Below are 115343 nucleotides of genomic sequence, written 5' to 3'. Positions count from 1 at the left end.
TAGTCCCACAGCTCGTCCGCGATGTCGTCGGGGACGGTGCCGAGCGCGAAGTTCTCCGCGAGCCACGGCGTCACGGGGTCGCCCGCCATGATGTTGGTCTCCAGCGCGCCGAGCGACCAGCGCGGCAGCCAGCCGCCCTCGACGCGGTGCTGGTACATCGAGCGCACGATGTCCTGCGCGCGCTCCGGCAGCAGGAGCGCGTGCAGCGTCGCCTGCGTGCGGTACGTGTCCCAGAGCGAGAAGTTCTGGTAGTAGTCCCAGCCGTCGGCCTGGTGGACCTCGAGGTCCATGCCCCGGTACCGGCCGTCGACGTCGCTGCCGATCGTCGGGGACAGCAGCGTCTTGTAGAGCTGGGTGTAGAAGATCCGGCGCTGGTCGGGCGACGCGTCGATCGCGGCACGGCCCAGCTCCGCGTTCCACGCGTCGCGGGCCTCCTCGCGCACGGTGTCGAACGCGACCTGCGCGCCCTCGTCGGTGGCCTCGGCCTCGCGGTTGGCGCGCGCGCCGTCGACGCTCACGAAGGACACGCCCACGCTCACCTCGACGTCGCGGTCGGTCGTGGTGTCGAACACCGCGACGGCGCCGTTGTTGCCGCCCGCGACCTCGCTCGTCGTGGAGCCCGCGACGTAGCGCGCGTCGGTCCCCCACGTGCCGCTCGACGCGGCCGGGCGGTCGAACGTCGCGCTGAAGAAGTACCGCTGCTTGTCGGGCGTGCCGCCGCAGAAGCCGCCGTTGTCGACCCAGCCCTCGAGCGTGCGGTCGTCGACCCACGTCACGGAGCTCGCGCCGGCGTCGCGCAGGGTCTGGCCCACGTTGAACGACAGGTGCGACGTCGTCGAGGCGGGGAACGTGTAGCGGTGCGCGCCGACGCGCGTGGTCGCGGTGAGCTCGGCGTGCACGTCGTTCGCGAGGGTCACCTCGTAGAACCCGGCCGACGCGCGCTCGGTGCTCTTCTGGTCCTTGATGGCGATGAAGGAGCGCGACGTGCGCGGGGTCGCGCTCGTGTCCGGCGTGACGAGCAGCTCGCCCGCCGCGGGGCAGCCCGCGCTGTTCACGTGCCGGTGGTTGAAGCCCCACACGCGCCCCGCGTTCGTGCTGTACGACGTCGAGGCGTAGGAGTTCGTGTTGTCCGGGCTGAGCTGGACCATGCCGAACGGCACGGTCGCGCCCGGGTAGGCGTTGCCCTCGCTCTCGGTGCCGACGAACGGGTTGACCTCGAGCGTGAGGTCGTCGCGAGCGGCGGCGGTGACGGTGCCCTCGTCGGCGGGGGCGGCGCCCGCGGCGGCGGGCAGCAGCGTGCCCGGCGCGACGGCGAGCGCGAGCCCTGCGGCGAGCAGGGCGAGTCGTGGTCGTCTCATGCCATGTCCTCTTCGACGTGCGACCGGGCGTCGTCGCCCGGGGCGCCCCGGGGCCGTCGGTCAGGTGCCGCCCGGGCCGCTCGTGGCGGGGCGACGGTGCTCCTGGTCGACGACGGGCGTCCGTCGGCCACCCTCTCCCGGCTATGACTGCGCTGTCAATCGCGTGCCCGAGGCAGCGGGTCCGTCGAGCGGACGGGGGTCAGCGCGCGCCGGCGGCCTCGTGGACGAGCGCCTGGGCGTCCGCGACGACCGCGCGCTCCTCGGCCTGCGCAGCCGCGACGGCCTCCGCACGGGCCGCGACGATCGCGCGGTGCAGGTCGGCGTGCACGCGGCGCCGCACGCCGCGCGCGATCTCGTCGGCCTCGTCCGGCTCGACCGGGTCGCCGTCCGCCTCGCGCAGCGCGACGACGTCGGCCACCTCGAGCGCGACGCGCCGCTCGGCGTCGGCCAGCAGGGCGACCACGGCGGTGTCCGCCGCCCGCCCGAGGCGCGTCTCCTCGAACGCCCGCGTCGCCTCGTCGACGATCGTGCGCGCCTGCGTCACGAGCTCGGACGCGATCGACGGCGAGTGCGCCGCGAGCGTCGCGAGGTCGTACAGGAGCACGCCCTCGACGTCGGCCACGCGCGGGTCGACGTCGCGGTGCAGCGCGAGGTCGAGCACGACCGTGGGGCGCGCGACGGGCTCCTCGCCCGCTCGCACCGCAGCCCGCTCGCGCGCGCGCACCACCGCGGCGGCGTCGAGCACGTGCTCGATCGCCTGCTCGCGCCGCTCGGCGCCCGGGCGCGCGGCGTCCGCCCGCCCGCGCGCGCCGCTGCACGACACCACGAGGTCCGCGTCCTCGAGTGCCGCGACGAGGTCCGTCACGGCCTCCACGCCGCGCGCGGCGGCGAACTCCTCGGCGCGGCCGGACTGCGAGTAGACCCGCACGTCGTCGCACCCGAGCGCCCGCAGCGCGGCGAGGCTCGCGCCCGCGTACGACCCGGTGCCGATGAGGACGGCGCGGACCTGCGGCCACGGCGGCAGCTCGGCGGCGGCGAGGTCGAGCCCGAGCGCGACGACGGAGCGACCGGCCCCGCCCAGCGTCGTGTGCGTGCTGACCTTCTTGGAGGTGCGCGACGCCGTCTGGAAGAGGAGCTCGAGCGTCGAGGACGTCACGCCGTCGGCGTGCGCGGTCTCCAGCGCCCGCTTCACCTGGCCGGCGATCTCGCGCTCTCCCACGACCATCGAGTCCAGGCCCGACGCGACGGCGAACAGGTGCTCGGCGACCTCGGTCCCGGCGCGCGTGCGGAACGACGCGAGCGCCTCCGCCACCTCCACGCCCGACGCCTCGGCGACCATGCGCGCGACGTGCTCGGTCGCGTGCTGCACGCCGGTGCCGTCGAGGGGGGCGTCCACGTCGAGGTACAGCTCGAACCGGTTGCACGTCGCGAGGACGACCGCACCGGTGATCACGTCGCACGCCGCGACCGCGGAGCCGCCGATCGAGTGGGCCCCGGTGGAGAGTCGTTCCAGGGCGTCGAGGTCCAGCTCGTGGTGGCTGGCCGTGAGGGAGAGAAGAGCCACAGTGCCTCCGATTTAATCATTCCCCCGGGAGAGAGGCAGAATCGGTAGCTGTGATTCCTGTCGCCCTTTCCCCGGGCCATCCCCTGACCGACGGCCGCACGGACCGTTCCCCGCTCGTGCAGGCCCTGCGCGCGGGCACGACCGGAAAGCGCCCGGAAATCACACCCGTGTGGTTCATGCGCCAGGCCGGTCGCTCGCTGCCGGAGTACCGCGTCGCGCGCGAGGGCGTGAGCATGCTCGACTCGTGCCTGCGCCCCGACCTCGCGTCCGAGATCACGCTCCAGCCGGTGCGCCGGCACCGCGTGGACGCGGGCATCTTCTTCTCGGACATCGTGGTCCCGCTGCGGCTCGCGGGCGTCGAGGTGGAGATCGCGCCGGGGGTCGGCCCCGTCATGGGCCAGGCGTACCGCACGCCCGACGACGTGGCCCGGCTCGTGGAGAGCGAGCTCACCGAGGACGCGCTCGCCCCGATCCGCGAGGCCGTCGCGCTGACGGTCGACGCGCTCGGCACGACGCCCCTCATCGGGTTCGCCGGGGCGCCGTTCACCCTCGCCGCCTACCTCGTGGAGGGCCGGCCGTCGCGCGACCACCTCGCGGCGCGCGCCCTGCTGCGCGGCGACCCGGAGACGTGGCAGCGCCTCGTCGACTGGGCGGCCGACCTCACCGGCACGTTCCTGCGGACGCAGGTCGCGGCGGGCGCGAGCGCGGCACAGCTCTTCGACTCGTGGGCCGGCTCGCTCTCGCTCGCGGACTACGCGGCCGGCGCCGCCCCGGCGAGCACGCGGGCGCTCACCCACGTCGCGGACCTCGGCGTGCCCGTCGTCCACTTCGGCACGGGCACGGGCCACCTGCTCCCCGCGATGCGTGACGCCGTGACCGCGGCCGGGGTGCAGGACGTCGCCGTGGGCGTCGACTACCGCACGCCGCTCGACGACGCCGCCCGGCTCCTCGCCAAGGGCCACGCCCCCGTGCCGGTGCAGGGCAACATCGACCCCGCGCTGCTCGCCGCGCCGTGGGACGTGCTCGAGGCGCACGTCCGGGACGTCGTGCGCCGCGGGCGCACGGCCCCGGGGCACGTGGTCAACCTCGGCCACGGCGTCCCGCCGGACACCGACCCCGACGTGCTGACGCGCGTCGTCGCGCTCGTCCACGCGCTCGCGGACGACGCTCCCACCAGCGCCCCCGACGCCGCCACCGAGGAGGCGACCCGACGGTGAGCACCGAGCCGACGACGCCCCGCCCGTCCGCACCCGCCGCACCGGAGGGGGTCGAGACCGCGGACGCGGTCGTCGTCGGCGCGGGCGTCGCCGGGCTCACCGCCGCGCGGACGCTGCGCGCGCGGGGGCTGCGCGTCGTCGTGCTGGACGCCGCCGAGGTGCCCGGCGGGCCCGTCCGCGGCGGGGACCTGCCCGGCCTCGACGGCGTGCGCGTCGACCTCGGGGCCGAGTCGTTCGCGGCCCGGGGCACGGCCGTGGGCGACCTCGTGCACGAGCTGGGGCTGGACGTCGTCGAGCCGTCGGGCGCGGGCGCGTGGGGCTACGCCGCCGGGCACGCCTACCCCCTGCCGCGCGCGGGCGTCCTCGGCATCCCCGCGGACCCGTGGTCGCGCGACGTGCGCCGCGCCGTCGGCCTCGGCGGGTCGCTGCGCGCGAGCCTCGACCGGGTGCTGCCCCGCCGGTTCACCGACCTGCGGACGCTCGAGACGTTCGCGCGGTCCCGCATGGGGGCGCGCGTGACCGAGCGGCTCGTCGCGCCGGTCGCCTCCGGCGTGCACTCCGCCCCGCTCGACCGGCTGGACGTCGCCGCGGTCGCGCCCGGGCTGCGCGAGGCGTTCGAGCGCGAGGGGTCGCTCGCGCGCGCCGTCGCGTCGATGCGCGCCCTCGCCCCCGCCGGGTCGGCCGTGCGCGGCATCGACGGCGGGATGCACCGGCTCGTCGAGGGGCTCGTGGCGGGGACCGACGTCCGGCTGCGCCACGAGGTCACGGGGATCTCGCGCGCCGCGGCCCCGGACGGCGGCCCCGGGACCTGGCTCGTGCGCGCCGAGACCCCGGGCGGCCCGGTCGACCTCGCCGCGCCGCGCCTCGTCGTCACGACCCCGGCGCTCGTCGACGTGCTCGGCCCGCTCGTCGGGACGGCGGCCGACCTCCTGCCCGACCCGGAGCCCGGCGCGGACGTGCGGCTCGTGACGCTCCTGCTGCGCGCGCCCGAGCTCGACGACGCCCCGCGCGGGACCGGGCTGCTCGTCGCCCCGCCGCACCGCGACGCCGGGCGTGCGGCGCCGCCGTCGGACGTCGAGGCCAAGGCGCTCACGCACTCGACCGCCAAGTGGCCCTGGCTGCGCGACCGCGTCCGCGCCGCCGCCGGGCCGGGGCACCACGTGGTACGCCTGAGCTACGGGCGCATCGGCGCGACGACGGAGCCGGACCTCGACCGCGTCGTCGTGGACGCGTCGCGCCTCTTCGGCGTCGACCTGCACGGGCGCGTCCTCGGCCACGTCGTCACGCGGTGGAACGGCGCGCTGCCCCCGCCCACGCCCGCGTTCCGGCGCGAGGTCGCGGCGTTCGTCGCGCGCGTGGACGCCGTGCCCGGGCTGGCCGTGACCGGCGGCTGGATCGCCGGGACGGGGCTCGCGTCGATCGTCGGCCACGCACAGGAATGTGCCCGCAGCCTCGCGGCCGCGGGGTGAGGGAATCCTCACCGGATTGCGCGCCGGAATAGTCCCGAGAATTCCCCGCGAAATGACCTGACACATTGTCCGCAACTTCCTGACCGGGCGTCAGGACCACGTCACTCCCCGCATCATTCCCGCGCTGTGACGTGCACATTTTCGTGGAATGCCGAAGTGGGGAGAGACTGGTTCCGTGAGTCCTGCAGGTACGACGCCCCTCCGCGTGGGCACGCGCGGCAGCGCCCTCGCGACGACCCAGACCGGCCACGTCGCCCGCCGCCTCGAAGAGCTGACCGGCCGCGACGTCGAGATCGTGCGCATCCGCACCGACGGCGACGTGCTCACCGGCTCGCTCGCCCAGATGGGCGGCACGGGCGTCTTCGTGACCGCGCTCCGCGAGGCGCTGCTCGACGGCCGGTGCGACGTCGCGGTGCACTCCCTCAAGGACCTCCCGACCGAGCCCGCGCCGGGGCTCACCGTCGTCACGCCCGAGCGCGAGAACCCGCGCGACGTCCTGTGCGCGCGCGGCGGCCTGACCATCACGACGCTCCGGCGCGGCGCGCGCGTCGGCACCGGGTCGCCGCGGCGCGCCGCTCAGCTCCGGTCCGTCCGCCCCGACCTCGACGTCGTCGACATCCGCGGCAACGTCGACACGCGCCTCGCCCGGGCGCTCGGCGAGGAGGCGGACCTCGACGCCGTCGTCCTCGCGTACGCGGGGCTCGCCCGCCTCGGCCGGCTCGAGGCCGTGTCCGAGGTGATCGACACCGCGATCATGGCGCCCGCGGCCGGGCAGGGCGCGCTCGCCGTCGAGGTACGCACGTCGTCGCTCGACGACCCCGTCCTCGCCCGCGCCCTGCACGACCTCGACCACGAGCCCACGCGCCTCGCCGTGCTCGCCGAGCGCGCGCTCCTCGGCCGGCTCGAGGCCGGGTGCGCGGCCCCCGTCGGCGCGCACGCCGTCGTGGAGGACGGCGACGTGGCGCTGACGGCCGTCGTCGCGCGGGTCGACGGCGCCGAGCAGCTCACGCACTCCGCGCGCGCCGCGCTCCCCCCGAGCACCGGGTCGCTCGCCGCCGCCGCGACCGCCCGGGACGACGTCGCGCGCGGGCTGGGTGCCCGCGTCGCCGACGCGCTCCTCGCCGACGGCGCCGCGCGCCTCGCGCCGCTGCGCGAGACCGGGGCGGGCACCCCTGTCCTCGACGCCCCGGCCGCGGAGGCGCCGGCGACCGACCGCGCCGTGGAGGCTGCCCGCGAGCAGCTCCGCGACGGCGGCTACCGCGGCGCGGCGGAATGAGCCCCGGACCGCTGCGCGACCCGTCGCGGGGACCCGCGCCCGTGGTGCCCCCGCTCCCGGCGCGCGGCGCGGCGGGCGCCGTGAACGCTGTCGACGCCGCGAAGACGGTGGACGCCGTGGACGCCGTGGGGCCGGGGGACGACCTGGACGCGGCCCGCCGAGCCGACGCGCTCGCCGGTCGGACCGTCCTGGTCCCGCGTGCGCCCGAGCGCGCCGCGGGCCTCGCGGCGACGCTCCGCGGCGCGGGCGCCCACGTCCTCGTGAGCCCGGCGATCGAGCGCGCGCCCGTCGAGGACACCGCGCCCGTCGACGGCGCCCTCGCCCGCCTGCTCCACGGCGACTTCGCGTGGGTCGTCGTGACGAGCGTCAACGCGATCGACGAACTCCTCGCGAGCGCCGCCCGCCAGGGCGTCGACCTCGGCGACGCCGCGCGCCGGGCCCGCTGGGCCGCCGTCGGGCCCGCGACGCGCCGCGCCCTGGAGGCGGTCGGCGTCACCGTCGAGCTCGAGCCCGACGAGAACTCCGCCCGCGGCCTCGTCGCCGCGTTCGCAGCCCTCCCCCCGTCGGACCAGACCTCTACCTCGGCCGACCAGGCCTCTACCTCGGGGGACCACGGCTCTACCTCGGGGAACCAGGGCTCTACCTCGCGAGGTAGAGGTGTGGTCCTGCTGCCGCAGGGGGACCTCGCCGCGCCGACGATGCACGACGGCCTGCACGACCTCGGGTACGTCCCGCACGTCGTCACCGTCTACCGCACCGTCACGCACACGCTCGCGCCGGACGTCGTCGCGGCGTGGCGCGCGGGCGCGGTGGACGCCGTCGTGCTCACCTCGGGGAGCGTCGCGCGCGAGGTCGCGCGGCAGCTCGGCCCGCGCGACGACGTCGTGGGCGTCGCGATCGGCGACCCGACCGCCCGGGCCGCGCGCGACGTCGGGCTGCGGCTCGATGCCGTCGCGGAGCGCCCGACCGACGCCGCGCTGGCCGCCGCGCTCGTCGGCGCGCTCGCCGCCACCCGCACCACCGCCGGCTCCGCCGCCCTGCCCGACGACCCGGCCGCTCCCCCGGCCGCCGGCACGACCGGCGTCGACCCGACTCCCGAAGGAGACCCCTCGTGACCCACCAGCTCCCCGTCGGGCACCACCGGCCGCGCCGCCTGCGCACGAGCCCGCGCGTGCGACGGCTCGTCAGCGAGACGCGCGTGCACGCGTCCGACCTCGTGCTCCCCCTGTTCGTCAAGGAGGGCCTCGACGCCCCGCGCCCCATCTCGTCGATGCCGGGCGTCGTGCAGCACACCGAGGCGACGCTCGCGGACGCCGTGCGCGACGCCGCGCGCGCCGGGGTCGGCGGCGTCATGCTCTTCGGCATCCCGGCCGAGCGCGACGCGACCGGCACCCAGGCGGACGCCGAGGACGGCATCCTGCAGCGCGGCATCCGGGTCGCGGTCGAGGCGGCGCGCGAGCACGCGAACGGCGGGCCGGTCGTCATGGCGGACACGTGCCTCGACGAGTTCACCGACCACGGGCACTGCGGCGTGCTGGCCGAGGGCCGGGACGGGGGCGTCGTCGTCGACAACGACGCGACGCTCGACCGCTACGCCTCGATGGCCGTCGCGCAGGCGCGGGCGGGCGCGGACGTCGTCGCGCCGTCGGGCATGATGGACGGCCAGGTCGCCGTGATCCGCGAGGCGCTCGACGCCGCCGGGTTCGACGACGTGGGCATCCTCGCGTACTCCGCGAAGTACGCGAGCGCGTTCTACGGGCCGTTCCGCGAGGCCGTGGACTCGGCGCTCCAGGGCGACCGCCGCACCTACCAGATGGACGCGGGCAACGCCCGGGAGGGCCTGCGCGAGGCCGACCTCGACCTCGCCGAGGGCGCGGACATGGTCATGGTGAAGCCCGCCGGGTCGTACCTCGACGTGCTCGCGGCGGTCGCGGAGATGTCGGCGGTGCCCGTCGCGGCGTACCAGGTGTCGGGCGAGTACGCGATGATCGAGGCGGCCGCGGCGAACGGCTGGATCGACCGGCGCGCCGCGGTCACGGAGTCGGTGCTCGGCATCAAGCGCGCCGGCGCGGACGTGATCCTCACCTACTGGGCGACGGAGCTCGCGGGCTGGCTGGACGAGAACGACGGAAGGACGCGGGCATGACGGACACGGGCGGTTTCGGGACGGCGGAGGCCGTGCAGGCGCAGGACGCCGCGCTGTTCGGCGCGCCGGGCGCGGGCGGGGCGGACAACCACGCCGCGTTCGTGCGCGCGCAGGGCGTGCTCCCGGGCGGCGTCAGCTCGCCCGTGCGCGCCTACGGGTCCGTGGGCGGCGACCCGCGGTTCCTCGCCTCGGCGCGCGGCCCGTACGTGACCGACGTCGCGGGCCGCGAGTACGTCGACCTCGTGTGCTCGTGGGGCCCGGCCCTGCTCGGGCACGCCCACCCCGACGTCGTCGCCGCGGTCCAGGAGGCGGCGGCCCGCGGGCTGTCGTTCGGCGCGCCGACGCTCGGCGAGGTCGAGCTCGGGGAGGAGATCCGCCGCCGGGTGCCCGCCGCGGAGCGCGTGCGCCTCGTGTCCACGGGCACGGAGGCCACGATGACCGCGATCCGCCTCGCGCGCGGCGTGACCGGGCGCGACGTCGTCGTGAAGTTCGCCGGCTGCTACCACGGGCACGTGGACGCGCTGCTCGCCGAGGCGGGGTCCGGCGTCGCGACGCTCGCCCTGCCCGGCTCGGCCGGGGTCACCGAGGCGACGGCGGCCGAGACGCTCGTGCTCCCGTACAACGACCTCGCGGCCGTCGAGGCGGCGTTCGCGGAGCGCGGATCCGAGATCGCGGCCGTCATCACCGAGGCGTCGCCCGCGAACATGGGCGTCGTCCCGCCCGCGGAGGGCTTCAACGAGGGCCTGCGCCGCATCACGGCGGCGCACGGCGCGCTGCTGATCCTCGACGAGGTGCTCACGGGCTTCCGCGTCGGGCCGAGCGGCTGGTGGGGCCTCGAGAACGCGGTGCTGCGCGGCCAGGGCGCGGACGGCTACACGCCCGACCTGTTCACCTTCGGCAAGGTCGTGGGCGGCGGGATGCCCGTCGCCGCGATCGGCGGACCGGCGGCCGTGATGGACCAGCTCGCGCCGCTGGGACCCGTCTACCAGGCGGGCACGCTCTCGGGGAACCCCGTCGCGGTCGCCGCGGGCCTCGCGACGCTGCGGCTCGCCGACGAGACGGTGTACGCGCGCGTGGACGAGGTCGCGGGCGTGCTGTCGGCGGCGGTGAGCTCCGCGCTCGACGCCGCGGGCGTGCCGCACCGCGTGCAGCGCGCGGGCTCCCTGTTCTCCGTGATGTTCGGCGAGCTCGCCGCGACCGCAGGGGTTCGCGACTACGCGCAGGCCCAGGCGCAGGAGTCGTTCCGGTACCGCGCGTTCTTCCACGCGATGCTCGACGCCGGGGTCAGCCTGCCGCCGTCGGTGTTCGAGGCGTGGTTCGTCTCGGCCGCCCACGACGACACCGCCGTCGCCCGCATCCTCGACGCGTTCCCCGCCGCCGCCCGCGCGGCCGCCGAGGCCCGTCCCGCCTGACGCGTCCGGCCGGAGCGTCCCACCCGCCGAGCACGGGGTTGCTGTCGTTCTGACGCTCAGAACGACAGCAACCCCGTGGTCGGTGGGGCGGTGGCGACATCTGAGACCGCCTGTCGCCGCGTCAGAGGCGGGGATCGGCGCGACGCACCGCGTCGACGCGCGACGTCGTGTCGATCCACCACCCCAGCCGCGGCTCGACGAGCTCCGCGAGCGAGATGATCCCCTGGTACTCGCGAGGGATGTCCAGGCCGAGCAGCGGCTCGTGGTGCGCGATCCGGTTGCGCAGGTCGCTCACGGCCGTGAGCTGCGCGTGGAGCACGGTCCGCTGCGCCGTGGGAAATGCTCTCTTCAGCGCGGGCTGCCACAGCGTGCGGTTGTAGTTGTCGGCGAACAGGTACGGCCAGAAGCCGAACGTGATCTCCGCGATGACGTGACCGTGCGTGGGCACCCTGCCGTTCCGGGACGCGAACTCCCGCGCCCTGGCGATCCTCGCCCTCGTCCCCCCGTTGAGCGGCACGGTGGGCGGTGAGTCGAGCCAGTCCACCCCGGCTCCTGCACGCTGCGTCAGCGCGTCGTCGATCCGGTTGCGGACCGCGACCTCCAGGTAGTGGATCGCCTCGAACAGCGCCATCGAGATGTCCAGGTTCCACCTGTACAGGTCGACCGCGGCCGGCACATCGCCCTCGGACGCCTGCTCGTACGTGGACATCCGTGGTCGTGACAGCAGCCCGACCATCGTGCGTTGGACGGGCGGGTACATCGACATCCGTGGGCCCCCTGTTGAGCGACGTGCGTGCGAGTCGCTAGACTGTAGCCAACAGAGAGCCCCGGGAATCATGGCGACTCACTTCGGTGAGAGACCCCCCGGGGCCTTGTTGTCTCCCGGCACGGACAGTCGCTCGCGATACGGCCCTCCACCCCGCCTCCGCAGGACGAGAGCCTCTGCGATCGCGCCTGATCCGGTCGACGCGAGCGCGTCAGGCCTGCCGACGGCAAGCCACCCGGCGCGCTCACCCGGGGGAAGCCGCCCGACGACGACCGGCGCAGCGGCCGTGAGACACGCGGTCGCTCTTGCCGCCACGATGCCCGCTCGACCGGAGCGCGCCGGTCTCGTCGCGAGCCGGTCGGGTCAGTACGTGCCGGGTGTGGCCGCGCGTCCGGCCTGTCGGCCGAGCGAGCGGATCTGGACGCCGAACGCGATGAGCATGACGCCCCAGACGATCGCGAAGAGCGCGAGCAGCCACACGATCGACACCAGGCCGGCGTTGACGTTGAACAGCACGAGCAGACCGAAGACGATGCCGAGCAGGCCGGCGACGACGCCCCAGCCCCACCCGCTCCCAGGGACCTTGCGCAGGTCGAGGCTCGCGACCGTCTGGAACAGGCCGTAGACCACGGCCCAGAACCCGACGATCCAGGTGAGAACGATCGCGGTCTTGCCCGGCCAGACGAGCAGCACGACGCCGACCGCGAGGCTCAGGACGCCCATCGTCACGAGCAGCGCGGTGCCGCTGCCCGTGCCGCGGCGCCGGATGCCCTCGACGATCTCGACGATGCCGTCGACGACGGCGAAGATGCCGATCACCCAGATGACGACGGCCGCCGTCTTGTCCGGCCACGCGAGCGCGATGATGCCGAAGAGGATGGCGAGCACGCCGCGGATCACCGGCCAGTACCAGACCTGCTTCGCGGTGCGCGAGAAGGCGGTGAGGATCGGGTCCTGGATCGTCATGGGTCACTCCCCTGCCGAGGTGACGGGCCGGCTCCCGACGGCCTGGGCCCGGGCGCCTCCCGCTTCGCCTCCATGGAACACCCGGCGGTGCCGCGTGTCGCGGCGAACCGCGCGTCTCGCCCGTACGGGGTGACCCGGGCAGCGGGCCGGGTCGCGTCGCTCAGGCGCGCGCGGGGTGCGGCGCGAGGGCGGGCGAGGGCGCGCGGCGTCGTCGGCCTCGCCAGACGACGAGCGCCGCGAGCGCGAGCACGCCGGCGAACGCGAGGACGGGCCCGGCGAAGAACGGCCCGATCCGCTTCTCGGCGACCACGGCGTACGTCGGGGTGAAGGCGACGTCCGCGGCGGCGGGGGCGAAGGAGAAGTCGGAGACGATCTGCGTCGCCGGCGCGGTGAACACCTGCTCGTGGGCCGTGACGAAGCCGCCGGCGGCGAGCAGCGCCGCGAGCTCCTCCGACGCGACGTCCGCCGGGTCGAGGCGGCCGGCGAAGCGCACGGTCGGCTCGTGCGCCTCGGCGGTCGGGTCGACGCGGTCGACGCGGTGGTCGGCCAGGACGTACGTGCGCGTGCTCTGGGTGTCCTCCGCGACGGCCGACATGCGCATGGGGTAGACGAGCGAGCCGCTCGGGAACGTGACCCGGAGCGGCTGGAGCGTGCCGTCGAACGCGGCGGCCTCCTCGGGCGCGAGCCGGGCCGCGACGAACGACCAGCCCTCGCCGACGTAGGGGGCGAGGGCCGTCCGGATCGTCTCGGGGAGCTGGAACCCGCGCTCGGTGAGCCAGGCGTCGAGCGCGCCCGTGTCGGTCGCGCCGAGCGTCGTGACGTCGAGCGGCCCGAGGCGGACCTCGTCGAGCACCGTGACGCCCGCGCCCGCCACGGCGTCCGCGCCGCTCCCGAAGCCGAGCTCGGGCCACCACCGGGTGTCGGAGACGACGGCGCGCGGCCGGGTGAGCTCGTCGAGCTCGCGGAACACCTGCGGGTCGGCGAGCGCGACCTCGGCGGGTGCGGGCGTGGGCAGCAGCAGGCCGACCTCGGGCGCGTTCGACAGCGTGGAGAGCTCGACGAGCATCGTCTCGGTGGTCCCGTCCCACTGGAGGACCGCGGTCTCGTGGGAGACCGCCGTGTCGTACGCGGGCCCGTCGACGAGGCCGCCGCACGCGCACGCGCCCGCGGGTGGCGCCGCGACGACGCCCGTCCCCGCGAGCGCGACCGACACCACCGCCACGCGCAGCGCGCGTCGTGCTCCGGCTCCCCTGCCCATGCTTGGGAGGGTAGGTGCGTGCCCGGGGCACCGCGCGGCGGGTGCCGAATCGTGATGCCGTCGTGACGGCGTCGTGACCGGCCGTCAGCCGACGGCGGCGCTCACCCCGAGGTGCACGACGACGCCCAGCACGAGGGCCCAGGCCGCGACGGCCACGACGCCCCACGTGAAGACGCGGGCGCGCGGGGCCCCGAACCCGACCATCGCCGCGGCGGTGACGTGGCTCGGCAGGAGCAGCGGCCCGAGGAGGCTGACGCCGGGCACGCCGTAGCGGTCGAACACCTGCCGCATCCGCTGGCGCTTGGGCGTGGTCTCGACGGTCCGTCCGCGCGTGATCCCGCTGCGCGCGGCGCCGATGACCCAGACGACCAGGGCGAGCGCGATCGCGTTGCCGACGATCGCGACCGGGATGGCGACGAACGGGTTGACGCCCGCCACGACCCCGAGGACCGCCGCGCCCTCGGCCTCGACGTAGGGGATCGCGCCGGCGAGCAGGACCCCGACCCAGCGCAGGAAGGGCGGCAGGCCCTGCGTGAGGTCCTGGAGCCCGGTGACGATGTCGGTCATGGTGCGCCTCTCGTTGGTGGTGCCTCCAGCCTCGCGGCGGCACGGCGCCTGCGGCAGTGCGGCCCGTCACCGGACGGGGTGGAGTCCTCACCCGACGGGCATGACACGTGTCATGCGCTCGGAGCGGATCGTCGAACCTCCCGACGGATACCTCACGGGGGTATGATGGGGCGTACCCTGACGGGGTATCACCGCCGCACCACCCGCGCGGCGGGCGCGCTACCGCGTCCTGGACGAGGAGGAGAGCATGACCGACACGACCGAGGCGACGGCCGTCGAGCAGGAGCAGGCGGTCCACACCGGTCCGCACGGCTACGCGTCCGACAAGGAGGCGTACCTCAAGCGCATGCGCCGCATCGAGGGCCAGGTGCGCGGCATCGCTCGCATGATCGACGAGGACGTCTACTGCATCGACATCCTCACGCAGGTCTCCGCCGTCACCAAGGCGCTCCAGGCCGTGAGCATCGGCCTCGTCGAGGACCACCTGGGCCACTGCGTCGTCGACGCGGCCCGCCAGTCCGAGACGGAGGGCGCGGCGAAGGTCAAGGAGGCCGCCGACGCCATCGCCCGCCTCGTCCGCAGCTGACCACCCCACCACCCGAGGAGCACCATGAGCACCGTCACGACCCTGGGCGTCACCGGCATGACCTGCGGCAACTGCGTCGCCCACGTCACGAAGGACCTCGAGGCCGTCGCCGGCGTCGAGAACGTGAGCGTCGAGCTCCGCGTCGGCAGCACGTCCGAGGTCACGGTCTTCTCCGACGACCCGCTCGACGAGGCCGCGCTGCGCGAGGCCGTCGACGAGGCCGGGTACGAGGTCGCGTCGGTCGAGGTCCAGCAGGACGCGCTCGCCGCCCAGTACGCCGAGCAGGCGGCCGACAAGCAGGAGGCGCACGACTGCGCGTGCGGCTGCGGCACCGAGCCTGCCGCCGACGCCGCCCCCGCGACGAAGACGTACGACCTCCAGGTCCCGCCCCGCGCCTGACCGTCCCCGGTCCGCACCTCCCGGTGCCCGACGGCGGGACGCGCCTCGACCGCACGAGGCCGCGACCGTCGTCGGGCACCCCGGGTCCCGGTCGCCACCGCGACCCCGACCCCCGCGCGCACCAGCAGCGCCGCGCCCGCCGCGACGGCCACCACGCCGGACGACCGCGGCGACCTCGCCCCGCACCCCGTCGAGGAGCCCCACCGATGACCGCACAGCCCGCGCCCACGTCGACCGCCGCACCCGGCGGAGCCGCGGAGGCCCGGCCCGTCGCCGAGGTCGACCTCGCGATCGGCGGCATGACGTGCGCGTCGTGCGTCGCGCGCGTCGAGAAGCGCCTCAACCGCGTCGAGGGCGTCACGGCGACGGTCAACCTCCCGCTGGAGACCGCGCACGTCGTCCTCGCGGCCGACGTCACCGACGCCGACCTCGTCGAGGCCGTCGAGAAGGCCGGCTACACGGCCCGCGTCACGACCCGCCGCGCAGCCGCCGCGACCGAGCAGGGCGCTCCCCCGGCGGACCAGGGCGAGACGACCGCCGAGGCGGCGGCGCGGCCGGAGGACCCGGAGGCGGGCCCGCGCACCCCCGCCGACGACCCCGCCACCGAGCCGGCCCCCGCCACCGGGCCTGCCCCCGCCACCGGGCCTGCCCGCGCCGCCGGGCCTGCCCGCGGCACCGCCGCACCCGACGACGGCGCCGCCCCGACCGACCGCGGCGTCGTGCTGGCGCAGCGCCTGCGCGTCGCGGCGGTGCTCACCGTGCCGGTCGTCGCGCTGTCGATGGTCCCGGCGCTGCAGTTCACCGGCTGGCAGTGGGTCGTCGCGGCGCTCTCGCTGCCCGTCGTCACGTGGGCCGCGTGGCCGTTCCACGCGGCGGCGTTCCGCGCGGCCCGGCACGGCGCGTCGACGATGGACACGCTCGTGTCGCTCGGCGTGGTCGCCGCGACGCTCTGGTCGCTGTGGGCGCTGCTGCTGGGCGGCGCGGGCGAGCTCGGGATGCGCATGGAGCCGACGCTCGTCCCGTCGCGCGGCCACGCGGGCGCCGCTCCCGAGCTCTACTTCGAGGTCGCGGCCGTCGTGACGACGTTCCTGCTCGCGGGCCGGTACGCCGAGCACCGCTCGAAGCGGCGCGCGGGCGACGCGCTGCGGTCGCTGCTCGCGCTGGGCGCGAAGGACGCGGAGCGCATCCTGCTCGCCCCCGACGGCACCCCGCGCACCGGGCCCGACGGCGCGCGCGTCACCGAGCGCGTGCCCGTCGCCGACCTCGCGGTGGGCGACGTGTTCCTCGTGCGGCCGGGCGACAAGGTCGCGACGGACGGCGTCGTGCTCGAGGGGTCGAGCGCGGTCGACACGTCGCTGCTCACGGGCGAGCCGGTGCCGGTCGACGTCGGCCCCGGCGACGCCGTGACCGGTGCGACGGTGAACGCGGCGGGCGCGCTGCTGGTGCGGGCGACGCGCGTGGGCGAGGAGACGACGCTCGCGCAGATCGGCCGCCTCGTCACGCAGGCCCAGACGGCCAAGGCGCCGGTGCAGCGGCTCGCGGACCGCATCTCCGCGGTGTTCGTGCCGGTCGTGCTCGTGCTCGCGGTGGGGACCCTGGCGGCGTGGCTCCTCGCGGGTGCCGGGACGCAGCTCGCGTTCACCGCCGCGGTCGCGGTCCTCATCATCGCGTGCCCGTGCGCGCTGGGGCTCGCGACGCCGACGGCCCTGCTCGTCGGCACGGGCCGGGGCGCGCAGCTCGGCGTGCTCATCAAGGGCCCGGAGATCCTCGAGTCGACGCGCCGCGTCGACACGGTGGTGCTCGACAAGACGGGCACGGTCACCCAGGGCGCGATGGCGCTCGAGGCGGTCGTCACGCCGTCGGGCCGCGCGCCGCTCGACCGGCTCGTGGCCGACGACCCGACGGCTGCGGACGCGCGCGACGCCCTGCGGCACGCGGGCGCGGTCGAGGCCCTGAGCGAGCACCCGATCGCCCGCGCGATCACCGCGGCCGCGCGCGACCTGCCCGCGGGCGCCCCGGCGCCGGACGACGGCCCCCGGGTCGGGGCCGACGGCGTCGCGGTGGGATCGCTGCAGGCGTTCGACTTCCGCAGCGCCCCGGGCGGCGGGGTCGAGGCCGTCGTCCGGACCGCGCACTCGGGTCTCTCGCTGGGCGCCGACGGGGCGGGGCTCACCGCGCGCCGGGTGCTCGTCGGACAGCCCGCGTGGCTCGCGCGCGAGGGAGTGACCCCGGAGCCGGCCCTCGACGACGCGTTCGCGGCGGCCGAGGCGTCGGGGGCGAGCGCCGTCGTCGTCGCGTGGGACGGCCGGGCGCGCGCCGTGCTCGTGCTGCGCGACCCGGTGAAGCCCACGTCGGCCGAGGCCGTGCGCGAGCTCCGGGAGCTCGGCCTGCGGCCCTACCTGCTCACGGGCGACGGCGAGGGCGCGGCCCTCGAGGCGGCGCGCGCCGTCGGCATCGGGGAGACGGACGTCGTCGCGCGCGTCCTCCCCGACGAGAAGGTCGACGTCGTGGCCCGGCTCCAGCGCGAGGGGCGCGTCGTCGCGATGGTCGGGGACGGCGTGAACGACGCCGCCGCGCTCGCGACGGCCGACCTCGGGCTCGCGATGGGGACCGGCACCGACGTCGCGATCGAGGCGAGCGACCTCACGCTCGTCCGCGGCGACCTGCGCAGCGCGGCGACCGCGATCCGGCTGTCGCGCCGCACGCTGCGCGTCATCCAGCAGAACCTCTTCTGGGCCTTCGCGTACAACGTGGCGGCGATCCCGCTCGCGGCGGCCGGCCTGCTCAACCCGATGATCGCGGGCGCGGCGATGGCCGCGAGCTCGGTGCTCGTCGTCGGCAACTCCCTCCGTCTCCGCCGCGCGGCCTGACGCCCGGCACCCGCCCCGGAACCGACACCCGCCGAACACGGGGACGGCGACCGGAACCGCTCGGATCCGGTCGCTGACCCCGTGCTCGGCGGGAGGGGTGGGGGTCCGAGTGAGGGTCAGCGGAAGCGGCGGCCCTCGTCGCGGCGGTAGGCGCCGACCGCGAGGACGGCGAACAGCACCGTCCAGCCCAGGAGCACGAACCACGCCGCGCCGTACGCCGGCTCGCCCGTGAGCGCCTGGACGAGCAGGTCGCGGCCCGCGCGGGTCGGGGTGGCCTTCGAGATCGCGTCGAGCCAGTCGGGGAAGAGGAACGGCGGCAGGAACAGGCCGCCCGCGAACGCGAGCGGGAAGAGGATCACCTGCACGACCGGGAGCGCCGCCTTCGCCGACAGCGAGTAGCCGATCGCCATGCCGAGCAGCACGAACGGCACGGAGACGAGCAGCACCGTCCCGACGCCCGCGAGGAGCTGGGTCGCGGTGACGCTCGCGTCGGTGAACAGCCAGCCGATGAGGATGAGCGGCACGAGGCCGAACAGCGAGAAGATCCCGCCGTTGAGCACGCGCGCCGCCATGCGCGGCGCGGGCCCCGCGGGCAGCGTGCGGACGAACGGGTCGAACGGCAGCTGCCGGTCCTCCGCGACGCCGAGCCCGTACGTGAACAGGCTCGCCGAGCAGATCGCGAACAGCCCGAGCGACGCGACGGCCATGGTCGCCGCCACCGGGTCCTGGGCCACGGCCTTCTGCGGCACGACGAAGAAGAACATCGCGAGCGCCGGGAACAGCAGGTTGCCGAGCACCGCGACGGGAACGCGCACGGTCTCGAGGAACTGGTACTTGAGGTGCAGCCACGTGAGGCGCAGCGGCCCGGGCAGCGCCGCCGCCCGGGGGGTGGTGGTCGTGGTGGTCATCGGGCCCGTGCCTCCGTCGTCGGGGCCGCGTCGCGCGCGACCATCTGCTCGAACGCCTCCTCGAGGCTCGCACCCCGGATCTCGAGGTCGTGGAAGTCGACGCCCGAGGTGACGAGCTCACGCACGAGCGCGTCGGCGTCGGGCGTGTACAGCTCCTGGCGGCCGTCGCCGAGCCGGTCGGCCCGCACGACGCCCGGCCGGTCGCGCAGGTCGACGGCCGACCCGACGACGACGCGCCGCAGGGACACGCGCCGCAGGATCGCGTCGAGCGAGTCGTCGGCCTTCACGACGCCCTGGTCGATGACGACGACGCGCTGCGCGAGCGCCTGCACCTCCTCGAGGTAGTGGCTCGTGAGCAGCACCGTCCCGCCGCCCGCGTGGTACGCGCGGATCGCGTCCCACAGCGCCTGCCGAGCGCCGACGTCGAGCCCCGTCGTCGGCTCGTCGAGCAGCACGACGCGCGGGCGGCCCACCAGCGAGAGCGCGACGGCGAGGCGGCGCTTCTGCCCGCCGGACATCGCGCCCGTCTGGCGGCCCGCGAGCTCGGTGAGGCCGAACTGCTCGAGCAGCTCCGCCGTCGGGACCGGGTCGGGGTAGTGGCCGCCGACGAAGTCCACGACCTCCCGCACCTTGAGCGTCGCGGGCAGTCCCGTCTCCTGCGGCGTGAGGCCGAGGCCGACGCGGCTGCGGGCGTCGCGCGGGTCGCCCCCGAGGAGCCGCACCGTCCCGGAGTCGGGCCGTCGCTGCCCGCTGACCAGGGACAGCAGCGTCGACTTCCCGGCGCCGTTCGGGCCGAGCAGCCCGACGAGCTCGCCGCCCCCGACGGTGAGGGAGACGTCGTCGAGCGCGACGACCGCACCGAAGCGACGCGTCACGCGGTCGACGGCGACCACGGGCGGGGTGCGGTCCGTGCCCGACGGCGCGGGCTCGGCTCGGGCGGTCCGGACCGGGCCGGTGCGCGGGGCGCGCTCGGTGCGCTCGTCGCTCATGGTCGGGCTCCCTTCAGGAGGGCGTCGAGGGCGGTCGTGTAGTCCTCGAAGGCGACGCGACCGCGGGCGGTGAGGGACAGGTAGGTGGCGGGCGTGCGGCCCTCGTGCGTCTTGGTGACGGTTACGTAGCCGGCGTCCTCGAGCTTGCGCAGGTGCGTCGAGAGGTTGCCCGCGGTCATGTCGAGGAGCTTCTGGAGCTTGGGGAAGGACAGCTCGTCGCCCGTCGGGAGGGTGGCGAGCGTCGCGACCACGCGCAGCCGCGCGGGCGCGTGGATGACGGGGTCGAGCTCGGTCTCAGGCATCGGCCGCACCCTCCGCCGGCCGGGCGGGCACGGGGCGGGCCGCGCGGCGCCGTCGTCGGACGCGCACGACCTGCTCGATCGCGGCCATGACGAGGAAGCCGCCGCCGCCCGCGAGCGCCATGACGAGGTAGGTGAGCGGCAGCCCGGCGAACGTCGCGACGGCCGCGGTGAGGAGAATCCAGACGCCGAGGACGAACAGCCCGCGGTCGCCGAACGCGGCCGCGCCGCCGAGGTAGAGGAGGCCGACGACGACGCACGCGAACGCGTTGCTCGCGAGCGCCATGACCTCCTCGGACGCCCCGGCGCGGGCCAGCCCGCCGAGCACGAGGGCGAAGCAGACGAACCCGAGCATCCACGACCACCCGTACATCGCCCCGGTGCGGGCGCTCACGCCGCGCGTCCCGGCGGTGCGCGTGACGCTGTGGACGATCGTGAACGCGACGGCGGCCGCGATGAGGCTGAAGAAGACCCAGAAGGCCCACGGCTCGGGCTGGGCGCCCATGACCTGACCGGCGCCGCTCGTGACGCGGACCGTCGCGGTCCCGTCCGCGACCCGGACTGCGCTCGTCCACAGGCACAGGTAGCCGACGAGCCACGCGACGCCCCACGCGAGGAACAGCAGCCGGGAGTCGGGCTCGGTCGCCTGGCGCGCGCGCTCCTGCTGCTCGCGGATGAGGCGGAGCGTCTCGGCGGCGCCGAGGGACGGCTCGTCGGGCTCGCCGACGGCTCCGTCGTGGACGGCGTCGCCGTGGTCGGTCGTCATGGTGGCCTCTCGGTGGTGCGGGTCGTTCCGGAAACTACTTTGCACTGCAAACCTGTTTGTAGATTCCCACACGCGGGCGCCGTCGCGCAAGGCCCCGCGGGACGGATGGCGGCACAGCTCAGAAATGTGATATCACTTTGCTATACACGACGCGGCCCCGCCGCAGGAGAGGACGACCACCGTGACCGAGAGCGCAGCACCCCCGCAGGAGTCCGTCGGCGGCGAACCGACCGGCCGCCCCGTCGGTCACGACGGCACGCGCGTCGACGTCACCGAGCGGCCCGCCTGGTCCCTCGGAGCGGGCGGCGCGGCCGCCGTCATCGCGCTGAGCATCGTCCTGCTCCTCGGCGGCACGGGGCTCGTCGTGGCCGCCGCGGCGGAGGCCGGCAACCCCGCCGTGCTCATCACGCTCGGCGTCCTGGCGTTCCTCGCGGGCGTGCTCGTCCCGACCGGCGTCGCCGTCATCAACCCCGGCGAGACGGTCGTCGTCCAGTTCTTCGGCCGCTACCTCGGCACCGTCCGCACCACGGGCCTCGTCGCGACGGTGCCGCTCAGCACCCGCCGCCGCGTGTCCGTGCGCGTCCGGAACTTCGAGACGAGCGAGCTCAAGGTCAACGACGCCGACGGCAACCCCATCAACATCGCCGCGATCGTCGTCTGGCAGGTCGCCGACACCGCCAAGGCGTCGTTCGCGGTCGAGGACTACGACGACTTCGTCGTGGTCCAGGCCGAGTCCGCGCTGCGCCACGTCGCGATGTCCCACCCCTACGACGACGCCGAGGCCGGCGAGGAGTCGCTGCGCGGCGCGACTGAGGTCGTCTCGGCCGAGATCGCGGCCGAGGTCGCGGAGCGCGTCGTCGTGGCGGGCGTCGAGGTCATCGAGGCCCGCATCTCCAACCTCGCCTATGCGCCCGAGATCGCGCAGGCGATGCTCCAGCGCCAGCAGGCCGGGGCGATCATCGCGGCCCGCTCGCGCATCGTCGAGGGCGCGGTGTCCATGGTCGAGGACGCCCTGTCCCGCCTCGAGGCCGAGGACATCGTCACGCTCGACGACGAGCGCCGCGCGACGATGGTCTCGAACCTCCTCGTGGTGCTCTGCGGCGACAGCCGCGTGACGCCCGTCGTCAACACGGGGTCCCTGTACCAGTGACGCCCGTCGGGCCCACGCCGCCCGAGAAGCGCGACGCGCCCGACGACGGCGACCAGCCGTCGTCGGGCCGCGGCGTGCCCGCGGGCGGGCAGCAGGCCACGCCGGAGGGCGACGCACCCTTTCCGGGCGAGCAGGCGTCGTCGGGCACGGGCACAGCCCCCGACGCGGGTGCAGACGCGACCACAGGCACGGGCCGAGCGCAGCGGCCGCAGCGCAAGTCGGTCCTCCTGCGCCTCGACCCCGCCGTGCACGACGCCCTCGCCCGCTGGGCCGGCGACGACCTGCGCAGCGTCAACGCGCAGATCGAGATGCTCCTGCGCCGAGCGCTCGACGACGCGGGCCGCCTCCCCCGCGACGTCCGCCCACCCCGCCGCCCGGGCCGCCCACCCCGCCAATAGCCCCCCACCCGCCGAGCACGGGGTCCGCGACCGCTCTCGCCCCGATCCGGTCGCGGATCGCGTGCTCGCGGGGCGCTCCGCCCGTGGTCGGCGAGCAGGTTCTGTCCAGGGGGCACCGAGGTGGGTTCCGGTGAGCGGTGCTATAACCGGACGGTGCCCGACCTGACCGCTCCCGGCTCGCCCGCCGCGCCCGTGCCCGGCCCGACGGCCGCCGGCGTCCCCGGCACCGCCGACGGCGCTCCTCCCGCGCGCCCGGACCGTGCCACGCGCCGTCGTATCGGCGCGGAGATCTGGATCGTGCTCGGGCTCAGCCTCGGCAAGTCGGCGGTCTACGCGGTCATCAACATCGTCGCGCGGCTCACCGCCGGGACCCCGCTCGGCGAGCAGTCCGCGAGCCTCAACGTGAGCCGGTCGGCCCGCCCGTACCTCGACCTCACCTACCAGCTCGTCGGGATCTTCTTCGCCGTGCTGCCCGTCGCGCTCGCGCTGTACCTGCTCAGCGCGCGCGGCCGCTCCGCCGTCCGCGCCATCGGGCTCGACGGCGCCCGGCCCCTGCGCGACGTCGGCTGGGGGTTCGCGCTCGCCGCGGCCATCGGCATCCCCGGCCTGGGGTTCTACGCGCTCGGCCGTGTCCTCGGCATCACGGTCGAGGTGCAGGCGTCGGCGCTCAACGCCGCGTGGTGGACGGTGCCCGTGCTCATCCTCGCCGCGCTGCAGAACGGCCTGCTCGAGGAGGTCATCGCGGTCGGCTACCTGTTCGAGCGCACGCGCGACCTCGGCTGGGGCCGCGTGAAGTTCGTCGTGTGGAGCTCGCTCCTGCGCGGGTCCTACCACCTGTACCAGGGCTTCGGGCCGTTCGTGGGGAACGTCGTCATGGGCGTCGTGTTCTCGTGGTTCTACACGTCCCGCTGGGGCCGGCACCGCGTCATGCCGCTCGTGATCGCGCACACCCTGCTCGACGTCGTCGCGTTCGTCGGGTACGCGCTGCTCCCCCTGGAGTGGAAGCAGTCCCTGGGCCTCGCCTGACGCCGCCCGCCGAGGGAGAGCCCAGGTCGTCCGGAGCAGAGCCCCGGCCTCCTCCATGGACCAGGGCTCTCCCCCGGCAGACCAGGGCTCTACCTCGCCAGACCGCGGCTCTACCCCACGGGACCACGGCTCTACCTCGGCGGGCCACGGCTCTCCCCCGACGGGCCGGGGCGTCAGGCGCCGCGGAGGGCGCGGAGCTGCTCGCGGCGCTCCGCCTGGAGCACCGGGTCCGGGACGGGCAGGGACGCGAGGAGACGCTGCGTGTACTCCTCGCGCGGGCTGCCCAGCACCTCGGCGCCCGTGCCCTCCTCGACCAGCCGCCCGCGATAGAGCACCGCGATGCGGTCGGACAGCAGGTCCACGACGGCGAGGTCGTGGGACACGAACAGGCTCGCGAAGCCGAGCTCGCGCTGGAGCTCGGCGAACAGCTCGAGCACGCGCGCCTGCACGGAGACGTCGAGCGCCGACGTCGGCTCGTCGGCCACGAGCAGCTCCGGGTCGAGCGCGAGGGCCCGGGCGAGCGACGCACGCTGGCGCTGCCCGCCGGAGAGCTCGTGCGGGAACCGGTCGCCGTACGACCGCGGGAGCTGCACCGCCTCCAGGAGCTCGTCGACGCGCCCGCGCGCCGCCTGGGGCGACTCCGCGCGCCCGTGCACGACGAGCGGCTCCGCGACGCAGTCCGCGATCGTGAGCAGCGGGTTGAAGCTCGTCGCGGGGTCCTGGAACACGAACCCGATGCGCGGCCGCACGGGGCGCAGCTCGCGTTCCCTCACGCCGTTCATCTCGACGCCGAGCACGCGCAGCGACCCGCCCGTCACCCGGGTGAGGCCGGCGACGGCGCGCGCGAACGTCGTCTTGCCGGAGCCGGACTCGCCCACGAGGCCGAGCACCTCGCCGGGCCGGATGGTGAGCGAGACGTCGTCGACCGCGGTGAAGCCGGGACGGCGCAGGCGGCCCGGGTAGGTGACGGTCAGTCCCTGCGCCGCCACCACGGGCTCCGCGTCCGCCCATTCGACGTCGCGGGCCGACGCGCGGGCCTCGGCCCGCGCGGTCCCCTCGCCGACGCGCGGCACGGAGTCGAGCAGCGCGCGCGTGTACGCGGCCTGCGGGGCGGCGAAGAGCTCGCGCGCGGGCGCCTGCTCGACGACCTTCCCCTGGTACATGACCGCGACCCGGTCGGCGAGGTCCGCGACGACGCCCATGTTGTGCGTGATGAGCACGATGGCCGTGCCGAACTCGTCGCGGCACCGGCGCAGGAGGTCGAGGATCTCGGCCTGGACGGTCACGTCGAGCGCGGTCGTGGGCTCGTCCGCGACGATGAGCCCCGGGTCGAGCACGAGGGCCATGGCGATGACGATGCGCTGCTTCTGCCCGCCGGAGAACTGGTGCGGGTAGTGGTCGACGCGCGTCTCCGGGTCGGGGATGCCGACGCGCCGCAGCACGTCGACCGCGCGCCGGCGCGCCTCGCGCCGCGACACCTTCGTGTGCGCGCGGATGCCCTCGACTATCTGCCAGCCCACCGTGTACACCGGGTTGAGCGCGGCGGACGGCTCCTGGAAGACCATCGCGACGTCGGTCCCGCGGACCTGGCGCAGCCGCTCCCCGCCCAGCGTCACGACGTCGTGGTCGGCCGTCCCGGCCTTGTTCGTCAGCACGACGGCGCCGCGCGCCGTCGCGGTCGACGGCAGCAGGCCGAGGATCGTCTTCGCGGTCACCGTCTTGCCGGACCCGGACTCGCCGACGACGGCCAGCACCTCCCCGGGTGCGACCTCCAGGTCGACGCCGTCGACGGCGCGCACCGCCCCGGCGTCGGTCGCGAACGACACCGCGAGGTCGCGGATCGTCACGACGGGGCGTGCGGCGTCACCGCTCTCGCGGCGGGTCGTCTCGGTCACGGCGCTCATCGCCGGTCCTCCGTCTCGTCGTGGGGTGCGTCCGCCGGAGCAGGCGCAGGACCGGCCGCGGGGCCCGCCGCCGGACCTGTCGCAGGGCCGCCGTCGTCCGGGGTGCTGCCGACCCGCCCGTCGAGCCCGACGGCGTCGGGGTCGCGCTGCCCGGGGACGGCCGCGAGCTCGTCGGAGCGCGAGCCCGCGCCCTCGATCGCGTCGAGGCCGCCGGGGCCGGCGATGAGCGTGCCGCCCGGGACCACCGACGTCTCCGCGACGTCGCCCGACACCTCGGCGGACGCGCGGCGCGAGCGCAGCCGCGGGTCGGCGAGGTCGTTGAGGCTCTCGCCGACGAGCGTGATGCCGAGCACCACGAGCACGATCGCGAGGCCCGGGAAGAGCGCGGTCCACCAGATGCCGCTCGTCACGTCGGACACGGCCTTGTTGAGGTCGTAGCCCCACTCGGCGGCCGCGGTCGGCTCGATGCCGAACCCGAGGAACCCGAGCCCGGCGAGCGTGAGGATCGCCTCGGACGCGTTGAGCGTGACGATGAGCGGCAGCGTGCGGGTCGAGTTCCGCAGGACGTGGCGCACCATGATGCGCCGGTGCGGCGTGCCGAGCACGCGCGCCGAGTCGACGAACGCCTCGCCCTTGATCCGCACGACCTCCGCGCGCGTGACGCGGAAGTACTGCGGCACGAACACCACGGTGATCGAGAAGGCCGCGGCGAGGATGCCGCCCCACATGCTCGACTGGCCGCCGGAGATGACGATCGCCATGAGGATCGCGAGGAGCAGGGACGGGAACGCGTAGATCGCGTCGCACACCACGACGAGCAGGCGGTCGGCCCAGCCGCCGAAGTACCCGGAGACGAGCCCGAGCAGCACCCCGACGACGATCGAGGCGAGGATCGCCACGACGATGACGAGGAGCGCCGTCTGCGCGCCCCAGATGACGCGCGACAGGACGTCGTAGCCGCCGACGGTCGTGCCGAGCAGGTGCTCGGCCGACGGCGGCTGCTGCGCGCCGAACGGCCCGTCCGCGGTGCGGAGCTGGCTGTACCCGTAGGGGGCGAGCACGGGCGCGAGGGCGGCGGTGAGCAGGAAGAGGCCCGTGATGACGAGGCCCGTGACGAGCATGCCGCGCTGCAGCCCGACGCTCTGCCGGAGCTGGTGGACGACGGGCAGGCGCTTCCACCACGCGACGCGCCCGCGCTCGGGGACGACGACGGGGACGGGGCCCCCGGTGCCCGGACCGGCCGGGACGACGGTCTCCGCGACCATGTCAGTACCTCACCCTCGGGTCGATGAGCGCCGCGATGATGTCGACGAGGAAGTTCGTGACCGCGACGATCACGGCCATCAGCACGACGATCCCCTGCACGGCGACGAAGTCGCGCGCCTGGAGGTACTCGGCGAGCTGGAAGCCGAGCCCCTTCCACTCGAACGTCGTCTCGGTGAGCACGGCGCCCGCGAGGAGCATCGCGACCTGGAGCCCGATGACGGTGATGATGGGGATGAGCGCGGGGCGCCACGCGTGCGCGCGCACGAGCCGGGACTCGCGCACGCCGCGCGACCGCGCCGCGACCACGTAGTCGGTCGAGAGCGTCCCGATGACGTTGGTGCGCACGAGCCGCAGGAACACGCCCGCCGTGAGCAGCCCGAGCGCGAGCGCCGGGAGGACGGCGTGCTCGAGCACGTCACCGACGATCGCCGGGTCGCCCGTCCGGATCGCGTCGATCAGGTAGAAGCCGGTCGGGTCGTCGAGGAACTGCAGCTCGATCTCCGCGTCGGTGGACGCGCGCCCGGACACGGGCAGCCAGCCGAGCCACACCGAGAAGACGAGCTTGAGCATGAGGCCGGCGAAGAACACGGGCGTCGCGTAGGCGAGGATCGCGGAGACGCGCAGGATCGCGTCGGGCACGCGGTCGCGCAGGTAGCCCGCGAGCATGCCCAGCGGGATGCCGACGACGAACGCGACGAGCAGAGCGTAGACCGCGAGCTCGAGCGTCGCGGTGCCGTACGTCGCGAGCACCTCGGTGACCGGGCGGTTGTCGCTGATCGTCGTGCCGAAGTCGCCGCGCACGATGCCGCCGAGGTACTCGAGGTACTGCACGACCGCCGGGCGGTCGTACCCGGCCTCGTGGATGCGCTCGGCGAGCTGGTCCGGCGTGAGCCGGCCGCCGAGCGCCGCGGTGATCGGGTCGCCCGTGGCCCGCATGACCACGAAGACCGTGGTCACGAGGATGAAGACCGTCGGGATGATGAGCAGCGCGCGGACCAGGATGTAGCTCCCGAGCCCGCCGCCGCGACGGCGGGTCGTGCGCGGGGTGCGCACCCGCCCCGCGCGGCCGCGGCCGCGGGGCGCGTCCTCGCCGACGGGCACGTCGGTGGTGGTGGTCGTCATGTCGTCTCTTCCTCAGGTGCCCGGGGCGTCGGCGTGGTCGCCGGTCCGGACGAGCGGTGCCCGGCCCTCCCCGCGGGTCGCGCGGGGAGGGCCGGGCGGCTGGGGCGGCTGCCGGTCAGCCCTTGGACAGCGCCGCGTAGCGGAACTTGAAGGACGGGTCCAGCGTGTCCTCGGCCCCCTCCACGTCCGTCCCGACGACCGCGACCTGCGCGCCCTGGAGGTACGGGAGCGTGGACAGGTCCGCCGCGACCTTGCTCTGGATCTCCTCGATGAGCGCGGTGCGCTCGTCGGCGTCGGGCGTCGCCGCCTGCTGGAGGATGAGGTCGTTGACCTCCTGGTTGGCGTAGTGGTTCACCAGGAAGTTCTCCGTGAGGAAGAACGGCGTGAGGTAGTTGTCCGCGTCGGAGTAGTCCGGGAACCAGCCGAGCTGGTACGCCGGGTAGACGTCGGACGTGCGCTCCTTGGCGTACGTGACCCACTCGGTGGTCTGCAGGTTGACCGTGAAGAGGCCGTCCTTCTCGAGCTGGTCCTTGATGAGCGCGTACTCGTCGGCCGACGACGGGCCGTAGTGGTCGTTCGAGTACTGCAGGTTGAGCGTCACGGGCGTCTCCACGCCGGCGTCGGCCAGGAGCTGCTGGGCCTTCGCGGCGTCGGGCTTGCCCGCGCCGTCGCCGTACATCTCCTTGAGCGGCTCGGCGGCGCCGGTCAGGCCCGCGGGGACGTAGGAGTACAGCGGGGTGTAGGTGCCCTTGTAGACCTGGTCCGAGAGCTCGTCGCGGTCGATGAGCGACGCGGCGGCCTGGCGCACGGCCAGCGCCTTGGCCGGGTCGGCCTCCGGCGTCTTCGCGCCGAACGGCTGGGTGTCGAAGTTGAACGTGATGTAGCGGATCTCGCCGCCGGGGCCGTCCACGACCTTGACGTCGTCGTTGCCGCGCAGGTCCTCGATGTCCGTCGCGGACAGGCTGCGCCACGCGACGTCGATCTTGCCCTGCTGGATCTCGAGCTTCATGTTCGACGCCTCGGCGAAGTACTTCACCGCGACCTTGTCGGTCTTCGCCGGGCCGAGGAGGCCCTCGTAGCCGTCGTACGCCTCGTAGGAGACGAGCTCGTTGAACTTGTAGCCCGTGATCGTGTACTGGCCGGCGAACGCCTTGCCGTCGACGATGTCCTGGTCCGAGGTGAGCGCGTCGGCCGCGAAGACGTCCTCGTCGACGATCGGGCCCGCCGGGCTGGACAGGATCTGCGGGAAGAGCTGGTCGTTCTCGCTCTTGAGGTGGAAGACGACGGTCGTGTCGTCGGGCGCCTCGACGCTGTCGAGGTTGTAGAGCAGCGACGCCGGCCCGTTCTCGTCGTTGATCGCGACCTGGCGGTCGAACGAGAACTTCACGTCGGACGACGTGAGGTCGTTGCCGTTGGCCCACTTGAGGCCCGGCTTGAGCTTGACCGTGTACTCGGTCGGCGAGGTGAACTCGGCCGACTCCGCGATGTCGGGCTCGACGTCGGGGCTGCCGTACGGGGTGTTCATGAGGAACGGGAAGACCTGGTTCATCACGGCGAACGAGCCGTTGTCGTACGAGCCGGCCGGGTCGAGCACCGTGATCTTGTCGGTGGTGCCGATGACGAGCGAGCCGCTCGCCGAACCGCCGCCGCCACCGTCGCCCTCGCCGTCGCTCGAGCCCCCGCCGCACGCGGTCAGGGTCAGCGTCACCGCCGTGATGCCGGCGGCCGCGGCGAGGAGCCGCTTCCTGGACACCGCTGTCATGTGTCTACCTCTTTCTCGGGTTTCTCGGGGTGCGAGACACCGGTGGCGCGACCTTGCACGCACCAGGACCCCGACCTGTCGGCGGAGTGCCGTGATTTCTAGCACAGTGCCGTGTCGCACAGGTGTCAGGATCGACAGAAACCCGGACAGAACGCCAGCGTTGTTACCCGGTCGTAACCCTGCGCCCCGGGCAACGGTCGTGACGTGAGACACACTCACGGCGGTCGCGCCGTGGGTGTAAGGTCCCGCCCCTTTCGGGGCGCCCGGCCCTGGCGGACGACGGCCGCACGGCCCTCAGGAGCCCGCGCGGTCCTCCGGTCCTGCTGCCCCGGGACCACCCGCTGCCGGGCCGTCCGGGGCAGGCTCGACCGGGGCGGGCTCCCCCGGGGCGGGCTCGGCCGGCGCGGGGTCGGCCGGCGCGGGGTCGGCCGGGGCGAGGTCGCTCGTCGGGGACGCGTCGGGCGCGGGAGCCGCCGGGTCGGCGGCCAAGGTTCCGGCGGGCGCCCCGCCCACGGCCGACGGCGGGGCCACGCCCGGGTGCACCGCGGCGGCGCCCAGCACCGACCCGCCCGTCACGACGACGCCGGCCGCGACCGCCTGTGCGCGCAGGTCGGCGAGCTCCCGCGCGACCGCCCGGACCGCGAAGCCGGAGACCACGTGGATCGCCCCGGACACGAACGCGTACAGGGCGAACACCACGGTGACGAGGCGCAGCACGTCGAACGCGTCGAGCGGGCGCGTGACGAGCAGGATCCCGAAGAGCACCGACACGATCCCCACCGCGAGCATCCACGCCCAGCCGAGGTCGCGGTTGCGCACGAGCGCCGCCGCCCCCGCGATCGTCGTGATGCCGAGGACGAGCACCCAGACGGCGAGGACGTAGTACAGCGCCGTCGCGCCGAGGTCCGGCCACAGCGCCACCACCACGCCGAACACGACGTTGACCCCGGCCTGCGCGAGCCACCACGCCGACCCGACCTGCTTGCGGTGCACGAACCCCTGGACGGCGACCAGCACGCCGTCGGCCACGAGGAACGCCCCCAGCACGACCCGGAGGGTCCCCAGCTGCTCGAGCGGCTCGATCATGAGGAGCAGGCCCAGGACGACGAGGAGCGTGCCCCGGACGACGGGGAGCCACCACACCCGGCGGAAGGGGTTGCGCTCCTGCCCGCTCTCGTCCGGCGTCGCGGGTGCGGCGCCTCCGGCCTCGTCGCGCTGCGTCGTCGTGCCACGTGCCATGCCGACCTCCCCAGGGGTGCTCGCCCCCCCATGCTAGGGAGGCCTTCCTCACACCCGCCCGTCGAACAACCCCCCACGGGCATCGGACAAGCGGTCGAACCGGGCGAATCACCCGGAGGAATCGGCCAAATACCGCGCCTGCCGGGACCCCCGGACCTAGACTCGCAGGCATGTCCTCCCCCGCGCCCGAGCCGACGACGGGCGACACGCCCCACGGGGGCGCGGTCGTCGAGGTCGGGTCGCTCGCCGCGTCGGGCCGGCGTGACGCCCGTCCGCAGACCGGCGCGCTCGAGGCGCTGCTCGCCCCGCGCGACGCCGACGACGAGGGCACCGTCCGGGTCGTCGACACCGCCGAGCAGCGGGTCCGGCACCCGATCGACTTCGTCAACCTCGTGCTGTGCGCGGTGGGCGTCGCGGTCGTCATGCTCATGTCGGTGTACGCGCACGGCACGACCGAGGGCGTCGCGGAGGACGTGCAGAACTTCTCGGACGTGCTCGCCCGGGTGCTCTTCCTCCCGGTCACCGTGCTCGAAGGGCTCATCACGCTCTTCGTGCCGCTCGCGGTGCTGGTCGAGCTCGGTCTGCGCCGGCTGGGGCGGCAGGTCGTCGAGTCCATCGTGGCCGCCGCGCTCGGCCTGCTCCTCGGGGTGCTGGTCGTGCTCGCGCTGCGCACGTGGGGCTCCGACGACCTGATCCGCGGGCTCTCCGCGTTCATCGACGGGTCGTGGCAGCTCACCATCCCCGACTACCTGTACGTCGCCGCGATCGCCGGCCTCCTCACGGCCGCGGGCACGCGCACCCGACGACGCACCGTCAAGTGGTCGTGGAACCTGCTGTTCGTCGCGATCGGCGTCGTGCTCATCACCGGCCAGGTCTCGCTGCCGGGCATCATCATCACGCTGCTGCTCGGGCGCATCGCCGGGCTGGCCGTGCGGTACGTCTCCGGCGTCCGCAGCGAGCGCGCCTACGGGCCCGATCTCGTGGCCGGGGTGCGGCGCGCGGGGTTCTCCCCCGTGGCGCTCGTCCGCGTGCGCGACGTCACCGACGACGACGAGCTCGCCGAGGCGGCGGACGACCCCATCACGGAGGTCGACGCCGAGGGCCGCATCACGGCCGAGGTGCACGTCGGCGTGCTGCGCGCGCCGGGCGCGGACGACGACGGCGGGACCGTCCTCACCGCCGACGCCGCCCTCGCGGCGCACCACCTCGGGGCTGCCCACCCCGACGAGAGCGAGGCCCCGCAAGGCACGGACGCCGCCCCCGAGCCGCAGGACGCCCCGTCCGACCCGGCCGCGATCGCGCTGACGCGCGCGGGCGACAACCGCGTCTACGCGATGCTCGCGGAGGACGACGTGCGCCGCGACGTCGTCGTGCTCGACGGCGACCGCCAGGTCGTCGGCTTCCTCACCCGCTTCTGGCGGTCGCTGCGCCTGCGCGGCAGCGAGGGTCGCGCCGCGATCTCGCTGCGCGCCGCCGCGGAGCGCACGGCCCTCCTGTCCTACGCGGCACGGGCGGCCGGCGTCCGCACGCCGCGGCTCCTGGGCGTCGCCGAGTCCGCCGACTCGATGGTGCTGGTCCAGGAGCACGCGACGGGCGCCGTGTCGCTGCGCGACCTGCCCGTCGAGGACGTCACCGGCTCGGTGCTCAACGAGGCGTGGCGCCAGCTCCGCCTCGCCCACTCCGCCGGGATCGCGCACCGCGCCCTGACCTCCGACGTCGTGCTCGTCTCGCACGACCCGGCGACGGGCGCCCCGGAGGTGTGGCTCACCGGGTGGGAGCAGGGCGACATCGCGTCGTCCGAGCTCGCGCGCCGCATGGACCTCGCCCAGATGGTCGCGCTGCTCGCGCTGCGCGTCGGGGCGCAGCGCGCCGTCGAGTCCGCGGTGAGCGTGCTGCCCGACGACGACATCGCCGCCATCGGCCCGCTGCTCCAGTCGGTCGCCCTGCCGCCGAGCACGCGCGAGGAGATCCGGCAGGACAAGGAGCTGCTCAAGGAGCTGCGCGCCGCGCTCGTGGAGCGGCTGCCCGAGGCGGACGTCGAGCCGCAGCGGATCACGCGGTTCGGCGCCCGCACGGTGCTGACGATCGCGCTCGTGATCGCCGCGGTGACCGCGCTCGTCACGTCGTTCAACTTCGAGCAGATCGCCGAGGCCGTCACCGAGGCGAACCCGTGGTGGGCCGTCCTGTCGTTCGTCCTCGGCATCCTCACGTGGGTCGGCGCCGCGCTGACGCTCACGGCGTTCTCGCCGAAGCGCCTGCCGTTCTGGCGCGTCAACCTGACGCAGGCGGCCGGCTCCTACGTCGCGCTCGCCGCGCCCGCGGGGATCGGCCCGGCGGCGCTCAACCTCCGGCTGCTCACGAAGCGCGGCATCTCGACGCCGATGGCCGTCGCCACCGTCGCGCTCGTGCAGGTGTCGCAGTTCGTCGTGACGATCCTCATCCTCGTGGTGCTGTCCGTCTTCACCGGCGAGGGCGGCCTGGTCCAGCTGCCCTCGACGACGGTGCTGCTCGCCATCGGCGGCGTCGCGCTCGCCGTGCTCGCGACGCTCCTCGTGCCCGCAGTGCGGACCTGGGCGCTCGCCAAGCTCCGGCCGACCGTCCAGCAGGTCTGGCCGCGGCTCTCGGAGATGCTCGGCCAGCCAGGGCGCCTCGCCGTCGGCCTCGCGGGGAACATCGTCATGACGCTCGGCTACGTGCTGGCCTTCGACGCCGCGCTCGCGGCGTTCGGGCAGGAGCTCGACCTCGTCGACGTCGCCGTGATCTACCTGGTCGGCAACGCGGCCGGCGCGGCCGTCCCGACGCCGGGCGGCCTGGGCACCATCGAGCTCGCGCTGACCGCGGGGCTCACCGCGGCCGGCGTCCCGGTCGCGCTCGCCACGTCGGCCACCCTCCTCTTCCGCGTCGCGACGTACTGGGCGCGCATCCCCATCGGCTGGTTCGCCATGCGCTTCCTGCAGAAGAAGGGCGACCTGTAGCGTCGGCGCCCCTAGTAGTCGCGCGCTACTGCTACCGTGCCGATACCAAACGTAGGCGGGAGAGTGGCGTGCGATCTATTGCTGTCTTCAACAATAAGGGTGGCGTTGGAAAGACCACATTGCTTTGCAATTTGGCTGCATACCTCGCGCGCAAGGAAAACAAGAAGGTCTTGATCATCGACGCAGACCCTCAATGCAATGCAACCCAGAGCATTTTCCAAGACGAACTGCTCGAAGATATATACCAGAAAAACTCCTTTACGATTCACAGTGTCGTACGCCCTCTTTCACGGGGACGCGGATTCGCCAGCGAACTGGAAACGCGCCATAGCCCGAGTTTCGGAGTCGATGTCCTAGTCGGGGATCCCGATCTTGGCCTCACGGAAGACTTGCTGGCTACCGACTGGGTGCAAGGCGCTGCGGGGGACATTCGTGGGCTACGAACTACCCTGCTCTTCACCCACTTGCTTGAGAAGTGCTCCAGCTACGATTACGTTTTTTTCGACATGGGTCCATCACTGGGTTCAATCAACCGCGCGGTTCTGCTCAGTTGTGACTACTATATAACCCCAATGTCGCTCGACATCTTCAGCCTTAAGGCGATTGAGAACATCGCAAAGTCTCTCAAAGGCTGGCGGCAAAAGTATGAGAAGGGCCTCGAAGACGTCCAAGACCCGGCAGAGGAACTTGAGATCGCCGAACCTGCATGGCGCTTGCGATTCGCCGGATATGTAACGCAGCAATACACCTTCAAGAGGGACTCAAGCGGAAACGCGCGACCAGTTAAGGCCTACGAACGCATCATGCGTCGCGTTCCGACGACCGTCGAAGAACATCTACTCACCAAAGATCAGAGTGTATCTGGCTACGACTTGGGGTCAATTCCCACTCTCCATTCCCTAGTGCCGCTCGGACAGACGAGCCGAAAGCCCATCTTTGCTCTCGAAGGCCGCGATGGTGTGGTCGGGGCCCACTTCACGAAGGTCAGGGAGTTTCGGGCCACGATTCAAGGGATCACCCACCGGCTCATGGACAACGTAGGGGATAGTCATGGCTGAGTACTGGCCCTCCGAACTCGTGGAAGACGTCGCTCGGCGTCGTGCCGTCTTGTACCTGGGTGCGGGCGTCTCCGCCGCCGCCACTACGGACGACGGGCGACACCCGCCCGGATGGTCCGATTTCCTGCAGACTGCGAGGCGTCGCTTGAGTGGTCGCGTTCCCAGCTCCACAGTCAAGGAGTTGATCGAGCAGGGGGATTTCCTGACCGCGTGCGAGCTCCTAAAGGACAAGCTGGATGAAAGTTGGCCAGAGGTCTTGAAGGACTCGTTCCTAACGCCTCGGTATCGCCCGAGCGCTCTTCACAAGCATCTTCACGCCCTCGATCTGTCCCTTGTGCTGACTCCCAATTTTGACAAGATCTACGACACCTTTGCCGGCAACGAGACCAATGGCGAGACGGTCGTCAAATCGTATTATGATCAAGACATTCCCTGGGTCATGCGTCGGAAGTACCGTGCAATCCTAAAGGTTCATGGGACGATTGACCAGCACACTCAGATGATTTTCACGCGCTCGGACTACGCTGCACAGCGGGCCCAGCATCAGGGTTTCTTTGATCTCGTAAGCGCACTATTCCTCACCCACACCTTTTTGTTCGTCGGCACGAGCCTCTCGGACCCGGATCTTCGGCTATTCCTCGAGACGCAAAACTACGTCCATCCCAACTCTCCTCCGCACTACATGCTGTGCCCGAAGGACGGCGTCCACCCGCACGTCGAGCCCTCAATTCGCAAGAACATGAACTTGAAGCTGCTACGCTACGACCCTCGCTCAAATCATGCCGAATTGCCATTGCTCGTTGCTGACCTTGTGGAGCGGGTCTCGGCGAAGCGTCAGACATTGGCCCTCGCTGAGAACTGGTAGGAGACGGGGACGTTCGACCCGGGACGGCGCGGGCGGCCCCCGATAGGCTCGCCGCGCACCCGCCGTCCCCACCGGTCGCGCGGGCGCTCACGATGCTCGACGAGGTGAGGAGCCCGCACGTGAGGATCGGTGTCCCCCGCGAGGTGAGGGACGGGGAGCGGCTGGTCGCCGCGACCCCGCGCACGGTCGAGCGCCTGCGGGCGCTCGGGTACGAGGTGGTCGTCGAGCACGACGCGGGCGCGGGGGCCACGTTCTCCGACGCCGCGTACGAGGCCGCGGGCGCCGCGGTGGTCGACGCCGCGACGGCGTGGGGGGCCGACGTCGTCACCGCCGTGAACGCGCCCATCGACGCGCAGGTGGCGCTCCTGCGCCCGGGCGCGACCCTCGTCGCGATGCTCGGTCCCGCGAACGACCCCGACCTCGTGCGGCGCCTCGCCGACCACGGCGTGACCGCGCTCGCGCTCGACGCCGTGCCCCGCATCTCGCGCGCCCAGGCCCTCGACGTCCTGAGCACGCTGTCGAACGTCGCGGGCTACCGCGCCGTCGTCGAGGCCGCGGCCGAGTACGGCGGCATGTTCGCCGGGCAGGTCACCGCCGCGGGCAAGACGCCGCCCGCGAAGGTCTTCGTCATCGGCGGCGGCGTCGCGGGCCTCGCCGCGGTGGGCGCGGCCGCGAGCCTCGGCGCGCAGGTGCGCGCGTTCGACGTCCGGACCGAGGCGGCCGAGCAGATCGAGTCCATGGGCGGCACCGCCGTGCGCGAGCCCGCGGCGCAGCAGGGCATGTCGGCCGACGGCTACGCGAAGCCGCTCACGCCCGAGCAGGAGGCGGCGGCCCTCGCCGTCTACGCGCGCGAGGCGGCCGACGCGGACGTCGTCGTCACGACGGCGCTCGTGCGCGGCCGGGCGCCGCGCACCCTCACGGCCGAGGCGGTCGCCGGGATGCGTCCCGGGAGCGTCGTCGTGGACCTCGCGGCCTCGGGCGGCGGCAACTGCGCGCTCACCGTGCCGGGCGAGCGTGTCGTCACCGAGAACGGCGTCGTGGTTGTCGGCTGGACCGACCTCGCGGGCCGGCTCCCGCAGCACACGTCGCAGCTCCTGGGAACGAACGTCGTGCACCTGCTCGAGCTGCTCACGCCCGGCACGGACGGCGTGCCCGTGCTCGACCTCGACGACCCGGTCCAGCGCGGCATGACCGTCGCGCGCGCCGGCGAGGTCCTCTGGCCGCCCCCGCCCGTCGCGGTGAGCGCGGCGCCGTCCCCCGCCGCGCCACCACCGCCGGACCCCGCCCAGGAGGCCGCGGACCGCGAGCGGGCCGCCGCGGAGGCCGCCGCCGCCGCGAGCCTGCGCCGCCGCCGTCGGACCGTCGGCGCCGCGCTCGCCGCGGTGCTCGTCACGCTCGCGCTGTCGTTCGCGCCGCCGTCGCTCGTCGGGCACGTCACGGTGTTCACGCTCGCGGTGATCGTCGGGTACTACGTCATCTCGAACGTCACGCACTCCCTGCACACGCCGCTCATGGCCCAGACGAACGCGATCTCCGGCATCATCCTCGTCGGCGCGCTCCTGCAGCTCGGCTCCGACGACTGGGTCGTCACGACGCTCGCGCTCGTCGCGGCGACGCTCGCGAGCATCAACGTGTTCGGTGGCTTCCTCGTCGCGAACCGCATGATCGGCATGTTCCGCAAGGACGTCCCCGCCCGCGCGCAGGGGGTGGCCCGATGACCGCCACGTCCGTCGCCCAGGCCGTCTACGTCCTCGCGGCCGTCCTGTTCGTGCTGAGCCTCGCGGGCCTGTCGAAGCAGGAGTCCGCGCGCCGCGGCAACGTCCTCGGCATGGTCGGCATGGTCCTCGCCCTGGCCGCGACGATCGTCCTCGCGCTCGGCACGAGCGCCCGCCCGGTCCTCGTCACCGCGCTGCTCGTCGCGGTCGTGCTCCTCGTGGGCGCCGCCGTCGGGACGTGGCGGGCCCGCCGCGTCGAGATGACGCAGATGCCCGAGCTCATCGCGATCCTGCACAGCTTCGTCGGGGCCGCGGCCGTGCTCGTCGGCTTCAACTCGTACCTCACCGCGCAGGCCGCGGGGCACGACGACGTCGCGCACCTCGTCGAGGTCTCGCTCGGCGTGCTCGTGGGCGCCGTGACGTTCACCGGCTCCGTCGTCGCGTTCCTCAAGCTGTCCGGTCGCACGCGGTCGGCGCCGCTCCAGCTCCCCGGCCGGAACCTGCTCAACCTCGGGGCGCTCGTGGCGAGCCTCGGGCTCGTCGCGTGGTTCGTCGTCGCGCCGTCCGTGTGGCCGCTGCTCCTGCTCACCGTCGTGTCGCTCGCGCTGGGCTGGCACCTCGTCGCGTCGATCGGGGGCGGCGACATGCCCGTCGTCGTCTCGATGCTCAACTCGTACTCCGGCTGGGCCGCCGCCGCGGCGGGCTTCATGCTCGGGAACGACCTGCTCATCGTCACGGGCGCGCTCGTCGGGTCCTCCGGTGCGATCCTCAGCTACATCATGTGCCGGGCCATGAACCGGTCGTTCGTGTCCGTCATCCTCGGCGGCTTCGGGGCCGAGGAGGGCGCGGCCCCCGCGGGTGGCGAGGGCCCGCAGGGCGAGCACCGCGAGGTGAGCGCCGACGACGTCGCGGCCCTCCTGCGCGACGCGCGGAGCGTCGTCATCACCCCGGGCTACGGCATGGCGGTCGCCAAGGCGCAGTACCCCGTCGCGGACCTCGTGCAGCTCCTGCGCGACGGCGGCGCCCAGGTCCGCTTCGGCGTCCACCCCGTCGCGGGCCGGCTCCCCGGGCACATGAACGTGCTGCTCGCGGAGGCGCGCGTCCCGTACGACATCGTGCTCGAGATGGACGAGATCAACGACGACCTGGCCGGGACGGACGTCGTGCTCGTCATCGGGGCGAACGACACCGTGAACCCGGCCGCGCTCGACGACCCCGGCTCGCCCATCGCGGGGATGCCCGTGCTGCACGTGTGGGAGGCGAAGCAGGTCGTCGTCTTCAAGCGGTCCATGGCGGCGGGCTACGCCGGGGTGCAGAACCCGCTGTTCTTCCGCGAGAACACCGGGATGCTCTTCGGGGACGCCAAGCAGCGGGTCGAGGACATCGTGGCGGCGCTCCGCGCGGGCTGAGGGGCCGCGGGCGACCGGGACGGTGCGGAGCCCGCGGAGCGCGCCCCGGCGATCAGCCGGGCACGCGCTCCCGGGCGGGTGCGAACGTCAGCGACGGCAGCGTCTCGAGCGTCCGGTGCGCGGCGACGTAGTCCTTGAGGTCCCCGCGGAAGACGACGCGGCCTGGCAGGTCGAGCAGCGTCTGGGGCCGCACCTGCCAGCGCTCGACCCCGAGGTCGCACACGCCCGCGCCGTGCAGCACGTGGTAGACGAACTCCGAGCAGAAGAACCGGTCCTCGGCCTCGTGCCCGCGGCCGAACCGCGCGCCGACGAGGCCGCGCACGTTGTACGAGAACGCGTGCGAGTCGAGCAGGAACTCGGTGATCCGGACGCGGATCGCCTCGTGCTGCTCGGGGGTCACGGGCACCGCGAGCACGACCCCCGGCACGACGTCCATGCCGCGGTACAGGCCGTCGTCGAACCGCTCGCGGCGGAAGCAGCCGACGAACGGGTTGCCCGCCCGGCGTCGGCCGAAGCTGAACATGAGGTCGAGCCCCTGGTCGAGCGCCAGGGAGGAGTGCGTGAACTCGTCGCGCGTCGCCAGCGCGATCGTCCGGGACAGGACCGTACGACTGCGGGACAGGACGACGTAGACGTTCACGCGAGTGACCATACGATGCCCGAGCCCGCAAGCGGAACGGGCGGAGCGGGGTATTTGTCCGGTCAGCCGCGACGAGGCGCCGTCGGCCGGGCCCGCGAGCGCGAGATCCCCGCGCTCATCCGTCCGACGGCGCCCGGTCGAGAACCACCCGGTCGAGGACCGCCCGTGCGTGCCGGAGGACCGGCTCGTCGACCATGCGGCCCTCGAACGTGAAGACGGCGCCCGCGCCGCCCGGGTTCGCGGCCGCGGCGTCGAGCAGCGCGCGGGCGTCGGCCACCTGCTCGGCGGTCGGCGCGTAGGCGGCGCGGATCACGGGGACGTGGCTCGGGTGGATGCACGCCGTCGCGGCAAACCCCGACGCGGCGGCGTCCTCGGCCTCGGCACGCAGACCGTCCAGGTCGCCCACGTCGAGGTGCACCGCGTCGACCGCAGCCTTCCCCGCCGCACCGGCCGCGAGCAGCACCGCGGCGCGGGCGTGCCGCGCGACGTCGCGGTACGTGCCGTCGGGGCGGCGGCTCGACGTCCCCCCGAGGGAGGCGACGAGGTCCTCCGCGCCCCACATCAGCGCGACGACCTCGGGCCTGCGGGCGAGCTCCGGCGCCGCGAGGACGCCGGCCGCCGTCTCGCACAGCGCGAGGACCCGGACGCCCGGGAGGCTGGTCGCGAGCGCTCCGAGCGAGCCGAGCAGCTCCGGGCCCGACTTCGCGACCATCACCGTGCGCAGCCGCGTGTCCGCGAGCGCCGCCACGTCGAGCGCGTGCTCGGGCGTCCCGACGGGGTTCACGCGCACGACCGTGCGCGCCGGGTCGAGCGTCGCGGACGCCTCGACGACGGCACGCCGCGCGGCGTCCTTGGCGTGCGGGGCGACGGCGTCCTCGAGGTCGAGGATCACGGCGTCCGCGCGGTCCGCGGCCTTGGCGAACCGGTCGGGTCGGTCGCCGGGGCAGAACAGCAGCGCGGGCCCGAGCCCGAACCCTGGCGGGGAGGCGGCGCGGTGCCCGACGCCGTCGGTCACCACGCGCTCTCCTCGTCGCCGCGCTCGAGCACGGGCTCGTGCACCCCTGCCGCGTGCTCGCCGAGCCCGGGGCCGTCGTCGTGCCCGGCGCCGGGCCCGGGGGTGTCACCGGGATCGGTACCCACCGTGCCCGCAGCCCCGGGTCCGGTGGCCGCCCCGGGGGACCGGGCGTCGTCGGGCACCGCCGCGGACGCCGCCTCGTGGGCGGCGCGCGTCCAGAAGAGCGCGGTGCGGACGGCGCGCGCGACGAGCGCGCCGTCCTGGTTGAGGCCGCGGTGCTCGAGGGTCACGACGCCCTGCCCCGGCCGCGACGCGGAGAGCCGCTTCTCGACGACCTCCGTCTCGGCGTAGAGGGTGTCGCCGTGGAACAGCGGCTGGGGGAACTCGACCTCGCGGAACCCGAGGTTCGCGACGATCGTGCCCTGCGTGACCTGCCCGACGGAGAGCCCGACGAGCGTCGACAGCGTCATCATCGAGTTGACGAGCCGCTGCCCGAACGGCTGGGTCGCGGCCCACGCGGCGTCGAGGTGCAGCGCCTGGTGGTTCATCGTGAGCGTGGAGAAGACGACGTCGTCCGCCTCCGTGAGCGTGCGGCCGGGACGGTGGCGGTAGACCACGCCCGTCTCCAGCTCGTCGTAGTACAGGCCCCGCTGGACCACCTCGCGCATGCTGCTCCTCCCCTCGTCCCTGACGTCGGCGTCGGTCCCCCGCTAGCCGTCCAGTCCCAGGCTCCTCGCGATGACCATGAGCTGCACCTCGGTCGTGCCCTCGCCGACCTCGAGCACCTTCGCGTCGCGGTAGTGCCGTGCGACGGGGTTCTCGTTGAGGAACCCGTAGCCGCCGAAGATCTGCGACGCGTCGCGGGCGTTCGCCATCGCGGCCTCGCCGCCCACGAGCTTCGCGACCGACGCCTCCGCCTTGAACGGCTTGCCGCGCACGAGCTTCTGCGCGGCGTCGAGCCACGCGAGGCGCGCGGTGTGGACGCGCGCCTGCATACGCGCGAGCGTGAACGCGACGTGCTGGTTCTCCCCGATCGACCGACCGAACACGACGCGCTCGCGCGCGTACCGCAGCGCCTCCTCGAGGCAGCCCTGCGCGGCGCCGGTCGCGAGGGCGGCGAACGCGATGCGGCCCTCGTCGAGCGCGCGGAGGAAGTTCGCGTACCCGCGGCCGCGCTCGCCGAGCAGGTTCCCGGCGGGCACGCGGACGTCGGTCAGCGTGAGGGGGTGCGTGTCCGAGGTGTGCCAGCCGACCTTGTCGTACGACGGCCCCACCTCGAGCCCGGGCGTCCCAGCCGGGACGATGATGCTCGACAGCTCCTTGCGCAGCTCGCCCTCCGGGCCGACCGTCTCGCCCGTGACGGCGGTGATCGTCACGAGGCTCGTGATGGGCGTCCCCGAGTTGGTGATGAACTGCTTGGACCCGTCGATCACCCACTCGTCGCCGTCGAGCCGCGCGGTCGTGCGGGTGCCGCCCGCGTCGGAGCCGGCACCGGCCTCGGTGAGCCCGAACGCCGCGAGCGCCCGCCCGGCGAGCAGGTCGGGCAGCCACCGCTCCTGCTGCTCGCGCGAGCCGTGCCGGTAGAGCGGGACGATCCCGAGCCCGACCCCGGCCTCGAGCGTCACCGCGATCGACTGGTCGACGCGCGCGAGCGCCTCGACGGCGAGGCACAGCGACACGTAGTCCTGGCCCTGGCCGCCGACGTCGCGCGGGAACGGCAGCCCGAACAGCCCGAGCTCCCCCATCTGCGCGATGATCTCCATCGGCAGGCGGCGTTCGGTGTCGTAGCGGTAGGCGGCGGGGGCGACGACGCTGTCCGCGAAGTCGCGCACCACCTGGCTGAGCTTCCGCTGCTCGTCGTCGAGCAGGACGTCGGCCTCGATCATGATGCTCCCTGGGTGTCGGGTTGCGGGACCGGGGCGGCGGGTTGTGCCGCACCGGAGTCGTGAGGGTGGACGACGGCGACCACCTGGTCCCGGCGCACGAGGTCGCCGGGGCGCACGCGCACGTCGGCGACGCCGTCGTGCGGGGCGAGGAGCGGGTGCTCCATCTTCATGGCCTCGACGGTGACGAGGACGTCCCCGGCGGTGACGGGGTCGCCGTCCGCGGCGGCCGTGACGACCGTGCCAGGCATCGCGGCGCGCACCTCGGGGTCGGTCGCGCCGGGCGCGTCACCCCGTGCCCGACGGCGGTCGGCCCGCGCCCGGGCGGCGCGCTGCTCCCGGTCCGGGGCGGCCAGGGCGACGGTCCGCCCGTCGCGCCACACCCACGCCGTCGCGGGCTCGCCGTCGGCCGGAGGTGCGTCGAGGGCGAGCCGCACGCGCTCCCGGACACCGTCCAGGGTGAGCCACCACGCGCCGTCGACCCCGGGGTCGCGGGCGAGCGACGCCCGGACCGCGCGCGTCGTCGAGCCGGGCCACGCGCCGTCGTCGGGTGCCGGCACGTGCACGACGGCGTCCCCCACCACCCCGGACACCCGCACCTCGTGCGCGCCCCCGCCGGCATCGACGAGCAGGACCCGCCGCGCCGCCGCGTCCCCGTTGAGCCGCCACCCGTCCCCCACCCGCCAGGGATCGCCGTCGGCAGCCACTCCGACGTCGAGCAGGCGGTCATGGCCCGTCCCGCCCCCCGGACGAGCTACAACCACCTGCTCGACGAGGAACAGGGCTGCGGCGACGAGGTCGACCCAGTCCGGGCCGTCGGACGGCGAGCCGACCTCCGAGGCGAGGGGGCGGGGGGTGTGCGCGCCGTCGTGGTCGGGCCTGGCGGGAGCGCCCGAGGAACGAGGGCGCGGAGGGTAGACGGCGCGCGCACCCCCCGGCCCCTCGCCGGACCCGGCCATCCCGGAACCGGCGGAGACCAGACGGTCGATCAGGCCGGTGTCGAGCCGGCCCGCACGGACGTCGTCGTCCGCGAGGAGAGACCGCAGGAACGCCGTGTTCGTCTCGACACCCAGCACGACCGTCCGCGCGAGCAGGCCGTCGAGGCGCTCCACGGCCTCGTCGCGCGTCTCTCCCCACGCCACCGCCTTGGCGAGCATCGGGTCGTAGTGACCGCCGACCACCGAGCCTGCGCAGATGCCGGAGTCCAGGCGCAGCGGCGAGGCGCCGGGCCCGGCAGGGGCGTCGCCGTCGTCGTAGACCCGGACCGACCCGGTGGCCGGGAGGAAACCGCGCTCGGGCGACTCGGCGTAGAGGCGCGCCTCGACGGCGTGGCCGCGGAGCACGACGTCGCTCTGCGCCACGCCCAGCGGCTCGCCCGCCGCGACGCGCAGCTGGAGCGCGACGAGGTCGAGGCCGGTGACCATCTCGGTCACGGGGTGCTCCACCTGGAGGCGCGTGTTCATCTCGATGAAGAAGAACTCGTCCGGGCTCGCGGCGGGGACGAGGAACTCGACCGTCCCGGCGCCGACGTACCCGACGGACCGCGCGACCTCGCACGCGGCCTCGCCCATGCGGGCGCGCTGCTCCGCGGTGAGGAGCGGCGACGGCGCCTCCTCGACCACCTTCTGGTGGCGGCGCTGGAGCGAGCACTCGCGCTCGCCCAGGTGGACCACGGTCCCGTGCGTGTCGGCGAGCACCTGCACCTCGATGTGGCGCGGCGCCTCGACGAGGCGTTCGAGCAGGAGCGTGTCGTCGCCGAACGACGACGCCGCGACCCGCCGCGCCGACGCGAGCGCGCCCGGCAGGTCGGCCTCGGCGCGCACGACGACCATGCCCTTGCCCCCGCCCCCGGCGGACGGCTTGACGAGCAGCGGGAACCCGACGGCGCCCGCGGCGGCGAGGAGGTCGTCGTCGGACATGCCCGGCTCGCCCGCCCCGGGCACGACGGGCACGCCCCGCGCGCCGACGATGCTCTTCGCGGCGAGCTTGTCGGCCATCGCCTCGAGCGCGTCGACGCCCGGCCCGACGAACGCGATCCCCGCGCGCTCGCACGCCCGGGCGAGCGCCGGGTTCTCCGAGAGGAAGCCGTAGCCGGGGTGGACCGCCTCGGCCCCGGTCGCGACGGCCGCGGCGACGACGGCGTCGACATCGAGGTAGCTCTGCGCGGCGGGCGCGGGCCCGAGCCGGACCGCGACGTCCGCCTCGCGCACGTGGCGCGCGTCGGCGTCGGCGTCGGAGAAGACGGCGACGGACCGCACGCCGAGGCGGCGCAGCGTGCCGATCACGCGGCACGCGATCTCGCCGCGGTTCGCGACGAGGACCGTGCGGAAGCCAGTCCCGCCGGACGGGTGGGCGGTCGCGTCGTGGAAGGTGCGGGAGGTCATCGGCTCACATCCGGAAGAGGCCGAACCGGTCACCGGTCCAGGTCTCGGCGAGGGGCGTGCGCGCGCACACGCCGAGGGCGAGGCCGAGCACGCGGCGCGTGTCGGCGGGGTCGATCACGCCGTCGTCCCACAGCCGCGCGGTCGCGTAGTAGGGGCTGCCGTGCTCGTCGTAGTCGGCGCGGATGCCGGCGGAGAACGCGGCCTCCTCGTCGGGGTCCCACGTCTCGCCGCGCGCCGCGAGCTGGTCGCGCTTGACGGTCGACAGCACGGACGCGGCCTGCGGGCCGCCCATCACGGAGATGCGGCTCGCGGGCCACGACCACAGGAAGCGCGGCGAGTACGCGCGCCCGCACATCGAGTAGTTCCCCGCCCCGAACGACCCGCCGACGATCACCGTGAGCTTGGGGACGCGCGTCGTCGCGACGGCCGTGACCATCTTGGCGCCGTCCTTCGCGATCCCGCCCGCCTCGGCGTCGGTGCCGACCATGAAGCCGGAGATGTTCTGCAGGAACAGCAGCGGGATGCCGCGCTGGTCGCACAGCTCGACGAAGTGCGCCCCCTTGAGCGCGGACGCCGAGAACAGCACGCCCTGGTTCGCGAGGATCCCCACCGGGTGCCCGTGGATGCGCGCGAAGCCCGTGACGAGCGTGTCGCCGTACTCGCGCTTGAACTCGTCGAACCGGCTCCCGTCGACGAGCCGGGCGATGACCTCGCGCGGGTCGTAGGGGGCCTGGACGTCGGCCGGGACGGCGGCGTACAGATCCTCCCCCGGGTCCTGTACGGCGGCACCTGCCACGCGTGGAGGCTCGCCGGGGGACACGTCCCACGCGGGCTCCGGGTCGGGCGGGAGCGTCGCGACGATGCGCCGCACGGTGTCGAGCGCGTCCTCGTCGTCGTCGGCGAGGTGGTCGACGACGCCGCTGCGACGCGCGTGCAGCTCGCCGCCGCCGAGCTCCTCCGCCGTGACCACCTCGCCGATCGCCGCCTTCACGAGCGGCGGCCCGCCGAGGAAGATCGTGCCCTGCCCGCGCACGATGACCGTCTCGTCGCTCATCGCGGGCACGTAGGCGCCGCCCGCCGTGCACGACCCGAGCACCGCGGAGATCTGCGGGATCCCCGCCGCCGAGAGGCGCGCCTGGTGGTAGAAGATTCGGCCGAAGTGGTCGCGGTCCGGGAACACCTCGGCCTGCCGGGGCAGGAACGCGCCGCCCGAGTCGACGAGGTAGACGCACGGCAGCCGGTTCTCCAGCGCGATCTCCTGCGCCCGCAGGTGCTTCTTCACCGTGAGCGGGTGGTACGTGCCGCCCTTCACGGTCGCGTCGTTGCACACGACCATGACCTGCCGCCCGCTCACGACGCCGATCCCGGCGACGACGCCCGCGGCCGGCCACGCGCCGTCGTCCACGCCGTACCCGGCGAGGGGCGCGATCTCCAGGAACGGGCTGCCCTCGTCGAGCAGGCGGTCGACGCGGTCGCGCGGGAGCAGCTTGCCGCGCGCCACGTGCCGGTCGCGCGCCGACGCCGGGCCGCCCCGCGCGACGTCCGCCGTGCGCTCGCGCAGCTCCTGCGCGAGCCCGCGCTGCGCGGCGTCGTTCGCCCGGGCCGCGTCCGACCCGGGCTCGACGGCGCTCGTCAGGCCGGTCACGCGACCACCTCCTGCCGGCTCCCGGCGAGGAGCGCGAGCGCCGGATCCTCCAGCAGCGCGCCCAGGTCGGCGAGGAAGCGCGCGCCCTGCTCGCCGTCGACCACGCGGTGGTCGAACGACAGGCTGAGCGTGACGACGTCGCGCAGCGCGACCTCGCCGTCGTGCTCCCAGGGCCGACGCCGCACCGCCCCCAGGCCGAGGATCGCCGCCTCGCCGGGGACGAGGATCGGGGTGCCCGCGTCGACGCCGAACACCCCGACGTTGGTGATCGAGATCGTCCCGCCGGTCAGGCGCTCGGGCGTCGTGCGGCCGTCGCGCGCGGTGGTCGTGAGGTCGGTCAGCGCGACGGCGAGGTCGGGCAGGTCGAGCGCCTGCGCGTCGGGCACGTGCGGCACGACGAGGCCTCGGTCGGTCGCGACCGCGATCCCCAGGTGCACCCGTCGGTGCCGCACGATCTCCGCCGAGCCGTCAGGGAGGTCGCGCCACGCGCTGTTGAGCGCGGGGTGGCGCGGCAGCACGAGGCACAGCGCGCGGGCCGCGAGCGCCAGCACGGTGATCCGCGCGCCGCGCGCGAGACGGTGGGTCCGCAGCCGTTCCAGGAGCTCGACGCTCCGCGTCACGTCCACCGTGAGGAACACCGTCGCGTGGGGCGCCGTGAACGCGCTCGCCACCATCGCCGCCGCGGTGTGCTTGCGCACGCCCCGCACGGGCACGACCTCCGCCTCGAGGCCGGCCGCGCGGTCGGCGGCCACGCCCGTCACCGCACCCGGCGCCGAGAGGGGAGAAGTGGCCCCTCGGCCGCGGTCCGGAGGGGCCACTTCTCGCTTCTCGCCGCTCGGTGCCCCCGGGCCGGCGGACGTCGCGGGGTGCGCGTGGTGCTCGTCACGCGGTCGGCGGGCGACGTCGCGATGGCAGCTCACCGCCGCGAGGACGTCCTCGCGCGTGATGAGCCCGTCGCGGCCGGAGCCCTCGACGCGGTCGATCCGCACGCCGAGCTTCTTCGCGAGCGCGCGCACCGGCGGCGTCGACCGGGGCCGCTCGCCGGTCACGGTGGTGCGGCGGGGCGCCTCGGCGACGTCGGGCGGTGAAACCTGGGTCTCAGTCACCGCCCGCCGGGGTCGACGCGCGGGCCGCCCGACCCGGTCGGGTCGGGCCCCGTAGCCGACGAGGTTCGGCTCAGGCGCGTCGGCGGGGTCGGCCAGGGTGGCGGCCGGGGCGGCTCCCACCCCGGCGACCGCCCCGACCAGGGCGGGGACGGCGTCGGGCACCCGGGCCGGGACCTCGGCGGACCCGGGCGCCGCGGCGCCGTCCGCCACGGGGGCGGCACCGCCGCCGGACACGGGGGCCGCGCCGTCGTCGACCTCGAAGGTGACCAGCGGCTCGCCGACGCTCACCGTCTGGCCCTCCTCGGCGTGGAGGGACGCGACGACGCCCGCGTACGGGGACGGGAGGTCGACGAGGGCCTTCGCGGTCTCGACCTCCGCGATGACCTGGTTGAGCTCGACGCGGTCGCCCGCGTGGACGTGCCAGCTGACGATGTCGGACTCGGTGAGGCCCTCGCCCAGGTCGGGGAGGCGGAACTCGCGCAGCGCCGTCATCGGGCCACCTCCGCGACGGGGCGCCCGGACGACGGCACGAACGGCTCGACGCGCCCCAGCACGCGGTCGACGCCGTCGAGGATGCGGTCGAGGTCGGGCAGGTAGTGGCCCTCGAGCTTCGCGGGCGGGTACGGCATGCCGTGGCCCGTGACCCGCACGGGCGGGGCCTCGAGGTACTCGAAGCAGCGGTCCGTCACGGTCGCGGCGATCTCCGCGCCGAGCCCGGCCTGGCGCGGGGCCTCGTGCGTGACGACGACCCGCCCGGTCTTGCGGACCGACGCCGCGACGGTGTCGTGGTCGATCGGCGACAGCGAGCGCAGGTCGACCACCTCGACGGAGACGCCGTCGTCCGACGCGGCGACGGCGGCGTCGAGCGCGGTCCCGACGAGGCCGCCCCACGTGACGAGCGTGACGTCGTGGCCCTCGCGCACGACGCGGGCCCGGTCCATGGGCGGCGGGTCGACGGGGTCGAGGTCGACCTCGCCCTTGAGGTGGTAGCGCCGCTTGGGCTCGAAGAAGATCACCGGGTCGTCGCACGCGACGGCCTGACGGAGCACGGTGTACGCGTCCTGGGGGTTCGCGACCGACACGACGCGCAGCCCGGCCGTGTGCGCGAACAGCGCCTCGGGCGACTCCGAGTGGTGCTCGGCCGCGCCGATGCCGCCGCCCACGGGGATGCGGATCGTGATCGGCAGGCGCACCTTCCCACCGGTGCGCGCGTGCATCTTCGCGAGCTGGGACAGGATCTGGTCGAACGCGACGAACACGAAGCCGTCAAACTGGATCTCGCACACCGGCCGGTAGCCGCGGTACGCGAGCCCGACGGCCGTCCCGATGATCCCGGACTCCGCGAGCGGGGTGTCGAGCACGCGCCGCGGTCCGAACTCCGCCTGGAGCCCGTCCGTCACGCGGTAGACGCCACCCAGGCGGCCGACGTCCTCGCCCATGACGACCACGCGGTCGTCGTCCGTCATCGCGCGGTGCAGCCCGGCGCCGAGCGCCTTCGCGAGCGTGAGGGTCGTCATCGCGCCTCCTCCCCGTCGAAGCCGGCGAGATAGTGCGCGTACTCCGCGCGCTCGCGGTCCAGCGCGTGGTGCGGCTCCGCGTAGACGTGGTCGAAGAGCGAGAGCGGCGGCGGGTCGGTGAGCGCGACGCACCCGGCGCGCAGCTCGGCGGCCGCCGCGTCGGCGACCTCCTGTACGTGCGCCGCGCCCGCGTCGTCGAGCACCCCGACGGCGCGCAGGTACGCCTCGAAGCGCGCGATCGGGTCGCGGCGCGTCCACTCCTCCACCTCGGCCGCGTCGCGGTAGCGCTTCGGGTCGTCGGCCGTGGTGTGCGGGCCCATGCGGTAGGTGACGGCCTCGATCAACGTGGGGCCGCCGTCGTGCCGGGCGCGGTCGAGGGCCGCGCGGGTCACGGCGAGCACGGCGAGGACGTCGTTGCCGTCGACGCGCACGCCCGGCAGTCCGAACCCGCGGGCGCGCTCCGCGAGCGGGACGCGCGACTGGAGCGCGACCGGCTCGGAGATGGCCCACTGGTTGTTCTGGCAGAAGAACACCACCGGCGAGCGGTACGTGGACGCGAAGACGAACGCCTCGTTCACGTCGCCCTGGCTCATCGCACCGTCGCCGAAGTACGACACCCCGACCGGCAGCCCGGCGGCGGCGTCGACGCGGCCGGCGTCGACGTCGTTCTGCACGCCCATCGCCCAGCCCGTCGCGTGCAGCGCCTGGGCGCCGATGATGACCTGCGGCGACGCCATGCCGATCGCGTACGGGTCCCAGCCGGAGACCGCGACGCCGCGCCACACGCGCACGAGGTCGACGAGCGCCGCGCCGCGCACCCGCGCGACGGCGTGCTCGCGGTAGGAGGAGAAGACGAAGTCGTCGTCGCGCAGCGCGCGCGCCGAGCCGACCTGCGCCGCCTCCTGGCCGAGGAGCGGCGGCCAGAGCGCGAGCTCGCCCTGCCGCTGGAGCGCCGTGGCCTCCGCGTCGATGCGACGCGCCACGACCATGTCCGTGTGGAGCCGCAGCAGCGCCGACCGGGCCGACGCGCGCGCGGCGTCGTCGGACGCCGTCGGGTCGAGGTCCGCGAGCCACCGGTCGAGGTCCGGGTCGCGGTGGCGGGTGCCGTCCTCGTCGAGCACGCGCAGGGTCGGCGTCGACCCGGGGCCCGGGTCGGGCGGGTCCTGCCGCGGCGCGTCCTTGCGCACGTCGCGCACCACGTTCTTCCGGTCTGCTCGTGCGTCGCGCGGGGTTGCCGCCCGGTGACCGTCGTACGCCTTCGGCGGGGTCGCCGCCGTCGGTCCGGTCCGCACCGCAGGTTCGCTGGGCATCGTCGCCACCTCACCTCGGGGAGCCGGTCCTCTCCGTCGAGGACCGAGGTAGGGGGAACGTAACCCGCGTCACGCACATGGCTCCACCGACGCCTGCCGCACCGTGCACTGTGACCGCTGTCACTCGGTTAGGGTGAGCACCATGCACAGCGCCGACGCTGTCGACCTCGACCTCCTGCTCGCGCTCGCCGACGACCCGCGGGCCACGATCGTCGCGCTCGCCGACCGGCTGCGGCTCTCCCGCAACACGGTCGCCGCGCGGCTCGCACGCCTCGAGGCCGAGGGCGCGTTCCTCGACCTCGACCGGCGCATCGACCCGCACGTGCTGGGACACCCCCTCACGGCGTTCGTCGAGGTGCAGCTCCGGCAGAAGGAGCTCGCGCGCATCGTCGACGACCTCGCGCGCATCCCCGAGGTCGTGCAGGCGTTCGGGCGCAGCGGCACCGCGGACCTGCGCGTCACCGTCGCGTGCCGCGACACGGACCACCTGTTCCGCATCGACGCCGCGATCCTCGCGATCGACGGCGTCGAGCGCACCGAGACGTCGCTCTCCATGGGCGAGCTCATCCCCTACCGGCTGCGGCCGCTCATCGAGAAGCAGCGCCGCGGACCGCGCTGACGGGGACGGTCAGCTGAAGCCGATCGCGCGCTGCGCGACCCGGTAGGCCAGGACCGTCACGCGCCGTCCCGCCGGACCGGGGAGGTTGGCGATCTGCCCGAGGCCCGACCAGCGCACCTGGTGGTAGAGCTGGGGGTCCTGGGCGCGCAGGCGCGACCAGAGCCGCTCCTTCTCCACGAGGCACGCGGGCGTCCCCGCGCGCACGAGCAGGATCGACGACACCGCGCAGATGATCTCCACGTAGTGCAGCAGGTAGCGGCGCAGCCGCCGGTCGGTCACCGGGGTCCGGGAGACGTGCTCGAGCATGAGCCAGTTGACGCGGAGCTGCTGGTCGAGCCGCTTGAGCATGACCGCCTCGTGCACGGACTGGTCCTCGCGGCCGATGAAGTACCGGTAGAGGTCGACGTCGAGGTAGTACAGCGTGCGGACGTGCGCGAGCGGCACCAGCGCGTATAGGTTGTCCACGTAGAACGTGTGCTCGGGGAGCCGCAGGCCCGCGTCGCGCAGCACCTGGGTCCGGTACATCAGCGCGTGCATCATCATGTACTGGCGCTTGGCGAAGCGGCGGGTCTGCGACCACGTGAGCACGCGCCCGCGCGGCAGCGCGCCGCGGTACCGGACGGCCGTCTTCACACGCTTGCCGACCTTCTCGTACACGAAGTTGCTCACCAGCAGGTCGACGGGCTCCCCGCCGGGGGTGCCGGCGTCCACGAACCGGCGCACGAACCCGCGCAGCGTCGCGAGTACCTGGGCGAGCGCGGCGCGGTCCACCCAGTCGTCGGCGTCCACGACCTTGAGGTACTCCCCGCGCGCGTGGTCGAGGCCGGTGTTGATCGCCGACCCGTGCCCGCCGTTGGCCTTGCGCAGCACGTGCACCTCGCCCGGGTACCGGTCCGCGTAGCCCTGGGCGAGCGCCGCCGTCCCGTCCGTGGAGCCGTCGTCGACGACGAGCACCTCCACCTCGGGACCGAACCCGACGAGCGAGTCGAGCGCGCGCGCCAGGTACGGCTCGGCGTTGAACGCCGGGACCACGACGGTCAGGAGCGGGGTCACGACGCACGCACCTCTCCGGCGTGCTCCGCCTCCGGCGCGGCCGGAGTCTCGGGCACCTGCTTGAAGATGACCTTGAAGATCGGGAAGAACACCCAGAACGAGATCGCGGCGTTGATGATCATCGTCGTGAAGTCCGCGAGGGTCTCACCGGCGCCGCCCAGGCCCCACGTGTCGATGAACAGCTCGTAGATCGGCGTCTTGTACAGGCCCTGCGCGGCGGCCGCCGCGATCGAGATGACGACGTACGCGATGGTGTACCAGAGCGCGGCCTTCGCGACCGACGAGTTCGACTTGAACGTGATGGTGCGCTGAGCGAAGAAGTTGATCACCTGCGCCACCAGCAAGGTGATCTGCACGGCGAGGAAGTATGCCAGCCCCCCGCCACCGCCCGGGAGCGGACCGGCGGCGTAGTCGAACACGTAGAACGTCGACCCGTCCGGGTTCGTCCCGACCGGCCAGACCTGGAACGCGACGTCGACCAGGGCGGTCATGCCGAAGACCCACTTGATGAGGGGCATGAGCGCGAGCTGCAGCACGGTGATGCCGTTGCTCAGCACGAGGAACACGACGAACTGCGCGGTCCCCGGTCGCTTCTCGGAGAACCGGCGCCAGGCGTCGCGGAGGCGGGTGAGCATGGGTGTTCCCTTTCGAGCGGGTCAGGCGTCGCCGCGCAGCGCGCGGGCGGTACGACGGTCGGCACGGCGGTTGCGGACGAACCCGCGCACGACGGCGCCGGTGCCGCGGAAGAAGTGGCCGTTGACGATGCGGACGATGCCGTCGACCATCGCGTCGTCGACCATGCCGCCGGTCATCTTCCCGATGGCGCGGAACGGCATGTTGAGCAGGAAGAGGACGTTGAGGTCCGGCGCGCCCTTGCGGTCCGCCGCGTCGCGCCGCCAGGACAGGACCCGGAACGCGAGCCGGGCGAGGGGCGAGCGCGCGTCGGCGAGGCGCGAGAGCGGGTCGTTCACACCGAGCACCCCGGACCACACCGCGGTCGGGACCGGTCGGCCGAGGAGCGCCGCGAACTGCGCGTCCGACACGTCGTGGACGCGTCCGGTGCGGTACGGCTCGGGCAGGTCGTCCTCGGTGCGCGGAGGCACCGTGCCGTCGAGCTCGACCGTCGCGCGCAGCGGGAGGTCGTCGACGTGGGAGCCGACGAGCACCGACCAGGCACCCTGCTCGACCTGCCACGCCCCGGTCGCCACGTCCCAGTGCCGGAACGCCGCGTCCCCGAGGGGGACGGTGACCGTGCGCGACTCGCCCGGGTCGAGCTCGACGCGCGTGAACCCCGCGAGGGTGCGGTCCGGGCGGTGGACGCCCGGCGTCTCCCGACGCACGTAGACCTGCACGACGTCCGCCCCCGCGACGGGTCCGGTGTTGGTGACCGTGACCGTCACCCCGACGGCTCCCGCGTCCGCGTCGACCACGAGGTCGGAGTGCGCGAACGTCGTGTACGACAGCCCGAAGCCGAAGGGGAACGCGACCGGGACGTCGGCGCTCGTGTAGTAGCGGTAGCCGACGTACAGGCCCTCGCGGTAGACGGCGGTGCGCCCGGTGGCGGGGAACGACGCGGCGGTCGGGGTGTCCGCGAGCCGCACGGGCAGCGTCTCGGCGAGCCGCCCCGACGGGTTGACGGCGCCGGTGAGCACGTCGAGGACGCCCCCGGCGCCGGCCTGCCCCCCGAGGTAGCCGTGCACGAGCGCACGAGCCGCGCCGAGCCACGGGGTGGAGATCGCGCCCCCGCCCGCGAGGACCACGACGGTCGCGGGGTTGACCGCGGCCACGGCCTCGAGCACCTCGACCTGCGCCGGGTGCAGCGCGAGCGTCGTGCGGTCCAGACCCTCCGACTCGGCGATCTCGTCGAGGCCGAGGAACAGCAGCACCGCGTCCGCGCCCTGCGCGGCCGCGACCGCCTCCTCGCGCAGCGCGGCGTCGGGCATGCCGTCCCGACGGAAGCCGGGGGCGAACGTCGTCAGCTCGAGCCCCGAGCCCTCGATCACGTCGAGCACGCTGTCGAGGCGCGTCGGGTTGACCGCGGACGACCCGGAGCCCTGGTAGCGCGGGGTGCGCGCGAAGTCGCCGACGACCGCGACCCGCGTCCCCGCGGCGAGCGGCAGGAGCGCGTCCTCGTTCTTGAGCAGCACCGCCGAGCGCGCCGCGACCTCGCGGGCGAGCGCGTGGTGGGCCTCGGCGTCGACGGCCGGGGCGGTGCCCGGCTCGCGGGCCGCGGCGACGAGCCGCAGCACCTCCTCGGCGCGCGCGTCGAGGTCGGCCGCGTCGAGGCGGCCCGACCGCACGGCGTCGACGAGCCGGCGCGCCGAGCCCAGGCCGGCCGCCGGCATCTCGAGGGTGCCACCGGCCGCCGCCGCGGCGACGACGTCGTTCGAGCCGCCCCAGTCGGAGACGACGGCGCCGTCGAACCCCCACTCCCGGCGCAGGACCTGGGTGAGGAGGAACGGGTCCTCGTGGGCGTAGACGCCGTTGACGAGGTTGTACGACGACATGACCGTCCGGGGCCGGGCCTCCGCGACGACGATCCCGAACGCCGAGAGGTAGACCTCCCGGAGCGTGCGCTCGTCGACCACGGAGTCCGAGACCATGCGGCGCAGCTCCTGGGAGTTCACCGCGAAGTGCTTGGGGCACGCGGCGACGCCGTGGGACTGGATCCCGCGCACGTAGCCGGCGGCCATGCGGCCCGCGAGCAGCGGGTCCTCGGAGAAGTACTCGAAGTTGCGCCCGCCGAGCGGCGACCGCTTGATGTTGAGGCCCGGGCCGAGCAGCACGTCCACGTCCTGCGCCGCGGCCTCGGCGCCGAGCGCGGAGCCCACGCGCTCGGCCAGCCCGACGTCCCACGTGTTCGCCACGGCGGCCGCCGTCGGGAAGCACGTGGCCTCCTGCGAGGCCGCGATGCCGAGGTGGTCGGCCGCCCCGAGCTGCTTGCGGACGCCGTGCGGGCCGTCGGCCAGCCAGAGGGAGCGGACGCCGAGCCGCGGGAGGTCGTGCGTCTCCCACACGGTCTTCCCCGTCAGTAGGGCCGCCTTCTCCAGGAGCGTCAGGCTCGCGGTCGGGACGACGGCGGTCGTCGTCCCCGGGGTCGCGGCCGTCTCGCCGGCCGCGGCGGTGGTCTCGCCGTGGAGCTGCACGGTGCTCTCCTTGCGTGGTCGTGGGGTCGTGCGGGGTGCGTCGGGGCGGTCCCGGGCAGGCCGGGGCCGGCCGTCGGCGGTGCGCCGCGGACGGCGGCTGGTCGGGCGCGGGGACCCGGTGCCGGGCGGCGGTCCGGGCCCCGGCGTCGGGCCGGCGGTGGTGGGCGCCACCGGCCCGACGGCGCCGGGTGCCGGGCCTCCCGGACGGTCGCCCGCCCGGGAGGCCCGTGGTCACCGGCTACCGGGCGGCGGGGACCGCCGGCTCGGAGGCGGGTGCGGCGACCTCCTCGGCCGCCGACCGGTGCCGGCGGACGCGCCGGACCACGAGGAAGGCGCCGACCAGGACGAGCAGCCCGAGCAGGACCGACACGCCGATCTGGACGTAGACCCAGGTGGGCGGCGTGTAGGTGACCGTCGCGCCGGGGGCGAGCCCGTTCATGGCGTTCGAGTTGGCCACCGTGAACAGGATGTTGTGGGTCGCGTTCCGGATGTCCGTGACGGCCTTCGCGGACGTCGTGTCGCCGAACGACTTCGACGGCTGGAAGGTGAGCGTCAGGTCCGTGCCCCCGTCGAGGCCCTCGTTGGGGTTCATGTACGGGTACAGGTTGAAGTCCGTGATCGCGAAGCCCTCGAAGCCCCACTCCCCGCGCAGCACGTCCGTCATGAGCGGCTTCGAGCCGCCCGTCCACGTCGCGCCGATGCGGTTGAACGAGCTCATGATGCCGAGCGCCCCGACCGTCGTCTCCTCGATCGTGCCCTCGTCGTCCGCGATGTAGCGGACGTCCAGGGAGACGTCCTTGATCGCGAGCTCGAACGGCTTGAGGTAGATCTCGCGGATCGTCTGCTCGGTCGCCCAGGTCGCGGGGCCGTTGTCGACGCGGTTCGTCTCCTGCTCGTTGAGCGCGAAGTGCTTGAGCATCGTGTAGACGCCCTTGCTCGCCGCGCCGTTCGACACGGCGGCGGCCATGCGGCCCGAGAGGAGCGGGTCCTCCGAGTAGTACTCGAAGTTGCGGCCGCCGAACGGCGAGCGGTGCAGGTTCACCGCGGGCGCGTACCAGCCGTTGAGCCCCTTCTGCAGGGCCTCCTCGCCGATCATCGTGCCCATCGCGGTGCCGAGGTCGACGTCCCACGTCTGCGCGATGAGCACCTCGGACGGGTAGGCGACGCCGTTGATCGACGAGTTGATGAAGGACGAGAAGCCCGCCGGGCCGTCCGGCTCGACCGTCTGCGGCTTGGCGATCGAGGCGATCGCGGCCGTCTGGTACGCGCCGTTGAGGAGCATGTCCGTCATGTCGCCGACCGTCAGGGAGTCGAGCAGCTCCTCCCACCGCGGGTCGTCCTTGGGCAGGCCGCGCAGGTCGACGAGCGTCAGGTCGGAGCGCTCGCCCGTCGCCGGCATCTCGCCGTCGAACGCGGCGGCCTCGGCCTCGTGGTCCCAGGCGGCGAAGCCCTCCTGGGTGGCCTCGTCCGCGACCGACTGCTCGGCCGTCGGGGCCTGCGGGAACGTGCCCGCGAAGTCGGCGCGGGACATCGGGACGACCGTGCCGTCCGCGCCGTCGGCGCTGAAGCGCGCGGAGACGTCGTCGAACCGGTTCGTCACCTCGGCGAGGTCCGACGCGCGGTGCTCCTCGCCCGTGTACACGACGTCGGACGCGACCGGGTAGGTGATCGGCTCGGTGCCCGCCGCGACGGTGTGGGAGTCGGTGCGCAGGCTGAGCGTGTAGTCGCCCGCCTCCAGGACGTACGCCTTCGCGCCCAGGTGGTCGTAGGACGCCATGTCCTCGACGGCGAGCTCGAGGGTCACCGTCTCGCTCGCACCCGGCGCGATCGTCCCGGTCTTGGCGAAGTCGCCGAGGACGACCTCGGACTTCTCGATCCCGCCGGGCGTGTACGGCGCGGAGTAGTAGAGCTCGACGACGTCACGGCCGGCGACGGTGCCCGTGTTCGTCACCTCGACCGTGACCGCGACGGTCCCGTCGACGTCGCCCGCCTCGGTGCCCGTGACCGCCCACGCGAAGTCGGTGTAGCTCAGGCCGTAGCCGAACGGGTAGACCACCGCGTCGTCGTAGTCGATGAAGCCCTCGGCCGCAGCGGTCTCGTAGTAGCGGTACCCGACGTAGATGCCCTCGCTGTAGTTCACGAACGGCGCGTTGCTCGTGACGGTCGCGTTGGACGTCGCCTTCTCGACCGCCGAGACGGGGTAGGACGCCTCGACGTTCGAGTAGAAGAAGCTCCCGAAGTTGGCGAACGTCGGGTCGGCCGTGAAGTCGGCGGCCCACACGTCGACCGTGCGGCCGGACGGGTTGACCTCGCCCGTGAGGACCGACCCCAGGGCGTTGAAGCCGGTGGCGCCGGGCGAGCCCGCGAGGAGGATCGCGTCGACCTCCGGGTCGGCCTGCAGCTCGCCGAGCTCCAGGGTCGTGGACGCGTTGACGACCACGACGACCTTCTCGAAGCTCGACTTCGCGAGCGCGATCAGGTCCTTCTCGTCCTTGTTCAGCTCGAGCTGGTGCTGACCGGGCTCGGCGTGGTCGTCCCAGCCGGTCATGTCGCGCGTGAGGTCGCCGCCCTCGCCGCCGGGGCGGCCGATCGTGACGATCGCGGCGTCGCCGAACTCGGCGAACGTCCCGGACCGGGCCTCGTAGTCGCCGACGGGCAGCTCGCCGACGGAGTAGCTCGACGCGTCGGGGTTGTCCATCTCGATGTGGCCGCGCGGGTTCTCCGCCGCGAACGCCTCGATCGAGGCGTAGACCTCGTCGTTGACCGTGAGGCCCGCGTTCTCGAGGCCCCCGCGGACGGTCACGGCCGAGTTCGTGTCGACCGAGCCGGAGCCCGAGCCGCCGAACACCGGGTCCGCGGACGCGCGGCCCAGCATGGTCACGCGGGCGTCGGGCGTCAGGGGCAGCGCGCCGGCCTCGTTCTTCGCGAGGACGATGCCGCCGGCCGCGATCTCCTCGACGAGGGCCTTCGCGGCCTCGTCGACGGACTCCTGGCTGTCGTGCTCGGCCGTGTAGTACGCGGTGTCCCAGCCCGAGGACTCCTCGGAGTTGGTGAACGTGTAGGTGCCGGACCCGAGCTGGGACGCGACCCAGCCGCCCGCGACGTTGAGCGCGACGTTCGCGACGACGACGAGCACGGTCACCGTCGCGAGCACGGGGACCCAGATCCACAGGAACTTCTTGTTCGACATCGGTGTCCTGGCACCGTCGGCGTTCTTCGCCCTGGCGTTCACTGCATTCCTCCTCGAGTGCGGCCCGTTCCTCAGGCTAGGAGCGGGGTACGGCGCCGCCCGCCGCGGCTGCACGATCGGTCGTTTCTGCGGCACGGACGGTCGTCCGTGCTCGACCCGTGCCGTCCGGTGCCCCCGCCGTCCGCCTCGCCGTCCGCCCGGCGAGGCGGGCGGGGAGGCGGACGGCGGGGAGCGGTGCGGCTACTCCCCGGCCGGGGTGATGGTGCCGTCCTGGTCGATCTGCCACGTCTCGCCGGTCTCGGCGGAGTCGGCCTCGATCGTGTACTTCCCGTCCTTGATGTCGACCGTGCCCTGGACGCGCGAGGCGGCGTCGGAGGGGACGAACGGCACCACGAGGAGGCCGTACTTGACCGTCGGCTCCTTGACGTCGCTGGCGAGCATGATCTGCGCCCAGCTGTCGTCCTCCGCGAGCGCGTCGGCGACCGCCGTGCGCGCGTTCTCGAGGTCGGTCGCCACGTCGACGTCGGTCGCCTGGCTCTCGGACGACGACGGCCCGGCGGCGGAGTCGTCGCCGCTCCCGCACGCCGTCAGCCCGAAGGCCCCCGTGACGGCGACGAGCAGCCCGATCCCCGTGGTCAGCGCCTTGTTCCGCTTCACTTCCTGCTCCTTGGTTCGTTCGTGCCGCGGGCCCACCCCGCGGCCTGGTCGGGGCCGGACGGCGCCGGACGGGCGCCGTCCGCCCCGGGCGGGCGGCCGCTCGTGCGACCGCCCGCCCGTGCGGTCCGTCAGTCCGTGATCGGCCCGCCGTAGCTCAGCCCGAAGCCGTAGTCGTAGGCGTTGCCCGCGGCGTCGGTGTAGGGCGTCATGTCCTTCGCGACGTCCTCCTGCTGCGCCTCGACCGTGTCCATGTCCTTCGGGAACTGGACGGGCAGGCGGCCCTGGGGCTCGTGGAGGCCGAGCACGACCTCGAGGAGCGCCTGGTCGCTCGTGCCGAAGCCGACGACGATCGCGTCGGACGCGGCCTCGAACTCGGCCGGGACGACCGGGTTGGTCGCCTTGAGGACGGTGACGACCGGGATGTCCTTGCCGGTCGCCTCGACGGCCGCCACGGCGCGCTCGAACGCGTCGAGGTCGGACTCGTTCGCGATCTTCGACGTGCTCCCGAAGTAGGAGCGGTTCTGGCGCGTGCCGTCCGGGAGCAGGTCGCCGGAGATCGAGGTCTGGCGCACGTTCGGGCCGTCCGCGGTGTACGGGCGGTACTGCAGCGACAGCGGGTACCAGGTGTCGTTCTCGAGGTCGTGCCCGATGTTCGAGAACGTGCCGCCGTTGTCCGGGCTGTCCATGCCGACGAGCACGAGGTCGACGTCCGACAGGTCGGGAGCGGTGTAGCTCGTGACCTTGTCGTCGGCGTCCGTGACGGCCTCGTCGGTGAGCACGGTGCCGAAGTACTGCTCGGCGACCTCGAGGTCGATCCCGGCGCCCTCGGTGTACTCGCCCGGGCCGAACGAGCTCGCGAAGCCGGTGTTGTAGCTGCGCGGGATGTAGACCGTCTTGTCCTTCCACGCCTCGGCGTCCGCGGCGGTGACCGTCTCGCCGTCGTTCTTCAGCAGGACCACCGAGTCGAGCTGCGCCGCGTAGCCCGCGTCGACCTTGTCGTCGCTCGCCAGGACCGCCGTGGACTCGTCGAGGTCCAGGTACGCGTTCTCGTACAGGCCCGGGTTGAAGAACATCGTGAGGATGCGCGCGCCGGACTCGCGGAAGCGCGTGTCGGCGTCGACGTCGTTCGTGCCGGCCTCGAAGTCGGCCTGCCACATCTCGTGGGCCGCGAGGACCGGCGCGACGTCGTTGTTGCCGCCGAACATGTCGTGCCCGGTCTTGAGGATCTCGTAGTGGCGCTGCTCCTTGGTGAGGTCCTCGGCGCCCCAGCCGGTCGCGATGACCGCGCCCTCGTCGTTCATCCCGGTCGTGACGCCCCAGTCGGTGACGACGACGCCCTGGTAGCCGTTCTCCTCGCGGAGCAGGTTCATGCGCGTGTCGTCGTACGCCGTGCCGACGCGCTCGCCGAACAGCGGCTCGCCCGCGCCGTCGAGCGCGATCGAGTACGCCGACATGACGGCCGCGGAGTCGAGCGACCCGAGGAACGCCTCGGTGTGCGCGTCGAAGTTGCCGCCCGGGTAGACGCCGTACTTGCCGGCGTCGGTGTGGGCCTCGCGGCCGCCCTCGCCGGGGCCGTCGCCCGCCCAGTGCTTGATCATCGCGTTGACGGACTCGGGGCCCCAGCCGTCCTGGCCGGTCGTGCTCTGGTAGCCGTCCACGTAGGCGGCGGCCAGCTCCGTGTTCTGCTCGACGTCCTCGCCGAACGTGCCGCCGACGCGCAGCCACCGCGGCTCGGTCGCGAGGTCGATCTGCGGGCTCAGGGCCGTCGTGATCCCCAGCGCGCGGTACTCGGCGGAGGACATCTCGGCGAAGTTGTCCATGTGCTCGACGTCGAACGTCGCGGCGAGGCCGAGGTTCGACGGCCACCGCGAGATGTCGGCGCCCTCGGCGTTGTAGCCGCCGGAGCCCGCGGTCGAGCGCGGGTCGGAGGCGAAGTTCACCGGGACGTAGGGCTCGTCCGCGGTCGCGAGCGACTCGGCGTAGGCCTGCATCTCGTTGGCCCACGTGACGGTCGCCTCGACGTCGCTCGGGCCCGCGTGCAGGACGTTGCGCAGGTGGGAGTCCGTCAGGTACTCCTTCTGGGCGTCCGTGAGGCCGTCGGCCTGCGACCGCTCGTGCGAGCTGAAGAGCATGAGCCCCGCGATCTGCTCGATCGTGAGCTCCTCGGCGAGGGCCGCCGCGCGCTCCTCGGCCGGCTCGCGCCAGTCCTCCCACGTGTCGAGCGTCCCGTTCGCGTTCATGTCCTTGAACGCGAGCTCCTGGCCGTCGACCTCCTCGGTGAGGAGCTCGACCGCGCTGTCCTTGCCGTAGGAGAGCGTGGGCCCGTCGCCCGGGTTGTCGACGACCACGAAGGACGTGGTCCCGTCCGTGACCTCCCGGGTCGTGAACGCGTCGGCCGCGCTCTCGTCGTCCGTGGTGCCCGCCGTGCATCCCGCCGCGGCCACGAGCGCGAGGCTCGCGAGCGCCGCCGCTCCCTTGACGCGGCCCGCCCGGTTGTCGCGGTGTCCCGCCGTTGTCGTTGTCTTCATCGACCTTCCCTTGTCGTCTCCGCGCCCACCCGCTCCGCACCGACCCCGGCGACCCACCCGGAGGCGCGTGCGTGGCGCAGCGAGCTCTGCGAACCCGTCGAGGCCCGGGACGTCGTGGTCCCTGAGCCGCGCCGTCACGCTATGGACGCGGCGGACGGCGGGGGCGGCCGGGTGCACGAACCGTCGCTTTGCGTCCACGAACGGTCGTCGAGGTCACGGCGGGGTCACGGTGAGCGGGTCCCAGGTCCCGCCCGGACGGGTCGTCCGGCGGCCTCCGGGGCGGCGGTCCGTGCGGCGGTCCGCGCAACTCCGGGCCGGGGTCCGTGGCCGCGGGGCGCGGGTCTACGCCGGGTGCGTGGCCGACGCCGCCTGCCGCGGCGAGCCCGTGGGCGGACGGTCCTCCGGCATGGGCAGCAGGACGCGCAGGAGGAACCAGCGGTCCTCGGTGTTCACGGTCATCGACCCGCCGTACTTCTCCGCGGTGTACCGGATGGACTTGAGCCCGTACCCGTGCCGGGTGCGGTCGGCGCGCCGGGTGACGATGTCCCCGCCCTCGGTGCGGAGCTCGCCGGAGAAGTAGTTCTCGACCGTGAGCAGCACGAAGCGGTCGCGCGCGTAGACCGCGACCTTGATGATCCGCCGCTCCGGGTCTGGCACGGCCATGACGCCGTCGATCGCGTTGTCCAGGGCGTTGCCGAACACCGCGGCGACGTCCATCGCGGACATGAAGTCGAGCAGGGCGCCGTCGACCACGCACGTGAGGTCGATGTCCCGCTCCGCACACTCCTGGCTCTTGGTCGTGAGGATCACGTCGAGCACGCCGTTGCCGGTGTCGGCCTGCCGGGCGTGGCCGGAGATGCTGGCCTCCAGGTGGTCGAGGTAGGACGCGCGCCGGCCCGGGTCCGCCTCGGCGCGGATCACCCCGATCTGGTGCTTGAGGTCGTGGTACTTGCGGTGGACGATCTGCATGTTCCGCTTCGACTGCAGGTACTGCTCGTGCTGCCGGCGCAGCATCTCGTCGATGGCGCGCACCTCGGACCGCGCCTGGTGCTGGAGCCGTTGGCCCTGCTGGGCGTAGAGGGCGACGAACCCGCACAGGTCGACGAGCGTGCGGATGTAGAAGATCTCGAGCCCGAGGCGTCCGCTGAACGGCGTGTTCGCGTTGAGGAAGCTGATGTTGCTCATGAAGAACGTGACGAGCGCGATCGCGACCGCCGACGCGAGCTCGCCGACCGTGACGTCGAGCTCCTGGTCGGGGCGGAAGTGGCGGGACTCGACGACGTACGCGACCCCGTACCCCACCGCGTACACGAGGACGAAGAACGCGACCTGCCAGGCCGTGCCGGGTCGGCCGTCGGGCAGGAAGAAGAAGCAGTGGACCTGCCAGTGCAGCGCCGCCACGAGCTCGGCGAGCACGAGCGCGCGCGCCGCGAAGTACCCCGCGTCGCGCGCCGAGACGCGCGCCGCCGCGACGATGAACCCGTACATGCACGCGACCGCGGCGGCCATCCCGACGGTCCACAGCTGGCGCGGCAGCAGGTCGGCGAGCGCCTGCACCCCGACCTGCGCGGCGAGGGCGGCGACGGCGAGCGCCACGAGCCGGGCCCGCGGCAGGCGCCGTCGGCGCAGGAGCACGTAGACCAGGCACGCGAGCCACTCCGCGAGGCCTGTCAGCGCGCGCGGGATGTCGGGCAGGGTCGCCATGAGGTCGGTCGCGGCGCTCATGCCCGTCGCGCCCCGAGGTAGTCGGTGAGGGCCGCGAGGAACGCCTTCTTCCGCGCCCGGCTGATGAGCAGGTCGTGCCCGCCGACCAGGAGCACGCTGCTGCCCTGGACCGCGAGCACGTGCCGCAGGTTCACGAGGTAGCCGCTGTTGCTCCGGAAGAAGTCCCGGCCCTCCAGCTGGGCCTCGAGCGCCTTGAGCGGCCCGACGACGGAGTGCCTCCCGTCCACCGTGTGCACGGTGGTGCGGTGCTTCGCGCTCTCGAGGAACACGATGTCGTCGGTCGCGACGCGGGCCAGGCCGCCGTCGACCGCGAGAAGGAGGTAGTCGGCCGACCGCCGTCGGAGCCGGGCCACGGACCGCTTGAGCTCCTGGGAGAACGCGAAGTACCGCAGCGGCTTGAGCATGTAGCTCAGCGCGTCGACCTCGTACCCCTTGATCGCGTGCTGGGTCATGTTGGTGATGAAGATCAGGACGACGTCCGCGTCGACCTGGCGGATGCGCCGGGCGGCGCTGAAGCCGTCGAGGTTCGGCATCTCGACGTCGAGCAGCAGGATGTCGAAGTCCGGCCGGTACCCGGTGACCACCTGCTCGCCGTCGGCGAAGAGCGCGACGGCGAACTGCTCGCCGTGCTCCTGCTCGTAGCGTCGCAGGTACTCCACGAGCAGCGCGCTGCTCGCGGGGTCGTCCTCCACGATGCCGATCCTGATCACGATGCCGTTCTCCAGGGACTGCGCCCCCGGGGCGCGGCCCGACGACCGGACACCTCCGTGTGCCGTCGCGGCCTCGCCCCCGCCTACGTTGCCGATGAGCCCGCCGTCGTGCGGCGGATCCCGAACATTATGGGCCACCCGGCGGAGAAACGGGCCACCCGGTAGGGATTTCGGTCAGCGCAGGTCCCGGACGTACGCGGCGGCGCCGTCGTACGCGGCGATCCGCCGCTCGTAGTACGTCGCGATGATGAGCAGCAGGCCGCCCGCCGCGGCGAGCGTGAGCATCCACGGCCCGGCGGAGATGCGCGTGCCGAGCTGCGAGACGAACACCACGAGGATCTCGACCGGCAGCACGGCGACGCCCAGCAGGAACGGCGCCGCGAGGTGCTTGCGCGTCCCGACGAGGACCGCCGCGAGCGCGAGCACGACGACGAGCATCGCGCGCCACGTGCGCGCGTCGGTGTACGTCGCGAGCACCGACGGCCCGACGAGCGCGAGGAGCCCGGGCGCGAGGGTGCGCCACGACCCGACGACGCCGACGGGCCAGCCGCCGAGGGGCCGGGCCGTGCGCGCGGGCGCTGCCGGGAGACCGCTCGGTCCGCTCGGGACCGTGCCCGCCGTGCCCGCGGTTCCCGCCGTGCTCGTCGTGCTCGTCGTGCCCGCGGTGCCCGCCGCGAGCGCGAGGTAGCCCGCGACGAGGAGCCCGGCGCCGAGGGGCAGGGAGAAGACCTCGACGCGCAGCTCGCGCGGCGACCACGCACCGATCGCGGCGACGAGGGCGAGCAGCCACAAGAACCACGCGGGCGGGAGGTCGAGCCGCCCGCGCACGGCGCGACGCACTCCCACCACGAGCACCGCGAGCAGCGCGACCTCAACGAGCCAGACCGTCGCGATGACGCCCCACACGGGTCGCACGTTCGCGACGGCGCCGACCACCACGAGCGTCAGGGCGGGCGCGACGGCCCAGCGCCGCGCCGCCGCGGCGGCACGACCCGACGCCGCGCGCGCCGCGACGAGCCCGGCACCGAGCGCCACGCCGCCCGCCGCGAGCGCCCACGCGAACCCGAGGACGAACAGCGCACCACCGCCGGGCACGTGCGCGACGTGCAGCGACTCCACCGTCCCGGCGACCGCGGCGAGCACCGCGGCCCCGGCGAGCCGGAGCGCACCGGCACGCCGCCACGCGCTGCGGGTCGTCGCGGCCGGGGCGACGCCGCCCTCCGTCGTCCCCTGCCGGAGCAGCACCGCACCGGCCACCGCCACCGCACCGGCGACGACGAGCAGCGACGCGCGGACGTCGCCCGCGCCCGGGGCCGCGCCCAGGACGAGCACCGACGGCACGACGAGCAGCACGAGACCCGCGCCCGCGAGCTCCCACCAGCGCCGCGCACGACGGGCGAGGAGCGCGCCCACGACGACGGCGGCGACCGCGGGCGGCGCGGTGTACGCCTCGACGAGCCCGACCTCGGCGGCCGCGAGCGCCGTCCACAGCGCCGCGGTGCCGAGGACGGCGGCGAGCCACCACTCCCCCCGCCGGTCGCGGTCGCGCGCGGCGAGCCCTGCGCCGACGGCGAGCAGGAGCAGCACGGCGACGGCGATCGTCGGCCCCGCGGCGGGGCGCCCGTAGGCGAGCCCGACCGCGATGGCCCCCGTCACGGCCGCGCTCGCCTCGATGGCGACGCGGCCGGCGCCGAGGTCGAGCCGTGCCGCGAGCGGCCGGGCCCCCGCGAGCGCCGCCGCGACGAGCACGGCGACGACGGGCAGGACGACGGGCGAGCCGCTGCCCGGGAGCACGAGCGCGCCCGCGCTCACCACGGCGACGGCCGCCGTCGGGAGCACGAGGGCCGCGGCGAGGACGCGCAGCGCCGTCACCGAGCCCGGGCGCCGGGAGCCGACGAGCACGACCTCGAGCGCGAGCATCGCGAGGCACGCCGCGACGGACCAGGTGCTGCGCTCGTCCACGACGGTGAGCACGCCCAGCCCGAACGGCACGGCCGTCACGCCGAGGACCGCCCACCACGAGTCCCGGTCGACGCGCGGCGCGAGCGTCACCGCGAGCGCCGCGAGCGAGGCGACGCCGGACACCCCGCACAGCACGGCGACCGTCCCGGCGCCGCTCCACGCGAGCGTCACCCCGAGCACGAGCAGCGCGTACCCGTACGCGACCCCGACGAGGGGCGCGTGCAGGGCGCGCGGCGCGGCGGCGCGCGCCGCGAGGAGGAGCAGGCCGACGACGACGGCCCCGGCGGTCGCCGTCGGGCGCGCGACCCAGGACCCGGCGACGAGGAGGACGAGCGCGAGGACCGTGCCCGCGACGGCGGCGGCGTGCGCGGCCCGCCGCTCGGACCGGCCGACGGGCAGCAGACCGTGGCGGACGGCGGTGCGCGGGCCGGGCACGAGGCGCCCGACGGGGCGCAGGGCGCGTCCCAGCCCGCGCCGGACGGCGCGCACGACGGCCCCGGGCGACGGGGCGCCCGCGGCGGCCGCCGCCGAGCGGTCGGTCCCCGCGGGCGCGGCGGCCGGGGCCGTCCGCGCCGTCGCGACGAGCAGCACCGCGACGAGCAGCGCGAGCAGGACGAGCGACGTGACGCCCGCGAGCCGCGGGTCGAGCACGAGGGTGAGGACGAGCACGAGCGCCGCCCAGGGCGCGAGCGCGCGCCCGGTCACGACGAGCGGCGCCGTCCCGAGCCGCGGCGCCCCACCGAGGAGGGGCGCGGTCCGCGGCGTGCGCAGCGGGAGCCGGGCCGCGACGAGCAGGACGACGAGCACGGAGAGGAGACCGACGAGCGTGCCGTCGAGCAGCGTCGCGCCGACGGTCCCGGGCGCCGTGCCCTCGCCCGCCAGCCCGGCGGACAGGACGCCCACGCCCAGCGGCGCGGCGTCGAGCACGGCGCTCGTCCCCGCGGTCGGGGTCACGAGCACCTCGGCGGCCCGCAGGCCCGCGAGCGCGAGGGCCGGGCCCGCCATGACGAGCACGACGACGGCGCCCCCGAGCAGCGCGTCGGAGCGCCCGATCGGCGGGACCGGCACCCGGAGCACCCCCGCCGACACGCGGCGGCCGGTGAGCACCAGCACGACGACCCACGCGAGCGCGCCGAGCGCGGGCGCGAGGCCCACGAAGCCGACGCCGTCACCCGTGCCGAGCAGCGCGCCGGCGAGCACCGCCGCGGCGCCGCCGACCGCGTACCAGCGCCGCTCGCCCGTCGTGACCCGGAGCAGCGTCGCGACGAGCGCCGCCCCGAGCGCGACGAGCGCCGCACCCGCTCCCCCGGGCAGCCCCGGCGGCGCGGCGACGGTGAACCCGACGAGGACCGCGAGGAGCACGGCGACCGTGCGCACGACGCCCAGGAACCCGCGCTCCGCGCCGAGGGTGCCGCCCACGCGCGCGCCCGCCGCCGCGGCGACGGGGCCGGCGACCGCCGTCAGGCACGCCGTCACGAGGAGCGCGACCGCCCAGCCCCACGACGCCTGCGCCGCGGGCGCCGCGACCAGCGGCACGAGAGGACCGAGCACGACGGCGCCCGTCACCCAGGCCCGGACGCGCGCCCGCTCGCCCACGACGCCGAGGCCGACGAGCACGACGGCGAGCAGCGTCGCGCGCGCCGCGGCGGCACCCACCGGGTCGAGCGCCCACGCGCTGAGCGCGAGCTCGACGTCGACCAGCGCGAGCACCACGGCCAGCGCCGCGACGGCCTCCGCGGACGACCGCAGTCCGCGCGACCGCAGGAGCACCGCGGCACCGACCGTGAGCGCGGTGACCACCCCGGTGACGAGGGCGCGCAGGGCCAGGTCGTCGGCGAACGTGAAGAACACGAAGACGACGGCGGCCACGGCGAGCAGCCCGGCCCCCGCCCCGGCGAGGACGGGCTGGAGGCCGACGGACCGCGCGGGGGCCGCACCCGGACCGACGCCACCGGCGCGCGCGCCCGCAGGCCCCGGCACAGGTACTGGCACAGGCACGACCGGGCCGGCCGTTCCGGGACGCGCCGGCCCACCCGGTCCGGCCACGGGCGACAGGGTCGACGAGCGAGGCCCCGCCGCGCCGCGCCCGGCCGTGTCGAGCGGGCGCATCGGCGGCGGGCCCGCCGGGGTCCCCCAGCCGCCGCCCGCTGCTGCGCCGGGCCGACCACCGGGCCGGATGCCGGGGAGCATGCCGGGCGGGGGCGCGACGGCGGCACGGGCGGCCCACGCGGCCGCCTCGGGCTGGGCGGCCCGGAGCGTGTCGAGGGCGGTCTGGCGCCGCCGGAGCGCGTCGGCCGCGTCGGTCGACGCCGCCGCCACCTCGAACGCGAGCGGCCCGACGAGGTCGAGCAGGCACCGGTCGCACCGCGACGACCGCAACGGCGCGGCGCACGCGGGGCAGGAACGCGTCTCGGGGAGTCGCGCCAGCGCGACGTCGACCCACGGCTCTCTCATGACGGACATCCTGGCGAACCTGTGAGGCGCCTGGGGACACGTCCACAGGGGGTCGCGTGGCGGTCCGGTGAAGAGCTCGGCCGCGGTCGTGAGGAACCGCGCGCGTCAGCGCGGGCGCAGCCCGCCCAGCGCCGTGTCGAGGACGCGGTCGACATACGTCGCCCGCCGAGTCGGAGCCATCGTGGGCTACCGGTGCCTGAACAACTCTCTGCTCGGACGCGTCAAGCAACGCGGCCCCGCGTTCTTCACGAAGTGGCTGTACACCGCAACCGCGCGTGGCGTCCACGACCATGAGATCGCTGCGCCCGTGCTGGACAACCGTGTGCTCACGTGGATCAACGAGAAGACAGACATGCGGCTCGCCACTGGCACACCGACGACTACGCCACGTACCTCGCTGCGCTAGAAAGCTGGGCGCGGTTCGCGACATCGAGGCGAACAGCGGCGGGTTGGGAAGGGGCAATCTTCTATCGGATGGGTGGCTGACACCGCGAGACCGCTCCGTGTGGAGCACGGGGCATGACTTCCGACGTCGAGCAGGGGCCGGTCGCTGCGCGACGACCGGGCCCTACCCCGCCCCGGAGCATCTGGGGCGCCTTCAGCTCATTCCAGCGCTTGCCGGTCGATGTCGTTCAGTCGACAGGTCTCGACAACTGTCTCCTCGGCATAGTCGACGGCGAACGACTCGGCATCGTGCCTGCTGTCAAAGGCCCGTAGACCGATCAAGTTTCGGGGGCTTCCTACGCTCACGACGTGCACCACGTCGGATCCAACACGGCCAACTCCTGGTTCGGTGTGCTGCCACGGGACCGATTCCCAGCGCACTTCGAGCTCTGGGTTGATGCGGGCGAGCTCTGATTCGACGTGTGTGATCTCGGCCAGGTCGGACACGCACGAGACTCGTGGCTCGTCTTCCCCAGAGCCACTTCGTGCATAGACAAGCAGCAGGTGCGTTGATTCGGTTCCCATGGTCGACACGTCCTCGCTAAACGGTGCAGCCCAGCTCGACGCGGGGGGTATACACACGCGCGTAGTACGTCCTACCAAGGTAGACGATCGTGCCGAGAGTCGTGCCGCCGAAGTCGGTGTCGATGTTGCCGAGGCAGTAGTACTCGATGTTCTTCTGGGTGTAGTTCATGACGCCGCGGTTGCCGCCAGTCTTGTTGAGCGCGACAAGCCAGAGCCCAAAGTACTCGTACCGAAGCGTGCTCTCGTGGTGGATGGAGGTCACGTTGTTGCTGCACTTCGTGTACGGCTTGAACCCGACTGCGCCCTTGTTCGACGAGGTGCGGAAGTAGACGACAGACGGGTGCAACTTGCACGGCCCATAGTTGACCGACGCGGCGGACGTCCTCGCGAGACCCTCGTTCGACTCGAGGCTGTCGAAGATCTCGATCGCCTCCTGGGGAGAGTCGGCCTCGACATAGGGGACAGGTTCGGTCGACAGGCGATCCCAGTCGACATCCCACGATTCGTCCCCGTTCTGAGCCAGGAGAGGGGCTTCGACGAACTCGCCGCCAACGTGGGTCCCACCCGGTACTCCGACCGCGGGAACCACGCCGAGCGCCGTCAGTATCGCCGCGATCACAACGGCGCTCGCCGCGCGGGCGCTTCGCTTCATAACAGTTGCCTCCTGCTTGAAAGAGGAGAACCCCTGCGCCCCCCCTCCGCGCCTGGCATCCTGCCGTAGATACTGTGGTCTCCAACTCGGCCCCCGCCCCCAGCACTTCGCGCAATCCGCGCGCGCGTGATTGGGGCTTTCGTCAGACGCTCACGCAGCGCAGCGGTTCATCCGGGGATATAGATCCGGGAACTCCCTTACGCGGGCACCACTCGTGAGTTGATTAAAGCGTCGAGCGAGCGGCGGGTGCTGCCTGCACGGGCGGCGATATCGACCTTCGTCAGCAGCTCGGCGCGGTAGATGCCCCGGACGACAGTGGGGTAGCCGGGCGGTGCTGCCGCACCTGCGGCGCCAGGGCTCGGGCCACGTGCTCCAGATGTCGAGCATCGCCGCGCTAGCTGTACCCGACCAGCCGGCGGTAACCAATGTCCTGGCCGGGTACAGCTAGCCGGCTTCCCGAGCACGGGTCTGTACAGCGCGAGCAAGTTCGCGCTCGAAAGGATGGGGGAGGCGCTCGCGATGGAGGCGGGCAATTCGGGGTCTCGGTCACCGTCGTGCAGCCGGGCGGGTACTGGAACGGACCTGTGGGATCTCGCGACAGCGTCAGGACACGTGGCGGCGGGGAAGCACGCGAGCCGCGCCGCCGAGCAGCCGTCGCGGCGCCCGGCCCGGCCGCGGGATGAGCCCGCGCGCCGGGAGACCTCACGACGGCCGCGCTCAGCCCCCGAGTCGCTCGACGAGCGCGCGCGTCAGAGGCGCGTCGACCCCCGCGCGGTCGGCGGCGCGCACGATCGCGCCGCCGATCGCGTCGGTCTCGAGCGGCCTGCCCGCCTCGGCGTCGCGCAGCATCGAGGACTTCGCGTCGGGCCCGAAACGGTCGTAGAACCGCAGGGTGCGCTCGGGATCCGACGGCGCGCCGCTCGCCGCCGCGACGGCGGCGACCTCGCGGACGAGCGCCTCGAGCTCGGCCCGGTGCGTGGTCCGCACCTCGCCGATCGGGGCGCGGTGCGCCGTCGTGAGCAGCGCGAACGGCGCGAGGAAGCCGAGCTTCGCCCACATCAGCGCCGTCTCGTCGTCGTGCACGGTGGTGGGGATGCCCGCCCCGTCGAGGAGCGCGCGCACGGCCTCGACCCGCTCCGGGGCCACCCCACCCGGCGCGACGTCGACCTCGACGAACGCGCTCGTGTGCTCGATCTCGCCCGGCGCGACGCGCGTGGACTCGACGCGGACCGTCGCGGGGAGCACGCGCGCGGTGCCGTACCGCGCGCGCAGCGCGTCGAGGTGGTCGAGGCCGTTGAGCATCGGGACGAGCACCCCGTCGCCGAGCACCTCCGGCGGCACGCGGTCGAGCGCGTCGTCGAGCGCGGTCTGCTTGACCGCCACCACGACGACGTCGACCGGGGCGTCGAGGCGCGTGGCCGCGGGCGCCGGGACATGGAGGTCGCCCACCTGGCGGCTGCGCACGTGGATGCCGCGCTCCGTGAGGGTGGCTGCCGTCGTCTCGCCCGCGAGGAACGTCACCCGCGCGCCCGACCGGACGAGCAGCGCGCCGACCAGCCCGCCGACCCCGCCCGGCCCGAGCACCGCCACGTCCCGGCCGCTCAGACCGTCCGTCGTCTCCGTCACCGTCGTCCTCTCGTCGTGCCGCCGGGTCGCCCCGGTCGTGCCCGCGCGAGCGGGCGCGCCCGCCGTCAGGTCGCGGGGACCTCGACCCTACCCACGGGGACCGACCGCGCCGAGCCGGCGCCGGGCACGGTGAGCGCCGCGATCCCCGTGGTGATGGGGATCGCGAGGACGAGCCCGATCGAGCCGACGAGGGTGCGCACGACCTCCTCCGCGATCTCGCCCGACGTGAGGCTGGTCGCGAGGTTCTGGTCGGAGAGGTAGACCGCCATGAGGAGCGGCAGCGCGGCGCCGACGTACGCGAACGCGATCGTGTAGACGGTCGAGGCGATGTGGTCGCGCCCGATGCGCATCGCGCGCGCGTACAGCTCGCGCCGGGTCGCGAGCGGCGCGACGGCGCGCAGCTCCCACACCGCGGACGCCTGCGTGATCGTCACGTCGTTGAGCACGCCCATGCCGGCGAGCACGATCCCGCACAGCACGACCCCGCGGATCGAGAGCTCGGGCGCGTACTGCGGGATCCACAGGGACTCCTCCGACGTGAGGCCCGTGATGTTGGCCGCCCCCGACCCCCACCAGCCCAGCACGGCCGTGAGCACCAGGCCGACGAGGGTGCCGAGCAGCGCCGTCGACGTCCGCGCGGTGAACCCGTGCGCGACGTACAGCACGACGAACATGACGAGCGACGACGTCACGAGCGCGACGCCCAGCGCGTTCTGCCCGGTGAGGAGCGCGGGCAGCGTGAACGACGTGATGACGACGAACGCCCCCGCGAGCCCCGCGAGCGCCGCGAGGCCCCGCCACCGTGCGACGGCGAGCACCACGACGGCGTACGCGACCGCGAGGACGCCGATGGGCAGCCCGCGCTCGAAGTCCATGAAGACGTAGGGCGTGCCGCCCGCGCCCGCGGCCTCGGCGATGTACAGGACGCGCAGGCGGTCGCCCTCGTCGAACCCGTAGGCGACGTACTCGGGCGGCGCGTTGACGGTGATCGCGTCGCCGCCCACGTCCTCGCCGCCCGCGCGGGAGCCCGCGTCGAGCCGGGCGGGCACCTCGCTCGTCGCCTCGTCGACCGGCCCGGTGACGGTCGCGCGCAGGACGGTGCTGCCCTCCGCGGCGACGGGGATGCGTGCGGGCACGTCCGCCGCGGCGGGCCACAGCGCGACGAGCCCGGCGAGCGTGACGAGCAGCGCGGGCACCAGGAGCGCGGCGAGCGTGACCCGCACGCGCCGGGTCGCGGGCGCGGCCGGGCCGTGCGCGTGGGCGTGGGCGTGGGCCGGGGTGCGCGCGGTGCCGCGCGCCAGGACGTCGGGCACCCGCCGGGACCGCGTGCGGCGCTCGCCGCGCCCGGGCGTCTCGGGAGGGGTCGGTGCGCTCACGCGAGGATGCTGCCACGGCGGCCCGACGACGCCCGGCGGCACGCGCCGTCGGGCACCGATCGCGCGGGCCGGGCCGTCCGGGGCCCCCGCCGGCTCACTCGGGGAGCGTCACGCGGCCGCGGCGCACGCCCGCGACGAGGCGGCGCGGGAGGGTGACCTCGCGGCCGTCGACGACGACGGTCACGAGCTCGGGCACCTGCGCCTTCCACTGCGAGCGACGGGCGCGGGTGTTCGAGCGGGAGAGCTTGCGCTTGGGCACGGCCATGAGGGGTCCTTCCGGTGGGCGAGCGCCCAGCCTACCGGTTCGTGAGAACGATTCTCAAGACAGTCGGGCCGTCGGTCCGGCCCGGCGGTAGCATCCCCGGGGCCGCGCGCCCTGCCACGACCCGGCGCGACCGCCGCACCCGCCACCACGACGCACGAGGAGCCCTCATGGCCACGGTCGACTACTTCCTCTCCGGTGACCCGGAGGTCGCCAAGCAGCACCTGCACGCCGCGCTCCAGGAGCAGGGCTTCACGGTGACCACGCGCCCCACGGGCCAGTGGGCCGCCGAGCGCGGCAGCAAGCAGAAGACGTTCTGGCTCGGCGCGTTCGCCGGCAAGGCCCAGCACCTCGTCTTCACGGTCGACTTCATGGTCCACGGCGACCAGCTCGTCGCGCGCATCGACCGCCCGACCGGGCACGGCGCGATGGCCGGCGCCGTCGGCGTCGCGCGCTCGAACAAGGCGTTCGGCGAGGTCGACCAGGCGATCGGCACGCGCCTCACGCAGCACGGCATCCTCGCGAACGTCGTGCACGCCTGAGAACGCGCAGGTCGCCGATCACGAGCCTCCTCGCGGTCGAGCACGTCGTTGGTGGCGCCATCACGCCGATGACGACGTCAACCCCGTGCTCGGCGCCGGGGGTGCGACGCACGAAGGCCCGGATCCCCTCACGGGGGTCCGGGCCTTCGTGCTGCTGACCGGGCCGGCGACGGCCGGTCAGCGGGACGTCACTTGGCGACGGCCTTCTTGAGCAGGCTGCCGGCGCTGATCTTCACACCGTAACCGGCCGGGATCGAGATCTCCTCGCCCGTACGGGGGTTGCGGCCCGTGCGGGCGGCACGCTCGACGCGCTCGACGGACAGGAGGCCCGTGACCTTGACGGCCTCGCCCTTGCCCAGCGACTCGATGAGCACCTCCTGGAAGGCGTTGAGAGCCTTCTCGGCGTCCGCCTTCGACAGGTCGGCCTTGCTGGCGATGGCCGAGACGAGCTCGGACTTGTTGAGCGACATGCGAATCCCTTCTTCGGTTCACGACGCGCGGTGGTCACCACCCGTCGTCACGGTCTCAGTGTGCCAGCCGCGGGGCCGTGCACCGGGGACAACACTAGGGAACACGCGGAGTTTCGCGCGACTTCTCGCGACTCTCGTCGTCGCGTGTCCTCGCTCAGCCGTCCTCGTGCTCGTGGTCGTGGCCCTCGTGCTCGTCGTGCGCGGGCTCGTCGTGACCGCGGTCGCCGTCCTCGTGGGCGTGCTCGTCGGCCTCGTGACCCCCCGCGGTGGCCGGCTTGCCGGTGACCCCGTTGAGCTCGTTCGGGACGACGTCGAGCTCCGCGCTCTTCCACACCTCGCCGCCCACGTAGTCGACCGCGTGGATCGCGCGACCGGCCGGGTCCGTGACGTAGGCGATGCCGTCCTGGACGAACAGCGTCGGCCGCGGCTCCTGCCACTCCTCGGGCTCCTCCCACGCGTCGACGACGGGGACGGACCGCACGACCGTGCCCGACTCCGGGTCGATGACGTGCAGCGACCCGTCGGTGCCGAGCACGAGCGCCTCGCCTGCGTCGCCCCGCCCGAGCGAGCGGAAGGTGTAGCTCGCGGGCAGGTCGACGAGGCGCAGGCTCGCGTCGCGCGTGTCCACGAGGGAGACGCGCGTGGGCCGCTCGAGCTCCGCGTCGGGGTCGGACTTGTAGTCGCCGAGCACGACGGGCGACGCCTCGCTGCCCGCCTGGTTGCCGATGCGCCCGTAGGCGTCCGGGGCGGCGACCTTGGTGATCGCGCCGCCCGCGACGACGAGCACGCCGTCCTCGCAGCCGATGACGACGGCCTCGCCCGCGGCGACGGCCTCCCCGTGCACGCCGGGGCACTGGTCGTTCGCCGCGACCTCGTCGCCCGCGGCGTCGAGGAGCCGGACGCCGGTGCGCGCGTCCTCGGTGCCCTCGGAGACGACGAGCGAGCCGTCGGACAGCTCGACCGCGACGCCGTGGTGCGCCGCGGGGGTGGTCAGGGTGCGCGCGTCGTCGATGCCGTGCGGGTCGGCCACCGTGGCCGAGTCGAGCACGGTGATCTCGCCCGTGCCGTCGTCGAAGAGCGCGGTGCGGCCGTCGTGCACGACGACGTGGCCCGGCTTCTCGGCCGCGTACGTCACGTCCGTGAGGACCGGGTCGGCCGTGTAGTAGTGGGCGTGGTCGCCGTGCGGCTCGGCCCAGGTGCCGGCGTCGAGCACCTGGAACCCGCCGGACGTCGAGACGAGCAGGTGCCGCCCGTCGCCCGCGGGGTTGAGGCGGTTGAAGCCGTCGAGCTCGAGGTCGTCGACGACCTCGAGCGTCGTCGCGTCGAGGACCTGGACGCCGCCGTCGTAGGTGATCGCGAGGCGGGGGGTGAGCGCGGCGGCCTCGCTCACGTCGGACGTGGCCGACGGCGCGGGCTCCGCCGCGTCGCCCTGCTCGCTCTCGGAGCCCGCGCCCTGCGCGCACGCCGCGACGAGCGTGAGCGGGAGGGCGAGGCCGAGCGCGAGGGCGAGCGGGCGGCGTCGGGCACGGGCGCCGGGAGGGGCCGTCACCCGGGCGGGATCGGCAGCGGCGTCGGTCGGGTCGGGTGCGGTGTGGTGCATGCGTGGTCGGCCGCCCGGACCCCCGGGCGGCCGCTCCTCTCCGGTGGTGGTGGTGCGCGGGTCAGCCCTGACGGGCCTTCCAGCGCGGGTTGGCCTTGTTGAGGACGAAGGTCTTGCCGTGCCGGCGCACGACCTTCGCCCCGGGCTTGTCCTTGAGCGAGCGGAGCGAGGCGCGGACCTTCATCGCGCGCCCCCGCCCTGCGCGCCGCCGCGGGCGCCGTAGCGCTGGCGGAACTTCTCGACGCGCCCGGCGGTGTCCACGACGCGCTGCGTGCCCGTGTAGAACGGGTGGCTCGCGCTCGAGATCTCGACGTCGACGACCGGGTAGGTGTTCCCGTCCGTCCACGTCACGGTCTCGCGCGGGACGCCCGGGCCCTGCGGGTGGTCGCCCGCGAGGGTCGAGCGGGTCAGGAACGAGAAGTCGGCGGACTTGTCGCGGTAGACGACGGGCCCGTAGACGGGGTGGATGTCCTTCTTCATGGTGGTCTCCTTGCTGAGCCAGGGCCGGCCGCCGCTCGGGGCGGCGGTCACCAGCTCGACTTCGTGACTCCGGGCAGCTCGCCGCGGTGCGCCTGCTGGCGCAGGCGGACGCGCGAGAGTCCGAACTTCCTCAGGTAGCCGCGCGGGCGGCCGTCGACGACGTCGCGGTTCCGCGTGCGCGTGGCGCTCGCGTCGCGGGGCTGGCGCTGGAGCTCGCGCACCGCGTCCGCCTTCTCCTCGGGCGAGGACGACGGCGACGCGACGACGCGCTTCAGCTCGGCGCGACGCTCGGCGTAGCGGGCGACGACGGCCGCCCGCTGCTCGTTGCGCGCGATCTTCGACCGCTTCGCCATCAGCGCTCCTCGCGGAAGTCGACGTGGCGGCGGACGACGGGGTCGAACTTGCGCAGGACCATCCGGTCGGGGTCGTTGCGGCGGTTCTTGCGGGTCACGTAGGTGAACCCGGTGCCCGCGGTGGACCGGAGCTTGATCACGGGACGGAGGTCGGTGCGGGTAGCCATCAGAGCTTCTCCCCTCGGGCGAGGATCCGCGCCACGACGGCGTCGATCCCCTGGCGGTCGATGGTCTTGATGCCCCGGGCGCTGACGCGCAGGGTCACGTGGCGACCCAGCGACGGCACCCAGTAGCGCTTCTTCTGGATGTTCGGGTCGAAGCGACGCTTGGTCCGCACGTGGGAGTGCGAGATCGCGTGGCCGAACCCGGGAGCGGTGCCGAGCACCTGGCAGACGGCGGACATGGCGGTTCCTCTCGGGGTCGGTCGGGGCGACGGGGACGACACTAGATAGTGAGAATCATTCCCGTCAAGACGCTATGCTGACCCGCTGTCGAGAACAGTTCTCAGGAGCAGGTTGTTCCCGAGCCGGCCGCAGAGCCTCCCGGGACGCCCCAGACCACGGATCGGAGCGCTTCATGCCCTTCTCGTCGCACCCCTCGCCGCACCCGGCGCCCGACGACACCCGCGTCGCCCTCAGCGTCCTCGCGACCATCGACCCCGTGCTGCGCGACAGCGCGGTGTTCGGGCTCGTCGTCGGGGCACCGCGCGTCGTCGCGCTCCGCCACGACATCCGAGCCGCCGAGGGCGCGCTGCGCCGGGTCGTCGTCGACGCGAGCGGCGTCGTCGAGGACGAGGTCGTGCCGCTCGAGCACGCGTGCCTGTCGTGCGCGGTCCGGGAGGACGCCGTCCCGACGCTGCGGCGGCTCGCGGACGACGGGCGCTGGGACCACGTCGTGCTCGCGCTCCCCGTGGCGGCCGAGTCGCTGCCCGTCGTGCGCGCGCTCGCCGCGCAGACCACCCCCGGCGGCGAGCTCGAGCGGCTGCGCCTCGCGACCGTGCTCGCCGCCGCCGACGTGGACACGCTCGAGCACGACCTGCTCGACGACGACCTCGTCGCCGAGCGCGGGGTGGGGCTCACGGAGGACGACCAGCGGGCCGTCGGGGAGGTGCTCGCCGCGCAGCTCGAGCACGCCGACCTCGTCGTGACGACCGGGGACCCCGTCGCCGCCGTGACCGGGGCGGGGCTCGTCGACCGGCTGCGCGGCGTCGGGACGCACCGGGTCGACGGGCTCCACGCGCTCGCCGCCGCCGACCTCGCAGGACGCACGCACGACCCGGTGGCCGGCGAGCGCCGGGCGCACCCGCTCGGCGTGCGGGGTCCGCTCCCCCGGCACGCGCGCCGCGCGGGCGACCGGAGCTGGACGGTCGAGCTGCGCTCGGCCCGCCCCTTCGACCCCGAGCGGCTGCTGCGTCGCATCGAGGACCTGGGCACCGGGCGGGTCCGGTCGCGCGGGGTGTTCCACGTCGCGAACCGCCCGGACTCGCTGTGCGCGTGGGACGGCGCGGGCGGCCAGCTGTGCATCGGCACGCTCGGCACGTGGGACGACGCGACCACCGCCGAGGGGCGGCCCGTCGAGCCGCACACGCGCGTGGTGGTCGTCGGCGCGACGCCGCCGGACGGCGAGCCGGGCGACGACGTGCGCGAGCGGGTCCTCGACGCGTTCCGCGACGTGCTCGCGACGCCGGACGAGCTGGCCGACGGCGGGCTGCGCTGGCTGGGGCGCACCGACGTCCTCGCGCCCTGGCTCGGCGCGCGCACGGACGCCGTCTGAGGTCGGGGCCGCTGCCGCCGGGACGCGAGGGCGGGCCGGAGGGACGGAACCTCCCGGAGACGGGAGAACCGGTGGCGATCCGCCGCGAGAGCTCCCCCCAGCGAAGCTCTCGTCGCGGACCGCCACCGGTCCAGGTGTGTCGCCACGTGACCCGTCGTGGCGACGTCCCCCACCAGTGCAAGAGCACCGGGGCGCCCGTTCGTGACGCGCGTTGCCAGTGATGTGGATCACAGTACGACGCGGGCTGCTCGACCGCGCGCGCACGTCACACCCCGACCCGCGTCATGATCGCGGCCCGAGAGCGTCTTCCTCCCTGAGGGCCGCCGGACGGAGGCGGCCGGGACGGGAGCGGCGTGCACACGCAGGACCTGACGGAGCTCGGCGACGAGCAGCTCGCCGACGCGGTGCGCGCGGGCCGCGCGGAGGCGTTCGCCGTGCTCTGGGAACGGCACGCGGCTGCCGGGCGCTCGGCGGCCCGCCGCCTCACGGCGACGTACGACCCGGACGACCTCGTCCAGGAGGCGTACCTGCGCGTGCTCGGTGCGCTGCAGTCCGGCCACGGGCCGACCGGCCCGTTCCGGCCCTACCTCTACACGACGCTGCGCAGCGTCGCGGCGAGCTGGGCCCGCACGCCGGACCCGACGCCCGTCGAGGACGTGCCCGAGGTCGTCGACCCGCGCGACCTGTCGACCGAGGTCCTCGAGCGCTCGGTGACGGTCCGCGCGTTCCGCCGCCTGCCGGAGCGGTGGCAGGCCGTGCTCTGGTACACCGAGGTCGAGGGGATGGAGCCGCGCGAGGCGGCGCCGCTGCTCGGGCTCTCGGCGGCCGCGACCGCCGCGCTCTCCTACCGCGCCCGCGAGGGCCTGCGCCGCGAGTGGCTCCAGGCCCACGTGAGCAGCGACGCGGTGGCCCCCGAGTGCCGTTGGACGGTCGAGCGCCTGGGCGACCACGCGCGCGGGACGCTGTCGCGCGCGGCGCAGGACCGCGTCGAGGAGCACCTCACCGGGTGCCTGTCGTGCTCGATCCTCGCGGAGGAGGTCGACGACGTCGCCTCGCGCCTGCGCATCGTCCTCCTCCCGCTCGTCCTCGGCGTCCCGGCCGCCGTCGACGCCGCGACGGGCACGCTCGCGGCGACGACCGCCGCACGCGGCACGCCGACGGGCCCGGCTCCCGGCACGACGACGGGCCTGACGACCGGCACCACCGGGGGCGGGGTCGGCGGAGCGGCGTCCGGCGCCGGGGCCGGAGCCGCCGCGGCGGGAGCCGCGGTCCCCGGTGTCCTGGTCGGCGCGCTCGCCGCGGTGGTCGTGGCGGCCGTCGTCGGCGTGCTGGCCGTGGCGCGGCCGTGGTCCGCTGCCGACCCGCCCGCCGCCGCGGCCGGGCAGCAGTCGTCCGCTCCCGGTCTCGCCGCGCCGCTCCCCGTCCTTCCGGACGGCGACCCCGCGGAGAACGGCGCGGACGACGTGCCGGTCGCGACCGAGCCGGACGCCCCCGCCGGGGCGGGCGACCGCCCCGAGCCGCCCGCCGCGGGCCTCGACGCCCCACCCGCCTCCCGTCCGGACGGGCAGGACGCGCCCGGAGCCGGCGAGACCGCGCCCGAGCCGGCCCCGCCGTCGGTCGAGCCGGCCGCGCCGGCCCCGCCGGAGCCCGAGCAGCCCGGTCCGGAGCAACCCGCGTCCGAAGAGCCCGGGCCCGAGGAACCGGCGCCTCCGGCACCCGTCGTCGACGAGGCGCCCCCGGCCGGGACGCTCACCGTCTACCCCGCCCTGCGCGGCACCGGGGAGCCCGGGGCGCGCGTGCGGGCGCTCGACGCGACGGGAACGGTCGTCGGCACGACGACCGCCGCCGACGACGGCCGCTGGGCGCTCGTCCCGACCGGGCTCGGTGCCACCGGGGAGCACGTGCTCGACGTCGTCCAGGAGGTCGACGGCGTCGTCTCCGCGGCCGCCGCGCCGCTCGGCCCCTACGTGTTCGACCTCCCGCGCGTGCTGTCGCCGGGCCCCGGCGAGACGGTCCTCGGCGCGCGCGAGACCGCGCCGTGGGAGGACCCGCGCTTCTCCGTCCTCGTGACCTTCGCGGGTACCGCGGGCCTGGTCGTCGAGGCGTTCGTCGACGGGCGCTCGACCGGCAACCTCCACGAGCTCGGCGACGAGCCCGCGGTGCGCCAGGTGCGCGGCCTCGCCCCCGGGCCGCACACGTTCGGGATCCGGTTCGTCGAGCCGTGGTCGGACACCGCCGGGTTCGGGCCGACCGTGAGCGTCGGCTTCACCGTCGCGGGCCCCTGAGCGCGGGACACGCGACGGCTGCGGGCGTCACCCCCGCGCGCGCCGGCGGGACCACGCCCCTCCCGCGACGCCGACGACGCCCGCCCCGAGCACGACCGCCCCGACGAGCGGGCCGGTCGGCGTCGGGGAAGCGCCCGCCGCGACGGGCGCGGGGGCGAGGGAGGCCGCCGTCGCGACGAACGTGGGTGCCGGACGGGCGCCCGCCGGGTCGGTGTCCGTCCACGCGTACGACGCCCCGGACGGGCACTCCTGCACCGCCGGGAAGACGAACGCCTGCCCGGGTTCGCCCGTCACGCGGACGTCGAGCGTGAAGGCCGCACGCTCGCCGTCGGGCACGGGCTCCCCGGCCCATGCGACGGCGTCGTCCGTCACCTCGGCGGTCCAGCCGGCCGGCTGGCCCGCGTCCAGCGCCTCGACGCCCGCGGGCAAGGTGACGCGCAGGGCGTCGGTGGGCTCGCCGTCGCACCCGTGGTCGAACGTGAACGTGAGCCGCGACGTGCCGTCGCCGCGCGGCTCGACCGTCTCGATGAGCACGTGCGCCGCCGCGGGCGCGGTCGTGAGCAGGGCGAGCGCCCCGGCGGCGGCCAGGGCGAGGAGGGCGCGCGCGCCGCGGTGCGGCCCGGGCGGCCGTCGGTCGGGGGTCATGAGGTCACCTCCACGGGGATGCGGACGATCGGGTTCTCGTACTTGGACGTCCGCACGCTCACCTCGAGCGTCCAGGAGCCGGGCATCGGCAGATCGAGCGTCGCCTCGTACGCGCCCGGCCCCGTGCGCGTGAGCGGCCGCGAGAACGGGCCGAGCGCCGGGTCGGCGAGCGTCGTCGCCAGCTCCGGCACCGCGACCGGCTCGAACGGCGCACCGTCGGCGTCGAGCAGCTCGATCTCGAGCGCGTTGACGCCCACGCGCCCCGGCGTGACGCGCGCGCGGAGCGTCCCGTCCCCGAGCTCCTCGACCACCTCGACGGCGGAGGCCGCGCCGTCCTGCGCGGACGCCGTCGTCGGGACGACCGGGCTGCGCGAGACGAGCACGCCCGTCGCGGCGAGCACGAGCACGAGCAGCGCGGCCTCGACCGCGACGGTCCGGCCGAGCCGACGGCGCGCCGTCGTCGCGGTCGTGCCGCCCGCCGCGCCGGCTCCTCCGGGCCCGGCGACCTCGGGGACGAGCCGGTACCGGTTCCACGCCGCGATGCCGACGAGCACGAGCGCGACGCCGACCTTGACGAGCAGCGTCCGGCCGTACGTCGTCGAGACGAGCGCGTCGAGGGTCCCGAGGATGCGCCACCCGAGGACGGTCCCGGTGACCGCGAGCGCGAGGACGACCCACGCGCCGAGCGCGGAGAACCGCGCCACGGTCACGCCCGCGCGGCGGGCGTCCACGTGGGCGGACGGCGCGAGCACGAGCGCGAGCCCGACGACGCCGCCGAGCCACACCGCCCCGGCCGCGACGTGCAGCGCGTCCGCCGTGACGACGAGCCACGGCGGCCCGAAGGTCCGCGTGTGGCCCACGAGCACGAGCGACCCCAGCGCGAGCGCGGCGGCGCCGAGCACCGTGCCCGCAGGCCAGGCGGCCCGGGTCTCGCGCGCGGCCCGGGGCGCGAGCAGCGTCGCGACGACGAGCCCCGCGAGCCCGAGCGCGCCCGCCACGGTGGTGTCGGAGGCGAGGCCCGCGGCCCACGTCACCGGGTCCGCGAGCGCGCCCAGCCCGCCGCCCGCCTGCCAGGCGGGCGTGAGCGGGACCGCGAGCACGGTCCCGACGGCCGCGATGCCGAGCGCCCCGCGCCGGACGCGGTGGAGCCGCCGCCGCAGCACGGGGGCCGCGCCGGGCGAGACGTGCAGCACGAGGAGCTCGAACACGACGAGCCCCGCGACGAGGAACGTCCCGGCGTAGACGGCGGCCTGGTCGAGCGCCCGGACGGCGACGAGCGCCGCCGTCGGCTCGGCCACACGCGCCTCGACCGCGGTCGTGCTCGGCGCGCCGACGGAGAACGTGAACGCCCCCGCCACGGGGTGCGTGTCGAGCGACACGACGCGCCAGCTGACGACGTAGGTGCCGTCGCCGAGGACCGTGCCGGGCGTGACGACGAGCGCGTCGTCGACCGCGGCGACGTCCACGTCGACGGGGGTGCCGTCGGCCGCGAGGACGGTCGTGCCGCCGGGGACGACCTGGACGGGCTCGTTGAAGGTGAGGGTCAGCGCGTCGGGCGGCGCGTCGAGGACGGTGCCGTCCTGCGGGTCGGTGCCCACGAGGACGGCGTGGGCCGCGGCCGGGCCGCTCGCGAGGATCGCGAGCAGGACCGCGGCCGCGGCACCGACGACGACGGCCACCGCCCGGCGCAGCGCCAGGGGGCGGCCCACGGGTCAGGCCCGCGGGCGCGAGCGCACGAACCCGAGCAGCCCGAGCACGAGGCCGGCCGCCGCGAGGACGAGCGCCGTCCACGTGACCGCGGGGGCCGGTCCGCTCGACGTGACCGCGGCGGCCTCCGTCGCCTCGCCGTCCGCGGCGGCCGGCTCGGCGGCCGCGTCCGCCGCGGCGTCCTGGGTGCCGTGCGCGTCGCCGCCGGACGCGGCCGTCAGCTCGAACAGCGGGGCGGGCAGGTCGAGCTCCTCGCCGTCCTCGCCGTCAGCCGGGACCTGCACCCAGGCGCTCTCGCCCTCGGCGCACTCCTGCACCGTGGGGAAGACGAGCGTCTCGCCCGCCGCGTCGGGCAGCTTGAGCGACAACACGAACGCGTCGCGGTAGCCGTCGGGCAGCGGCGCCTTCGCGGTGTACACGACCTCCGCGACGCGCTCGGTGTACTGGCCGCCGTGCCCGTCGTCCACGGGCTCGGCGAGGTCCTCCATGACCTTCTCGACGTCCCAGCCGGGGTTGACCGTGGGGGTCACGGTGACGACCTGCTCGGGGACCTGGACGGAGACCTTCGTCGTCGGGGAGTCGCCGCAGCCGTGCGGGACGCCGAACGTCAGGAGGGCGTAGGAGCCCGCCTCGGTCGTGTCGGGGGTGACGGTCACGTGGGCGGACGCGGCGGCCGCGCCGGTCACGGCGAGCCCGGTGGTCAGTGCGGCGGCGCCGACGGCGCGCAGGGTCTTTCGCATGGTGGTGCCTTTCGGGGAGAGGTGCGGGGAGAGGGGACGCTGCTCCGGCGGGCACGACGGCGCGCCGCGCCACGGGTCGGCGGAGCCGGCCGGCGGCGGGTGAGCGGTCGCGCGGGCGCGCGGGAGCGGGACGCCGCGGACGTCGTCGGGCGACGGCGTCCGCGGGGGCGTCCGGGAGAGGTCAGGCGGGAAGGGGCGGCCCGCGCCCGGGCGCGGCGCCGCGCACGAGCAGGTCGCGCACCGTCGGCAGCGCGCCGACGGCGGGAGGGGCAGCGAGGACGACGACGGGCCGCGGGCGGCCGGGCACCCGGCGTCCCGCGAGCCACGTCCACAGGCGCCACAGCACGGCGTCGCCGTACCGCAGCACGAGCGCGACGGCGAGCGTCGCGACGGCGTGCGCGCCGAGCATCGCGAGCGGCGAGGAGGAGTGCGCGTGCGCGGCGGCGTCGGCCGGGGACAGCGCGGCGCAGCGGTCGAAGACGACGTGCAGCACGAGCTGGCCCGCGCCGAGCAGGCCGAGCAGCCGCGGCAGCCCGACCTCGCGCCGGGTGAGGGGTCGCACGGCGACGGCGGTGAGGACCGCGAGGACCCCGAGCGGGACCGCCCCGGGGTCGGTACCTCCGGCGAGGCCGTGCGCGACGACGGACAGCCCGACGACCGCGGCGGCGAGCAGCAGCACCCGCACGCCGCGGAGCACCCCTGCTCCGGGCGACGTCACGGACGCACCCTAGCGGGAGAAGGGGCCCCGGCGGCAGGGGCCGGCGCCGCCCTCTCCGCGCGGGAGAGGGCGGCGTGCGCCGGCACGGTCAGCCCTGCGGGTCGTGCGGGGCGCCGTCGTCGGTGCCGGCGTCCGGGCCGGGGCCCCGACGGCGCAGCACCACCACGACGACGACCGCCGCGGCCACGACGAGCGCGCCGAGCCCCACGAGCACCGGCAGCAGCGACGAGGTGCCGTCGTCCGCGGTCTCGGCGGCGTCGGTCGTCGTGGTCGCGGAGGGCTCGGTCGTGGTGCCGGTCGTCGGCTCCTCGGTCGCGGTCTCCTCCGGTGTCGCCGTGTCCGTCGCGGGGTCGTCCGTCGCGGGCGCCTCCGGCTGGGCTGCGACGGCGAACGCGAACGTGCCCTCGATCGGGTGCCCGTCGGACGAGACGACGCGCCACGCGACGGTGTACGTGTCGCCGCCGAGCGCGACGGCCGGGTCGATCGCGTAGGTCGCGGTGCTGCCGTCGATCGTGGGCGCACCCTGCGTGACGACCGTGCCGGCCGAGTCGGAGACGACGACCTGCGGCTCCACGGGGAGCGGCTCGGTGTTGAACGTCAGCGTGATCGCCGCGGGCGGGGCCTCGAGCTGTGCGCCGTCGGCCGGGTCGGAGGTGAGGAGCCGGTCGTGCGCGGACGCCGGGCCGGCCGTGAGCGTCGTGACGGCGGCGGTGAGGCCGAGCGTCAGGGCCGCGGCGGCGAGGAGGGCGAGGAGGGTGGGCAGGGCCGACAGCGGTCGGCGCAGGGAGAGGGTCATGAGGTTCTTCCGTCCGAGGCGCGGCCGGTGGCCGCACGGTGGTGCCCGGGGGCCCGGCCGTCGCCGGGTCGGCCTCGTCGGGTGCCGCGTCAGGACGCGGCGAGGGGGCGCAGCAGTGCTCCCGACGGACCGTGCGCCCGCGGCGGTCCGCGCGTCGGCGCCCGGAGCGACCGCCACACGTCGACGACGCGCACCGGGCGCGCGGGGACGACGCCGCGGCGGCCGAGGACCGCCGCACGGGCCGGGAGCGGGAGCGCGGCGCGCGGGGTCACCCAGGTGAGGAACCGCTCGAGCGCGCGCTCGCCGTGCGCCAGCACGAGGGCGAGCACGACCGTCGCGGCGGCGTGGGCGGCGACCATCCACGCGCCCGACGCCGCGAGGTGCTCCGGGTGCAGCGGGGACGCCGCGCCGTCGGCCGACGGCACCGCGCACACGACCGCGCCCGACGACGCCGCGAGGTGCGCAGCGTGCCCGGCTCCCCCGCCGACGGCGTGGCACGCCCCGGGGGTCAGGACGGTGAGCGCCTGGTGGAGCGCGAGCTGCGCGCCCCCGAGGAGCACGACGAGCCGGGCGGGCGTGAAGCGCAGGCGGGCGGCCGCCGTCGTGCCGGCGAGCGTGAACGCGGCGAGCGCCGCGAGGACCAGCGGGTCCGGGAGCGCACCTCCGGCGACGCGGTGCGCGAGCGCCGTCAGCGCGAGTACGAGGGTCGCCACGAGCGCGGCGCGGGCGACGCGCAGCGGACCGACGACCGGGGAGGGCACGAGGACACCCTAGCGGGGCCGTCGCCACAGGCGCCCGAGCCGACGGCGGACCGCCGCGCGGGTGGACTCCGGGAACGACCGCCACGCGGGCCACGCGAACGCCACGGTCCACGCACCCGCGCCGCCGAGGAGGACCGCGCCGGTCTCGACGTCGTCACCGGTCGCGGCGTGCTCGACGTCCGGGACCGCCATGACCGTGCCCGCGTCCTGCGGGTCCCGCAGGACGTCGAACGTCCCCGCGTACGGAGCCGGTGCCGGGTGCCACCCCGTCTCGCCGATCTCCTCGCCGTCGGCCCACGCCCCGACGAGGTACACCTCGGCGGGCCCGTGCGGCAGCTCGACGAGGGCGCGCACCGCGTCCACGTCCAGCGTGCTGCCGCGACCGACGGCGATCACGTGCACCTCCGCCCCGCTCGCCGTCGTGAGGACTCCGGTCTCGGCGAGCCTCTCGGCGACCCGCTGGTCGCCGCGGTCCGCGATGACGATCCCGGTGAGCACACCCGTCATGATCAGCCCGACGGTGAACGCACCACGGCTCCACCCCCACCGTGCACGGCGCCGACCACCCCACCGGTCTGACGGACGACGCCTCACCCGTCGGCCCGTGCGGCGCGCGGCACGGTCACGGGCGCTCGCCCGACGCGACGACGTGCATGCTGCGCCCCGCGCGCTCGGGGTACCGGCCGATCGCGGGGCCGGTGGGCAGGAGCCGGTCGAGCCCGACGATCACGAGCCCGAGCACGAGGAAGCCCGCCCCGTAGAGCACGACGTTGACGAGCAGCCCGGTCCAGCCGAGCGCGTCGAGGTCGACGAACCCGTACGGGTACTCGCTGCCGGGGCTGACGAACCCGCGGATCGTCGTGAACGCGAAGTACGCGAGCGGGTACAGGAGCCAGCGCGCGGCGTCGAGGCCGCGCAGGCGCCGGTGCGCGTCGAGCAGGAGGAAGTCTGCGACCACGGCGAGCGGGAGCACCTCGTGCTCGATCTGGCCGTCGGTGAGCCCGAGGAAGACGGCGGGCGCGCCCGGGTCCTCGGGCGCGAGCACGAGCCACGACACGAGGCCGGTGATCGCCGCGAACAGCGTCACGCCCCCCTTCAGCCATCCCGGCGGCTGTCGGCGGCGCAGGAGGGACGCGGCCCCCGCCCAGGCGAAGACGACCGCGATGAGGAAGCCCGTCTGGTTCGTGAAGTAGACGAGGCCCTCGATGTCCCCGTCGCGCCAGATCGCGCGCGTCCCGACGAGGGCGAGGACGACGAGGAACAGCCGGAACAGTCCGACGACGACGTGCATGCGGGCTCCTTCGCGCGCGGTGTGGCTCCGGTCGAGAGCCTAGTCCCCGCGGCCGGGGCACGACCGCCGTCGGGCACCGCCGCGCGCGTCGAGGTCCGGGCACGCCGAAGGGCCGCGCACGAGGCGCGGCCCTCCGGTGGAGATCGTCACCCCCGCCGGCGCGAGGCGCCGGGCGGGAGCGGGATCAGAGTGCCTGGATGTTCGTCGCCTGCGGGCCCTTGGGGCCCTGCGTGACGTCGAAGGAGACGCTCTGGTTCTCCTCGAGCGAGCGGTAGCCGCTCGACTGGATCTCGCTGTAGTGGGCGAACACGTCCGCGGTGCCGTCGGAGGGGGCGATGAAGCCGAAGCCCTTCTCCGAGTTGAACCACTTCACGGTGCCTGTAGCCATGGTGTTTTCCTTCGTCGAGACGACCGGCCCACGTGCGCGGGTCCGGGTACCGCGCCCTGCAGGGCGCCGGCGGTTCGGGGTGTGGTCGCGGCGGGAGCCCGCCGGGCGACCGGGCGGGGCGCTCAGATGGCGCCGCGCGTGCTCCAGGGCGGCGACGACGGTCACGGGCCGCGTGAAGCGGTCGTGGACGTGGAAGCCGTCCGGGCGTCGGGTGACCATCCCGGCGTACTCGCCGTCGGCCGTCGCGACCCACAGGTCGTCGTCGGCGCGGCGCAGCACGAGGTCTGGTCCGGGCGTGCCCGCGGCCGCAGGAGCGGTCGCCGGGCGATCGAGGATGGTGGAAGAAGTGATGTGTTTCTCTGCTCTCGCTCCGCGCGCTTCTGGGGCGGAGATCGTCGTCGGCAGCGTCTGCTGCCCGGCGCCCACGGTCGTGCTTCGATGCCGAGGACCGAAGATCGTCGCGAGACCCTGCTCGCGACCTGGGCGCAGCCCTCACGCTACACCATGGCGTGTGGCGGACGGTCGCCCCGGGCGATGATGGGGGCATGACGACCTCCTCCACCCCCGCCCGCACCGCCCCTCGCACCGCGCGCCGCAGCGTCGCCGTCGTGAACGGCTACGTCGTGCCCGTCGCGTCCGACCCGATCGAGAACGGGACCGTCCTCGTCGAGGACGGGGTCATCACCGCGGTCGGCGCGGACGTCGTCGTGCCCGACGGCGTCCCGACCCTCGACGCGCGCGGCCGCTGGGTGCTGCCCGGCTTCGTCGAGGCGCACGCCCACATGGGCGTCATGGAGGAGGCCGAGGGCTGGGCCGGCAACGACACGAACGAGATGACCGACCCGAACGGCGCGGCGCTGCGCGCGATCGACGCGATCAACGTCGAGGACGAGGGCTTCCGCGACGCGCTGGTCGGCGGCGTGACGAGCGCCGTCGTGAAGCCGGGCTCGGGCAACCCCATCGGCGGGCAGACCGTCGCGATCAAGACGTGGGGCGGCCGCACCGTCGACGAGCAGGTGATCCGCGAGGCGGTCTCCGTGAAGTCGGCGCTCGGCGAGAACCCCAAGCGCGTGTACGGGGACCAGAAGAAGACGCCCTCGACGCGCCTCGGCGTCGCGAAGGTCATCCGTGCCGCGTTCGTCGACGCGCAGAACTACGCCGCGCGGCGCGACGCGGCCGAGGCGAAGGGCGAGCCGTTCGACCGCGACCTCGCGAAGGAGACCCTCGCGCGCGTCCTCGCGGGCGAGCTGTACTGGGACCAGCACACGCACCGCGCCGACGACATCGCGACCGCGCTGCGCCTCGCCGACGAGTTCGGCTACCGGCTCGTCGTCAACCACGGCACCGACGGCGCGGCCGTCGCGGACGTCCTCGCCGAGCGCGACGTGCCGGTGATCTTCGGCCCGCTGTTCACCTCGCGCTCGAAGATCGAGCTCCGCAACCGCGACATCGCGAACCTCGGGGCGCTCGCCCGCGCGGGCGTCCGCGTCGCCATCACGACCGACCACCCCGTCGTGCCGATCAACTTCCTCGTGCACCAGGCGTCGCTCGCGGTCAAGGAGGGCCTCGACCGCGACACCGCGCTGCGCGCCCTCACCGTGAACCCCGCGGCCTTCCTCGGTCTCGACGACCGCGTCGGCGCGCTCGCGCCCGGCCTCGACGGGGACGTCGTCGTGTGGTCGGGCGACCCGCTCGACGTGACGTCGCGCGCGGAGCACGTGCTCATCACCGGCACCGAGGTCTACACGTGGGACGCGACGGCGGCCGACGGGCGCGGCGCGGGCCGAGTCGTCGAGCGCGGCGAGCGCTTCCGGGCCTGACGCCGGCCCCGCTCGCCGGTCGCGCGCGGCGTCGCTAGCGTTCCCCCCGAGGGCCGTCGCGCCCGCCGAGGGGGACGCCATGGCCCGGACCGCCACCTCGCAGCACCCCGCCCGGCCCGCCGCGGCGACCATCACGGCCACGTCGCTGGTCATGCTCAACGTCGCCGCGGTGGTCAGCCTGCGTGGTCTGCCCGCCGAGGCGGAGTACGGGCTCTCCTCCGCGTTCTACTACCTGCTCGCCGCCGTCTGCTTCCTCGCACCCGTCGCCGTCGTCGCGGCCGAGCTCGCGTCCACGTGGCCCGAGGAGGGCGGCATGTTCCGCTGGGTCGGCGAGGCGTTCGGGAGCAGGTGGGGCTTCCTCGCGATCGCGATGGTGTTCGTCGAGGGCTGCATCTGGTTCCCGACCGTCCTCACGTTCGCCGCCGTCACGCTCGCCTACACCGGGCCCGACGCGCGGTTCGACGAACGGGTCGCCGACGACCGGCTCTTCGTCCTCGCGATCGTGCTCGTCGTGTTCTGGGCCGCGACGCTCATCGCCCTGCGCGGCGCGTCCGCGTTCGCCCGCACCGCGCGCTGGGGCGGGATCGTCGGGACGCTCGTCCCCGCCGCGCTGCTCGTCGGGCTCGGCGCCGCCTACCTCCTCGGCGGCGAGCCGTCCCGGACCACGCTCTCCTGGGGCGCGTTCGTCCCGGACCTCACGCGTCTCGACAACATCGTGCTCGCCGCCGGGATCTTCCTCTTCTACGCGGGCATCGAGGTCAACGCGGTCCACGTGCGCTCGATCCGGCGGCCGGAGCGCACCTACCCGCTCGCGATCCTCGTCGCCGCGCTCGTGGCCGTCGTCGTGCTGACCCTCGGCACGCTGACGATCGCGGTCGTCGTGCCGCAGCAGGACATCAGCCTCACGACGAGCCTGCTCCAGGCGTTCGACCACCTGCTCGCCTGGGCGGGGATCGGCTGGGCCGGGCCGGTCGTCGCGGCGATGCTCGCCGTCGGCGTCCTCGCCGGCGTCACGACGTGGGTCGCCGGGCCCGCCACGGGCCTGCACGCCGTCGCGCGAGCGGGGTTCCTCCCGCGGTGGTTCCACCGGACGAACGACCGCGGCATGGCGACGAACATCCTCCTCGTCCAGGCGCTGGTCGTGACCGTGCTGTCGGTGCTGTTCGTCGTCATGCCCTCCGTGCAGTCCGCGTACCAGCTCCTCAGCCAGCTCACCGTGATCCTCTACCTCGTCGCCTACCTCCTGATGTTCGCCGCGGTCGTCGTGCTGCGCCGCACGCAGCCCGACCGGCCGCGCCCCTACCGGGTGCCGGGGGGCCGCGTCGGGGTCTGGGCGGTCGGCGGGCTCGGGTTCGTCGCGTCGCTGCTCGCGCTCGTCACGAGCTTCGCCCCGCCCGGCCAGGTCGCGGTCGGCAGCCCGACGACGTACGTCGTGCTGCTCGTCGCGCTCGCCCTCGTCTTCGTGGCCCTCCCGCTGCTCCTGTACCGCGCCCGCACACCGGCCTGGCGGGACGACTCGTCGACGTTCGCGCCCTTCACCTGGCAGTCCGCGGACGCCGCACCCGACCGAGGCGATCCCGACCCGCCGGGGTGACGGGCGAGGTTCCCGTGGCGCGAACCCGCGCGGCGGCGGACCATCGGAACATGCCTACCCGACCCGCTCCCCGCCCTCGCAGCGCCGCGACCGGCCCGGTCGTCGGTCTCGTCGTCCTCGTCGGGGCGCTCGCCGCCTGCTCCGGCCCCGGCCCGGGCGACAAGGACGTCGAGTACGACTCGCTCGACGCGCTCCACCACGCCGCCACGTCCGCCGGCCTCACGTGCCTGTCGTTCACGACCGAGAGCACGGACAGCGACGACGTCGAGCTGGGCGCGTGCGACGACACGACGCTCCTCGCCGTGTTCGCCGACGGGATCGCCGAGGACGAGTTCCTCGCGCTCCTGCCGCGTCAGCCCACCGAGGAGGGCGAGGCCGCGCTCGCCGGGCCGAACTGGGTCGTGCTCGGCGACACCGGCGACCTGCTCGAGACCCAGGCGGGCATCGGCGGGCAGTTCCTCACCGACGAGTGACGCGGCGTCAGCCGCCGCCCGCCATCTGCCGCTGCGCGAACACGAGCCCGGACGGGAGCGCGGTCGCGGCCATGGCCCACGTGTGCGTCTGACCGGGCTCCTCGCGGAGCTCGACGGTCTGCCCCTGGTCCTCGAGGTCCTGCGCCATCCGCCGCACCGTGGTGAGCGCCTCCCGCGGCGCGTCCTGCCCGGAGTCGAGGAAGACCGGCATCGGGTGCGTGAACGTCATCGTGGGCAGGTACGTCGTCGGGGTGTTCGCGTCGATCTCCGCCTGCGTCGAGAGCATCGTCCGTTCCGGCCCGGGGCCCGGGTTCCCGTAGGGCTCGATCGCGAGGATCGCCCCGTACAGGTCGAGGTTCCGCAGACCCACGTTGAGCGCGCAGAACCCGCCGGACGACATGCCGCCGAGGACGCGGTGCTCGCGGTCCGCGACCGTCGGGTACGTCGCGTCGACGGTGTCGACGACGGTCGTCGTCAGGTACGTCTCGACCTGCTCGCCGCCCGTCGTCGAGTCGAGGCACTCGGTGTCGAGCCCGCCCGGCCCCGTGCCGTTCACGGTGGGGGCGACGACGATCATCGGGTCGACGAGCCCGCGCCGGATGAGCACGTCCATCGTGCGCGGCACCCGCCCGGCGGCGAACCAGCTGCTCGGGTCGTCGGGCGACCCGTGGATCAGGTACACGACCGGGTAGCGGGTCGAGCCCTCGGGGTCGAACCCCGGCGGGAGGTACACCCAGGCGTCCTCGTCCGCGATCTGCTCGGCGGCCGTTCCCGGGATCGCGAGCGTCCGCACCTGGCCCCGGTGCGCGCCGCCCGGCGCGTCGGCCGACAGGTCGGCCAGACCCAGCGCGACGAGCTGCACCCGGACGCCCCCCCACGTCGGGACGTAGCCGGAGTAGGCGTTGGCGCCGACCGCCAGGCCCAGCACGAGGGACAGCGCGCCGAGCGCCGCGAGGGACGCCGTCGCGACGCGCGAACGCCACGGCCGGCGCGGGTCCTCGCCCCGGGCCCGCCGCGCGCGCCGCGCCCGGGCGCCGCGCCGTGCGCGCACCACGGCCCACGCCACCGCTCCCGCCCCGAGCACCGTCAGCACGACGGCGACCGGGTAGCTCGTCAGGTACGTCTCGGCGGGCTGCAGCTCGCGCAGCACGGCCGCGGGCAGGGCCGGGTCGGTGTCGGGGACGGGGAGGCCGGTCGCCACGGTCAGGACCGGCGCTGCGGCTTCACGAACGGGAAGGCGAGCGTCTCGCGGATCGACGCCCCGATGATCGTCATGTAGATGCGGTCGACGCCGAGGCCGAGCCCGCCGGTGGGCGGCATCGCGAACTCGAGCGCCGAGAGGAAGTCCTCGTCGATCTCCATGGCCTCCGGGTCGCCCGCCGCCGCGAGGAGCGACTGCTGCGTGAACCGCTCGCGCTGGTCGATCGGGTCGATGAGCTCCGAGTACGCGGTGCCGAGCTCGGCGCCGAACGCGACGAGGTCCCAGCGTTCCGCGAGGCGCGGGTCGCGGCGGTGCACGCGGGTGAGCGGCGACGTCTCGACCGGGAAGTCGGTGTAGAACGTCGGCTCGACCGTCTGGCCCTCGACGAGGCGGTCGTACATCTCGTTGACCACCGCACCGTGCGTCTCGTCCTCGCCGACCTCGATGCCGAGCCGGGCGCACAGGGCGTGCAGCTCCGCGTCGGGGGTGTCCGGGGTGACCTCGGCGCCGACGGCGCGCGAGACGGCGTCGTGCACGGTGACGACGGGCCACTCGCCGTCGAGCCGGACCTCGCTGCCGTCGGGCCGACGCGACACGGCGTCGCCGTGCACCGCGACCGCGGCCGCGACGACGAGCTCGCGCGTGAGGTGCCGCATCGTCGTGTAGTCGCCGAACGCCTGGTACGCCTCGAGCGACGTGAACTCGGGGTTGTGCGTCGCGTCGGCGCCCTCGTTGCGGAAGTTGCGGCCCAGCTCGAAGACGCGCTCGATGCCGCCGATCGCGAGCTGCTTGAGGAACAGCTCCGGGGCGATGCGCAGGTACAGGTCCATGTCGTACGCGTTGATGTGCGTGCGGAATGGGCGCGCGTTCGCGCCCCCGTGCACGCGCTGCAGGATCGGCGTCTCGACCTCGATGAAGCCGCGCTCGACGAGCGACGAGCGCAGCGAGTGCACGGCGGCGGAGCGGCCGCGGAGCGTCACGGACGACCGCGTGTCGAGCGCGAGGTCGACGTGGCGCAGGCGCATGCGCGTCTCCGGGTCGGCGAGCCCGCGGAACTTGTCCGGCGGCGCCTTGAGCGACTTCGACGCCATGACCCACGACCCCGCGTGCACGGACAGCTCCCCCGTCCGGCTGCGCGCGACGGTCCCCGTGACGCTCACCTGGTCCGCGAGGTCGACGACGCGGCGCCAGAGCGCGAGGTCGGCGGCGCCGTCGGCGGTGAGCATCACCTGGCGCTCGTGGTTCTCCTCGCGCAGGACGGCGAAGACGACGCCCCCGAGGTCACGGAGCCGCACGACGCGCCCCGAGACGGACACCTCGTGCCCGAGCAGCAGGTCGTCGACGTCGGCGAGCCGGTGCGTGCGCGGCACGGCCACGGGGTACGCGGGCATGCCGGCCGCCGCGAGCACGTCGAGCTTGGCGCGGCGGGCGCGCTCCTGGTCGGTGAGCCGCCGGGTCGGCACGTCGAGCGCGAGCAGCGCGTCCTCCTGCTCGCGCACGGCGGCGCCGAGCGCGGCGTCGGCCGTCGCGACCTGCTGGCTCCCGGTGCCGCCGCGCGCGCCGGGCCACTGCGGCACGAAGCCCTCGGCCTGCCCCGCCGCGAGCGACACGGACGTGAGCTGCGCGGGGGCGGCGTAGCAGAGGTAGCGCGTGCGCCAGCGCGGCTCGTACTTCTGGTTCGAGCGGTAGAGCTGGTCGAGCTGCCACCAGCGCGACGCCGTGAGGACGAGGCGGCGCAGGAAGCGCTGGAAGGGGCTCGCCGCGACCGACTCGCCCTGCTCGATCAGGCCGCGGAACATCGCGAAGTTGAGCGAGACCCGGTCGATCGCCATGCCCGCGCCCTCGCTCGCGAGCGTCGAGATCATGAGCTCCGTGACGCCCGGCACCGCGTCGGGCGACCGGCGCATGTAGTCGAGCGAGACCCCCTTGCGGCCCCACGGGACGAACGTGAGCAGGCCGCGCGGCGCGCCGTCGCGGTCGTGCGCGGTGACGACGAGCACGCGCGGGTCGCGCGGGCTGCCGAGGCGCTCCAGGGCCATCGAGAAGCCGCGCTCGTCCTCGCCGTGCCGCCACGCGTCGGCGGCCTGCGCGAGCGCCGCGAGCTCGTCCGCCGGGATCTCGCGCTGCCGTCGCAGGCGCACGGTGTACCCCTCGCGCTGGGGCCGCGCGACGGCGTGCCGCACGGGCCGCATCGACGGCGACGCGAGGTCGAAGGACCGCGTCTCGACGATCGCCTCGTCACCCATCGTGAGGACGGCGAGCCCGGCGTCGCGGTAGGCCCGCGCGCCCTTCTCGCTCGCCGAGAGCACGCCGGGCGCCCACCCGTGGCGCCGCGCGTACGCGAGCGTGCGCTCGATCGCGTCGGGCCACGACGCCGGGTCCCCGAGCGGGTCGCCCGCGGCGAGCAGCACGCCGCTCACCACGCGGTACGACACGGCGGCGCGGCCGTCGCCGGAGAAGATCGCGTCGCGGTCGTCGCGCGTCGCGAAGTACTCCAGCGAGTCGTCGCTCGGGTGCTCCAGGAGCAGACGGCGCACCGCGAGCTCCTCGTCCGGGGTGCGTGCGGCGTCGCGCGGACCGGTCCGCAGGAACACGAGCACCGCGAGCAGCAGCGCGGCGCCCGCGAGCAGGCCGCCGACGAGCGCGAGCCAGCCGGGCGCGCCGCCGTCGATGGCGAACGGCTCCTCGTGCGGCGACAGCCCGACCGAGACGCTCAGGGCCCACCCGAGCCGCGCCGACTGGTCGTCGAGGCTCGACGGCACGACCTGGAGCAGCGCCCACACGACGCCGGTCGCGACGGCGAGGCCGAGCACGAGGACGAGCGCCGCCGTCCACCACGCACCCCGGGCGATGCGGGCGGGGAACGCGTGGCGCGCGGCGACGAGCACCACGACGAGCACGAGCCCGACGAGCCCGCCCGCGTACGCCGTCCAGTGCACGTCGTCGAGCACGCCGGCCGCCGGGTCGATCCGGTCGAGCACGATCGCGAGCAGCATGACGAGCGCGGACGGGAGCTGCCAGACGAGGACCACGAACCACAGCGCGGCGCGGCGACGGCGCAGGAAGCCGCTCGCGACGAGCCCGACCACGACCGCGGAGAAGAGCGACGGGTACGACGGCACGTTCGTGACCGACAGGACCTCGGCGACCGGGCGCTCGGCGTGGTGCGCGACGGGACGGAGGATCAGCGCGACGAGGAGCCACACCGCGTAGACCTCGAGGATCCGGCCGCCCCAGCGCGCGACCGTCTCCGCCCAGGGCGACGCGACGGCGGGCGGCGCTGGAGCGCGCCGTCCGCCGTCCGGGGTGGGCGTCTCGCGCCCGACGGTGCTGGTACCCGTCACGTGGTCTCCTCCGGGTCGCGCGGTGCGCGGGCGGGCGCCGGCGCGGGCTGCGTCGGCGGGTTGACGAGGACGTCGTCGGCGGTCTGCCGCTCCGCCGCGGTACGACGGTCCCACGTGGGGCGCCGCAGCGCGTAGAAGAGGAGCGGCGGGCCGCCGAGCACGACCACGACCCCGGCGACCACGATCGGGTAGGCGGTCTCGGAGAGGCCGCTGAAGCCGGACGGCCGGACGAACGCGAGCACGAACGCGGCCGCGCACGCGACGAACCCGAGCCCCGCGACGAACCGCATCGCGGGCGTGCGGTAGGTGCGGACCACGTCGGGCTTGGTGCGCCGCAGCCGGATCGCTGCGGCGAACATGAGCATGTACATGACGAGGTACAGCGCCGCCGCCATGTCCACGAGCGCGATGAACGCGGTGTTGCCGTTCGGCACGAGCACGAACAGCAGCGCGAGCAGCGTGACGATCCCGCCCTGCACCGCGAGGATGCCGACCTGGACCCCGGCCTTGTTGCGGCGCTGGAGCGCGGGCGGCAGCAGGCCGGTCCGGGCCGCGGCGAGCAGGCCGCGCGACGGCCCGGCGATCCACGTGACGACCGACGCGAACGCCCCGAGGGCGATGAGGAGCGAGATGACCGGGGTGCCCCAGCTCATGCCCCAGTGGTCGAAGAACGCCTTGAACGCGAGGTTGATGCCGTCGGTCACGCCGAGCGTCGACTTCGGGACGGCCACGGAGATCGCGAGCGTCGGGAGGATGAAGACCACGAGGATGAGCACGGTCGCGATGGCGATCGAGCGCGGGAAGCCCCGACCGGGGTTGCGCAGGTCGTTCGCGTGCACCGCGTTGACCTCCATGCCCGCGTACGCGAGCACGTTCGAGACGATGAGCACGATCGACGCGATCCCGGTCCACGGCGGGATGACGGCGGACGCCTCGAGCGTCGTCTCCGAGCGCTCGCCGGTGCCGAGCCAGACCGCGCCGAGCACGATGAGCAGGACGGCGGGCAGGATCGTGCCGAAGACGCCGCTCCACGAGCCGACCTTGGCGAACAGGTTGCCGCCGGCGAGCGTGATGAGCGTCGACCCCCAGTACAGGACGAGGATCACGACGGCCGTGTAGAGGCCGTTCTGCGTGAGGCCCGGGTCGCCCACGACGAACGACAGGCTCGCCGCGATGAACGCGATCTGCGTGGGGTACCAGACGACGTTCTGGATCCACTGGAGCCAGATCGCGACGAACCCGGCCCGCTCGCCGAACGCCTCGCGCACCCACGTGAAGACGCCGCCCTTCCAGCCGGTCGCGAGCTCGGCCGCGACGAGCGCCGTCGGGACGAGGAAGAGGATCGCCGGGACGATGAAGAGCGTCACCGAGCCGAGCCCGTACGACGCCATCGCCGGCAGCGAGCGCAGCGACGCGACCACCACCACGGTGAGCATCGCGAGCTGCACGACCGACATGAACGTCGTCGCGCCCGCGGCGGGCGCCCCGATGGCGGGCCCCGCGTGGCCCGGCGGCTGCCGGGAGCCGGGCGACCCGTACGGGTGCGCCTTGACGTGCGCTGCCGTCGGCGCGTGCGTGCCGTCGGCCCGGACGTGCGGTCCCGAGCCTCCGGGCGGATCCTGTGCTGCCCCCTGTGCCATGGTCCGTCCTTCCCGCGGTCGTCCGGGTCAGTGGTGGAAGTTGGAGCGCTGGCCCTCGGTCGGCATCGGGCCGGTGAGGGCGTCGAGGAGCGCGACCTCGTCGCGCAGGTCCGCGAGGAACGCGGACGCCAGGTCGTGGCTGAAGCCGTTGCGCACGACGACGCGCTGGACGGTGAGGTCCGTGAGGTCGTCGGGCATGGGGTACGCGGGCACGAGCCAGCCCTTGGTGCGCAGCCGCTCCGACAGGTGGTAGAGGTCCCAGTTCTTCGTGTGGCCCTCGCGCAGGCGCCACGCGAACACGGGGATGTCCGAGCCGTCGTTCCACAGCTCGAACGCGGGCATCTTCGCGATCTCGCCCGACAGGTAGAGGGCGACGTCGCGCGACGTGCGCTGCACGGCCTCGTAGCCGGTGCGCCCGAGGCGCAGGAAGAGGTAGTACTGGAGGAGCACCTGCGCGCCGGGGCGCGAGAAGTTGAGGGCGAACGTCGGCATGTCCCCGCCGAGGTAGCTCACGCGGAACACGAGGTCCTCCGGCAGCGACTCCGTGTCGCGCCAGACGACCCACCCGAGGCCCGGGTAGACGAGGCCGTACTTGTGGCCCGAGGTGTTGATCGACGCGACGCGGGGGACGCGGAAGTCCCACTCGAGGTCGGGCTGGAGGAACGGCGCGATCATCGCGCCCGACGCCCCGTCGACGTGGATGGGCACGTCCAGGCCCGTGGACTCCTGGATCCGGTCGAGGGCCGCCGCGATCTCGGCGACCGGCTCGTACATGCCGGTGTAGGTCACGCCCATGATGGCGACGACGCCGATCGTGTTCTCGTCCACGTACGTCTCGAGGTCGTGGCCGTCGAGGACCTTGTGGTCCTCGGAGATCGGGACGTAGCGCGCCTCGACCTCGAAGTAGTTGCAGAACTTCTCCCAGCACACCTGGACCGCGCTCGAGAGCACGAGGTTCGGGCGGTCGGTCGGCTTGCCGGCGGCGCGGCGCGCGTGCTGCCAGCGCCGCTTGAGGGCGAGACCGCCGAGCATGCACGCCTCGGACGAGCCGATGGTCGACGTCCCGATGGTGTGCTCCGGGTCGGGCGCGTGCCACAGGTCGGCGAGCATCGTCCAGCACCGCGTCTCGACGGCCGCCGTCTGCGGGTACTCGTCCTTGTCGATCATGTTCTTGTCCGCGGCCTCGAGGTACAGCCGCGCGGCGTGCTCGTCCATCCACGTGCCGACGAACGTCGCGAGGTTGAGCCGCGCGTTCCCGTCGAGCATCGCCTCGTCGTGGACGATCTGGTACGCCGTCTCCTGGAGGGACTCGTCCTCCGGGAACCGGAACTTGGGCAGCGCCGTCGCCTCCCCCGGCCTGGCGAAGATCGGGTTGAGCTCGACGACGTCGGGTTCTCCGGTGTGCCTCTCGGCCCGGCGCGTGTTCGTGACCATGTCCGCCCCCTCGGGTTGGTGTGGCCGCGGACCTGCGGCCGCTCTCTCGACGGTACGACCGTGATCCCGGGACCGCCTCTGGGCGGGTGAGATAGGCAACACCTGTTGCTTAAGTGATTGCCTCGGCGTAACGTCGAGGACGACGCAGCGCACGGCACGACGCGGAGGAGGTGGCCGTGGACAAGCGCACCGCCCGCACCGCCGCGGCCCTGCGGACCGCGATCCTCGCGCTCGCCGCGGAGCAGGACGTCACCCGGCTCACGGTGTCCGCCGTCGCGGCCCGCGCGGGGATCAACCGCGTGACGTTCTACGACCACGCGTCGAGCCCGTCCGAGCTCCTCGCGCGCGTGCTCGGCGCCGAGCTCGACGCGATCCGCGACCGGTTCTTCGCCGACGTCCGGGCCGCCGAGACGGCCGACGACGTCGCCGCCCGCTCCCGCGAGGTCGTCGACCACTGGAGCCGTGCGCTCGTCGTGCACGTCGAGGCCCACCTCCCCGTCTACGAGCGCGCGCTGGAGGGCGGCCTCAGCGCGCCGCTGTTCCGGCTGCTCGCCAGCCACGTCACCGGCACGCTCGTCGAGCACCTGCACGCCCACCCCGGACTCCTGCCGTCGGCCCCGGCCGGCACCCCGGCGGGACTCCCGGCCGAGCCGTCGGCGGGAGCCACGACCACCGCGACGGCCGACGTCGCGGCGCGCGCGTTCGCGACGTACGTCGGCTTCGGCACGGTCGGCGCGCTCGAGGTGTGGCTCGCCACGCCCCCTCCCCGTGACCCCGGGCTCTTCCCGCGGGTCGCCCGAGACGCCCTGCCCGCCTGGTGGACCACGCCGTCGCCCTGACGAGCCGTCCCCTCCGCCGGTCGACCGCGGTCCCCGGCGGGCAGGTCCGCACCACCCGCGCGACGACGCCCCCGCTCACGAGGCGGGCCGACGCCGCCGTGCCCTGCAAGGAAAGGAGCCCCACTATGGGCAGCACTCCCGGAAGGGTGCAGAACAAGGTCGCGATCGTCACCGGCGGCACCGGCGGCATGGGCGTCACGAACGCGCGCGCGCTCGTCGCCGAGGGCGCGAAGGTCGTGGTCGCGGACCTCGACGACGCGAAGGGCGAGGCGCTCGCGCGCGAGCTCGGCCCCGACGCCCGCTACGTGCACCTCGACGTGACGAGCGAGGACGAGTGGGCGTCCGCCGTCGCAGCCACGCTCGACGCGTTCGGGCGCGTCGACGTGCTCGTCAACAACGCGGGCATCGCCAACGGCGGTCCCATCACGGAGTTCGACGTCGCCGCGTGGCGCCGGATCATCGACATCAACCTCACCGGCACGTTCCTCGGGATCCGCGCGGTGTCGCCGATCATGGCGAAGGCCGGCGCGGGGTCGATCATCAACATCTCGTCGGTCGAGGGCATGCGCGGGAGCGCGGGCCTGCACGGCTACGTCGCGTCGAAGTTCGGCGTCCGCGGGCTGACGAAGTCCGTCGCGCTCGACCTCGGCCCGTACGGCGTGCGCGTCAACTCGGTGCACCCCGGGTTCATCTCGACGCCCATGACCGCGTCGCTCAACCCGGACGACCTCCTCATCCCGCTCGGCCGCCCCGCGGCGCCCGAGGAGGTCTCGCGCATGATCGTCTTCCTCGCGAGCGACGAGGCGTCGTACTCGACGGGCTCGGAGTTCGTCGTGGACGGCGGCCTCATCGCCGGCGTCCCGTCGAAGAAGGGCCACGGCCAGCTCTGACCCGGCCGCGGCGGGCCCGGTCGCGACGGGCCCGGTCGCTCAGTGCACCGCGGTCGCGCACGCGACGCAGGTCCGCGCCGTCGGGCGCGCCTCCAGGCGCCCGGCGGCGATCTGCTGTCCGCACCCCGCGCAGACGCCGTAGGTCCCCGCGTCCAGGCGCGCGAGGGCGGCGTCGACCTCCTCGACCCGCGCGGCCGCGTCGCGCGCGAGCGCGTCCACCTGGGCGCGCTCGAACGCGATCGTCGCGCCGTCGGGGTCGTGCTCGTCGTCCGCGTTGGAGTCGCGCGACGCCTCGACGATGCCCGCGACGTCGGCACGCAGCGCCCGCAGGCGCTCCGACGCCTCCGTGCGCACGGCGAGCAGCCGCTCGCGCGCGGGCCGCGGGTCGAGCGGGTGGCCGGGGTCCTCGGGTGGTGTCGTCATCACCCTCCCCAACGCTCGGGACGGGGTGAAACCGTCCCGGACGGGGACTCCTGCCCACGTCCGCCGCATGACAGCGGCGGTCCGCGATGGAAGAGTGGAACCGCCCGGCCACCCCGGGGCCACCGCGCGGACTCGCCCTCGCGGTGGGCGACCGACGGCGAGACCACGGGGGTCGGCATGAGCACGGTCGTCGTCTTCGAGGAGTTCGGCGGGCCCGAGGGCCTGCGGGTCGACGACGAGGAGGTCGGCGCTCCCGGCCCCGGCCAGGTGCGCGTCGCGAACCGCGTCGTCGGCGTCAACCCCGCGGACCTCAAGCGGCTCGCCGGCGCGTTCGGTGGCCGCGTCCCCGGCGTGCTGGGGTTCGAGGCGGCCGGGGTGGTCGACGCCGTCGGGCCCGACGTCCCGGACCTCGCCCCCGGCGACGAGGTCGTGTGGCACGGCACGGGCGCGCAGCGGGAGCTCTCGCTCGTCCGCGCCGACCACGTGCGGCGCAAGCCGTCGTCCGTCCCGTTCGACCAGGCCGCGGTCCTGCCCGTCGCGGCGGCGACCGCGTTCTCCGCGCTCGTCCAGGCCGACACGGGCGAGGGGGACGTCGTGCTCGTGCACGGCGCGAGCGGTGGCGTCGGGTCCGCCGCGGTGCAGATCGCGACCGCGCTCGGTGCCCGCGTCGTCGGGACGGCCTCGCCCGCGAACCACGACTACGTGCGCGACCTCGGTGCGACGCCCGTCGCGTACGGCCCGGGGCTCGTCGACGCGGTCCGCGCGCTGCCCGACGGGCTCGACGAGGTGAGCGTCGTCGTCGACCTCGTCGGCACGGAGGAGACCGTGTCCGCGACCGTCGCGCTGCTGGGCGAGCACCTCTCCCCCGCCGACGCCGACGACCCGCCGAGCGCCGTGACCGTCGTCGGGACGGACGCCTCGCGCGCCGCCGGGATCGCCGACAAGGTCGACGCGAAGGGCGCCCTCGACGAGGTGCTCGCGCTCGCGGAGGACGGGCGGCTCCGGGCGGAGATCTCGGCCCGGTTCCCGCTCGCCGAGGCCGCGGAGGCGCTGCGCCTCGTCGCCGAGGGGCACGTGCGCGGGAAGGTCGTCCTCGACATCGTGTGACGCACGGCCGCGGTCCTTTGTGACGCTGAGCACAAGCTCACCGCACGAGCCGCGGGATTCCGCGGCTCCCACCCCGGCTGCCCTTCAATCTTCTTGCGCCCCGCGTGCGCCAGAGTGTGGAATCGTTAGCATGCGTAAGCTTCTTGCCGCCACCGCGGCGCTCTCCTGTGCCCTCCTGCTGGCGTCCTGCGCCTCGCCGACCGACCCGGCGAGCGACGACGCGGCGACCACCCCCGCGACCGAGACCACGACCGAGGCGGCCCCCGAGGTCACGCCGACCGTCGTCGCCGTCACCACGACGTGCAGCACCTTCTACGGCGGCGAGTACTCCGCCGAGCGCCTCGTCACCGAGACGACGCCGCTGCTCGCCACGCCGGACGACGAGGACGCCGCCGCCGCGATCTACACGACGCGCGAGCGCATCGCCGCGGTGCAGAACTTCGCCGACCCGGAGCTCCAGGAGAACCTCAACGGGATCAAGGCGCCCTTCGAGGCCGCCGTCCAGGGCGAGACGGTCAGCACGTCGAAGCTCCAGGAGTCGCTCGACGCGTTCCGCGCCCAGTGTGTCGAGGCCGGGTACGCCTTCGCGTCCTGACGCCACGCGCCGCGGTCCGGACGGCCCGTCCCTCGTCGAGGGGCGGGCCGTCCTCGCGTCCGGGGCCTGCTCCCGCGTCCGGGGGCACGCCGGTGCCGGGCTCGCCGCGTCCTGAGGCGGGCGGCGAGGCGCCGCCCGGCGTGGGAGCATCCGACCATGCCCGTCGTCGAGTCCTCGCTCGTGGTCCCCGTCGACCCCGCGACGGCGTTCGCCGTCTCGCAGACGACGGGCGCCGTCCGCCTGCGCTGGGACCCCTTCATCCGCCACCAGCACTTCCTCGACGGCGCGACCGCGCCCGCGAAGGGCGTGCGGACCTTCACCCGGCACCGCAGCGGGCTGTCCATGGTGAGCGAGTACGTCTCGTACAACCCGCCGACCAACGTCGGCATGCGCATGGTCCGCGGGTCCTGGTTCTTCGAGAACCTCGCGGGCGGCTGGCGCTTCGCACCCGACCCGGCCGGCGGCACGCGCGCGACGTGGCGGTACAGCTTCCGGTGCCGGCCGCGCTGGCTCGCCCCGGTCGCCGAGCGCGTCGGGTCGTGGGTGCTCCAGCGCGACGTCGACCGGCGCATCGCCGGCTTCGCGCGCGGGTGCGCCGACCCGGTCGTGCTCGACGCGGTGCACGACGGCGCCTGACGCCCGCGCCCCCGTCCGCCGCCGCGCGGCACCCCGGGGCCACGCGACCCGGCACCCCGGGACGACGTCGCCCGGCACCCCGGTCGGACGCGGCCCGGCCGCGCGCGGCGTAGCGTGCGACGCATGGGCCCGCTCGACCGCCGCCGCCCCCGGGCGTTCCTCGCCGTGGTGCTCGCGGTGGTCGCGGTCGTCGGTTCCGTGGGCGCGACGCACGGCCAGCCCGGTGCCCGGCCGCTCGACGCCGCGGCGCTCGCGCTCCTCCTCGTGCCCCCGCTCGCCCTCGTGCTCCTCGTGCGGTGGCCGGTCGTCGCCGTCGTCGTGTCCGTGGGTGCCGCGGGCGCGTTCCTCGTCGCCGGGTACGCGTGGGGCCCGGTGCTCGCCGGTCCCGTGGGCGTGCTCGTGGGGGTGCTGCTCAGCGGGCCCGCGGTGCGCGCGCGCCGGGTCGCGTGGGGCGGGGCGGTGCTCCTGGCGGGCGCGGTGGTCACGGCGGCGGCGCTGCGCCCGGACGCGCCGCCCCCGGCGACGCTGCTCGGCGGGACCGCGTGGACCGTCGTCGTGCTGCTCGTCGCCGGGACGGTCCGCGACCGGTCCGCGCGCCTCGCCGCGGCGCGCGAGGCGGAGCGCGCCGCGCGCGCCGAGCGGGAGCGGACCGCCGTCGCCGACGAGCGCCTGCGGATCGCGCGCGAGGTCCACGACGTGCTCGCGCACTCGCTGTCCGCGATCACCGTCCAGGCGGGCGTCGGCCTGCACCTGCTCGACCGCGACCCCGAGCAGGCCCGCGGTGCGCTCACCGCGATCCGCGCCGCGAGCACCGAGGCGCTCGACGAGGTGCGCGCGGTGCTGGGCGTCGTGCGCGGCGACGCGGGCGACGACGGCGCGCCTCTCGCCCCGACGTGGGACCTCGCGGCGCTCCCCCGGCTCGTGCGGCAGGCGGAGGGCGGCGGCCTCGCGGTCGCGCTCGACGTCGACCCGGCCGCCGCGGGACTGCCCGACCGGCTCGCGGGCGTCGTCTACCGCGTGGTGCAGGAGTCGCTGACCAACGTGCGCCGGCACGCGCGCGGCGCCACGCGGGCGGACGTGCGGGTCGCGGTGCGACCCGCGCCGCACGGCGCGGTGACCGTGACCGTGACCGACGACGGCGCTGCCGCCGGCGCGGAGCCGGAGCCGGGCTACGGCCTGCGGGGCATGCGCGAGCGTGTCGAGAGCGTCGGCGGCTCGCTCTCCGCCGGCCCGGCGCCGTCCCCCTCTGGACGTGGCTTCCGCGTGCGGGCAGTCTTTCCCTGGCCGGGCTCGCCGCCCGGGCCGGGCACCGCCGGACGGTCCGACGCGGCCGACGACGCACCGCCGCAGCGCGAGGAGGCACCGTGATCGACGTCGTGCTGGCCGACGACCAGGCGCTCGTGCGGGGTGGCTTCCGCGCGCTCATCGACTCCGAGGACGACATGCGCGTCGTCGCGGAGGCCGCGACCGGCGACGACGCCGTCCGCCTCGCGCTCGAGCACCTGCCCGACGTCGTGCTCATGGACATCCGCATGCCCGGTCTCGACGGCCTGGAGGCGACGCGGCGGATCGTCGCGGACCGGGCGGCGTCGCACGTGCACGTCGTGGTGGTCACGACGTTCGAGCTCGACGAGTACGTGACCGACGCGATCCGCGGCGGCGCGAGCGGCTTCCTCGTCAAGGACACCGAGCCGGTCGACCTCGTCCGGGCGGTGCGCGTCGCCGCGCGCGGCGACGCGCTGCTCTCGCCCACCGTGACGCGGCGGCTGCTGTCGCGCGTCGCGGACGCGACGCGCGCCGTCGGGCCGGTGCGCGGTGTCGAGGAGCTCACGCCGCGCGAGCACGAGGTGCTCGTCGAGGTCGCGGGCGGGCTGTCGAACGAGGAGATCGCCGGGTCGCTCTTCCTGTCGGAGTCGACCGTGAAGACCCACGTCTCGCGGGTCATGGCGAAGCTAGGCGCGCGGGACCGGGCGCAGCTCGTCGTCGCGGCGTACGAGTCGGGCGTCGTCCGTCCGGGCTGGGCGGGCTGAGCCTCCGACCGCCGCGGGCGGCACCCGGGGACGAGCGAGGTCGGCACGCCCGGGTGACGACGCGGCGTCGGGCGGGCGCGAGCCTGGGGGTGCGGCCGGCGGACGGCCGCCCTCGCCGGGACCGGCGAGGCGCACCGACACCGGAGGTCGTCATGCTCACCGCACTCACCGGGGCCGCCGGCACGCTCCCCACGGACGCCGTCGCGTCGTGGGGGCACGCCGGCTGGGGGCCCGGGCCGTGGTGGTTCGTGTTCCCCCTGCTGTGGTTCCTGCTCTTCGCGTCCGTGGTCTTCCTCGTCGTCCGCCGCGCCCGGCGCGGCGGGGGCCCGGGCGGGTGGCGCACGTCCGGCCCTGACCCGGTCGCGATCCTCGGCGAGCGGTACGCGCGCGGCGAGATCGACGAGCAGGAGTACCGCTCGCGCCTCGCCGTCCTCCGCGAGGGCCACCCCCACCCCTGACGCCGAGAACGACGTTGCTGCCGTCATCCCGCGGACAACGGCAGCAACGTCGTGCTCGACAGCGAGGAATCGCCTGGTCGGCGTCAGGCGGAGGCGCCCACGCGCTCCTTGGTGCCCGACGGCGCACCCTCCCCGGCCTCGGCCGGCGCCGGGGACTCCGTGGTCGTCTCGGACGACGCGTCGTCGTCCTCGTCCACGAAGAGGTCCTCGGCCGTCGCGGCCTCGTACTGCTCGAGGTCGAGGATGCCCTCGCGCTTCGCCACGATCGTGGGCACGAGCGCCTGGCCCGCGACGTTGACCGCGGTGCGGCCCATGTCGAGGATCGGGTCGATCGCGAGCAGCAGGCCCACGCCCGCGAGCGGCAGGCCCACGGTCGAGAGCGTGAGGGTCAGCATGACGATCGCGCCGGTGAGGCCCGCGGTCGCGGCGGAGCCGACGACGGACACGAACGCGATGAGCAGGTAGTCGGTGATCGACAGGTCGATGCCGAAGATCTGCGCGACGAAGATCGCCGAGATGGCCGGGTAGATCGAGGCGCAACCATCCATCTTCGTGGTGGCGGCCAGCGGCACGGCGAACGACGCGTACTCGCTCGGCACGCCGAGGTTGCGCTCGGTGACGCGCTGCGTCACGGGCAGCGTGCCGATCGAGGAGCGCGAGACGAACGCGAGCTGGATCGCGGGCCACGCGCCGCGGAAGTAGCTCGAGATCTTCAGGCCGTTGGTGCGCAGCAGGATCGGGTAGACGACGAACAGCACGACCGCGAGGCCGACGTAGATCGCGACGGCGAACCACGCGAGCGACGCGAGCGACGTCCAGCCGTACGCCGCGATGGCGTAGCCGATGAGGCCGGCGGTGCCGATCGGCGCGAGGCGGATGATCCACCACAGCACCTTCTGCACGATCGCGAGCGCGGAGCGGTTGAACGCGAGGAACGGGTCCGCCTTCTTGCCCGACTTGAGCGCCGCGATGCCGATGACGAGCGCGACGACGAGGATCTGCAGGACGTTGAAGTTCACCGACGTCTCGGCGGCACCCGTGAGCGCACCGTCGTCACCGGTCGTCAGGCGGGTCGACGCCCCGAGGCCCAGCACGTTGCCCGGGATGAGGCCGGTGAGGAAGTCGAGCCACGTGCCGGTGCGGCCGGCCTCGTAGGCGTCGTCGACGGACACCGAGGCGTTCTGGCCGGGGTTGAACAGCAGGCCCAGGCCGATGCCCACGGCCACGGAGATCGCGGCGGTGATGGCGAACCACAGCAGCGTCTGACCGGCGAGGCGCGCGGCGTTGGTGACGGTCCGCAGGTTCGCGATCGACGCGACGATCGCGGTGAAGATCAGCGGCGGCACGACCGCCTTGAGCAGCGTGACGAACGACGAGCCGATCGTGTCGAGCGTCGTGGTGAGGCCGTTGGGGACCTCGCCCGCGGCGTCCTGCGGGCCCATGGCGAGGGCGAGGGCACCGAGCCCGACGCCGACCGCGAGACCGAGCAGGATCTGCACGCTGAACGAGGGGAACCGGCGCTTCTTCTTCGCGGGCGCGGAGGCCGGAGCCTGCTTCGCCTGCGGGTCGGCCTGCGGGGAGGCCGTCGAGGGGGTCGAGGACACGGAGGACCTTTCGGGGTGACGCGGGCGCACGAGCGCCCGCTCTCGGGAGAGGGGCTCGGGACGTCGTCGCGGGGCGCCGGCAGCAGCGCGGCCCGGGCAGGGACGCAGGCACGGAGGTAGCCAGCGGCCTGACGGGGGCGCGCCACGCGCGTCAGCGGCTCAGGTCGCGAGGCGACCCGGGGTCCTGACGGGTGTGCGGAGGCGGGGAGGCGTCAGCGGCGACGGGGGGTCAGCGACACAGCGCGCTGGCGACTCGACGGAGGTCGACGTCGCGGCGCTGGGTGAGCTGCCAGGCAGGCACGCTGACGAACACGGAGGTTCTCCCGGAACGGTGGGTTCTCGCTGGACGCGGGCATACGGACGCCCGCGGCAACCGATCATACCCGCTCGTGGACAACCGTCCGGCGGCCGGACCTATTCCGGCCGCCGGGGAGCGGCGGGCGTCAGGCGTTCGGCGCGTCGAGGAACGCGTGCATGAGCGGCCCCGCCGTCACGGCGCCGCCCTCGCCCGTCTCGACGAACACGGCGACCGCGAGGTCGCCCTGCGTCGCGATCATCCACGCGTGGGACTGGCTGCCGTCGCCGTACTGCGCCGTGCCCGTCTTTGCCCCGGGCTCGCCCGGGAGGTCCTGGAGGATCGACGCCGAGCCGTCCGTGACGACGCCGCGCATGAGCTCGCGCAGCGTCGCCGCCTCCTGCTCGGTGAGGGTCGAGGCGGGCTGCTCCTCGGCGACGGTCTGCACGTCCGGGTGGACGAGGACCGGCGCCACCGTGCGCCCGGCGGCGACGCTCGCGGCGACCGTCGCCATCGCGAGGGGCGACGCCTGGACCTTGCCCTGCCCGATCATCGACGCGGCGTGCTCGGTGCCCTGCGAGTCGGTCGGGACGTCGCCGAAGAACGCGGGCGCGCCGAGCTCGGACTCGACGCCCAGCCCGAGCGAGGCGGCGGCGTCGTGCAGCGCCTGCTGCGACACGGCCTCCCGCTGCCCGATCATCGCCGTGTTGCACGAGTTCGCGAACGCCGTGCGCAGCGGCACGTCGCCGAGCGCCGCCGTCGGGTAGCCGGGCACGTTCTGGAACTCGCGCCCCTCGACGGTCAGCGTGGGCGGGCAGGAGACGGTCGTGTCCGGGGTGAGTCCCGCGCGCAGCATCGCGAGCGTCGTCGCGACCTTGAACGTCGATCCCGGCGCGTACTGGCCCGTCGTGGCGGTCGAGAGCCCCTCGCCCGCGGTCGAGCTCGCCGCCGCGAGCACGGAGCCCGTCGAGGGCTGGATCGCGACGATCGCGCTCGGCCCCTGCCCGGCGAGCAGCGCCTCGGCGGCGACCTGCATGTCCGGGCGCAGCGTCGTGCTCAGCGGCACGCCGTCCACCGGCTCGACCGAGAACACCTCCGTCGGCTCCGCGTCCGCGTCCGCCTCGCCCGGCACGACCTCGATCGACAGGCCCGGCACGCCGCGGAGCTGCTCGTCGTACTGCCGCTGGAGACCGGAGATGCCGACCTGGTCGCCCGCGGCGACCGCGCCCTCCGACTCCTCGACGATCTCCGCCGTCGCGTCGCCCACGCGCCCGAGCAGGGGACGCGCGAACTCGCGCGTCGGGGCGAGGGGGATCGCGTCGTCGATGACCGCGACGCCCTCGATGCCGCGCGCCGCGTCGACGTCGACGCCCGCGGTGTCCTCCGTGCGGACGGTGATGGCCTCGACGAACGCCTTCTCCCCGGCGCCCGCGACGCGCTGCGCGTACTCCTCCGGGTCCAGCCCGACGACGCCCGCGAGCGCCCGCGCCGCGCCGTCCCACTGGGCGGAGCCCACGCGCGTCTTGTCGACGCCGATCCGGTAGACGGGACGGTCCTCGACGATGGGGACGCCGTCGGCGCCGAGGATGCCCGCACGGACCGCCGGCACGCGGCTCACCGCGAGCCGGCCGCCCTGGCCGAGCTCGGGGACGAGCACGTCCGGCTCCCACACGACGTCCCAGGCGCCCGGGCCGTCCTCTCCCTCGCCCGGCTCCGCGAACGTGAGCTCCGCCGTGGTGGTGTACTCCCAGGCCTGGTCGCCCGCGACCTCCCAGCGGTAGGCGAGCGTCGCCGTCGCGCGGTCGCCCGCGTCGTCGCCCTCCTCGTCGACGTCCACCGACTCCACCTCGACCGTGCGCTCGTACGGCGCGAGCGGCTCGAGCACCGCCTCCAGGTGGCCCTGGACGTCCTTCGCGGCGCCGTTGCGGAACTCCAGCGCGCTCACGTCGCCGGCCTGGAGGGCGTCGGCGAGCGCGGCTGCGGCGTCGGACGCCTCCGGGCGGTCGGGCGTGCACGCCGCGAGGGGCAGGGCGAGGACGGGGACGAGCGCCGCGGCCGTCGTCCAGCGGGCGGCCCTCCCGCGCCACCGGCCGTGCGTGCCGGACCGACCGTGGCCGTGCGCGACGCTGCTCACTCGTTGTGCTCCCCTGCTCCGTGCCGTTCGGGACGAGACGGACGCTACCCGACGGCACCGACGCCGCCGGCACCGACGGACGGACCGGCCCGGTTCGTCCGCCGCTTCTTCACCTCCCACAACTTCTCCCACGTCCTGCGGAGCCGCGACGCGCTCCCCTTCCCCGCACGCTCGCCCGGTCTTTGCGCAGGTGTGCGGGCGCGCGCCGCGATCCCGGGCTGATCCTGCGCTTTTCCTGAGGAACAGGTGCGCCAGAGTTGAGGAGGACTCCGTACTTTTCGAGTCATGACTCTCCACACCCCCGAGACGACCCCCGCCCCGCGCCGCGACAAGCGCCGCGCCTTCGCCGCCTTCGGGCTGGCGGCACTTGCCGTCGGCGGCATCGGGGCGGCGCTCACCAGCGCCGCCTGGACCGACAACGCGTTCTTCACGGCGCCCGCGACGGCCGCGACCTTCGACCTCCAGGGGTCGCTGGACGGGACCACCTGGAAGGACTCGTCCGACCCCGAGGCGATCGAGCTCGTCGTGCCGTCGGACGCGCTCGCGAACCTCCTGCCCGGCCAGACGCGCACGATCGACCTGTGGGTGCGCAACGAGAGCTCGGTGAAGGCCGCGCTCACGTCCAGCGTCCGCTTCGCCTCAGGCTCGACCTTCACGACGAACCCCTCCGCCTCCGTCTCCGGCCTCGCCACGACGCTCGACGCCGCCGGCGGCACGTCGAGCGACCAGTTCCGGCTCACCGTCACGGCACCGAGCGACTGGGCGCCGTCGAACCAGGGCGCCACCGGGACGCTCGTCGTCACGGTCTCCGCCACCGCGACGGCCTGACCCGACGCCGGACGCAGGAGGAGGAGAACCACCGATGCAGGTACTGCGGCGCGGGGCCGTCCTCGTCCTGTGGGTCCTCGCCGCCTTCGGGCTGGTGTGCGGGGCGGTGTGGGGCGCGACCGCGGCCGGCCTCATCAAGCCCCTCGTCGTGATCTCCGGCTCGATGGAGCCGGGGATCACGACGGGCGACCTCCTGGTCGCCCGGCCGGTACCGGCGGCCGACCTGGCCGTCGGCGACGTGGTCAGCCTGCCCAGCGAGCTGACCGGCGACCTGGTGACCCACCGCGTCGAGGCCGTCGAGCAGACGGGCGACGACCGCTACACCGTCAGCATGAAGGGCGACAACAACGCCTACGCGGACGCCCTGGACTACACCGCCTCGGGCGACGTCTGGAAGCCCGCGGTCCAGCTCGCCGGCTGGGGCACCGCGATCGTGCGCCTGACGACCCCCGCCGTGGCGGTCCCCCTCCTCGTCGGCCTGCTCGGCCTGCTCGGCCTCACCCTTCTCGTCCCGCCCGCACCGCGGCCCGCGCCGGTCCGCCGGTGACCGGCGCCCGGACCGGCCGGCGGACCGGCGCGACGGCCGGTCAGCCGGCCGGTCAGACGGCCGGGCGCCGCACGCTGAGCCTGCTCCTGGCGGTCCTGACGCTCGTGACGGCGTCGTGGTGGGGCGTCGCGCACGCGGCCGTCGAGCCCACGACGGCCGCGTGGACGGACCAGGCCCAGGCCGCCGCGCCCGTCTCCGCCGGCCGGTGGCAGACGACGACGGCCGGCACGTGCGTCGCGCGCGGCGAGGGACGCACCGTCCTCTCCGGCTGCACGGTCCGCTCGATCTCGTTCGAGACGTGGGGCGAGCCGGGGAGCCAGGTCCGCAACTACTACGTGGCCTTCATGGTGCCCGCGGGCACGCGGTCGGTGTCCTTCGACGTCGACCTCCGGGCCGCGACCGGCCAGGAGACCTCGTGGCGGTGGAGCGGCGCCCGCGTCGTCGCGGGGGGCCAGTTCACCCCGCAGCAGGGCTGGACCTGCGCGGACCTGCCGCGCGTGCGCGGGGAGGGCGCCGACTGGCAGAACCCGATCTACTTCCAGGTCGCCGAGCAGGGCGGCGGGGGCGCGTCGGCCTGCCCGTGACGGGCACCGTCGTGGCGCGCGTCAGTCCGGCGTGACCGGGCTGATGACGTACCAGAGCCGCACCGACGCGTCGCCCCCCGGCCCGGGCTCGTGGCTGATCTGCACGGACGTCTCGACGTCCCCGTTCGACCCGTTGATGCCCGTGCGGGCGCGCGTCCCGCCCGCGCGCGACGCGTCGAGCGACGCGGGCAGCTCGTCGAGCCACCGGTCGACCTGCGACCGCGGAAAACCCAGCACCTGCGCGTCGGCCACGAGCTGGTCGTGCACGGCCTGCCCGCCGGAGAGCGTGCGGAACACGTTGATCGCGCTCACGTACCCGCGCCGGGGCTGGATCGTCAGCTCCTCGGCCGTCGTGGTCCACGTGCCGTCGGGGAGCGTCAGCTCGACCTCGGCCGCGCCGTCCGGCACCTGCACGACGGCCATCGACTCGCCCAGCCCGACGGACTCCGCGGTGATCGGCCTGCTCACGTCCCAGCGCACGGTCTCGCCCCTCTCGATGTCGTCGATCGTCGTCGTGCCCGCCTCGCCCCCGCCGCCCTCGCCGCCCGAACCGCCCGACGACGTCGGGCCGCCCGGGGCGGTCGTCCCGCCCGGTCCGGTGGCCGCGTCGTCCGGGTCGCCGAACGTCACCGTGCACCCCGTCAGCACGAGAGACCCGGCGAGCGCCCCCGCGAGCAGGACCGCGGCGACGCCGGCCCTCGGCGCCGTCCCGTGCGCGCGACGGAACCCCCGGCTCACTGGTCCACGTCCACGTCCCACTCGGTCAGTCTGTCAAGGATGCGCCCGATGCGGGCGGGGTTGGTGAGCCGGTAGTCGGCGATCCGGTCCGAGACGTCGGTGCCGATGATCTGCGCCGCCTGGTCCGGGTGCTGCGTGACGAGCTGCTGGTAGGCGGGCAGCGTGTCGTTCGAGATGTACTCCCAGCGGGTCGCCTGGTCGGCGATGTTCCCGCCCGGCAGCGGCGTCTCCACGGTCACGGTGCCCTGCACCGGGTTGTCGAACGTGATGCCCGTGAACGGGATCCCGAGGTTCTCCGGGCCGGGCGTCTCGACGCTCACCGTGAAGGGGTCGTGCTGCGCGTACGTGCCCGCGCCGGGGATCGACGGCTCGCCGACGAGCGTCATGAGGTACGTGAACGCCTCGCCCGTGACCGGGTGGTCGCGCATGGTCTGCCAGTCGTCGGCGATGATCTGGTTCTGCTCGCGCCACAGCAGGGCGGTGTTGCCGTCCGCGAGCGCCTGCGCGTCGCCCGCCCGGCCGGCCTCGACGTCCGCCCACGCCTGGTACGCGGCGCCGTCGATGACGCCGGCCTCGAGCAGCCGCTCCATCTCCTCCAGACCACCGTTCAGGTACGCCTCGTGCATGACGGCCTGGTCCACGAAGATCTCGCGCTGCATCGACAGGAACTGGTTCTCGTAGAAGCCGAGCTCGGCGTCCGACATCGTCGCGATCGCCTCGAGCGCCGCCCGGTCGACGCCGGGCGGCAGCGCCCGGGCGCCGCTCGCGACGCCCTGCGCGAGCTGCCGCATCATGTCGAGGTCGAAGAACCCGGCGGCGAACGACGGCCCGATCATCGCGGCCATGCCGGCCCACTGCATCCACGGGTTGTCCAGGTAGAGCTCGCCGTAGTACGTGTAGACGCTCTCGATGATCTCCCGGTTGGCGGACGCCCCCGCGGACGGGTCCCAGTCGGCGAAGTCGAACCCCGCCTCGCCCGCCGCGACGCGCGTCCAGTGCGTGACGGCGAGCTCCGCGAACCCCGGGGAGTCGGGGTCGACGCCGAGGCGCACCATCTGGTCGTAGAGCGCCGCGACCTGCGCGTCCGTCGCGTTCTCGAGCCACGCGGCGCGCTCGCCCGCGTCCATCGCGGCGTACTCGCCAGGCGTCGGCGTGGGGACGGTCTGCTGCGGCCCGCCCGGGCCGGACGTGAGTGCGCCGCCCGGGCCCGCGAGGGCGCCGCCGTCGGCGCTCGCCGACTCCTGCTGGTCGGCGTCCGTGGCGAGGCGGTCGGCCGCGGCGTCGAGGAGGCTCGCGGTGCCGGTGAGCGAGGGCCCGAGCGTGCTGGCCCACGCGCTGCGGAACTGCGCGGCGTCGGGCCCATCCCACCGGGTCGCGGCCTCGACGACGGCCGCCACCTGCGCGCGATGGGTCCGCAGCGCGTCGGCGCCGGAGCGCAGGCCGGACGCGAGCGCGCGCAGCGCACGGACGTCGGCGCCCCACATCCCGCTCATACCGTCCCCTCCCGCCCCTGCGCGTCCCCTCACGCGCACGCGTCGACGCCTTCGTCCTCGACGGTCGCACGCCGACGGTACGCGGCCGGGTCGGCCGCCGCGATGGGGACAACTGCCCATGCCCGGACAGGGCGGGCGCGGCGGCGCGCCTCAGCTCAGGCGGCGCTCCAGCCGCACCACGACCGTGTCACCGACGTCCTTGCCGAGGCGCTTGCGCACGCCCGCGTTGAGCGACAGCATCAGCCCGCCCGACCCGGTCGGCATGAGCCCCACGTTGCGCAGCGCGACGTCGTCGACGGTCGCGTCCACGCGGACCGCGCGCAGCGACCCGAAGAGCTCGCGCGCCCCGGGCACCTCCACGCAGGGCCACGTGTCGCCCTTGACGTCGACGCCGACGGGCGCGGTGAACGTGTGGTCGAGGAGGACGGGCTCGAACGGCATGGGAGTGCTCCGGTGGGTCGTGCGGTCGTGGTCGGGGGGTCTGACCGGCCGAGGGCCGAGAACTCGTCGGTCGTGGTCGAGCGACGTTCAGGCGTCCCGCACCGACGTGCCCATGCGCTCGACCGCCTCGGTGAGCACGTCGACGCCCGTCGCGAGGTTGAGGCGGACGTGCCCCTGCCCGCCGGGGCCGAACCGGCGCCCGTCCTCCAGCGCGACGCGTGCGCGGTCGAGGAACCACGACCGGGGGTCCGCACCCGCCGGGCCGGGCAGCCCGCGCGCGTCGAGCCACGCGAGGTACGTCGCCTCGCCGGGCCGGTAGCGCACCGCGGGCAGGTGCTCCGCGAGCAGGTCGGCGAGGAGCCACGCGTTGCGCTCGATGCCCGCGAGGACGTCGTCGAGCCACGCCTCGCCGTGGTCGAGCGCCGCGACGTGCGCGAGCACGGACACGTGCTGGACGCCGTGGCTCGCCTCCTCGGGGATGCGCCGCAGGTCGTCGGCGGCGTCCGGGCCGG

100 protein-coding genes and 1 pseudogene (2 of these 101 running past the window's edge) are annotated in these 115343 nt (G+C 74.7%); 36 read left to right on the top strand and 65 right to left on the bottom strand.

Annotated features, from left to right (window positions below; all coding sequences use genetic code 11):
• Both HKK73_RS01585 and HKK73_RS01580 read right to left on the bottom strand, forming a co-directional pair.
• Positions 1 to 1358 carry the 5' portion of a GH92 family glycosyl hydrolase gene (locus HKK73_RS01585; RefSeq protein WP_171467285.1) on the bottom strand. 1345 nt of this gene lie to the left of the window's left edge, so only the first 1358 of its 2703 coding nucleotides appear in the window; the start codon lies at positions 1356 to 1358; its stop codon lies off the left edge, out of view.
• Between the two features lie 199 nt (positions 1359 to 1557).
• Entirely contained in the window at positions 1558 to 2922 is a 1365-nt protein-coding gene (locus HKK73_RS01580) for a glutamyl-tRNA reductase (RefSeq protein WP_171467284.1), read from the bottom strand.
• A gap of 176 nt (positions 2923 to 3098) precedes the next feature.
• Between HKK73_RS01580 and hemE the strand changes: the two genes are divergently transcribed.
• From hemE to hemL, 6 genes are all read left to right on the top strand, one after another.
• The gene (hemE, locus tag HKK73_RS01575) at positions 3099 to 4139 is read left to right on the top strand and encodes a uroporphyrinogen decarboxylase (RefSeq protein WP_371810575.1); all 1041 of its coding nucleotides are present in this window, start codon (positions 3099 to 3101) and stop codon (positions 4137 to 4139) included.
• Complete coding sequence (locus tag HKK73_RS01570) at positions 4136 to 5608, top strand: NAD(P)/FAD-dependent oxidoreductase (RefSeq protein WP_171467282.1); 1473 nt, start codon at positions 4136 to 4138, stop codon at positions 5606 to 5608. The genes hemE and HKK73_RS01570 overlap by 4 nt, the downstream gene beginning before the upstream one ends.
• A gap of 148 nt (positions 5609 to 5756) precedes the next feature.
• On the top strand, positions 5757 to 6884 hold the full coding sequence (gene hemC / locus HKK73_RS01565; RefSeq protein ID WP_144681464.1) for a hydroxymethylbilane synthase: 1128 nt from the start codon (positions 5757 to 5759) through the stop codon (positions 6882 to 6884).
• On the top strand, positions 6881 to 7999 hold the full coding sequence (locus HKK73_RS01560; protein ID WP_171467281.1) for a uroporphyrinogen-III synthase: 1119 nt from the start codon (positions 6881 to 6883) through the stop codon (positions 7997 to 7999). Before hemC ends, HKK73_RS01560 begins: the two co-directional genes overlap by 4 nt.
• Positions 7996 to 9030 carry a porphobilinogen synthase gene (hemB, locus tag HKK73_RS01555; protein WP_171467280.1) on the top strand — a complete coding sequence of 345 codons (1035 nt, stop codon included), beginning with the start codon at positions 7996 to 7998 and terminating at the stop codon, positions 9028 to 9030. The genes HKK73_RS01560 and hemB overlap by 4 nt, the downstream gene beginning before the upstream one ends.
• Entirely contained in the window at positions 9027 to 10442 is a 1416-nt protein-coding gene (hemL, locus tag HKK73_RS01550) for a glutamate-1-semialdehyde 2,1-aminomutase (protein WP_171467279.1), read from the top strand. Before hemB ends, hemL begins: the two co-directional genes overlap by 4 nt.
• Before the next feature lie 121 nt (positions 10443 to 10563).
• Here the strand turns inward: hemL and HKK73_RS01545 are convergent, their stop codons facing one another.
• From HKK73_RS01545 to HKK73_RS01530, 4 genes are all read right to left on the bottom strand, one after another.
• Positions 10564 to 11151, bottom strand: coding sequence for an Abi family protein (locus HKK73_RS01545; protein WP_171467278.1), 588 nt, complete (start codon positions 11149 to 11151; stop codon positions 10564 to 10566).
• 420 nt (positions 11152 to 11571) lie between these two features.
• Positions 11572 to 12174, bottom strand: coding sequence for an HdeD family acid-resistance protein (locus HKK73_RS01540; protein WP_043658622.1), 603 nt, complete (start codon positions 12172 to 12174; stop codon positions 11572 to 11574).
• A 160-nt stretch (positions 12175 to 12334) separates the two neighbouring features.
• Positions 12335 to 13432, bottom strand: a complete 1098-nt coding sequence (locus HKK73_RS01535) for a DUF2330 domain-containing protein (RefSeq protein ID WP_171467277.1) — start codon at positions 13430 to 13432, stop codon at positions 12335 to 12337.
• Positions 13433 to 13516: 84 nt separating this feature from the next.
• Positions 13517 to 13999 carry a hypothetical protein gene (locus HKK73_RS01530; RefSeq protein ID WP_021483345.1) on the bottom strand — a complete coding sequence of 161 codons (483 nt, stop codon included), beginning with the start codon at positions 13997 to 13999 and terminating at the stop codon, positions 13517 to 13519.
• A 247-nt stretch (positions 14000 to 14246) separates the two neighbouring features.
• Between HKK73_RS01530 and HKK73_RS01525 the strand changes: the two genes are divergently transcribed.
• The 3 genes from HKK73_RS01525 (at position 14247) to HKK73_RS01515 (ending at position 17854) form a co-directional block, all read left to right on the top strand.
• Positions 14247 to 14585 carry a metal-sensitive transcriptional regulator gene (locus tag HKK73_RS01525; RefSeq protein WP_034654885.1) on the top strand — a complete coding sequence of 113 codons (339 nt, stop codon included), beginning with the start codon at positions 14247 to 14249 and terminating at the stop codon, positions 14583 to 14585.
• 24 nt (positions 14586 to 14609) lie between these two features.
• Positions 14610 to 14984 (top strand): heavy-metal-associated domain-containing protein, encoded by a 375-nt coding sequence (locus HKK73_RS01520; RefSeq protein WP_021483343.1) that lies wholly within the window; start codon positions 14610 to 14612, stop codon positions 14982 to 14984.
• Between the two features lie 206 nt (positions 14985 to 15190).
• Positions 15191 to 17854 carry a cation-translocating P-type ATPase gene (locus HKK73_RS01515; protein WP_171467276.1) on the top strand — a complete coding sequence of 888 codons (2664 nt, stop codon included), beginning with the start codon at positions 15191 to 15193 and terminating at the stop codon, positions 17852 to 17854.
• Positions 17855 to 17970: 116 nt separating this feature from the next.
• On the opposite strand, the gene HKK73_RS01510 is transcribed toward HKK73_RS01515, so the two are convergent.
• The 4 genes from HKK73_RS01510 to HKK73_RS01495 are packed head-to-tail and all read right to left on the bottom strand — an operon-like array spanning position 17971 to position 20816.
• Complete coding sequence (locus HKK73_RS01510) at positions 17971 to 18762, bottom strand: ABC transporter permease (protein WP_034651519.1); 792 nt, start codon at positions 18760 to 18762, stop codon at positions 17971 to 17973.
• Positions 18759 to 19751 carry an ABC transporter ATP-binding protein gene (locus tag HKK73_RS01505; protein ID WP_144721048.1) on the bottom strand — a complete coding sequence of 331 codons (993 nt, stop codon included), beginning with the start codon at positions 19749 to 19751 and terminating at the stop codon, positions 18759 to 18761. The genes HKK73_RS01510 and HKK73_RS01505 overlap by 4 nt, the downstream gene beginning before the upstream one ends.
• On the bottom strand, positions 19748 to 20053 hold the full coding sequence (locus HKK73_RS01500; RefSeq protein WP_021482836.1) for a transcriptional regulator: 306 nt from the start codon (positions 20051 to 20053) through the stop codon (positions 19748 to 19750). Before HKK73_RS01500 ends, HKK73_RS01505 begins: the two co-directional genes overlap by 4 nt.
• On the bottom strand, positions 20046 to 20816 hold the full coding sequence (locus HKK73_RS01495) for a hypothetical protein (RefSeq protein WP_085386783.1): 771 nt from the start codon (positions 20814 to 20816) through the stop codon (positions 20046 to 20048). The genes HKK73_RS01500 and HKK73_RS01495 overlap by 8 nt, the downstream gene beginning before the upstream one ends.
• Positions 20817 to 20997: 181 nt before the next feature.
• Between HKK73_RS01495 and HKK73_RS01490 the strand changes: the two genes are divergently transcribed.
• From HKK73_RS01490 to HKK73_RS01480, 3 genes are all read left to right on the top strand, one after another.
• The gene (locus HKK73_RS01490) at positions 20998 to 21966 is read left to right on the top strand and encodes an SPFH domain-containing protein (RefSeq protein ID WP_021482834.1); all 969 of its coding nucleotides are present in this window, start codon (positions 20998 to 21000) and stop codon (positions 21964 to 21966) included.
• Positions 21963 to 22364: an AT hook motif protein gene (locus HKK73_RS01485; RefSeq protein WP_171467138.1), complete on the top strand. Its 402-nt coding sequence runs from the start codon at positions 21963 to 21965 to the stop codon at positions 22362 to 22364. Before HKK73_RS01490 ends, HKK73_RS01485 begins: the two co-directional genes overlap by 4 nt.
• A gap of 153 nt (positions 22365 to 22517) precedes the next feature.
• Positions 22518 to 23390 carry a CPBP family intramembrane glutamic endopeptidase gene (locus HKK73_RS01480; RefSeq protein WP_371810574.1) on the top strand — a complete coding sequence of 291 codons (873 nt, stop codon included), beginning with the start codon at positions 22518 to 22520 and terminating at the stop codon, positions 23388 to 23390.
• Positions 23391 to 23563: 173 nt separating this feature from the next.
• Here HKK73_RS01480 and HKK73_RS01475 read toward each other — a convergent pair whose 3' ends face one another.
• The 5 genes from HKK73_RS01475 to HKK73_RS01455 all read right to left on the bottom strand — a co-directional run bounded on the left by HKK73_RS01475 (position 23564) and on the right by HKK73_RS01455 (position 30683).
• Positions 23564 to 25294 carry an ABC transporter ATP-binding protein gene (locus tag HKK73_RS01475; protein ID WP_171467275.1) on the bottom strand — a complete coding sequence of 577 codons (1731 nt, stop codon included), beginning with the start codon at positions 25292 to 25294 and terminating at the stop codon, positions 23564 to 23566.
• Positions 25291 to 26415, bottom strand: coding sequence for an ABC transporter permease (locus HKK73_RS01470; RefSeq protein ID WP_371810614.1), 1125 nt, complete (start codon positions 26413 to 26415; stop codon positions 25291 to 25293). The genes HKK73_RS01475 and HKK73_RS01470 overlap by 4 nt, the downstream gene beginning before the upstream one ends.
• Before the next feature lie 145 nt (positions 26416 to 26560).
• Positions 26561 to 27682, bottom strand: coding sequence for an ABC transporter permease (locus HKK73_RS01465; RefSeq protein ID WP_171467273.1), 1122 nt, complete (start codon positions 27680 to 27682; stop codon positions 26561 to 26563).
• A gap of 115 nt (positions 27683 to 27797) precedes the next feature.
• Positions 27798 to 29444, bottom strand: a complete 1647-nt coding sequence (locus HKK73_RS01460; RefSeq protein WP_171467272.1) for an ABC transporter substrate-binding protein — start codon at positions 29442 to 29444, stop codon at positions 27798 to 27800.
• A gap of 294 nt (positions 29445 to 29738) precedes the next feature.
• Positions 29739 to 30683, bottom strand: a complete 945-nt coding sequence (locus HKK73_RS01455; RefSeq protein ID WP_171467271.1) for an HdeD family acid-resistance protein — start codon at positions 30681 to 30683, stop codon at positions 29739 to 29741.
• A 170-nt stretch (positions 30684 to 30853) separates the two neighbouring features.
• Here HKK73_RS01455 and HKK73_RS01450 point away from each other — a divergent pair, with 170 nt between their 5' ends.
• From HKK73_RS01450 to pntB, 5 genes are all read left to right on the top strand, one after another.
• A complete protein-coding gene (locus HKK73_RS01450) occupies positions 30854 to 33658 on the top strand; it encodes a lysylphosphatidylglycerol synthase domain-containing protein (RefSeq protein WP_253705739.1) in 2805 nt (934 codons plus the stop codon).
• Between the two features lie 68 nt (positions 33659 to 33726).
• Positions 33727 to 34716, top strand: a complete 990-nt coding sequence (locus tag HKK73_RS01445; protein WP_171467270.1) for a ParA family protein — start codon at positions 33727 to 33729, stop codon at positions 34714 to 34716.
• On the top strand, positions 34709 to 35581 hold the full coding sequence (locus HKK73_RS01440; RefSeq protein WP_171467269.1) for an SIR2 family protein: 873 nt from the start codon (positions 34709 to 34711) through the stop codon (positions 35579 to 35581). Before HKK73_RS01445 ends, HKK73_RS01440 begins: the two co-directional genes overlap by 8 nt.
• Before the next feature lie 119 nt (positions 35582 to 35700).
• Positions 35701 to 37299 (top strand): Re/Si-specific NAD(P)(+) transhydrogenase subunit alpha, encoded by a 1599-nt coding sequence (locus tag HKK73_RS01435; RefSeq protein ID WP_171467268.1) that lies wholly within the window; start codon positions 35701 to 35703, stop codon positions 37297 to 37299.
• Positions 37296 to 38705, top strand: a complete 1410-nt coding sequence (gene pntB / locus HKK73_RS01430) for a Re/Si-specific NAD(P)(+) transhydrogenase subunit beta (protein ID WP_144721034.1) — start codon at positions 37296 to 37298, stop codon at positions 38703 to 38705. Before HKK73_RS01435 ends, pntB begins: the two co-directional genes overlap by 4 nt.
• A gap of 52 nt (positions 38706 to 38757) precedes the next feature.
• Here pntB and HKK73_RS01425 read toward each other — a convergent pair whose 3' ends face one another.
• The 9 genes and pseudogenes from HKK73_RS01425 to HKK73_RS01385 form a co-directional block, all read right to left on the bottom strand.
• The gene (locus HKK73_RS01425; RefSeq protein ID WP_051876826.1) at positions 38758 to 39345 is read right to left on the bottom strand and encodes a hypothetical protein; all 588 of its coding nucleotides are present in this window, start codon (positions 39343 to 39345) and stop codon (positions 38758 to 38760) included.
• A 115-nt stretch (positions 39346 to 39460) separates the two neighbouring features.
• Positions 39461 to 40363: a CoA ester lyase gene (locus HKK73_RS01420; protein ID WP_305792571.1), complete on the bottom strand. Its 903-nt coding sequence runs from the start codon at positions 40361 to 40363 to the stop codon at positions 39461 to 39463.
• 191 nt (positions 40364 to 40554) lie between these two features.
• Positions 40555 to 41028: pseudogene (locus HKK73_RS01415) on the bottom strand (MaoC family dehydratase); the annotation flags it as partial.
• A gap of 42 nt (positions 41029 to 41070) precedes the next feature.
• Positions 41071 to 42246, bottom strand: coding sequence for an acyl-CoA dehydrogenase family protein (locus tag HKK73_RS01410; RefSeq protein WP_171467266.1), 1176 nt, complete (start codon positions 42244 to 42246; stop codon positions 41071 to 41073).
• Complete coding sequence (locus tag HKK73_RS01405; protein WP_171467265.1) at positions 42243 to 44627, bottom strand: biotin carboxylase N-terminal domain-containing protein; 2385 nt, start codon at positions 44625 to 44627, stop codon at positions 42243 to 42245. Before HKK73_RS01405 ends, HKK73_RS01410 begins: the two co-directional genes overlap by 4 nt.
• A 4-nt stretch (positions 44628 to 44631) precedes the next feature.
• Positions 44632 to 46272 carry a carboxyl transferase domain-containing protein gene (locus tag HKK73_RS01400; protein ID WP_171467264.1) on the bottom strand — a complete coding sequence of 547 codons (1641 nt, stop codon included), beginning with the start codon at positions 46270 to 46272 and terminating at the stop codon, positions 44632 to 44634.
• Positions 46269 to 47870, bottom strand: coding sequence for a dihydrolipoamide acetyltransferase family protein (locus tag HKK73_RS01395; RefSeq protein ID WP_171467263.1), 1602 nt, complete (start codon positions 47868 to 47870; stop codon positions 46269 to 46271). Before HKK73_RS01395 ends, HKK73_RS01400 begins: the two co-directional genes overlap by 4 nt.
• Complete coding sequence (locus tag HKK73_RS01390; RefSeq protein ID WP_021483500.1) at positions 47867 to 48895, bottom strand: alpha-ketoacid dehydrogenase subunit beta; 1029 nt, start codon at positions 48893 to 48895, stop codon at positions 47867 to 47869. Before HKK73_RS01390 ends, HKK73_RS01395 begins: the two co-directional genes overlap by 4 nt.
• Positions 48892 to 50205 (bottom strand): thiamine pyrophosphate-dependent dehydrogenase E1 component subunit alpha, encoded by a 1314-nt coding sequence (locus HKK73_RS01385; RefSeq protein ID WP_171467262.1) that lies wholly within the window; start codon positions 50203 to 50205, stop codon positions 48892 to 48894. The genes HKK73_RS01390 and HKK73_RS01385 overlap by 4 nt, the downstream gene beginning before the upstream one ends.
• Before the next feature lie 142 nt (positions 50206 to 50347).
• Between HKK73_RS01385 and HKK73_RS01380 the strand changes: the two genes are divergently transcribed.
• Positions 50348 to 50824, top strand: coding sequence for an Lrp/AsnC family transcriptional regulator (locus tag HKK73_RS01380; protein ID WP_021482549.1), 477 nt, complete (start codon positions 50348 to 50350; stop codon positions 50822 to 50824).
• A 9-nt stretch (positions 50825 to 50833) separates the two neighbouring features.
• On the opposite strand, the gene HKK73_RS01375 is transcribed toward HKK73_RS01380, so the two are convergent.
• The 9 genes from HKK73_RS01375 to HKK73_RS01335 form a co-directional block, all read right to left on the bottom strand.
• Complete coding sequence (locus tag HKK73_RS01375; RefSeq protein WP_171467261.1) at positions 50834 to 51877, bottom strand: glycosyltransferase family 2 protein; 1044 nt, start codon at positions 51875 to 51877, stop codon at positions 50834 to 50836.
• A complete protein-coding gene (locus tag HKK73_RS01370) occupies positions 51874 to 52512 on the bottom strand; it encodes a hypothetical protein (RefSeq protein WP_043658912.1) in 639 nt (212 codons plus the stop codon). Before HKK73_RS01370 ends, HKK73_RS01375 begins: the two co-directional genes overlap by 4 nt.
• A gap of 21 nt (positions 52513 to 52533) precedes the next feature.
• Complete coding sequence (locus tag HKK73_RS01365; RefSeq protein ID WP_171467260.1) at positions 52534 to 55023, bottom strand: glycoside hydrolase family 3 C-terminal domain-containing protein; 2490 nt, start codon at positions 55021 to 55023, stop codon at positions 52534 to 52536.
• Positions 55024 to 55261: 238 nt separating this feature from the next.
• The gene (locus HKK73_RS01360; RefSeq protein WP_253705737.1) at positions 55262 to 58255 is read right to left on the bottom strand and encodes a glycoside hydrolase family 3 C-terminal domain-containing protein; all 2994 of its coding nucleotides are present in this window, start codon (positions 58253 to 58255) and stop codon (positions 55262 to 55264) included.
• 198 nt (positions 58256 to 58453) lie between these two features.
• Entirely contained in the window at positions 58454 to 58870 is a 417-nt protein-coding gene (locus tag HKK73_RS01355) for a hypothetical protein (protein WP_021482261.1), read from the bottom strand.
• Positions 58871 to 58998: 128 nt separating this feature from the next.
• The gene (locus HKK73_RS01350) at positions 58999 to 61398 is read right to left on the bottom strand and encodes a glycoside hydrolase family 3 N-terminal domain-containing protein (protein WP_085386799.1); all 2400 of its coding nucleotides are present in this window, start codon (positions 61396 to 61398) and stop codon (positions 58999 to 59001) included.
• Between the two features lie 342 nt (positions 61399 to 61740).
• Positions 61741 to 63123, bottom strand: a complete 1383-nt coding sequence (locus HKK73_RS01345) for an ATP-binding protein (RefSeq protein WP_171467259.1) — start codon at positions 63121 to 63123, stop codon at positions 61741 to 61743.
• Positions 63120 to 63833, bottom strand: coding sequence for a LytTR family DNA-binding domain-containing protein (locus HKK73_RS01340; protein ID WP_031317155.1), 714 nt, complete (start codon positions 63831 to 63833; stop codon positions 63120 to 63122). Before HKK73_RS01340 ends, HKK73_RS01345 begins: the two co-directional genes overlap by 4 nt.
• Positions 63834 to 64007: 174 nt before the next feature.
• A complete protein-coding gene (locus tag HKK73_RS01335) occupies positions 64008 to 68249 on the bottom strand; it encodes an SCO7613 C-terminal domain-containing membrane protein (protein WP_171467258.1) in 4242 nt (1413 codons plus the stop codon).
• Positions 68250 to 68316: 67 nt separating this feature from the next.
• On the opposite strand from HKK73_RS01335, the gene HKK73_RS19405 reads away from it, so the two are divergent.
• Entirely contained in the window at positions 68317 to 68655 is a 339-nt protein-coding gene (locus tag HKK73_RS19405) for a hypothetical protein (protein WP_085386802.1), read from the top strand.
• A gap of 197 nt (positions 68656 to 68852) precedes the next feature.
• Here HKK73_RS19405 and HKK73_RS01330 read toward each other — a convergent pair whose 3' ends face one another.
• The 5 genes from HKK73_RS01330 to rpmF form a co-directional block, all read right to left on the bottom strand.
• The gene (locus HKK73_RS01330) at positions 68853 to 69140 is read right to left on the bottom strand and encodes a hypothetical protein (protein ID WP_043659635.1); all 288 of its coding nucleotides are present in this window, start codon (positions 69138 to 69140) and stop codon (positions 68853 to 68855) included.
• A 94-nt stretch (positions 69141 to 69234) separates the two neighbouring features.
• Entirely contained in the window at positions 69235 to 69870 is a 636-nt protein-coding gene (locus HKK73_RS01325; RefSeq protein WP_157446525.1) for a hypothetical protein, read from the bottom strand.
• A 717-nt stretch (positions 69871 to 70587) separates the two neighbouring features.
• A complete protein-coding gene (locus HKK73_RS01320) occupies positions 70588 to 71496 on the bottom strand; it encodes a ketopantoate reductase family protein (protein ID WP_216608032.1) in 909 nt (302 codons plus the stop codon).
• Positions 71497 to 71561: 65 nt separating this feature from the next.
• Complete coding sequence (locus HKK73_RS01315) at positions 71562 to 72872, bottom strand: YibE/F family protein (RefSeq protein WP_228485181.1); 1311 nt, start codon at positions 72870 to 72872, stop codon at positions 71562 to 71564.
• Positions 72873 to 72966: 94 nt separating this feature from the next.
• Complete coding sequence (gene rpmF, locus HKK73_RS01310) at positions 72967 to 73137, bottom strand: 50S ribosomal protein L32 (RefSeq protein ID WP_171467257.1); 171 nt, start codon at positions 73135 to 73137, stop codon at positions 72967 to 72969.
• A gap of 167 nt (positions 73138 to 73304) precedes the next feature.
• Between rpmF and HKK73_RS01305 the strand changes: the two genes are divergently transcribed.
• On the top strand, positions 73305 to 73676 hold the full coding sequence (locus HKK73_RS01305) for a hypothetical protein (protein WP_021482679.1): 372 nt from the start codon (positions 73305 to 73307) through the stop codon (positions 73674 to 73676).
• A 188-nt stretch (positions 73677 to 73864) separates the two neighbouring features.
• Here HKK73_RS01305 and HKK73_RS01300 read toward each other — a convergent pair whose 3' ends face one another.
• The 7 genes from HKK73_RS01300 to rpmB all read right to left on the bottom strand — a co-directional run bounded on the left by HKK73_RS01300 (position 73865) and on the right by rpmB (position 76982).
• Positions 73865 to 74146 carry an HU family DNA-binding protein gene (locus HKK73_RS01300; protein WP_021482680.1) on the bottom strand — a complete coding sequence of 94 codons (282 nt, stop codon included), beginning with the start codon at positions 74144 to 74146 and terminating at the stop codon, positions 73865 to 73867.
• A 154-nt stretch (positions 74147 to 74300) separates the two neighbouring features.
• A complete protein-coding gene (aztD, locus tag HKK73_RS01295; RefSeq protein WP_253705735.1) occupies positions 74301 to 75746 on the bottom strand; it encodes a zinc metallochaperone AztD in 1446 nt (481 codons plus the stop codon).
• Between the two features lie 61 nt (positions 75747 to 75807).
• Complete coding sequence (gene ykgO, locus HKK73_RS01290) at positions 75808 to 75930, bottom strand: type B 50S ribosomal protein L36 (RefSeq protein WP_021483271.1); 123 nt, start codon at positions 75928 to 75930, stop codon at positions 75808 to 75810.
• On the bottom strand, positions 75927 to 76226 hold the full coding sequence (locus tag HKK73_RS01285) for a type B 50S ribosomal protein L31 (protein ID WP_021483270.1): 300 nt from the start codon (positions 76224 to 76226) through the stop codon (positions 75927 to 75929). Before HKK73_RS01285 ends, ykgO begins: the two co-directional genes overlap by 4 nt.
• Positions 76227 to 76273: 47 nt before the next feature.
• Entirely contained in the window at positions 76274 to 76579 is a 306-nt protein-coding gene (gene rpsN, locus HKK73_RS01280; protein ID WP_171467255.1) for a 30S ribosomal protein S14, read from the bottom strand.
• On the bottom strand, positions 76579 to 76746 hold the full coding sequence (rpmG, locus tag HKK73_RS01275; RefSeq protein WP_021483268.1) for a 50S ribosomal protein L33: 168 nt from the start codon (positions 76744 to 76746) through the stop codon (positions 76579 to 76581). Before rpmG ends, rpsN begins: the two co-directional genes overlap by 1 nt.
• Complete coding sequence (gene rpmB, locus HKK73_RS01270; RefSeq protein WP_021483267.1) at positions 76746 to 76982, bottom strand: 50S ribosomal protein L28; 237 nt, start codon at positions 76980 to 76982, stop codon at positions 76746 to 76748. The genes rpmG and rpmB overlap by 1 nt, the downstream gene beginning before the upstream one ends.
• 173 nt (positions 76983 to 77155) lie before the next feature.
• Between rpmB and HKK73_RS01265 the strand changes: the two genes are divergently transcribed.
• Complete coding sequence (locus HKK73_RS01265; RefSeq protein ID WP_171467254.1) at positions 77156 to 78352, top strand: GTP-binding protein; 1197 nt, start codon at positions 77156 to 77158, stop codon at positions 78350 to 78352.
• A gap of 353 nt (positions 78353 to 78705) precedes the next feature.
• On the top strand, positions 78706 to 80637 hold the full coding sequence (locus HKK73_RS01260) for a sigma-70 family RNA polymerase sigma factor (RefSeq protein ID WP_171467253.1): 1932 nt from the start codon (positions 78706 to 78708) through the stop codon (positions 80635 to 80637).
• Between the two features lie 27 nt (positions 80638 to 80664).
• On the opposite strand, the gene HKK73_RS01255 is transcribed toward HKK73_RS01260, so the two are convergent.
• From HKK73_RS01255 to HKK73_RS01215, 9 genes are all read right to left on the bottom strand, one after another.
• Positions 80665 to 81282, bottom strand: coding sequence for a DUF1775 domain-containing protein (locus HKK73_RS01255; protein ID WP_085386807.1), 618 nt, complete (start codon positions 81280 to 81282; stop codon positions 80665 to 80667).
• Positions 81279 to 82991: a copper resistance protein CopC gene (locus tag HKK73_RS01250; RefSeq protein ID WP_171467252.1), complete on the bottom strand. Its 1713-nt coding sequence runs from the start codon at positions 82989 to 82991 to the stop codon at positions 81279 to 81281. Before HKK73_RS01250 ends, HKK73_RS01255 begins: the two co-directional genes overlap by 4 nt.
• A gap of 3 nt (positions 82992 to 82994) precedes the next feature.
• The gene (locus tag HKK73_RS01245; RefSeq protein ID WP_171467251.1) at positions 82995 to 83729 is read right to left on the bottom strand and encodes a YcnI family protein; all 735 of its coding nucleotides are present in this window, start codon (positions 83727 to 83729) and stop codon (positions 82995 to 82997) included.
• 181 nt (positions 83730 to 83910) lie between these two features.
• Positions 83911 to 84447, bottom strand: a complete 537-nt coding sequence (locus tag HKK73_RS01240) for a hypothetical protein (RefSeq protein WP_137279932.1) — start codon at positions 84445 to 84447, stop codon at positions 83911 to 83913.
• 88 nt (positions 84448 to 84535) lie between these two features.
• A complete protein-coding gene (locus HKK73_RS01235) occupies positions 84536 to 85243 on the bottom strand; it encodes a copper resistance CopC family protein (protein ID WP_144681394.1) in 708 nt (235 codons plus the stop codon).
• Between the two features lie 89 nt (positions 85244 to 85332).
• A complete protein-coding gene (locus HKK73_RS01230; protein ID WP_085386811.1) occupies positions 85333 to 86004 on the bottom strand; it encodes a hypothetical protein in 672 nt (223 codons plus the stop codon).
• Positions 86005 to 86013: 9 nt separating this feature from the next.
• Positions 86014 to 86511: a hypothetical protein gene (locus HKK73_RS01225; protein WP_085386812.1), complete on the bottom strand. Its 498-nt coding sequence runs from the start codon at positions 86509 to 86511 to the stop codon at positions 86014 to 86016.
• Between the two features lie 115 nt (positions 86512 to 86626).
• A complete protein-coding gene (locus HKK73_RS01220) occupies positions 86627 to 87295 on the bottom strand; it encodes a Pr6Pr family membrane protein (protein WP_085386813.1) in 669 nt (222 codons plus the stop codon).
• Between the two features lie 184 nt (positions 87296 to 87479).
• Complete coding sequence (locus HKK73_RS01215; RefSeq protein ID WP_076404113.1) at positions 87480 to 87683, bottom strand: cold-shock protein; 204 nt, start codon at positions 87681 to 87683, stop codon at positions 87480 to 87482.
• A 545-nt stretch (positions 87684 to 88228) separates the two neighbouring features.
• On the opposite strand from HKK73_RS01215, the gene HKK73_RS01210 reads away from it, so the two are divergent.
• The 3 genes from HKK73_RS01210 (at position 88229) to HKK73_RS01200 (ending at position 91570) form a co-directional block, all read left to right on the top strand.
• Entirely contained in the window at positions 88229 to 89503 is a 1275-nt protein-coding gene (locus tag HKK73_RS01210) for an amidohydrolase (RefSeq protein WP_051028465.1), read from the top strand.
• A gap of 79 nt (positions 89504 to 89582) precedes the next feature.
• Positions 89583 to 91097 (top strand): putative glutamine/gamma-aminobutyrate antiporter GadC, encoded by a 1515-nt coding sequence (gadC, locus tag HKK73_RS01205; RefSeq protein WP_171467250.1) that lies wholly within the window; start codon positions 89583 to 89585, stop codon positions 91095 to 91097.
• 50 nt (positions 91098 to 91147) lie between these two features.
• Positions 91148 to 91570: a hypothetical protein gene (locus HKK73_RS01200; protein ID WP_171467249.1), complete on the top strand. Its 423-nt coding sequence runs from the start codon at positions 91148 to 91150 to the stop codon at positions 91568 to 91570.
• Positions 91571 to 91577: 7 nt separating this feature from the next.
• On the opposite strand, the gene HKK73_RS01195 is transcribed toward HKK73_RS01200, so the two are convergent.
• The 4 genes from HKK73_RS01195 to HKK73_RS01180 are packed head-to-tail and all read right to left on the bottom strand — an operon-like array spanning position 91578 to position 99189.
• Positions 91578 to 92771, bottom strand: a complete 1194-nt coding sequence (locus tag HKK73_RS01195; protein ID WP_171467248.1) for an esterase family protein — start codon at positions 92769 to 92771, stop codon at positions 91578 to 91580.
• A gap of 2 nt (positions 92772 to 92773) precedes the next feature.
• On the bottom strand, positions 92774 to 96115 hold the full coding sequence (lysX, locus tag HKK73_RS01190) for a bifunctional lysylphosphatidylglycerol synthetase/lysine--tRNA ligase LysX (RefSeq protein ID WP_163186602.1): 3342 nt from the start codon (positions 96113 to 96115) through the stop codon (positions 92774 to 92776).
• Positions 96112 to 97755: an APC family permease gene (locus HKK73_RS01185; protein WP_137279940.1), complete on the bottom strand. Its 1644-nt coding sequence runs from the start codon at positions 97753 to 97755 to the stop codon at positions 96112 to 96114. Before HKK73_RS01185 ends, lysX begins: the two co-directional genes overlap by 4 nt.
• A 27-nt stretch (positions 97756 to 97782) precedes the next feature.
• Complete coding sequence (locus tag HKK73_RS01180) at positions 97783 to 99189, bottom strand: glutamate decarboxylase (RefSeq protein ID WP_043658499.1); 1407 nt, start codon at positions 99187 to 99189, stop codon at positions 97783 to 97785.
• Positions 99190 to 99365: 176 nt separating this feature from the next.
• On the opposite strand from HKK73_RS01180, the gene HKK73_RS01175 reads away from it, so the two are divergent.
• Positions 99366 to 100028: a TetR/AcrR family transcriptional regulator gene (locus tag HKK73_RS01175; protein ID WP_171467247.1), complete on the top strand. Its 663-nt coding sequence runs from the start codon at positions 99366 to 99368 to the stop codon at positions 100026 to 100028.
• A gap of 125 nt (positions 100029 to 100153) precedes the next feature.
• Positions 100154 to 100918 carry a glucose 1-dehydrogenase gene (locus HKK73_RS01170; RefSeq protein WP_114553411.1) on the top strand — a complete coding sequence of 255 codons (765 nt, stop codon included), beginning with the start codon at positions 100154 to 100156 and terminating at the stop codon, positions 100916 to 100918.
• Positions 100919 to 100957: 39 nt separating this feature from the next.
• Here HKK73_RS01170 and HKK73_RS01165 read toward each other — a convergent pair whose 3' ends face one another.
• Positions 100958 to 101341, bottom strand: coding sequence for a TraR/DksA C4-type zinc finger protein (locus HKK73_RS01165; protein WP_171467246.1), 384 nt, complete (start codon positions 101339 to 101341; stop codon positions 100958 to 100960).
• Positions 101342 to 101518: 177 nt separating this feature from the next.
• Between HKK73_RS01165 and HKK73_RS01160 the strand changes: the two genes are divergently transcribed.
• The 6 genes from HKK73_RS01160 (at position 101519) to HKK73_RS01135 (ending at position 106167) form a co-directional block, all read left to right on the top strand.
• On the top strand, positions 101519 to 102448 hold the full coding sequence (locus HKK73_RS01160) for an NADP-dependent oxidoreductase (protein ID WP_171467245.1): 930 nt from the start codon (positions 101519 to 101521) through the stop codon (positions 102446 to 102448).
• A gap of 130 nt (positions 102449 to 102578) precedes the next feature.
• A complete protein-coding gene (locus HKK73_RS01155; RefSeq protein ID WP_034655328.1) occupies positions 102579 to 103043 on the top strand; it encodes a hypothetical protein in 465 nt (154 codons plus the stop codon).
• Between the two features lie 156 nt (positions 103044 to 103199).
• Positions 103200 to 103679: an SRPBCC family protein gene (locus HKK73_RS01150; protein ID WP_061268360.1), complete on the top strand. Its 480-nt coding sequence runs from the start codon at positions 103200 to 103202 to the stop codon at positions 103677 to 103679.
• Between the two features lie 123 nt (positions 103680 to 103802).
• Positions 103803 to 105047 (top strand): sensor histidine kinase, encoded by a 1245-nt coding sequence (locus tag HKK73_RS01145; RefSeq protein WP_171467244.1) that lies wholly within the window; start codon positions 103803 to 103805, stop codon positions 105045 to 105047.
• Positions 105044 to 105709, top strand: coding sequence for a response regulator transcription factor (locus HKK73_RS01140; protein WP_076403946.1), 666 nt, complete (start codon positions 105044 to 105046; stop codon positions 105707 to 105709). Before HKK73_RS01145 ends, HKK73_RS01140 begins: the two co-directional genes overlap by 4 nt.
• A gap of 152 nt (positions 105710 to 105861) precedes the next feature.
• On the top strand, positions 105862 to 106167 hold the full coding sequence (locus HKK73_RS01135) for an SHOCT domain-containing protein (RefSeq protein WP_114552566.1): 306 nt from the start codon (positions 105862 to 105864) through the stop codon (positions 106165 to 106167).
• Positions 106168 to 106250: 83 nt separating this feature from the next.
• Here the strand turns inward: HKK73_RS01135 and HKK73_RS01130 are convergent, their stop codons facing one another.
• A complete protein-coding gene (locus HKK73_RS01130; RefSeq protein WP_171467243.1) occupies positions 106251 to 107771 on the bottom strand; it encodes a dicarboxylate/amino acid:cation symporter in 1521 nt (506 codons plus the stop codon).
• Positions 107772 to 108214: 443 nt separating this feature from the next.
• Positions 108215 to 110200, bottom strand: coding sequence for a penicillin-binding transpeptidase domain-containing protein (locus tag HKK73_RS01125; protein ID WP_171467242.1), 1986 nt, complete (start codon positions 110198 to 110200; stop codon positions 108215 to 108217).
• Between the two features lie 285 nt (positions 110201 to 110485).
• Between HKK73_RS01125 and HKK73_RS01120 the strand changes: the two genes are divergently transcribed.
• Genes HKK73_RS01120 through HKK73_RS01110 form a run of 3 tightly spaced genes read left to right on the top strand, consistent with a single transcriptional unit; the run spans position 110486 to position 112159 of the window.
• Complete coding sequence (locus tag HKK73_RS01120; protein ID WP_085386826.1) at positions 110486 to 111028, top strand: hypothetical protein; 543 nt, start codon at positions 110486 to 110488, stop codon at positions 111026 to 111028.
• Positions 111029 to 111062: 34 nt separating this feature from the next.
• Positions 111063 to 111575: a signal peptidase I gene (locus HKK73_RS01115; RefSeq protein WP_171467241.1), complete on the top strand. Its 513-nt coding sequence runs from the start codon at positions 111063 to 111065 to the stop codon at positions 111573 to 111575.
• A complete protein-coding gene (locus tag HKK73_RS01110; protein ID WP_171467240.1) occupies positions 111572 to 112159 on the top strand; it encodes a hypothetical protein in 588 nt (195 codons plus the stop codon). Before HKK73_RS01115 ends, HKK73_RS01110 begins: the two co-directional genes overlap by 4 nt.
• Before the next feature lie 21 nt (positions 112160 to 112180).
• Here HKK73_RS01110 and HKK73_RS01105 read toward each other — a convergent pair whose 3' ends face one another.
• The 4 genes from HKK73_RS01105 to HKK73_RS01090 all read right to left on the bottom strand — a co-directional run.
• The gene (locus tag HKK73_RS01105) at positions 112181 to 112897 is read right to left on the bottom strand and encodes a hypothetical protein (RefSeq protein ID WP_171467239.1); all 717 of its coding nucleotides are present in this window, start codon (positions 112895 to 112897) and stop codon (positions 112181 to 112183) included.
• A complete protein-coding gene (locus tag HKK73_RS01100; protein WP_171467238.1) occupies positions 112894 to 114390 on the bottom strand; it encodes a WXG100 family type VII secretion target in 1497 nt (498 codons plus the stop codon). Before HKK73_RS01100 ends, HKK73_RS01105 begins: the two co-directional genes overlap by 4 nt.
• Positions 114391 to 114540: 150 nt before the next feature.
• Entirely contained in the window at positions 114541 to 114831 is a 291-nt protein-coding gene (locus HKK73_RS01095) for a DUF1905 domain-containing protein (RefSeq protein WP_043652182.1), read from the bottom strand.
• Between the two features lie 87 nt (positions 114832 to 114918).
• Positions 114919 to 115343, bottom strand: the end of a protein-coding gene (locus HKK73_RS01090; RefSeq protein WP_171467237.1) for a MalY/PatB family protein. The gene runs 778 nt beyond the window's last position; only the last 425 of its 1203 coding nucleotides appear in the window; its start codon lies beyond the right edge, outside the window; it ends in the stop codon at positions 114919 to 114921.

The sequence above is a fragment of the Cellulosimicrobium sp. 72-3 genome, from assembly GCF_013127315.1.
Lineage (GTDB): Bacteria > Actinomycetota > Actinomycetes > Actinomycetales > Cellulomonadaceae > Cellulosimicrobium > Cellulosimicrobium funkei.
Note: the sequence above shows the minus strand (reverse complement) of the source record. Positions and strands in the feature narration are given on the sequence as shown.

Coding starts and splice junctions, on each gene's coding strand:
- hemE (WP_371810575.1), top strand. CDS start 3,099: ATGCGCCAGGCCGGTCGCTCGCTGCCGGAGTACCGCGTCGCGCGCGAG.
- hemC (WP_144681464.1), top strand. CDS start 5,757: ATGCCGAAGTGGGGAGAGACTGGTTCCGTGAGTCCTGCAGGTACGACG.
- HKK73_RS01560 (WP_171467281.1), top strand. CDS start 6,881: ATGAGCCCCGGACCGCTGCGCGACCCGTCGCGGGGACCCGCGCCCGTG.
- hemL (WP_171467279.1), top strand. CDS start 9,027: ATGACGGACACGGGCGGTTTCGGGACGGCGGAGGCCGTGCAGGCGCAG.
- HKK73_RS01545 (WP_171467278.1), bottom strand. CDS start 11,151: ATGTCCACGTACGAGCAGGCGTCCGAGGGCGATGTGCCGGCCGCGGTC.
- HKK73_RS01540 (WP_043658622.1), bottom strand. CDS start 12,174: ATGACGATCCAGGACCCGATCCTCACCGCCTTCTCGCGCACCGCGAAG.
- HKK73_RS01535 (WP_171467277.1), bottom strand. CDS start 13,432: ATGGGCAGGGGAGCCGGAGCACGACGCGCGCTGCGCGTGGCGGTGGTG.
- HKK73_RS01530 (WP_021483345.1), bottom strand. CDS start 13,999: ATGACCGACATCGTCACCGGGCTCCAGGACCTCACGCAGGGCCTGCCG.
- HKK73_RS01525 (WP_034654885.1), top strand. CDS start 14,247: ATGACCGACACGACCGAGGCGACGGCCGTCGAGCAGGAGCAGGCGGTC.
- HKK73_RS01520 (WP_021483343.1), top strand. CDS start 14,610: ATGAGCACCGTCACGACCCTGGGCGTCACCGGCATGACCTGCGGCAAC.
- HKK73_RS01515 (WP_171467276.1), top strand. CDS start 15,191: ATGACCGCACAGCCCGCGCCCACGTCGACCGCCGCACCCGGCGGAGCC.
- HKK73_RS01510 (WP_034651519.1), bottom strand. CDS start 18,762: ATGACCACCACGACCACCACCCCCCGGGCGGCGGCGCTGCCCGGGCCG.
- HKK73_RS01505 (WP_144721048.1), bottom strand. CDS start 19,751: ATGAGCGACGAGCGCACCGAGCGCGCCCCGCGCACCGGCCCGGTCCGG.
- HKK73_RS01500 (WP_021482836.1), bottom strand. CDS start 20,053: ATGCCTGAGACCGAGCTCGACCCCGTCATCCACGCGCCCGCGCGGCTG.
- HKK73_RS01495 (WP_085386783.1), bottom strand. CDS start 20,816: ATGACGACCGACCACGGCGACGCCGTCCACGACGGAGCCGTCGGCGAG.
- HKK73_RS01475 (WP_171467275.1), bottom strand. CDS start 25,294: ATGAGCGCCGTGACCGAGACGACCCGCCGCGAGAGCGGTGACGCCGCA.
- HKK73_RS01470 (WP_371810614.1), bottom strand. CDS start 26,415: ATGCTCGTCACGGGCCTCGTCATCACGGGCCTCTTCCTGCTCACCGCC.
- HKK73_RS01465 (WP_171467273.1), bottom strand. CDS start 27,682: ATGACGACCACCACCACCGACGTGCCCGTCGGCGAGGACGCGCCCCGC.
- HKK73_RS01460 (WP_171467272.1), bottom strand. CDS start 29,444: ATGACAGCGGTGTCCAGGAAGCGGCTCCTCGCCGCGGCCGCCGGCATC.
- HKK73_RS01455 (WP_171467271.1), bottom strand. CDS start 30,683: ATGGCACGTGGCACGACGACGCAGCGCGACGAGGCCGGAGGCGCCGCA.
- HKK73_RS01450 (WP_253705739.1), top strand. CDS start 30,854: ATGTCCTCCCCCGCGCCCGAGCCGACGACGGGCGACACGCCCCACGGG.
- HKK73_RS01440 (WP_171467269.1), top strand. CDS start 34,709: ATGGCTGAGTACTGGCCCTCCGAACTCGTGGAAGACGTCGCTCGGCGT.
- pntB (WP_144721034.1), top strand. CDS start 37,296: ATGACCGCCACGTCCGTCGCCCAGGCCGTCTACGTCCTCGCGGCCGTC.
- HKK73_RS01410 (WP_171467266.1), bottom strand. CDS start 42,246: ATGATCGAGGCCGACGTCCTGCTCGACGACGAGCAGCGGAAGCTCAGC.
- HKK73_RS01405 (WP_171467265.1), bottom strand. CDS start 44,627: ATGACCTCCCGCACCTTCCACGACGCGACCGCCCACCCGTCCGGCGGG.
- HKK73_RS01395 (WP_171467263.1), bottom strand. CDS start 47,870: ATGACGGCGCTGCGCGAGTTCCGCCTCCCCGACCTGGGCGAGGGCCTC.
- HKK73_RS01390 (WP_021483500.1), bottom strand. CDS start 48,895: ATGACGACCCTCACGCTCGCGAAGGCGCTCGGCGCCGGGCTGCACCGC.
- HKK73_RS01385 (WP_171467262.1), bottom strand. CDS start 50,205: ATGCCCAGCGAACCTGCGGTGCGGACCGGACCGACGGCGGCGACCCCG.
- HKK73_RS01380 (WP_021482549.1), top strand. CDS start 50,348: ATGCACAGCGCCGACGCTGTCGACCTCGACCTCCTGCTCGCGCTCGCC.
- HKK73_RS01370 (WP_043658912.1), bottom strand. CDS start 52,512: ATGCTCACCCGCCTCCGCGACGCCTGGCGCCGGTTCTCCGAGAAGCGA.
- HKK73_RS01350 (WP_085386799.1), bottom strand. CDS start 61,398: ATGAAGACAACGACAACGGCGGGACACCGCGACAACCGGGCGGGCCGC.
- HKK73_RS01345 (WP_171467259.1), bottom strand. CDS start 63,123: ATGAGCGCCGCGACCGACCTCATGGCGACCCTGCCCGACATCCCGCGC.
- HKK73_RS01335 (WP_171467258.1), bottom strand. CDS start 68,249: ATGAGAGAGCCGTGGGTCGACGTCGCGCTGGCGCGACTCCCCGAGACG.
- HKK73_RS01325 (WP_157446525.1), bottom strand. CDS start 69,870: ATGAAGCGAAGCGCCCGCGCGGCGAGCGCCGTTGTGATCGCGGCGATA.
- rpmF (WP_171467257.1), bottom strand. CDS start 73,137: ATGGCCGTGCCCAAGCGCAAGCTCTCCCGCTCGAACACCCGCGCCCGT.
- HKK73_RS01305 (WP_021482679.1), top strand. CDS start 73,305: ATGGCCACGGTCGACTACTTCCTCTCCGGTGACCCGGAGGTCGCCAAG.
- HKK73_RS01300 (WP_021482680.1), bottom strand. CDS start 74,146: ATGTCGCTCAACAAGTCCGAGCTCGTCTCGGCCATCGCCAGCAAGGCC.
- aztD (WP_253705735.1), bottom strand. CDS start 75,746: ATGCACCACACCGCACCCGACCCGACCGACGCCGCTGCCGATCCCGCC.
- ykgO (WP_021483271.1), bottom strand. CDS start 75,930: ATGAAGGTCCGCGCCTCGCTCCGCTCGCTCAAGGACAAGCCCGGGGCG.
- HKK73_RS01285 (WP_021483270.1), bottom strand. CDS start 76,226: ATGAAGAAGGACATCCACCCCGTCTACGGGCCCGTCGTCTACCGCGAC.
- rpsN (WP_171467255.1), bottom strand. CDS start 76,579: ATGGCGAAGCGGTCGAAGATCGCGCGCAACGAGCAGCGGGCGGCCGTC.
- rpmG (WP_021483268.1), bottom strand. CDS start 76,746: ATGGCTACCCGCACCGACCTCCGTCCCGTGATCAAGCTCCGGTCCACC.
- rpmB (WP_021483267.1), bottom strand. CDS start 76,982: ATGTCCGCCGTCTGCCAGGTGCTCGGCACCGCTCCCGGGTTCGGCCAC.
- HKK73_RS01265 (WP_171467254.1), top strand. CDS start 77,156: ATGCCCTTCTCGTCGCACCCCTCGCCGCACCCGGCGCCCGACGACACC.
- HKK73_RS01255 (WP_085386807.1), bottom strand. CDS start 81,282: ATGACCCCCGACCGACGGCCGCCCGGGCCGCACCGCGGCGCGCGCGCC.
- HKK73_RS01245 (WP_171467251.1), bottom strand. CDS start 83,729: ATGCGAAAGACCCTGCGCGCCGTCGGCGCCGCCGCACTGACCACCGGG.
- HKK73_RS01235 (WP_144681394.1), bottom strand. CDS start 85,243: ATGACCCTCTCCCTGCGCCGACCGCTGTCGGCCCTGCCCACCCTCCTC.
- HKK73_RS01225 (WP_085386812.1), bottom strand. CDS start 86,511: ATGACGGGTGTGCTCACCGGGATCGTCATCGCGGACCGCGGCGACCAG.
- HKK73_RS01220 (WP_085386813.1), bottom strand. CDS start 87,295: ATGCACGTCGTCGTCGGACTGTTCCGGCTGTTCCTCGTCGTCCTCGCC.
- HKK73_RS01215 (WP_076404113.1), bottom strand. CDS start 87,683: ATGGCTACAGGCACCGTGAAGTGGTTCAACTCGGAGAAGGGCTTCGGC.
- HKK73_RS01210 (WP_051028465.1), top strand. CDS start 88,229: ATGACGACCTCCTCCACCCCCGCCCGCACCGCCCCTCGCACCGCGCGC.
- gadC (WP_171467250.1), top strand. CDS start 89,583: ATGGCCCGGACCGCCACCTCGCAGCACCCCGCCCGGCCCGCCGCGGCG.
- HKK73_RS01200 (WP_171467249.1), top strand. CDS start 91,148: ATGCCTACCCGACCCGCTCCCCGCCCTCGCAGCGCCGCGACCGGCCCG.
- HKK73_RS01185 (WP_137279940.1), bottom strand. CDS start 97,755: ATGGCACAGGGGGCAGCACAGGATCCGCCCGGAGGCTCGGGACCGCAC.
- HKK73_RS01180 (WP_043658499.1), bottom strand. CDS start 99,189: ATGGTCACGAACACGCGCCGGGCCGAGAGGCACACCGGAGAACCCGAC.
- HKK73_RS01170 (WP_114553411.1), top strand. CDS start 100,154: ATGGGCAGCACTCCCGGAAGGGTGCAGAACAAGGTCGCGATCGTCACC.
- HKK73_RS01165 (WP_171467246.1), bottom strand. CDS start 101,341: ATGACGACACCACCCGAGGACCCCGGCCACCCGCTCGACCCGCGGCCC.
- HKK73_RS01160 (WP_171467245.1), top strand. CDS start 101,519: ATGAGCACGGTCGTCGTCTTCGAGGAGTTCGGCGGGCCCGAGGGCCTG.
- HKK73_RS01155 (WP_034655328.1), top strand. CDS start 102,579: ATGCGTAAGCTTCTTGCCGCCACCGCGGCGCTCTCCTGTGCCCTCCTG.
- HKK73_RS01150 (WP_061268360.1), top strand. CDS start 103,200: ATGCCCGTCGTCGAGTCCTCGCTCGTGGTCCCCGTCGACCCCGCGACG.
- HKK73_RS01145 (WP_171467244.1), top strand. CDS start 103,803: ATGGGCCCGCTCGACCGCCGCCGCCCCCGGGCGTTCCTCGCCGTGGTG.
- HKK73_RS01135 (WP_114552566.1), top strand. CDS start 105,862: ATGCTCACCGCACTCACCGGGGCCGCCGGCACGCTCCCCACGGACGCC.
- HKK73_RS01120 (WP_085386826.1), top strand. CDS start 110,486: ATGACTCTCCACACCCCCGAGACGACCCCCGCCCCGCGCCGCGACAAG.
- HKK73_RS01115 (WP_171467241.1), top strand. CDS start 111,063: ATGCAGGTACTGCGGCGCGGGGCCGTCCTCGTCCTGTGGGTCCTCGCC.
- HKK73_RS01100 (WP_171467238.1), bottom strand. CDS start 114,390: ATGAGCGGGATGTGGGGCGCCGACGTCCGTGCGCTGCGCGCGCTCGCG.
- HKK73_RS01095 (WP_043652182.1), bottom strand. CDS start 114,831: ATGCCGTTCGAGCCCGTCCTCCTCGACCACACGTTCACCGCGCCCGTC.